Below are 115,343 nucleotides of genomic sequence, written 5' to 3' on the forward strand. Positions count from 1 at the left end.
TTTATCTGTTGAAGATGACGGAGGCACATTTACTGGAGTAGCGTTATATCCACAATTGGCTACTTCTGAAGCATTTAGTATTGGTTTAAGAGGTGAGTACTTTGCAGAAACGGAGTTTTTTGGAGCTATTGGAGCTTCTGATGCTGACGGTGATTCTTCAGTATTTGCACTTACTCTAACAGGTAGTTTGGCTATAGATAACTTAACAATTAAACCAGAAATAAGACTAGATAGCGCCTCAGAAGAAGCTTTCTGGGATAATGATTTAGCGGCTTCTAAAAGCTTAGGGTCTTTTGTGTTAGCAGCAATCTACTCGTTCTAGAAATATGTTAATAATAAAAACAGATAAGACAAGTGTTGTTACTAGGTTAATTATAACACTTGTTTTGTCTCTTAACTAAATAATAAATAATTAATCATGAAAAAAGTAGAAGCGATTATTAGAAAATCCAAGTATAGTGCCGTGAGAGATGCATTGCATGAAGTTGGAGTGAATTTTTTCTCTTACTGGGATGTAACAGGGCTAGGGAATGAAAAAGAAGGTCATGTGTATAGAGGAGTGTCCTATAGCACTAGTGATATTCAAAGAAGATATTTATCAATAGTAGTTAACGATGATTTTGAAGACATAACCATTAAAACCATTCTTAGTTCGGCAAGTACAGGAGAAGTAGGCGATGGAAAAATATTTGTTTCAGATATATCTGAATGCTACAGAATAAGAACAGGAGAAAAGGGTGGAGACACTTTAAAATAATAACATTTAAAATAATTTAAATTATGGAAGGATTATTTACGGCTAATAACGTATGGATGATGGTCTGTACGGCACTCGTTTTCTTTATGCACACTGGTTTTGCATTTTTAGAAATTGGGTTAACAAGACAAAAAAATACAATTAATATTTTATTTAAGAATATATTTATTATAACAGTTGGGTTGTTATTGTACTATCTAATAGGTTTTAATTTAATGTATCCAGGTGAATTTAACGGGTACTTAGGGTCAATAGTTCCCGGAATAGGGGCTCCTGAAAATGGAATGACTCCTGATTATGCAGATGGTGGTTATACGTGGTGGACAGACTTTCTATTTCAAGGTATGTTTGCAGCAACTGCAGCAACTATAGTTTCTGGAGCTGTAGCAGAACGTATGAAGATTGGAGCATTTATGATTTTTACAGTAATCTATGTCGGATTAGTATATCCAATCGCAGGTTCATGGAAATGGGGTGGCGGATTTTTAGACGAATTAGGATTTTATGATTTTGCAGGTTCAACTTTAGTTCACTCTGTTGGCGGATGGGCTGCTTTAATTGCTGTTTGGTTATTAGGTTCTAGAATTGGTAAATTTAAAGATGGGAAGCCTCAAGCAATTCCTGGTCACAGTATTCCTTTGGCTACTGCAGGAGTATTAATCCTTTGGTTAGGATGGTTTGGATTTAATGGCGGGTCAGTGCTTTCTGCAGATCCAGAATTAACATCGTTAACTTTAGTTACTACATGTTTAGCTGCGGCTGCGGGTGGTGTGGTTGCTGCTTTAGTATCTTTCTTAAAATATAAAAATTTAGATTTAACTATGTTTTTAAACGGAATTTTAGGAGGATTAGTTGGGATTACTGCAGGTGCAGATGTAATGACTCCAGAAAGTGCTATTCTTATTGGTGCAATTGCCGGAGCTTTAATTGTATTTGCCGTTAGTTTTATTGATGCAATTAAATTAGATGATCCTGTCGGAGCAATTGCAGTACACTTAATTTGTGGAATTTGGGGAACATTAGCTGTTGGTATATTTTCTACTAATCCAGATCATACGCTTTTAGCCCAATTTATAGGAGTGGCTTGTTATGCAGGATTTTGTATAATAACATCATTTATTATAATTTTCACGCTTAAGAAAACAATAGGAATAAGAGTTTCTGAAAAAGAAGAATTAGAAGGTTTAGATACTCACGAACATGGTATGGATGCATACCCAGACTTTAGATTGAATGAGCATTAATTAGTTTTAGTTTAGTTGTTAGTTTAAAAGGATGTTTTGCTTTATGTAAGGCATCCTTTTTTTGTTTATAGGTTAGCCTGCTGTGTCATATAGATGGAATTATCTTGGAGAACCTTATGGGTAATCATATAAAGTTATTAAATGGAGAGGAAGTAAAATTAATCAAATAGATGAGTTTTTAATAGATATCTCCTTTTCTAGATGAGGTTTTTTTAGAACAGGCATCATGAATTCAATGTTTGAAAACTTTTATATTTCTCAGCAAAAATATTTTCAACTCATAGGAATAATGCATTCAGAAAAGATTTGGTGATTTAAGTACAAGGTTTTATCGAGTAAGAATACTATTTTAAACTTTATGTTAAGCAGAATTCCTACTCGCATTAATATTGCCAAAAAGCGAACGCGTTACTATTTTTTCAAAAATTTTCTTTTCTTCATTATCATCTCTAATACCAGCTTTCTCTAGCTCCTGAATTTTTTTAAGTGCGTATTGTTGTATAGTTAGTAGTGGTAAAACAATCGATTCTCTAACTTCAATGGATGCCTTTCCAGAAGGCTCGTTTTCCATTAATGTTTCGTAACCTGTAAGTTTTAAAAGCAGTCTTTTTGTAGTTATGTATTCATCGTGAATAATATTCCAAAAATCACCAAACTCCTCGTCTTTAGACATGTACTTTGTTAAATCGAAAAACGATTTTGTTAAAGACATCATGCTATTTTCCAATAGTGTTTTAAAGAATTTTGAGTTATTATAAAGGGCTTCAACTTTATCAAATTTACCAGCATCTTCATACTTTTTAAGGGCGGTGCCAACACCAAAAAAACCAGGAACATTTTGTTTTAATTGACTCCAAGAGCCCACAAAAGGTATCGCTCTTAAGTCTGAAAACACTAACTTGTCAGAATTCCCACGTTTTGATGGTCTACTTCCAATATTTGTTTTTGCATAATATTTTAAAGTACTCATACGTTCTAAATAAGGAATAAACATAGGGTGACTTTTAAAGTCTTTGTAGGTTTGGTAACTAGTTTGGGCTAAATCATTCATAACCAATCTGTCATCATCAGATAATCTGTTACGTTCACCTGAAATTCTATTATCAATACCAGAACTAATTAATTGCTCTAAGTTGTATTGTGATGAATCTAGCGTGCCAAAATTAGAGCTAATGGTTTGTCCTTGAATGGTAAGTTGTACTTCTTTGTCTTCAATTGTTGGACCCAAAGATGAGTAAAACTGATGTGTTTTTCCGCCACCACGAGCAGGTGGTCCACCACGACCATCAAAAAATATAGCTGTAATATCATACTTTCTAGATATCTCAGTTAGTAATTCTTTAGCTTTAAAAATACCCCAATTTGCCATTAAGTAACCGCCATCTTTGGTGCCATCAGAAAATCCAAGCATAATAGTTTGTTTGTTTCCGCGACTTTTTAAATGGGCTTTATACGCAGTATTTGTATAAAGTTGTTCCATTACAGCTGGCGCATTTTCCAAATCGGTAATGGTTTCAAAAAGTGGTACAACATCAACAGTAAGGTCATCTTCAAAAGCTACAATTTTTAGCATGGCAAAAAGTTGCATAACATTTAAAGCAGTTTGGTTATTACTTATAATATATCTGTTTGCTCCTCGCTCGCCATTGGTAGTTTGAATGTCTTTTAAAGCTTCAATGGTTTTTAAAGTGTTTCTTACCATTTCATCTTCAAAAGCATCTATATCTATGGATTCATTTTTTGCTTCAGATAATATTTTTACTTGTTCTTTTTCAGTTAAATCATGATAGTTTTTTGGGAATGATTTACTTCCATTTTCTATTAATTGATTTATAACTGTGGTAAAAACGTTATGATGAATTCTACTATCTTGCCTAATATCTAGCGTTGCAAAATGATATCCGAAAAGATGAATTCTGTTTATTAAATTATTAATTTCGTTTTCGTACAAAGATTGGTGTTCTTCAACAATATGATTTCTAATATTTAATAACTTTTTAATAAGCTCATTTGAAGAAATTGCTTTTTTAGTGTTTAAATTAATACTGTAATTATATAAAATTGTTTCTAGTTCAATAATTTGATTTTCAACACCTCTAAAGGTAAGTTTGCGTCTTAGCGCTTTAAGATCTTGGTAATATTTTTTAAGGATTGCTTTTTTTAATTTTTTAGCAACTTTTAAGGTTGTTTTTGGTTTTACAAAGGGGTTTCCGTCTCGATCTCCACCAGGCCAAAATCCAATATTTATAATTTCATTATGCTTTTTACCATCATCATAAATATTTTGTTGTATATAATTGTAAATTTCTCCAAAGGAAGTATAAAATACATTTTCTAAATACCAAATAAGGCTTTTTGCTTCGTTATATGGCGTTGGTTTTTCGCGTTTAAAAAAGGGGGTTTTTCCTAATTGTGCAAAAAGGTTATTAATTTCTGATAAGTTATTCTCTTTTATAGCCTCAGTCAAATCTGTAATAATCCCTAAAACAGAGCCTGGATAAAATTGTGTTGGATGAGCTGTTAAAACAATACGTACTTTAAATTCTTCTAGATAAGCTTTTAAATCGTTTATTCTATTTTCAGCTTTAGCAGATTCTTTAAGATTTCTTAAAGTACCAATCCCTTCCATGTTATTAACAATAGGAAATGCTGCATCTTCAATAGCATCAAATAAAACAACTTGCCTTTCAATGTATTGAATAAAACGAAATAACAAATTTATTTGACTTTGCTTATTACGTCTTGCTTGGTATTTTTTAAAAAAAGTATCGACAATAGTTGTTGGGTCATCTTCTTTTGCAAAACCTTTTTCACAGGTTTCATGAAATAAAGGTAATAACACCCCTGTTTTTGTAATGGAATCAAAAGGTAATGTCATAAATATACTATTATATATTTGAAATTTTGACAATACATTTTGTTTAAATCTAACAAGTTTTGGTTCTACAGACATAATATCAATCTAATTGAGATTAACTACAAAAATACTAAAGGATAATTTAAAGATTGTGGGCTAGCTAAAATTTTATTGTTTTTGTAGTTTATGTAGTTCTTATTGTGAATAATTCAAAAAAAAGCCAACTAAATCAAGTTCTTTACAATTAATTTAGTTGGCTAAATACAAATAATATTATTCTATTTTCCTAGCATTAATAATTCATTGCAAACCACTTCGGTTATATAACGTTTATTACCATCTTTATCATCATAACTGCGAGATGTTAATTTACCCTCAATAGCTATTTCTTTTCCTTTGGTTACATATTTCTCAATTATTTGAGCTGTTTTTCCCCAAGCTACAATATTGTGCCATTGTGTATCAGTAATTTTTTCACCTTTATTATTGGTGTAACTTTCGTTAGTAGCCATGTTAAATTTGGCTAATGTTTTTCCTGATTCTAGATTGATGATTTCTGGCTCATTCCCTAAGTTACCAATCAACTGTACTTTGTTTCTAAGTGTGTTCATAATTTTAAATTTAATTGTTAAACAGTTAATACTATCGAGTTCTTATGTTTCGACACTGCAAATATGCGATCGCTTCCAAATGTTATTCGGTTGTTACTTATTTAAAATCGTTTGTAAATGTTTGTAGTCGTTTGTAAACGATTTAAAAATTGCTTATATTTGTTGTAAAGCGAATTATAACAGGGTATAACATGCAAATACAACAACTAAAAGATAGGTTAAAAAGTGTTGTAAAAATCATTGGTGCGCCTATTGACGAATTGCGGAAAAGATTGATGACTTTAGAAATTTCGCTGTCAATATTACTAATTTTAACACCTGCTGTTTTAATTTGGTTAGATGGTTCTACCCGATCAAGCATAAGTAATTATGCATACTCAAGTAAGAGTGAGTGGTTTGTTTTTTTAATTACGCTAGCTGCATCAATGTTTATATATAATGGTACTGCTTGGAAAACCAAATGGTATAATATTATTTTAGGAATTACTTTAGCGGGCATTGTGTTAACGCCTCATTTAGAATTTGAAATAATACACTTAATATTTGCTACACTATTTTTTGCTGGTAGTATTTTTGTGATGATTTATTTTAGCTCTAAAAAACAACGTTTGGTTAAAATTATCTGTGGTATAGTTTTATTAATAGGAATTGCTGGTTTTTATGTTTTTGAGTGGTATTCTTTATTTTGGGCAGAATGGATTGGAATGCTTCCTATTTGTATTCATTTTATTGGAGAATCAATAGGTAAAATAGATTAGTTAATAATGAAATTTAATATAGAAACAGAACGGCTTCTTTTAAGAGAACTAAGATTAACCGATTTAGAAGGCATGTTTGAATTAGACTCTAATCCTGAGGTGCACAGATATTTAGGAAATAAACCTATTAAAACTAAAGCCGAATCTCAAAAAATACTAGAAAGTGTTCTTAATCAATACAAAGAGCGAGGTATTGGTAGATTTGCAGCTATTGAAAAATCATCGGGCAACTTTATTGGTTGGACAGGGCTAAAATTTAATACCGGAGACAATGAAGCTTTGGGTAAAAAACGAGATTTTTATGATATAGGCTATCGTTTCATTAAAAGATATTGGGGGAAGGGCTATGCATCTGAATCATCTTTCAAGATGCTCGATTTTGGTTTTAAGGAACTAAAACTTAAAACTATAGTAGGAGCTGCTGAGACAAAAAACATTGCTTCAAATAAGGTGCTAAAAAAGATAGGATTACAATTTAAAGAAGTGTTTTCTTATGAAGATGTTAAGGTTAATTGGTATGAATTAAATAAAGAAGATTATGAGTAAACAATGTTTAGAATGTGGTGATAAAATTGTTGGTAGAATCGATAAAAAATTCTGTAGTGATGGTTGCAGAAATTCTTATAACAACAAGATAAATAAAGACAGTAAAAATTTAATTAGAAACACCAATAACAGGTTACGCAAAAATTACAGAATTTTAGAAGAGTTAAACCCAAACCAAAAAACAAAAATATCCCGTTCAAAACTTATTGAAAAGGGTTTCGATTTTAATTACTTCACAAGTATTTACACTACAAAGGCAGGGGCTATTTATTACTTTGTTTATAATCAAGGGTATTTGCCTTTAGAAGGCGATTATTATGCGCTGGTAAAAAGAGAATCTTAAGTAACATTTTTATCTAATTAAGTACTAATAAGTAAATATTTTTATGACTCTAGAATTGTTAAGCATACTTATTCCAATTTTAATTGTTGTAGTAATTTTTTTAATCTATTATTTTAATAGGAAACAGATTATCCTTAGAAAATTATCAAAGTTTAAATTCAAGCATATTTTGAGTTTTAAAACGGATGAATTAACTAAGGTAACTGGCAAGGTATTACATGTTCATGAACCATTTGTTATGCCTTATAGTAAACGTAAATGTGTTGCATACCTTTTTAAAATTGAAAGAAAGGTGAGAACAGGAAAGCATTCTCGTTGGAAAACTCTAATTGAAAAAGAAGATATTCAAGATTTTTTTATTGAAAAAAATGGAGAAGTTGTTATAGTTAAACCAAGAAAATCGCCCAAAAACTATTATGGTTATTTGGTAGAAGACACTAGTATTTCCTCTGGAACATTTAACGACCCAACACCAGAATTTAAAAAAGTTTTAGATGATTTTGGTATTGAAAGTGAAAACTGGTTTGGTTTTAATAAAACCTTAAGATATACTGAAAGGATTATTGAAGTTGGCGAAGTTATTACCGTTGGAGGTGTTGCAAAATGGAAAGCAATAGACAAATCTGTTTCTGGATATGAAAATTCTAAAATTGCTACATTAGAGAGCAGCGGAAATCAAAAAATAATAATCACTGATTTAATTAGTGCAAGGAGAACAGAGCTCCAGAACTTTCGTATCCCAATATCACGGTATTAAAAAAACAAAAAGAAAACACTAATTCATAGACGAACCTAAGGCGTCAGATTATTAAAAAAGTGTATGTTATTACTTCCAATTCTGACCTTTTAGTGTCATGGCAGCTTTAAGCACATCTTTTTGGCTAATTTGCCCTACTAATTTACCGTTTTCAACAATCGGAAAGCGACGCCTTTTTGCCTGCAAAAACTTATTGGCAGCATCAAAAATATTCATGTTTCCATCAATAGTTTCAACATCTAAAGCCATGTGTTTTTCAATAGTTTTATCTTGCATTGGCATATTATAATAACGGCTTTCGCTAATTTGCTTAATACAATCACCTTCAGATATAACACCTATTAATTCGTTTTTTTCATTTACCACCGGGCCACCCGAAATTCTATGTTTAATAATAGCCTGCATAACGCTTTCAATGGTTTGGTTAGGAGAAAATGTAACCAAATCCCTTGTCATATAATCACTTACCTTTAGTGGTGTAGCATCTGTAGTATTTGTTTTTTGTCTTCTAGCACCTTGAAAACTTTTAATTCCCATAATATTTAAAATTTAGTAATCTTAAATATACTTATTTTTTTTGAGTTTTCCTAAAAGAGAGCAATCCTTTAAAAAACAAAGTTAATTTCACGATAATTTAAAATTTTAAATAATTAGCATTCTTTTAAGATATTACATGCTATTTTTTTATAGTTTTAGCGAAATTTAAAAAAGTAAAAATGAAACGATTTTTAATGTTAGTTTTTTTGGCTGGATTTTTCCAAATAAACGCACAAAGCAATCCAGATTTAATAAAACACTACGAAGCTTATTACAAGCAAATGAAAGCTCAAGGCGATGTACAAGGGATAATTAATGCTATGACTCACTTAAATGTTTTATCTCCATTAAAGGCAAGACAAGATACTTTGGCTTATATTTATATGAGTGAGGGTAAGTATGTACAGGCATTAAATACTATTGGTATAGAAAAAAAAGTTGGAGATTCTGATATTGCAGTTGAGGTTAAAGCACTGTCTTTAAAGTCTGTTAAAAGACCAGAGTTAGCTATTGGTCATTTTGAAGAGCTTTTTAAAAGAAACCCAAATGCACTTGTTGCTTATGAGTTAGCAGAATTAAATTTGCAAACCCAAAAATTTGATGAAGCCTTAAAGCATATTACTTATGGTGTTGCAAATGCAAAAGATGACATGACAAAGGCATTTTATGAAACACAGCAACCTTATCAAGTGTCTTTAAAAGCGGCTTTTATGTATTTAAAAGCTATAGTTGTTTTTAGTCAAGATAAAAATGCTAATATTGATAAAGCAGTTGATATTTTAGATGAAACTTTAAAAACAGCTCCTAATTTTAATTTAATTCAAATTACTAAAAATGAGTTATTAAGACAAAAACAAGCGCAAACACAGGCAGCTACACAATCAAAAAATTAGATAAAAAAGATTATAAAAAAAAGCACCGATTCTAAATTTAGAATCGGTGCTTTTTTTTATAAATTTTTAATAAATGAATTTTTTTTATTGAGGCTTTTGAATATTCTGATTGTCTTTCTCTAACTTTTTATTCATTTGAAAGTTTAAATTAGAGACTGCAACTAAAAACTCTTTTATAGTAGATAAAAGCTCCTCTTTTCTTGTGGTTGATAGATTAGATAAGCTTTCTAATTTAAAAATTTTAGTTTCTAAAACCAGTATTCTAGCCAAAGTAGCTGGAGTGTTTACGGGCTCAGGGATATTCTTTTTTAAATCTTTTAAAAGCGTTATAATAGCTTTATTGTTGTCTTTAAAAAACACTAAATCAGCCTTTTTCACCTTTTTTACAATATCTACAAGCTGATAATATTCTTGCCAGTTTTCAATTGCGCCTTCAGTTTTTTCATCTAAACCAAAATCAATAAAATCAAGCTTAGATATATCACTTTCGGTTAATTCTTGAGTATTATTTTTGGTATCTGCATCATTAGCAATATTTTCTTCAGTTTTTTTACATGAATATATCACTATAAAAAGGCTAAGAATACTTAAAATTTTAATGTTCATTCTATAAATATGTTTGGAACGCTTTACAAAGATATAGGAATAGTTTGTTCTTTATGATTTTTTGATGAAATATTGAGACCATATTAACGAAAATGTACCCCTATAAAGTTTCTTAATATTGTGAATTTATCAATAAAATCTTATTATTTTTGAAAAATTCTTACAGACAGTGTTTTTAAATGAACCCAAAAATATTAATTATTGGTGCTTGCGGACAAATTGGCACAGAACTTACAACTAAACTTAGAGAGATTTATGGCGTTAACAATGTTATTGCCAGCGATATTAATACTCGTAATTTAGAACTTGTAAACTCTGGTCCGTTTGAAATTATTGATGCAAAAAACTTTAATGCTATTAAAGATTGTTGCAAAAACCACAATATAGATACTATTTATTTGATGGCTGCACTACTTAGTGCTACTGGCGAAAAGTACCCAATGGAGGCATGGGATTTAAATATGAATTCCCTTTTTCATGTGCTTAACTTAGCTAAAGGAGGGGCTATAAAAAAAATATTCTGGCCTAGTAGTATAGCTGTTTTTGGGCCTACTACGCCTCGAGAAAACACACCACAGCATACTACATGCGAGCCAACAACGGTTTATGGCATTACAAAACAAGTTGGCGAACGTTGGTGTGAATATTACCATAACAAATACGGTGTTGATGTTAGGAGCATTCGTTATCCTGGTATTATTAGCCATAAAGCTATGCCCGGTGGCGGAACAACCGATTATGCTGTAGAAATATATCATGATGCTGTAAAAACAAAAACATATAACTGCTTTTTGTCTGAAAACACCCAACTACCAATGATGTTTATGGAGGATGCCATAAAAGCAACTATAGATATTATGACTGTAAAAAAAGATGCTGTTAAAATAAGGTCATCGTATAATGTAGCAGCAATTAGTTTTACACCAAAAGAAGTAGCAGCATCTATAAAGCAACACATTTCAGATTTTGAAATTAGCTATAAACCTGATTATAGACAAGCTATTGCAGATAGTTGGCCAAAAAGTATTAATGATGATTCGGCAAGAAAAGATTGGAATTGGAAACACAGTTTTTCTCTAGAAGCTATTACAAAAGAAATGCTTTTTCAACTAAATAAAAAGTATAATAATCCTGCTAAAAAATAGAATTATAGGCGTAAAAAGTCTTTATTTGTATATTTCAATAAGCCTAAATCTTAATTAAGATGTTTGATGATTTTTTATTTAACGTAAAATATGGCATTAACCACGTACTAGATATTAATGCTTACGACCACGTTTTATTTTTAATAGTACTTACCGTTCCGTATGTTTTTAAAGACTGGAAACGTGTTTTGCTACTAGTTTCTGTATTTACCTCAGGACATACACTTTCACTTGTTTTAGCAGCTTACAATGTGGTAAATGTAAACGCCCAAATTGTTGAGTTTTTAATACCTGTAACCATTTTAATTGTCGCGCTTTATAATGTGTTTACAGCTGGCAAAGGTGCGCAAAAGGAAAAAATAGGTGTGCTTTTTTTAACCACTTTATTTTTTGGTTTGATACACGGTTTAGGCTTTGCACGCGAGTTTAAAATGCTGTTAAGCGACTCAGATAATAAACTCGTGTTATTGTTAGAGTTTGCTTTGGGGATAGAGTTTGCACAAGTTATAATTGTGTTTATTGTATTGTTTTTAAGCTACTTAGTGCAAATTATTTTTAGGTTTACCAAACGCGATTGGATTATGATAATATCTGCAATTGTAGTTGGTTTGGTAATTCCTATGCTACTAAATAGTGAGTTTTTATCTTAAAATTTTCGGAAAAGTTTAACGAACTTGCGTTGTAATTAAAATACGAACCGAGTATATTCGTTATATTGTTTCGCGTTAAGGATTGCAGAGGAAATCCTTTTGCTTTTTTGCAAAAGATTGTAACAAAAAGCCTGACCTTTTGCGGTTCTGCAAGGTTTTTTTAACCTTGTAGGTATGAGTAAAAGGTAACGCCATAATTATAAAATAAATTAATGTCTCAAGACAAACAACTTAAATACGATAAAGCTTACTTAAGGATAGCTAAAGAGTGGGGAAAATTATCGTACTGCAAACGTCGACAAGTTGGCGCACTTATTGTAAAGGATAGAATGATAATATCTGATGGTTATAATGGCACACCATCTGGATTTGAAAATTTTTGTGAAGACGATCAAGGCTATACTAAATGGTATGTATTACACGCCGAGGCAAATGCCATTTTAAAGGTAGCATCGTCAACACAATCAGCAAAAGGAGCAACGTTGTATATTACCATGTCGCCTTGTAAAGAGTGTAGCAAATTAATACATCAAGCGGGCATAATAAAGGTGGTTTACAATCAAGCATACAAAGACGATTCTGGACTGCGTTTTTTAAAAAAAGCAGGCATAGAACTTAAATTAATAGAAACTATAGAGGAATAATGTCTAATCAAAAAAAATATTTACCATTAATTCTAGGTGTTGCTATTGCAGCAGGTATTTTTATTGGCGGAAAATTAAATTTTTCTGACTCACCAGACCGCTTGTTCTCAACCAATAGTAAAAAAGATAAACTAAACAGACTTATAGATTATATTGATTACGATTATGTAGATGATATTAATACCGATAGTATTGTTGATGTTACTGTTAATGGTATTCTGGATAATTTAGATCCGCATTCGGTTTATATTCCTAAAGAAGATATGCAACGTGTTGCCGAAAATATGAAAGGCGATTTTGTTGGTATTGGTGTTAGTTTTTACACCTATAAAGATACTATTGCAGTTATTAGGCCAACCGAAAATGGACCAAGCGCCAAAGCTGGTATTAAAGGCGGTGATCGTATTATTATGGCTAATGGCGATTCGCTTTTTGGTAAAAACTTAAAGGATGTCGAAATTATTAAAAAGCTTAAAGGACCAATTAACACCAAGGTAAAATTAAAGGTATACAGAAAAGGCGAACCTGAGTTATTAGATTTTACCGTTAAACGCGATATTATTCCTATTAAAAGTGTTGATGCCGCTTATATGCTTACCGAAAAATTGGGCTATATAAAAATAAATCGTTTTGCTGAATCTACTTACAAAGAGTTTAAAAAGGGATTAGATAAATTAATCCATTTGGGGGCAACCGAAATTGCATTAGATTTACGGGATAACCCTGGTGGATTTTTAGGCATTGCAGAACAGATTGTTGATCAGTTTTTAGAAGATGATAAGCTTATTTTATTCACAAAAAACAAACGGGGCAGTATCGAAAAAAGTTATGCAACTAGTAAAGGTAAGTTTGAAGCAGGTAAAGTGTATGTGTTGATAGACGAAAACTCAGCTTCTGCCAGCGAAATTGTAGCAGGCGCCTTACAAGACAATGATAAAGGTACTATTATTGGTAGGCGTTCTTATGGTAAAGGTCTTGTGCAGCGTGAAATGGATTTAGGTGACGGCAGTGCAGTGCGCTTAACAGTATCTCGTTATTATACACCAACAGGACGCTCCATTCAACGACCATATAAAAAAGGACATAAAGATTATTATGATGAGTATTTTGATAGGTTAGAAAGTGGTGAGCTTTTAGACCCTGAAAAAATTAAAGTCGCCGATTCGTTAAAATTTACCACCCCAAAAGGAAAAATTGTTTATGGCGGAGGCGGTATAATCCCAGATGTTTTTGTGCCTATTGATAATAGTATGCATAACGAAACACTTACATATTTACTACGCCGTGGTTTTATTGGTAATTTTGTGTTTGAAGAATTAGAAAAAGATCGACATGCTTATGATGATATTTCAAGACAAGATTTTATTGATAGTTTTGAAGTAGGTGAGGATTTAGTATTCGCTTTTCAAGATTATTTAAATTTAAGAGCCGATTCTAAAGTTACTTTTGTGGCTTATCACGAAGAAGTAAAGCAATACATTAAAGCCACTTTAGCCGATCAACTTTTTGGTGCTGGCGCTTTTGAAGAAGTGTTCAATCAACGCGATATTATGATTGATGAGGTTATTAAGTTGAGTGATGGGAAGTAGTTTTTGTTAAATCTTATCATGCACCTTCACATGTTTACCACCATTCCAAAGCGTTAAAATATCTGTTGCTACATGCGCGCCACTTCCTGAAGCTATAGCAAATTGGCTACGCCAACCAGCTAAAGTACCAGCTACATATAAGTTTTCTTCAATTAAATGATTGGTGTTTTTTAACCAAATGCGGTCTTTTTCAATGTTTGCTCTTGGGTGTGGTTCAATAAACTGTTCTAAACCTTTTATCGTCATTAAGTTGGTGTAACCAACAGCAATAACAACTAGTTTAGCTTCGTAGTTATTTTTATTAGTTTCAACTATAAAACCGCCTGTAGATTTTGAAATACTGCAAACTTTTTCGTTTTCAATTTGATTAACATGCGGATATAAATCGTGTAGTTGTTTTTTTCCGCTTTCTAAAATAGAAGCACCTGTGGTTCCAGGGTTTAATCCTAAAACATTATTAAAAAGCGCACTCTGTAAATGTGATGTTTTTTGATGTGTTATAATAGCAACTTGTTTGTTTTTAGCAAAAGCTTTTTCTTTCGCAGAACCCAATACTAATGCGCATGATAAACCCGCTGCACCACCACCAATTATTAAAGCATCAAACATTATCTCTTCTCTTTTACTTTTTGTTCAATACGTTTTGAGGTTCGTAAAATCCCCATCATTATAATAACGCAAAACGATGCTAAAATAGTAATTAAGGCAATGATGCTATCGCCCTTAAAAGGCGCATTAAAATCTACCTTAGTAAGGTTAAAAATAATTAATCCTAAGGCAATAATGCTAAGTATTATAGTTAGTATTTTCATCTATTTTTACTTTTTTTGTAATTAGTATTTGATTGCCAAATGCCCATTATGGGCTTAAACTATATCAAACAAAGCTTTAATATTATGAGCAAATAATTTTACTGCTATGGCTAATAAAATAACACCAAAAACTTTACGCACTATATTAATGCCATTTTGACCAATAAGACGTTCTATTTTTGCCGATGTTTTAAGCACAATATAAATAATAATAACATTTAATAAAACAGCAACAATAATATTTTCAGTTCTAAATTCAGCTCGTAAAGAAAGTAAAGTTGTTAAACTTCCAGGTCCAGCAATAAGTGGGAAAGCTAAAGGAAAAACAGCAGTCGTCATTGAGTCGTGTTCTTCTTGTTTGTAAAGTGTAATGCCCAAAATCATTTCTAATGCAATAAAAAATAAAATAAAAGCACCAGCTACTGCAAACGAATTAACATCTATGCCAATAAGGTTTAAAATACTTTTTCCTAAAAACAGAAATACAATTAAAATAATTCCTGCAATTATTGAAGCTTTTTCGCTTTGTATATGTCCTGCTTTTTTACGTAAATCTATAACAATAGGAATGTTTCCAATAATATCGATTACTGCAAATAATACCATAAAAGCAGTAAAAATTTCTTTAAAATTAAGTTGCATAACTTTAAGTTTAGTTTTTTCGGCAAAAGTAGATGATTATAACCGATTTATAACCCTAATTTAGGGTTAAACTTATATTAAATCACGCTGATGAATGATTGTAAGCACAAGAATAAAAATTTTTAAAGTACTTTCAAAATATATAAATCTCGATTATCGAGTAAAGTTTCTCTATTTTAGCATCAAATTTTTAACCTAAAAATGTTTCAATTAGGAAAAACCATAGTTTCAGAAGATATTATAGAAAAAGACTTTGTGTGCAATTTATCAGCATGCAAAGGTGCATGTTGTATTGATGGAGATGCTGGTGCACCACTTGATGAAGAAGAGGTTAAAATTTTAAAAGATATTTACCCTAAAGTAAAGCCTTTTTTACGTAAAGAAGGTATTGAAGCCATCGAAAAACAAGGCACACATATAACTACAGAATTTGGCGATTTTGAAACACCTTTGATTAATAATGCCGATTGTGCGTATGTAATTTTTGACGAAAAAAGAACAGCACTTTGCGGTATTGAAGAGGCTTATAATCAAGGAGAAATTTCTTGGAAAAAACCAGTGTCTTGTCATTTATATCCAATTCGTGTAAAGGCATATTCTGAATTTTCGGCTGTAAATTATGATAAATGGGAGATTTGCGATGACGCTTGTTCGCTCGGTGCAGAATTACAAGTTCCTGTTTACAAATTTGTAAAAGAAGCCTTAGTTAGAAAATTTGGCGAAGATTGGTATACAGAATTAGAAAAGGTTGCTAAAACTTTTTAACAGACTCAAAATTTCTATTTATAAACCATCTAATAAGCCTTTTAAACAAAGGGTTTTATAGGTCTTAAACGTGTTTGTTTTTCAATTTTAAATTCTAACCCCATTAAATTTAAACTACTGATAATCAATATTTTAAATCTTTTTGTATGTTAAACATTGAATACGTAAGATTTTTTTTGGTTGTTAAAAACTTGTTGAAAAGGTTTCTTGAATTCTTTAAAAAGATAGCAATCATTTTACAATCTTTGTTATCCTGAAATTGCATCAAATTTTTAGTCCAATCTTTTATAAAAAAACACAAAACTATGTCGCAAGCTATAGAACCCATTTTACAAGAAAACAAAGATCGTTTTGTTATTTTTCCTATACAACATCATGATATTTGGGAATGGTATAAAAAGCAAGAGGCAAGTATTTGGACAGCAGAAGAAATAGATTTACACCAAGACATTAGCGATTGGAATACCAAATTAACTGACGATGAGCGTTATTTTATTAAGCATGTGTTAGCCTTTTTTGCAGCTTCTGATGGAATTGTTAATGAAAATTTAGCTGAAAATTTTGTATCTGAAGTGCAATATACAGAAGCTAAATTCTTTTACGGATTTCAAATTATGATGGAGAATATTCATTCAGAAGTATATTCATTATTAATTGACACTTATGTAAAAGATGATAAGGAAAAGGATGCCTTATTTAATGCTATTGAAGTTTTTCCAGCTATTAAAGAAAAAGCAGATTGGGCACTTAAATGGATAGATTCTCCAAGTTTCGCAGAGCGTTTAATTGCTTTTGCAGCGGTAGAAGGCATCTTTTTTTCAGGAAGTTTCTGTTCTATTTTTTGGCTTAAAAAACGTGGGCTTTTACCAGGATTAACATTTTCTAACGAGCTTATCTCAAGAGACGAAGGATTGCATTGCGATTTTGCTGTGCACTTACATCAAAATCATATTATAAATAAAGTGCCAAAGGAAAGAATTACTGAAATTTTAACAAACGCTTTAGATATTGAACGCATGTTTATTACCGAATCGCTTCCCGTAAGTTTAATTGGTATGAATGCAAAATTAATGACGCAATATCTTGAATTTGTAACCGATAGATTATTAGGGGAGTTTGGCTGCGATAAAGTATACAATTCAACCAATCCTTTTGATTTTATGGATATGATTTCGCTACAAGGAAAAACAAACTTCTTTGAAAAACGTGTGTCTGAGTATCAAAAGGCAGGTGTTCTTAATAAAGAAGACGAAAAGAATAAATTTAGTTTTGATGAAGATTTCTAAATAGAAATTGAGCTAAAACTTTAATATAAATGTTTCGCAGTCTTTGAGACCTCAAAGAGAGCGATTTTCAACAAATAGTAAATATTTTAATTAACTGATCTTGAAACTGATTAACCACTAGTTTCAATTTTAGAACATCCAGCTAACCATTTTCTGAATTTGGTGGTTCAGAAAAAACTTAAAAACGTGTAAAAATTATGTATGTAGTAAAAAGAGACGGCAGAAAAGAGCAAGTAATGTTTGATAAAATTACCGCTAGGGTAAGAAAACTATGTTATGGCTTAAACGAATTAGTAGACCCATTAAAAGTAGCCATGAGAGTGATTGAAGGCTTGTACGATGGCGTTACTACCAGTGAGCTTGATAATCTTGCTGCAGAAGTTGCGGCTACTATGACAACTGCACATCCAGATTACGCACGTTTAGCGGCTAGAATTTCGGTCTCTAACTTACACAAAAACACCAAGAAAACCTTTAGCGAGGTAATGACCGATCTTTACACCTATGTAAACCCAAGAACCAATAAAAAAGCACCATTATTGTCTGATGAGGTTTACCAAGTTATTATGGATAATAAGGATAGATTAGACTCTACAATTATTTATAATCGCGATTTTGGGTACGACTATTTTGGATTTAAAACCTTAGAGCGTTCTTATTTATTAAAACTTAACGGAGAAATTGCAGAACGCCCGCAGCATATGCTTATGCGTGTTTCAATAGGTATTCATCTTAACGATTTAGATGCAGCCATAGAGACTTATGAGCTGATGTCCAAAAAATATTTTACACACGCTACACCAACCTTATTTAATTCGGGCACACCAAAACCACAAATGTCATCTTGTTTTCTTTTAACTATGAAGGAAGATAGTATTGATGGGATTTATGATACGCTAAAACAAACCGCAAAAATATCGCAATCTGCAGGTGGTATTGGGTTAGCAATACACAATGTACGAGCAACAGGAAGCTATATTGCAGGAACTAACGGTACATCAAATGGTATTGTGCCAATGCTTCAAGTATTTAACGATACAGCACGCTATGTAGATCAAGGCGGCGGAAAACGTAAAGGTAGTTTTGCTATTTATATTGAAACATGGCATGCTGATATTTTTGATTTTCTTGAATTAAAGAAAAACCATGGTAAAGAAGAAATGCGTGCGCGTGATTTATTTTATGCGATGTGGACATCGGATTTATTTATGAAACGTGTACAAGAAGATGCTCAATGGACCTTAATGTGCCCTAATGAGTGCCCAGGATTAGACGAAGTACATAGTGAAGCATTTGAAGCTTTATACACGAAATATGAAGCTGAAGGAAAAGGACGCAAAACCATTAAAGCGCGCGAGCTTTGGGAGAAAATTTTAGAATCTCAAATTGAAACAGGTACGCCATATATGTTGTACAAGGATGCAGCAAACCGCAAATCTAATCAACAAAATTTAGGTACTATCCGATCGTCAAACTTATGCACAGAGATTTTAGAATACACATCTCCAGACGAGGTTGCTGTTTGTAATTTAGCATCAATAGCCTTACCAATGTTTGTTAAAAATGGCACATTCGATCATAAAGAATTATTCCGTATTACAAAACGTGTAACTAAAAACTTAAATAGAGTTATTGATAGAAATTACTATCCTGTAAAAGAAGCAGAAAACTCAAATATGCGTCATCGTCCAATCGGGTTAGGTGTTCAAGGATTAGCAGATACGTTTATCCAATTACGTTTACCATTTACTAGTGATGAAGCAAAACAATTAAATCAAGATATTTTTGAAACCCTTTACTACGCCGCTGTAACAGCAAGTATGGAAGAAGCAAAAGCAGATGGTCCATATCAAACTTACGAAGGTTCTCCAATAAGCAAAGGCGAATTTCAGCATAATTTATGGGGATTAAAAGACGAAGAATTAAGCGGTAATTGGGATTGGGCAAAATTACGCAAGCAAGTACTTAAAAACGGTGTGCGTAACTCGCTGTTAGTAGCGCCAATGCCAACAGCATCAACGTCTCAAATTTTAGGCAACAATGAGTGTTTTGAGCCTTACACATCAAACATTTACACGCGCCGTGTATTATCAGGTGAGTTTATTGTTGTTAACAAACATTTATTAGAAGATTTAGTAGAGTTAGGGCTTTGGGATGATAACCTAAAGCAGGCTATAATGAGAGCAAATGGATCTATTCAACATATAGATGTTATTCCTCAAGATATAAAAGACCTTTACAAAACTGTTTGGGAGCTTAGTATGAAAGATATTATTGATATGTCTCGCCAACGTGGGTATTTTATTGACCAATCACAATCGCTTAACTTGTTCTTAGAAGGCGCTACAATGGCAAAATTAACATCAATGCATTTTTATGCATGGAAAAGTGGCTTAAAAACAGGCATGTATTACTTACGTACTAAGAGTGCTGTTGATGCTATTAAATTTACTTTAGACACTAAGAAAAAAGAAGAGCCTGTTCCTGAAACTGTTGAGGCAAATAATGCTGTAGTACAACAAGAAGAAGCTAAGAAAAAGAAGTTAGCAGCACAAAATGCCGCTAAATTTGCACAACAAAATAAACCAGAAGTAGAAGTTGAACCTATGAGTGCTGATGAAATGAAAGCACTTATTGCTCAAGCCAAAGCTGCAGAAGGAGACGATTGTTTAATGTGCGGATCTTAATTTTAAATTAATATCGATATTATTTAATTAATATTATAAAACCATCTCTCAATTGAGGTGGTTTTTTGCTTAAAACATTAATATTATTTTATGTTAATTTAGCTATATTTTTTAAATCTTGTAAATGTTGCTGCAGTGGCAGTTATGCTTGCCGTTTTGGTTGTTATGACAATGGATGCTATTATAGATTGGAGAACCATACTAATAGCTTTATTTTGTTGTTACCTTACTTTTGGAAAAAAATAGCAACAATGTGGATTATTCTTGTCGGAGCTATATTAGGGTGTTTACTACTACTTATTTAATATATCTGTCCCTAAATAACCATCATCTTTATTGTAATACCAAGCTCTGGTTTTAGGCATTTTAATACCGTTAATAATTTCTTCGTCGGTAAGTAAAATGTATTCTCCGCTATCTTTTTTAATAGAACCATTGTGGTCAGTTTTATAAAATTGATAGACTTCCATGGCATAAGTTTTTGGGTTAAAATAAAAATACCAAACATCCTTACCAACGGATGCTTCATAGGTGGCTTTTAATACTAAATAAGGTTTCCCTTTAAATGTTTTTTGTTCAACTTTTTCATGAATTATAGTGCCTTTGTCTTTAAGTTTCATAGGCAAACCATATAAATAGGTATAGTAATTTTTGTAAAGATTGGCACGTTCGCAACTTAAATTATGTGTTTTTAAAACCGCGTTTGATAAATTTGTTTTTCCGTTTAAACTTATTAAGCATTTATCTTTATTCAAATTATATTCAGAGATTATAGAATCTCTTTTTGTTTTTAAATAAAACTGCTCTTTGGGTAAATTAATAATGATTTTTGAAGTTCTATTAGAGTTTTTAGGAGATTCCATAGTAACATAAAGCGTATCGTTAAATGTTTTCCATTTATTTTGTGAGTCATGATATTTAATAGCTTTATCAAGCACATCTAATCCGCTAATTTGCTGGCTAAACGATAAAAAATTAAAAAGAAAGAGAACAGAAGCAGTAATTAAAATTCGCATAATATATGGTTCGTTTTTTTCCAAAATAAGAAATAAATAGAAGAAACTACTAAACTCCTTTTTTTGGATTTAAATTCTGAATCAATTAACTTAACAAAATTTTAAAAAATGTATAGTCGACAAACTAAATTATAAAGCATCCATAACTAATATTTTATACTTAAGTATGAGATTAAATGGATGTTCGTGTGACAGTTTTAAAACAATAATTATAAGCACATGAAATACGAATTTTATATTACTTTTTGGTATGATTAGAAAAACAATATTTTTTGCATTTTTAATCGTATTAGGTATTCTCCTTTTTGTTAATCCAAATTTTAAAGCAATTTCGGCTGGAGTTGCTATTTTACTTTTTGGAATGATAATGCTAGAAGAAGGTTTTAAAGTTTTTACCAAAGGACCACTTCAAAACATATTAAAAAAAGCGACTAATAAACTTTATAAAAGTATTACTGCCGGAGCTTTTGTTACAGCTTTAATTCAGTCTAGCTCATTAGTATCTGTAATTACTATTTCATTTATTAGTGCAGAGTTAATCACTTTAGCAGGAGGTATTGGGTTAATTTTTGGGTCTAATATTGGTACTACTGCTACAGCGTGGTTAGTGGCTGGTTTTGGACTAAAAATTAAGATTTCAGCATTGGCGATGCCTATGTTGGTTTTCGGAATTGTTTTTTCATTTCAAAAAAAACCAGCGCTAAAAGGCATTGGTAATGTTTTAGCAGGTTTAGGTTTTTTCTTTTTAGGCATTCATTACATGAAAGAAGGTTTTGATGTTTTTAAAGAGTATATCGATTTATCGCAATTTGCAGTTTCAGGTTTTTTAGGGGTGTTTATATATACAGGTTTAGGTATAATTATCACCACTATTTTACAATCTAGTAGTGCTACTTTAGCGTTAATTTTAACAGCACTTGCTGCAGGACAAATAGAATACGAAAACGCTCTAGCATTAGCCATAGGAGCTAATGTAGGCACAACAATTACTGCTGTTTTAGGTTCTTTAGGTTCTAATGCTGCAGGAAGAAGGTTGGCAGGAGCACATCTTATTTTTAATGTTATAACGGGTTTAATTGCTATAGTTTTTATTTATCCATTGGCTAGATTGGTAAATAATTTATCCGAATTTATGCAAATAGTAAACACCAATTACGTATTAAAGTTAGCATTATTTCATACTATTTTTAATGTTATAGGTGTTGTAATTATGATTCCTTTTATTAAAAAACTAGAACATTTATTATTAAGAATAGTTAAAGCAAGACCAGATTCGGATAAAGATGTAGATGAACCAAAATACTTAAATCCAGCGGCATTAAAATTCTCTGGGACTGCAATTTCTACTTTAGTTAAAGAATCGAAATATCTTTATAAAAACAGCATTTTTGAAATTGTCTCGCATGCTTTAAATATTCATAGGGAAGACATAAAATCTGATGAAAAGGTAAAGGAAATCATAAAGAAATCTGATACGGATTTTAAAACAGATATTGAAGATTTATACTACACTAAGGTTAAAAATATTTATGGTGAGATAATTAGATATGCCACAACTGCAGAAAGTGATTTAAAACTAAATAAAAAACAAGTTAAAGCAATTTCGGATATAAAAATAGCTAATATAAAAATGGTTGAAATTGTAAAAGAGGCTAAAGAATTAAACAAAAATATTGCCCAGGCTTTAACTACAGATAACAAGTATATGCGTGATGAATATAATAATTTTAGAAAAAAATTAACAAAAGTATTGAGAGTTATATATTTATTTAGAACAGAAGAGAATTATAAAGATTATGAGTTAAAACTTAAAGAGTTAAAAAAAGACGCCAAAGCAAATAAAAGGCACAGTAATAAATCTATTGATAAATTAATAAGAAAGAATTTAATAACTGCAGAAATGGCGTCATCATTATTTAATGATTATACCAACGTAAATGATATGATTAAAAAGTTAATAGAGGTAGCAGAGCTACTCTACACAAAACACGATTCATTATTAGATAACTCATAAGATTAATTTTTATAGAAATACTCAGAAAGAGTAAGCTTTTATTATTTAGATTTGCATTCGAAAAAAATACGTAGTAAAAATAAAATCAATGTATTTATAAAGAACTAATGATGCCATCGAAAATTAAGAGTTTTACTTTCCTTATTTTATTTAGTTTTAATACTTATCTAAGTATTGCCCAGATACAAGGAAGATTAGTTGAAGAACAAAATCAACCTTTAGAATATGCAACAGCAGCCTTATATAAACTTGAAAATAGCGAATTAGTTACTGGAGTAATTTCAAACGAAAAAGGTGTTTTTGAAATTGAGAATATAAAAAGAGGCACCTATTACATAGAGGCTTCTTTTTTAGGATACGAAAAAAAACGAATAAATAATATTGTTGTAAAATCTAAGGGTCAAAAAATTGATTTGGGGACAATTCAGCTGGTGTTGGGCACACAACTAAATGAAGTGGTTTTACACGCAGAACGTAATACTGTTATAAACAAAATTGATAGGCAAGTATTCGAAGCTTCAAAATTTAAAAGTGCCCATGGCGGATCAGGAATTGATGTGATAAAAAATTTGCCATCAGTAAGTGTGGATAGCCAAGGTGAAATTAGCGTACGAGGGAGTACTGGGTTTGTAGTATTACTAAACGGTAAGCCTATACAAGGAGATGCAAGCAATTTAATAGCGCAATTACCAGCTAATGCCATTCAAAAAGTTGAGGTAATTACTGCACCATCAGCTAAATATGACCCAGAAGGAAAAGCAGGAATTATAAATATTTTAACTAACAAAGGCGCTGCAAATGGAGCCTTTGGTCTGGTAAATATCAAAGGAGGATTACCTTCTTTTGAAACTTACGGTAATGATGTATCTCACAAACGCCATGGTATTGATGCTACTTATAATCTTAGAACTGATAAATGGAATATTTCTTTAGGTGCAAATTATCAAAGAAATGATTTAGGCGGAAGACGAGAAGGAGATGTATTTACAATTCTAAATAATACTAAAACACAATTCCCATCAGTTGGGGAGCGTAGTTTTGATGAAACTAATTATAGCGGACGTTTTACTGTCGATTTTATACCAAATACATCAGATAACTTTTCTTTTGGTTTTTTTGCAGGAAAACGCAGTAAAGCACGATTGGCGGATATTGTGTATTTTGACAATCATTCGGTAACTCCAGCAGATAGCAATAATAGAAATTATACATTTCAGTATTTTAATCATAATTTAAGAGAACGTAGAGGTGATTTTGTATTAGGAAGTTTAGACTGGACACATAGTTTTACTGATGCCTCAGAATTATCAGCATCTTTTCTATACGAATACACTTTATTAGGCGGACCAACAGTAAATCAAAATTTAGGAGAACCAGACCGATCTATTTTATATCAAGATGAATTTAACACCAATGATAATCCTCTACACGGTGCGCGTTTTCAGTTAGATTACAAATTTAAACCTTTCGATTTTGGAATTTTAGAAACGGGTTATCAATACAGAGATTTATCACATACTGGTGATTTTGTATATGAAAGACGTACAGATTTTAATAACGAATTTGAGTTGGTTCCAGAATTTTCAAGTGAAGTAGATTTAGAGCGAACTATTCACTCAGGATACCTACAGCTTTCAGGTAAAAAGGGAAAATGGGAATATGCTGCAGGCTCTAGATTGGAAATTATGGACAGGTCTTTCAGATTAAAAGATAAAACAAACACAGTTGACGAGACGTTAATTTATGATTTTGTAAAACTATATCCTTCAGCATCTATTCAATATGAAATTAATGAAAAAACTAAAATTAAGGCGGCTTACAGTAAGCGTGTAGAACGCAATTCTACATTTAAAATGAATCCGTTTGCCGAACGCGAGCATTCTGAAACTTTAGAGCAAGGTGATAAAAATTTAAGACCAGAATTTATTGATTTGGTGGAGTTAGGAATTACAAAAGATTTAAAAGGGGGTAATTCGGTTTTTGCAACAGGCTATTTTAGACATGTAGATAATGTGGTAAACCGTGTTAATACGATTTATAATGATACTATTTTAAATAGAATATATTCTAATGTTGGAAACGCAAAAGCCATTGGTTTAGAGGTAGGTACAGAATTAAAGCTTGCAAAAAACTGGAGTAATTTTGTTGGCGCAAATATTTATAATTACAGTATTGATGGAAGTTTTGATAACCGAGTAATCGATAATGATGCTACAATATATTCTATTAACTTGAACTCAACATGGCGTTTTTGGGATAATGCTTCGTTACAATTTACTTTTAATTATTTATCAGATAGAAATACAGCACAAGGTGAAGATTCTCGATTTTACGCACCAAACCTGACGTTTCAAAAATCATTTATGAATGATAGGTTAACAGCAACGCTGCAATGGCAGAATATAGATTTAGGGCTTTTAAACACCAACGAGCAACAGATTACAACGTTTAGACGTAACGAGTTTTTTACTACTACCAATTATATTTATGAAGTAGATATGATAATACTTAATCTATCTTACACTTTTAAAAAAGGGAGTAATAAATCAAAGTTTATTGATAGTGAATTTGGTAAGAAAGAATTCTAAATTAAGATGTAGCTAAATAAAAAGGCACGGAAGAAAAATTTTTCTTCCGTGCCTTTTTAGAATATAGATTAAATTTTACTCTTCTTTAACCGCACTATTTCCAGGCTCAATACCCTCATCCGCAACATTTATAGTTGCAGGTTCAACAGATGCATCATGTGAGTTATAATACTCTTCTAAAAGATTCATAGTTGCAGTTAATAAATCTTTGGTTTCAGTTAACAAACCAAAATATAAACTTGTATTTTTTGGGCTAGATTCTTCAGTACGTGTTCTTGCAACTTGCTTTACAATTTTATCGGTTACCAAAGCAAAGACTTCCTTTTTACGATTAATAATTTCACCAATTTGATCGAAAGAGTGCGAGTTGAAAGCTTCTTTAGTTTCTGTAAATAAAGTTTCTAAGGCGTTATCTATTTCCTTGAGCTCCTTAATCTGACTAAATTTCAACTTCTTATGATTATTATTAATATGTTTATGGCTTACTTTAGAAATGTATTCTAAAGATTGCACGATATCTTCTAAGTAGCCTAAAATGTTAATGTAAAAACTGCTTGCTCTTAAACTGGTTTCATCTAAATTTTTAATAAAATAAAAAATATTATCACGTAAATTATCTACTTCATCAGATAGTTTTGCTACCTGTTTTTTATTCTTTTTAAGTAATGTTAAGTCTTGCTTACTTAAACCTGTTATAGCATTAGAGTAAATTCTGCTTCCTCGTTTTACTACGTTAGCAATATTGTCTGCACTTTCGATTATAACACCCTGTACAGAGCTGCTTCCAGTGTCTTTTAAGCTATCCTCATCTAAAGATTTTATAGAACTATTCTTATGTGATTTGTAGTTTCTATATAATAAGAAAGCAGTAATTAATAATAAGATTGGAGTCATTACTTGAGGATTCCAGTTTATTAAAAACACTACTGTACCGGCAGCAACAAAAGCTCCAATAGCAGTACCAAACCAGCCACCTATTACATTTAATACACCAGCTACTCTATAAACAGCACTTTCTCTTCCCCAAGCACGATCTGCTAAAGAGGTTCCCATGGCTACCATAAATGTTACATAGGTTGTAGATAATGGTAATTTCATTGACGTTGCTATAGCAATTAATACACCCGCTACCATAAGATTTACAGAGGCTCTAATCATATCAAAAGCAGGCGCATCAATACTTTGATCTTTTGTTAAATGTATGCTTGGTTTTTTAAAACTATTATTAATACTATTTTGTAAAGAATTTGGTATAATAATACTAAAATAACGAGATAAATCTGATGAGCCTTTCACCAAGGCTCTAGATAATAAATTAGGTTCAAATTTTTCGTGAGTTTCACTTTGTCTAGATAAGCTTATTTCTGTTTCAGCAACAGTTTTTGCTTTTTTAGAAAACCACAAAGTAAGTACCATAATAGTACCCGCAATAAACAATAATAATGGCTCTGCAGGCACTTTTTTGTCTAATACTGCCATAGACATTGCAGTATCCATTCCACCAGATACCCAAGCTTCGTAGGAGTGGTAAGCAGCCATTGGTACTCCAATAAAATTAACTAAATCGTTACCAGAAAAGGCTAAGGCTAAACCAAAAGTTCCTATAGCTATAACTACTAATAGCACTGTTTTTCTGGTTAGTTTCTCAAAAATAAATGAAAACAAGGTCCAGAAAGCAAAACTGCCCAGAATAATAAACACCTCGTTACCTTCTAGTAATCCCTTTAGTTCTTTATAGTAAGGCGTGCCTTTAAGACCTTTTAAGAAAATAAAATATGTGATTGCGGTTAGTGCTACACCACCAAAAATAATTCCGAAATTTTTTATTTTTTTCTCATAATTAAATGTAAAAATAACACGAGACACCCATTGTACAACAGCACCAACTGTAAAGGCGATTAAGACCGATAGTAAAATGCCAAAAATAATTTCTGAAGCTTTTTTAGTATTTATATAACTGCTTAAATCTGCAAATGTTTGCGTGTCTGAAGCGCCTATTTTAATTAAGGACATTACAACTGCTGCTCCAAGTAAATTAAACACAATAGAAACCGTTGTAGATGTTGGTAAACCTAAAGTATTAAAAAAATCTAGAAGTAAAATATCTGTTATCATTACTGCCATGAAAATGAGCATAATCTCCCCAAATTCAAATTGCGCAGGAACAAATATTCCTTTACGAGCTACTTCCATCATGCCACTAGAAAAAACCGCTCCAATAAAAATACCCAAGCTAGCAACTATCATAATTGTTCTTAAAGAAAGTACTTTAGAACCAATGGCAGAATTTAAGAAGTTAATAGCATCGTTGCTTACGCCAACAATAATATCAGCAACAGCTAATACTGTAATGGCAATTAACATAAATAAATACATATTTTCCATAATATCTTAATTTGTTTTGCAAATATCTAGACTTTTTGGTCTATAATGTTACGTTAATGTTATTTTTTTAAAAGTGAAAATCGAATCCTAATCTAAATGTAATATTATCTTCATTTCCATCAACAGATGTATAGCTTATATCACTTTGTACTTTTAATTTATGTCCATGGACAAACTTATTTAAACCTAAAGTGTATTGCTTTACAGGAAGTGCATTAGTTATAGTTTCATAATCTATATTTGTATATCTTCCAGCTACCTCAAAATTACTTTCAAATAAATAACCTGCTTGTAAGTTTAATGCATTACCTGTTAAAACCACATCTCCAGTTGGTGTTATACCATCTAATTCTGTAGCAATTTCATTGTCAGCAGTACGTTTTGCATATTCGCCCATAAACGAGAATCCATTATGTTTATACATAGCATCAACAAATATAGTAGTTTGATCGGTTTCGTAAATAGAACCATCTGTTCTAATCATATAATCACCAGCAAAACCTCTTTCTCTAACCGCATTTTCGTTAAAGTTATATGTAAATGTTAGTGATAACTTTGGCTTTTCTTCTCTTTTTAAATCAGAAGCACTATAATCGCCTTTAGATTCAAAGGCTCCAAAAGGTAATAATTCTAAACGACCTGTGTATTGTAAACCACCTTCATTACCTTCAGTTACATTCCTTCCTTCTCCTTGTGAAAGGGCTACTTTCTCACGTATTAAAAAATTATCGCCTAAATAAAATTTATGGCGTAATTGAATACCAATATCACGGTCTAAAGTAAAACGACTGTTAAGTAAAGAACGATCTATAAGTTGTAGATTACCAGATGATATAACACGTTCTACGTTACCAGGCAATTTAGTTTGTCCTGCCCAAAGCTCCCAGTTTTTTGCAAAGTGCCACATTAAAACGGCATCAAGGATGTAACGTGGGGTATTTCGATTAAATTGATTTCCACCAGATAAATCCCTATTGGAAAGTCCTAATTCTATCTTATATTTTAATTTTGGACTGTAAGCAAAACCATCAAATTTTAAACGAGCACGACGAATAATAAAATTGTGTTCTGGACTACCATATTGATCGCCGTCATGATCCCACGATGATATATATCGCATTTGAAAACGAGGTGCAAATTTTATACTAAAAGAACTGTCTTTTGCAGTAAAATTAATTAATCCTTTACCAAATTTGGTGTCGCTAATTTCTTGTGAATAAAGTGGTGATAATGCTAAAAAAGCAATAACTGCCAGTGTGAATTTAAGTTTCATTATAGTTTTATTAGTTTTTGTCGCTGCAAATAACTAAAACCAATGTTAACTTAATGTTTCCTAATAATTAATTTTAAAACAAAAGAGACTGCCTTGGATAAGGCAGCCTCATTAGAAATCATAATAATGTAGTCGACAAAAACTAATTGATTATAATGAAATACTAATTGTTTGTCTTAAGACATGGTAAATATCAAGGTTTAAGTTAATGCGAATGTAACTCTAATATTAATTTATTATTAAGCTTTCCAATGTTAAATCTTTAGCGGCAATGTTTTTATAAAAACCTAATAATCAATTTATTACAATTACAATGTTAATTTAGTGTTAAGTCAAGGTTGTTTTAATGTTATGCGATTTGTATCTTTGAATTATAATGTTTAAAACCCCATAATTATGAAGAAATTAATTTTATTACTTTTCACCTTTTTAATTACTGTGGTATCTTTTGCTCAAGACAAGCAAAAGAGAGATTTAAAGCTCAATAAAGAAACCAACTTAATTGATGTGGTTTATTATCATGATGATGGTACTGTTAGCCAAACAGGATCGTTTACTGCTGATGGTAAATTACATGGTAAGTGGTTAAGCTTTAACACAGCAGGTGAAAAAATCGTTTCTGCAAATTATGATAATGGTAAAAAAGTCGGCAAATGGATTCATTGGATTGAAGGCAAAAAAAAGGTAGTTAACTATGACAATAATGTTGCTTCCTTATGACTTGATTCTAATTTTGAAATAAAAAAATCGTCTAAAATTATTTAGGCGATTTTTTTGTTTTATGTATTTTAGTAAAGATTAAAACTTGTAAGCATAGCCTATGGAAAACTCTGTTCCAGGTTCTCTTAAAGAAAACACTTTGTCTTCAGCTCTAAAAGATTGATAAACGCTTTCTCTTTCAGCTCCTAAAATATTAGAAATTTTTATATCTATTGAAGATTTTTTGTCTTCTCCAAAAGATTTATTTAGTGTAAAGTTTAAACTTTCAAAAGGTATAGTAAATACATCAGGTACACCTCCTAAACCAACAACTTCTAGTGTTTTACCTTGCATATTAAAAAACAAGCCTGTTTGTAATCCCATTTCTTCATTAGAATAATTTAGGCTAGTATTTATTAAGAAAGGCGATTGCCCTTGCAGGTTTCTTTTCCTATCAATAGTTTCACCAGTTCTAGCGTTAGCTTGTCTTGAGTTAAACTCTTCATCAGACATGGTTAACTCAGATTCTGTAACAGAGGCATTTAAAGAGAATTTTAAGTTTGTTAAGCTTTCAGCAATAAATCCTAAATTTTTTCTAAACTCTACTTCAGCGCCATAAACCTTTGCACTACCCAAATTTCCAATTGTTAACTGAGTTGGAGCAGAAGCAAAGAATGATTTTTCGAGAGGATCTGTAAAGTCTTTATAAAACCCACTAATGGCAAACATTTGTCCAGCATCGCCAAAATTCTCAAACCTTAAATCGAGGTTGTTTATATAAGTTGGTTTTAAATCAATATTACCAATAAATAATCGATCTGTTATGGGATCAAATATTTGCGATAAAGAAGCCTCTTTAAAAGAAGGTCTTGCAGTAGTTCTATAATAAGAGGTGCGAATATTGGATTTTTCGGTAACCGCATAAATAAAGTTTGCTGAAGGAAATAAATCATATTCATCTAGTACTTTAAATCTATTATATAATATAACACCATCTTGCCCTGTGTAATACGATGTAAAAGCCTCAGCCCTTAGTCCTAAAATAGACTTTAAGTTTTCAGTAATATTAAATTCGTTAGAAATATAGGTTGAAGAAATATGCTGTTCTCCTTCATAGGCATCGTTAGGATTAAAGATGTCTCCAGAAATAAGGTAGGTGCCTTTAGTATTATCTCTATTCCAAATGTTTTCTGGTAATAGTAAATTATTAGGGTTGCCATTAGCAACTGGTGTACCATTATTATCAAAAGTCCAGTCATCAACACTAAAATCTCTAAACTTATAAGTGTGACCACCTCCAAATTTTACTTTAGCAGGTTTTCCAAATAATTCATATTTTTTACTAAAATCTAGCTTACCAGCCCAATTTTCTTCTTGTAAAAAACGCCAAATACGAATAGGGAATGTAGCAGCAGATGCACTAATAAAATATTCGCCTGTTTGCGATTGCTGTAATGGCGTTACTCTATGATCTAAATCGTGTACTTTTGAAATTGTAGGAGATAATTTCCAGTCTAAACTCCAATCGTTATCTGTTCCAAATGAATGTTCTCCATTTAAAAGGACATTGGTTACTGAGCGCTCTGTGTAAGTAATAGCATCTTTTGTTAATGGCTCGAAGCCAGATCCAGATCCAGGCCCACCTTGTGCTACAAGCTGGTTAAAGAAACCACCTGCGGATTCGCCATTTTGAATATGCAATACATTAACTTTATATTTTGAATTTTGGGTTTTAAATGTAAGACCAACAAGACCATTTACAAGGACATTGTTTATACCTTCGCTACCAGTTGAAATTCTATCAGTAACTAATTGATTGTTTGATCTATCATTAGCATCAATAGAGAATGCACCGTCTAGACGATTTTCGTAAAACGTAGTACTGTTCTTATACGAAAACGATGCTAAATACCCTAACTTATTATTTTCTCCAACTTCAAACTGATCGCCTAATGTAAAACCAAAATCAAAATTTGGATTACTAGTGGTCTCTTTAGCTCTTAACTCACTATCAAAACGTCCAGTAAGTGTAGTTAATAAGCCTCGGTTATCAAAAGTCCCAGGAATGTTTTGGTACCTATGTATAGGTCTGTTTCTTGAGTTATCATCATATCCCCAAAAATCAGTACTGCTAGCTGTTCCATTTAAGTAGTTGTCTTTACCATGCATACTCGGGTTAAAACCTGCGCCAAGTGCTATAGAAGCTTCAAATTTTGTTGGAAAATCCTTTGTAACTATATCAACAACACCTCCCGTAAAGTCTGCAGGATATTCGGCAGCAGCAGATTTAATTACTATTATATTATCTAAGATGTTTGTTGGAAAAATATCCATTTGAATAGTATTTCTGTCTGGATCTAAACCAGGAATATCTACACCGTTTAAAGTAGATTTGGTATACCGGTCTCCAAGTCCTCTAACATATACATATTTACCACCTTCAACCGAAACTCCAGGCACACTTTTTACAGCGCTAGCTAAGTTACCTGCTCCGCTAGATTTTATACTTTGTGCTGATAAACCATCTAAAAGGGTGACAGATTTTTTTTGCATGTTTAAAACAGCATTTTCTGTATTTCTCTTAGCACTTGTAGTGATAATTATTTCGTCTAAGGCGTTAGATTTTAAAATAACATCTAAATTTATGACTTGCCCAGATTTAATAATAACATCACTTATTTCTTTGGATTGATAACCTACAAAAGAAAAAATAAGAGTATAGGTGCCTTGATCTAGATTTAACTGATATTTTCCCTCAAAATCTGAAGTAGCGCCCGTTGTAGTTCCTTTCACTAAAATATTGGCAAATGCCATAGGCTCATTGTTATATTCGCCATCAAGTATATTTCCAGCTACGGTCCCTGTTTGTGCATTAACATTAATGCATGTGATAAAAAATAGTGTAAGAACTATATAAATATTTTTCATGGATGTAATTTGTAAACTACTGCTTGCCCTTAACCAAGACAAGCAGTAGTACATTTTTTATAAAATTTACTGTTTTAGAAACCTAAACCACCAGCCATATTTGCATAAGTCCAGCTAAGATTTGATGTTGTTGCTCCAACGGTTTGAGAACCTTCTGTAACTTGAGAGGTCCAATTTGAAGCTCTTTCAGTAAATGTTGGATCTAAAATAATTTTATCTTCAGGAATATCGTTTGTTTCATCTGCATCATCGCAGTTTTGTGCGCATCCTACTTTCTCTAAGAAAATGCTATTATCAAATCCAACAATTTCCCATTTTTCAAAAGTTATTAATCCGTCTAAAAAGTTTTGAGAAACGCCATTGTTATCTAATTCTACATCAGCGCTATCTTTAAAGCCTTTTGCATAAACATTTTTTACAATACCAGTAGCTTTACTTCTAAAATCGGCATACTCTCCGTTTGAGGTGTTTAAGTTACCTATTAAAGTTACATTTTGTAAAGTAAAAGCTCCAGTTGCAGTTCCTTCTCGTCCATCAATTTCTAAAGCATGATCGGATGCATCACCTAATACAACAACGGCATTATCAATAGTTCCTGAATACGCTTGGTCTATATCTAAACCATCATCGCCTTGAGCCCAAACCATTAAGTTGGTTGCATTAACAGTGCCTCCAAAAAACTCTATTCCATCATCTACATTGGCAACAACTTCTATGTTATCAATAATGGTTTTGTTTCCTACGCCACCTAAAGTAAGACCATTAATTTCGTTCCCTTCACCAATTAAGGCACCGCCATGGCGAATAGATACATATCTAAGAATACCAGAATCATCTTCAGGATCAGTGCCTCCGTAAAGACCAAATGCATCATCAGCAGGAATACCTTCTATTTGCACCTCGGTTAAATCACCTTTAAAAGAACAAGGTGCGTTCCCTAAAATGATTAAACCACCCCAAAGGCCTCTGTTTTCTTCATTAAGATTAGTGCCCGCAGTTTGTCCAGCATCAATATTGTCATTAGAAGATGTAAAAATAATTGGATTAGCAGCAGTTCCTTCAGCATTGATTTTTGCACCTCTAGCTATAATTAAAGCTGAAGCTAATGATCCAGTTCCTGGTTTACCTTTTATTATTGTACCTGCTTGAATGGTTAGTGTTACACCATCTTCAATAACAACTTTTTGGTTTAATTCGTATATGTTATCGTTTGTCCAAGTTGTATCTTCTGAAATAGCTCCTGTAACAGCCACTGTAGGTGTACCACTATTACCTCCTTCATTTTGAATAATTGTAATTTCCTCAATTATTATAGGTGTGTCATCATCTTTAAGGCATCCAGTAAAAACCAAAGTCGATACCATTAAAAGAGTAAATAATAATTTTTTCATAAGTTTTAATTTTTTAAGTATTTTTTCGTTTTGTTTGATGCCGCAAAGAAACTACCATGTTGTAAACCATGTGTTACCTAAAGATTAAAGAACCATGATAAAAGTGTTAGCTTAATGTTACTTTAAAGAGGTTGATTTTAAGATTGTTTTACATTAAGTTAACATTGAATTGCGATGGGTTGAATACATAAAAAAAGCAGCTTTCATTGTATCATTGTAATGAAAACTGCTTTTTTAAAGTCTATTAAAACAGATTATTTATTAATAGCCGTATCTTTTTTATCTGTACTCGCCAGCGTTAGCATCAAATCGTCTATAGATATAGAGTCTGCTTTTAAATGCAATTTGATATTTATGGATTTTCCGTTAATTACTTTTATTGTAGATTCTTTAGTTTCATACCCCACAAAACTACTAACTAAGGTATATTTACCAGCTTTTAAGTTGTCAAATTTAAATAGCCCTTTTTCATCAGATAAAGCTTCAGAACCCGTTTCTTTAATAACAACTTTAGCATAAATTAGTGGCTCGTTGTTAGATTCTAAATCTAATAAGTACCCTTGAACAGAACCCGTTTGTTGTGCAAAAGAAAATGCGGTTACAAAAAAGATGGCTATAAGTAAAATTTTTCTCATTATTAAAATCTATAATGTTGCAAAGAAAAATATTTATTGTAATTGTAATGTTATGTAAACATTAAACAAGAGTCATTAAAATGTTACGGTAATGTTATCAAATATTACATTTATTTTTATTGAATTTACTTATCTTGCTTGCGTATAAAAAACTAAAATGAACTGGGAACAACTACTATCTTTAAAACGCTTTGGCGATACTAATAAACGAATTAGAAAAGAACAAGACGAAACACGTTTAGGGTTTGAAGTAGATTACGATCGTATTATATTCTCTTCAGAATTTAGAAGTCTTCAAGATAAAACACAAGTTATTCCTTTGTCGGACACTGATTTTGTACACACACGTTTAACACATAGTTTAGAGGTTAGTGTTGTTGGGCGCTCGTTAGGGCGACGCGTGGGGCAAAAGCTGTTAGAAAAGCACCCACATTTACAAAGCGTTTATGGCTATCAAGCAAACGATTTTGGTGCTATTGTTGCAGCAGCTGCTTTGGCTCATGATATTGGAAATCCGCCTTTTGGTCACTCAGGTGAAAAGGCTATTGGCGAGTTTTTTAAAACAGGAGAAGGAAAAAAATATAAAAACCAATTAACCGATAAAGAATACCAAGATTTATGTGATTTTGAAGGTAATGCCAACGGCTTTAAAATTTTAACCGAAAGTAGAGCAGGAAGAGTTGGTGGTTTACGCCTAAGCTATGCCACCCTAGGGGCGTTTACAAAATATCCTAAAGAATCGTTGCCTAAAAAACCAACAAATCATATAGCTGATAAAAAATATGGGTTTTTTCAAAGTGAAAAAGAAGCGTTTGTAGATGTCGCAAATGAGCTAGGGTTAATAAAAAGAAGCAAAACTCATGTAAGCTTTTCGCGACATCCGTTAGCGTTTTTAGTTGAAGCTGCCGACGATATTTGCTACACCATTATCGATTTTGAAGATGGTATAAATTTAGGTTTAATTCAAGAAGAATATGCGCTAGAATACCTATCAAAAATTATTCGAGATAATATAAAACCAGAGAATTATTATGCGCTTTCAACCAAAGAAGATAGAGTAGGTTATTTGCGTGCGCTGGCCATTGGTTCGCTAATTAACGACGTCGTAGACATTTTTATGAAAAATGAAGAAGCCATTTTAAATGGCACCTTTGATAGTGCGTTGCTAGATAAAAGTAAATTTGAAGCTCAAATAAATGATGTTATTAAAATTAGTATAGAAAATATTTACCAATCTACTGAAGTTATTGATAAAGAAATAGCAGGCTATGGCGTAATTAACACACTTTTAAATACTTACACAACCGCCATAAATAACACCTACAAAAATACGGCTTCAAACTACGATAAGCTTATTTTAAAAGGCTTACCAAAAACTATAAAAATTAATAAATCAAGTTTGTATCAGCGTTTAATGAGTGTGTGTTACCACGTATCATTGCTTTCAGATAGTAAAGCTATTCTAGAATATAAAAAGATAAAAGGGGTAAGTATTTAAAATTCAATCCCAATTACAACAATGTAAACACAAATAAAGGTAATTAGGATTGAATTTTAGAATCTGTAAATAAAAGAGTATTAGTCTTCCATTTCAATTTGAATAACACTACGCATTTTTAGTTTTTTACCATTTAAGCGTGCCTGAGAAAAAAATTCTTTAGCTATATGTTGTTCATTAATTAATTCATTAATTCTTTTATTATCATAAATACATTCCTCTTTATCGTTGCCTTCAGTTATAGATAGACGACTTATTTTATGAAAATTAATTTTCACTTTTAATACTGAATTAATAATATCTGAGGCTTCAGATGCAGTAAAAACCCCATTTATTAAATCTATTTTTTGTGTTGTTTTTGGTTTTACTAATGTTTCCATAATATTAAAATTGTTTTATTGTGTTTGTTTGCAAAATCGCAAAATTGCTTAAATTAGTTTTTATTTATAGTTAATATATTATTCATTAAGTTTATGTTATATTTATTATGCATAAATACAATGGCATGCCTAGGGTAATGTTAAAAGGAAATGTAATTGCTAAAGCCATTGGGATGTATAAACTCGGACTTGCTTTTGGCGCCGCAATTTTCATTGCAGCCGGAACAGCTATATAAGAAGCACTCGCTGCCAGAATAGCAAAAAGTAATCTGTTGCCTGTGCTTTCGGTTAAAATACTACTAATAACAGCTGTTAAACTACCATTAATTATAGGGATTACAATAGCAAAAATTAAGGCAAACCATCCTTTTTTAACGAAATCGGATAATTTTCTTCCGCTAGTTATTCCCATATCTAATAAAAACACAGCAAGAAATCCTTTAAAAATATCTGTTGTAAATGGTTTAATGCCTTCAGCTTGTGCTTCGCTAGCCATAAAGCCAATTATTAAACTGCCAATTATTATAAGTACGCTTCCGTTAGTTAATGCATGATGAATAACTTTTTTCATAGGAACATTGTCTTCCCTTTTTTTGCTCTTCTTAAAATATGTCATAAGTAGCAATCCAACCATAATAGAGGGGGCCTCCATAAGCGCCATAACGGCAACCATATGACCGCTAAACGGTATTTGCTCTAATTCTAAAAACGAAATAGTAGTTACAAATGTTACCGCACTTACTGAGCCATAAGCTGCTGCAATAGCACCGGCGTTTTCTACATTAAATTTCTGTCTAAGAATAAAATAAGTGTATAAGGGCACTACTATGGCCAGACCAAACCCGAATAATAAGGACCAAAATATCTCTAAGGATAAATCGCTATGAGCAAGCTCTTGCCCGCCTTTAAAGCCAATTGCTAATAGTAGATAAAGAGAAATAAATTTTGAAGAATTCTCAGGGATACAAAGATCGCTTTTTAACTGAACTGCAATTATTCCTAAAAAGAAAAAAAGTAAAGCAGGATTGGTTAAATTATCAATTAATAAATGTAAATCCATTTAATTTAACTGTTGGTTTTGAAGTTAAAATTATCTATTCGATAAAATGTGAATTAAAAACACTATCGATAAAATTCCTCCAACTGTTAATAATTCAGAAAGCATTAAATTGTTCCTGCTAATTGATAAGTAGATTAACCCTAAAAATGCACCAAAAAACGCAACTGTTTTTAATATAAGAATAAACTCCTTTTTAGTTGATTGATTAAATGAGAACGACTTAACTTTAGATGTTCTACCCTCCTTTTTTTTAATTACAAAATCATTCATTTTTTTGTGGTTTTAATTATTTGTGCAAATATCATATGTATTATTCATAAATTTTTATTTATTTTTATTATATAATTTATAAAATATATTTATGAAATACACATTACACCAACTAGAAATATTCTATAAGGTTAGTGAGCTTCAGAGTGTTACGAAAGCATCAGAAGCACTATTTTTAACCCAACCGGCAGTGTCAATACAACTAAAAAATTTTCAAGATCAGTTTCAAGTACCTTTATTTGAAGTTGTAGGAAGAAAAATTTACATCACTGAATTTGGTAAAGAAATCGCACAAGCTGCTGAAAAAATATTAAATGAAGTTAATGCCATAAATTACAAAGACTTAACTTTTCAGGGCGAATTAGCTGGGAAACTTAAAATTGCTATTGTATCTACTGCAAAATATGTTATGCCTTATTTTTTAACCGATTTTATTAACCAACATAAAGGTGTAGAACTTTCTATGGATGTTACTAATAAGGCTGAAGTTGTGCGTTCTTTAGAGAATAATGAGGTCGATTTTGCAATGGTATCCACTATACCGAAGCATTTAAAAATAAACCGCATTCAACTGATGGACAACAAGCTTTACCTTGTTGGTGGGAAACAGCATAAATTAACGGGAAAGGGCCTTACTAAAAAAGAATTTGAAAAACTCCCCTTGATATTTAGAGAACAAGGTTCTGCTACACGAAATAAAATGGAATATTTTATAGCATCGAATAAAATTTCAATTTATAAGAAAATGGAATTAAAATCTAATGAAGCCTTAAAACAAGCAATTTTAGCAGATTTAGGCTACTCTATAATGCCCTTAATTGGAATTAAAAACGAACTTAAAAATGGTGATTTGCAAATTATTCCTGTTAAGAATTTACCAATGACGACTAATTGGAATTTAATCTGGTTGAAATCAAAAAACCTATCATCAATAGCTAAAAGTTTTATTGATGCTATTAATACAAATAAAGATGAGATTATGAAGACTCGTTTTAATTGGTTTGATGAGTACCTTTAAAAGGTAAAATTATCCAATATACCATTTTTAAAACAGAGATTTTTTTTGTAAGAGAATCCAAACATTAACTTATTTTATTACAATACCTCAAAGTAATTTTTTAAACCAATGGCACCTAAACCAACCGTTTGTTGCAGTTCATTTACAGTCCCGTGTTCTATAAAAGTATCGGGGATTCCTAAAGTTTTAATGGTGTTTTTATATTGATGAAAAGCTACAAACTCTAATATAGCAGAGCCAAAACCACCTTTAATGGTGTTGTCTTCAACAGTTACAATACTATCATGTTTTTTTAATATGGTATGCAATAAAGTTTCGTCTAAAGGTTTAACAAATCGCATGTCGTAATGAGCAATATCTTCTTTATTATTACATAAATCAATAGCTTCAGCCACATTTTGTGCTATGGTGCCAATACTTAAAATAGCTAATTTATTTCCAGATTTGAGTTGTTCGCCTTTACCTATTTTTATTTTTTTGAAGGGCTGTTTCCAATCTATTGTTACACCCTTTCCTCGCGGATAACGAATGGCAATGGGTTTTGCTAAACCAAATTGCGCGGTGTACATTATATCACGCAATTCAATTTCGTTTCTTGGCGCAAAAATTATGAGGTTTGGTATGCATCTTAAATAACTTAAATCGAAAACGCCGTGGTGCGTTGCACCATCTTCACCAACTAAACCTGCCCGATCTAAACAAAAAATTACAGGCAATTTTTGTAATGCCACATCGTGTATTATTTGGTCATAAGCGCGTTGTAAAAACGTGGAGTAAATATTACAAAACGGGATTAATCCTTGAGTCGCCATACCAGCGGCAAGTGTTACTGCGTGTTGTTCTGCAATACCAACATCGAAAGCGCGTTTTGGAATTTCATCCATCATGTATTTTAGTGAACTTCCAGTTGGCATTGCTGGTGTTATACCAACAATATTTTTGTTTTCTTTTGCAAGTTCTACAATAGTATGTCCAAAAACATCTTGATATTTTGGTGCTTTAATAGTTTCTGCTTTTACAATAATATTACCAGTTTTAGCATCAAATTTACCAGGAGCATGATATTTAACTTGATTTTCTTCGGCTTGTTTTAAGCCTTTGCCTTTGGTGGTAATAACATGCAAAAACTTTGGTCCTTTTACGGTTTTTAATCGTTTTAATTCTAAAATTAGAGTATCTATATCATGTCCATCAATTGGCCCTGAATAATTAAAGTTTAAAGCTTCAAAAATATTATCTTGCCTTTGGGTCCCTTTTTTTACATTAGTTAAATATTGTTTTAAAGCACCAACACTAGGATCAATACCAATAGTATTATCGTTTAAAACAACTAACAAATTAACATCAGTAACACCAGCATGGTTTAAGCCTTCAAAAGCCATTCCGCTAGCAATACTGGCATCTCCTATAACAGCAATATGGTGTTTGTCTTCTCCTTTTAGTTGAGATCCGATTGCCATTCCTAAAGCTGCCGAAATAGACGTTGAGGCATGCCCAACACCAAACGTATCATAAATACTCTCGTCGCGTTTTGGGAAACCACTAATACCGCCAAATTGGCGATTAGAATCAAATATATCTTTTCTGCCTGTAAGTATTTTGTGTCCGTATGCTTGATGCCCAACATCCCAAATAAGCTGGTCTTTGGGTGTATTAAATATATAATGCAGGGCAATAGTAAGTTCTACAACACCTAAGCTTGCTCCTAAATGCCCTTCTTTAGTGGCAACAATATCGATGATAAAATTACGTAACTCTTTGGCGAGTTTAGGGAGCTCATTTTGTTTTAAAAGACGGAGTTCTTTTGGAGATTTTATATGTTCTAAAAAGTTGTTTTTCACAGGGCAAAAGTACAAGATTTAATTAATCTTCATCATTTAAAATGAAGTAGTAATTTATACGAACTATGAGGTTTTATTTTCTCATGTTATCGAATTCTTTTTTAATTAAGCTATTTGTTGTTATATTTATTATTAAGTTGGTTGTATTTAACATATATTGATTATTTCTAGCTGCTTTCAATTCTTCCCTTAATACTAGTTTTAGCTTTTATTTAAGGAGAACTTATTAGTGCAAATGAAAAAGATTATTAAAAAATAAATGTAATTACAATTTCGATAAAAATTTTTACAATTATGCAAAGCCCTTTTGACGATACATATTTTATGAAACGTGCACTGCAAGAAGCTGAAGCTGCTTTTGAAAAAGGTGAAATTCCTATTGGTGCTGTTATTGTTATTGATAACAGAATTATAGCAAGAGGTCATAATTTAACTGAAACTTTAACAGATGTTACAGCGCATGCTGAAATGCAAGCTATAACGGCTGCAGCTAATTTTTTAGGAGGTAAATATCTTCAAAATTGCACATTGTATGTAACGTTAGAGCCTTGCCAAATGTGTGCTGGCGCTTTGTATTGGAGTCAGATTTCTAATATTGTTTATGGTGCTAGAGATACCGAACGTGGATGTATTAATTTAGAAACAAAACTTCACCCTAAAACAAATATTAAAGGTGGTGTTTTAGCAGATGAAGCTTCAGATTTATTGAAACGCTTTTTTATTGAAAAACGAAATTTGAATTAATACTTTTTATCGTGTTGATTTTCGCGCATTTTATCCAAATTTTCTTTGGTAAGCATATAGTCTTGTATTTTTTTGTCTTTCCAACGGTAATAAGAAAATAACGGAAACACAATTAAAAACAAACCCATTACACCAAAGCCAATAAGTTTTTGAGAGTATGCAGATTCTATAGTGTAACCAGCTACTATGCTTCCAATAGCTGCTAAAAATAAGATTAGAATAAGATGTTTCATATGGAACATATTAATTTTAAAACGATAAAAAAATAACTCTTATGGCTTATTTAGTAAAATTGATTAATTGCTGCCTGTAGGCTGTCAATAGTTTTGATTTTGAGATGTAACCATAATATTTACCACCTTTAATTACGGGTAAATTCCAAGCGCCACTGGTTTTAAATTTGGTCATAATATCGTTCATTGAATCAACGTTATAGTCAATTATACCTGCATCGGCATGCATCAAACTAGAAGCATCTACTTTATCATATAAATCAGTATCAAACATCATGTGCCTCATGTCATCTAATCGAATAACACCTAAAAACTCGCCATTATTATTAACTACTGGGAAATGATTGCGTGAAGATTTTGCAACAGCTTTTTTTAGTATATTTCCTAATTTCATATCGGGTTTTAAAATAATAAAATTGGTTTCTATTACTTTATCAATATCTAAAACCATGAGAACATTTTGGTCTTTATCATGTGTCATTAGTTCTCCACGCTCAGCAAGTTTTAGTGTGTAAATAGAGTGGGATACATAATATTTTGTAATGGCAAACGATGTAGCCGATACAATCATTAAAGGAACAAATAACTCGTAGCCACCAGTAATTTCGGCAATAAGGAAAATAGCAGTTAATGGTGCATGTAAAACTCCTGCCATTAATCCCGTCATACCTATAAGGGTAAAATTAGATTCTGAGACATGAAAATCAAGTCCTATATTATTAATAATTTTAGCAAAAGCATTGCCTAAAGCGCTTCCCATAACCAGTGTAGGAATAAACACCCCGCCAACTCCTCCAGCTCCAAATGTAGTTGTCATAGCTATAGCTTTAAATGCGCTAATACCTATTAATAATGCAATAACAATCCAGATGTTAGATAAATCTAAATTAAATGGTGTTGTACCTATAGCCGCTATATGATCACCTCTTAAAAGATTGTTCATTATGCCATATCCTTCACCATAAAGCGGTGGGATAAAATAAAGCATGGTGCCAATAGCTAACGCACCAATTAATAATCTTAAAGCGCGACTTTTAAATTGATTAAAAAAGTTTGTTATGGCAAAAAATACTTTTGAAAAATATACTGATACCAGAGCTGTTACCAATCCTAAAACAGCATAAAACCCTATGTCGTTAATTTCAAAAGCATCCGTTAATTCAAACCGTAATAAAACATCAGTACCTAAAAACATATAGGATGTTATTACTGCTGAAACTGATGCTAGTAATAAGGGTACTAACGATACAAAAGCGATATCTAAACTAAAAATCTCAATGGCAAAAATGATTGCTGCAATTGGTGCTTTAAACATAGATGCCATAGCACCAGCTGCAGCACAACCAATTAATAGCATTCGGGTTTTAGTATTCATATGAAATAATCGCGCAGCATTTGAGCCCAATGCAGAACCAACACTTACTGCAGGTCCTTGTAAACCAACCGACCCACCAAAACCAACGGTTAAAGGTGCTGTAATTAAAGCAGCAAAAATATTGTACCTAGGAATGATTCCGTTTAATTTTGAAATGGCATATAAGGTTGAAGATATACCATGACCTATATGCTTTTTTAACCAAGATTGTTTGATGATATAAACAAGTAATAAGCCAATAATTGGAAAAATAAAGTATAAAGAGTTTTGGTAGTTTTTAAAAAAATCTAATTCAAAAAGAAGTCTGATATAATGCACAAGGTTTTTTAAAGTAACAGTTCCTATTCCTGCTAAAAACCCAACCAAAATACTTAAAATGTACACAAATTGACGTTCGGAAATATGTTTGTATTTCCAGATTAAAAACTTGCGTAACAGACTTTTGGTACTAACAGACATTTTATAAAGCTACTAAAAAATCCTGCAATTTGCAGGATTTAAAATTATATTATTAATCATATCACTTAATGACACTATGCGTCTTTTAAATTAAGCTTCAAACTTAATTCTTCAAGTTGTTCATCATCAATTGGTGCCGGGGCATCAATCATGACATCGCGACCTGAATTGTTTTTTGGGAAAGCAATAAAATCTCTAATGGTTTCTTGTCCGCCCAAAATGGCAACTAGTCTATCTAAACCAAAAGCTAATCCACCGTGTGGTGGTGCTCCATATTCAAAAGCATCCATTAAAAATCCGAATTGTGCTTTAGCTTCTTCTTCAGTAAACCCTAAATGTTTTAGCATGATGGCTTGGGTTTTTTTATCATGAATACGAATTGATCCGCCACCAATTTCATTACCATTTAAAACTAAATCGTAAGCATTGGCTTTTACTTCGCCAGGTTTAGAATCTAACAATTCTATTTGTCCTGGTTTTGGAGAAGTAAATGGGTGATGCATGGCGTGATAATGTCCGGTTTCCTCATCAAGTTCTAATAACGGGAAATCGATAACCCAAAGTGGTGCAAATACTTTTGGGTCTCTTAACCCTAATCGTTCTGCTAACTCCATGCGTAGGGCGCTTAGTTGCGCTCTTACTTTATTGGTTTCGCCAGAAAGCACACAAATTAAATCGCCAGCTTTAGCTCTGGTTATTTTTGCCCATTTTGCTAAGTCGTCTGGATTATAAAATTTATCGACAGATGATTTATAAGTGCCGTCATCATTACAACGGCAATATACCATTCCTAAAGCACCAATTTGTGGTCGCTTAACCCAGTCTATTAATTTATCAATGTCTTTTCTGCTATAGCTGTTACCGCCTGGAACAGCTATACCTACAACCAATTCAGCAGAGTTAAAAACCCCAAAATCTTTGTGTTGAGTTACTTGGTTTAACTCACCAAATTGCATCCCAAATCGAATATCTGGTTTGTCGTTTCCGTACAAACGCATCGCATCATCGTAAAGTAGTCGCGGGAATTTATCAACTTCAACACCATTAACTTCTTTAAGCAAATGGCGCGTTAAACCTTCAAAAGCATTTAAAATATCTTCTTGCTCAATAAACGCCATTTCACAATCTATTTGAGTGAATTCTGGTTGCCTATCGGCACGTAAATCTTCATCTCTAAAGCATTTTACAATTTGAAAATATTTGTCCATCCCGCCAACCATAAGCAATTGCTTAAAGGTTTGTGGGGATTGCGGTAAGGCATAAAACTGACCTTCATTCATTCTAGAAGGTACCACAAAATCTCGAGCGCCTTCTGGTGTTGATTTAATTAAATAAGGCGTTTCAACCTCAATAAAGCCTTCGTTAGATAAATAATTACGAACCTCCTGGGTTACTTTGGCTCTAAAAATCAAACTGTTTTTTACAGGGTTACGACGAATATCTAAATACCTGTATTTCATCCGTAAATCTTCACCACCATCGGTTTTATCTTCAATAGTAAATGGGGGTAATTTTGCTTTGTTCAGAACCCGTAATTCTGTTACTAAAATTTCAATATCACCAGTTGGTATATTGGGGTTTTTTGAAGCGCGCTCAATCACACTTCCTTTTACCTGAATAACAAACTCACGACCTAGTTTTTGAGCTTGCTCTAGCATATTTTTTGATGTACGTTCTTCATCAAAAACTAATTGGGTAATACCGTATCGGTCGCGCAAATCTATCCAAACAATAAAACCTTTGTCGCGCGATTTTTGCACCCAACCAGCAAGGGTTACTTCTGTGTTTATATTAGAGGCGTTTAATTCGCCACAAGTATGAGTTCTGTACATGCTAATAAATTGAAGTGCAAATTTAAAGAAATAACCATGTACATCACCTATTTTATCCGTCTTTTTTAAGGTTTGAAAAGTTCTTTATTGGAGACTTTTAGTTGTTGGTCGAAAAATATTTTTATATAAAATGAATTACCTAATTTTACTCTATAATCGAGATTTAAAATCTCTTTCTCTTATGAATGCCAAATGAGCTTGCTCTGAGGTAGCTTACTTAATATATAAACCATTTGTAATGCATTTAGCTAAAATTAAAATTAGAATCATTTTGCTGTTTTTAATGATTGGATCATTGACCGCAATAGCACAGCAACGTACAGGAAATATTGTTGAATACTTTGGAAAAGAAAAAGTAAACGATATTAAAGAAGGAAAGCTTTTGCATGTTTTTAAAACAGGATTAGCTTTAAAAATTCAGAATTTTAGGTTTAACTCTTCGGCATTTCCAAAAGACCAAGTTTTTAGAAGGTTTTTAATGCAGGCTAATTATGAGCCTGAAAATGATGATGTGTTTGATATAGATTTTTTGGGTAACGAATTAAAATGGAAAACTATTAAAACAGATACAACTAATAGTTTTAATGATAGAAATTTACGGTCTAGTTACGTGTATTTAAGTTACAATTCTAAAAGTGAACAAACAGTACTTTTTGAGGCTTCGGGTCATTCTTTAGTTTTAATTAATGGATTGCCACATGAAGGTGATCATTACGATTTTGGCTGGAATTTAATTCCGTTAAAACTAAAAAAAGGACTGAATAAATTTGTTTTAAAAGTGGGGCGCTTTCCAAGAATAAGAGCCCGATTAATTGAGCCACAAGCAAATATTCAATTTACTACTAGGGATGTAACCTTACCAGATATTTTGGTTGAAGAAGATAATACCTATTTAGGAGCTATACGAGTAATTAATACTTCTGAGGATTGGGTTGAAAACTTCACAATTTCATCAGAAATAAGTGGAAAAACATCAATTCACAATATCCCAAATATTCCACCTTTAAGTGTGCAAAAAGTACCGTTTAAAATAGCCTCTATTTTAGATGAAAACCAAATTGGAAAGGCAGATTTAAAATTAAGTTTAAATAGTAATAATGGCGCAATTATTAATTCTAAAACCATTCCAATTCAAATAAAATCGAAACATAAACATCACAAGCGAACACTTAAAAGTAATATTGATGGCAGTATTCAATATTACAGTGTGGCGCCATCAAGTAATAAAAACTTAGAAGATAGTGCCTTGTTTTTGTCAGTTCACGGTGCTTCGGTTGAAGCTGTAAATCAGGCCAATGCTTATAAGAAAAAAGATTGGGGTAATTTAATAGCACCAACTAATCGTCGCCCATTTGGATTTGCATGGGAAGATTGGGGAAGACTTGATGCGCTTGAAGTTTTGGCAGATGCTAAAAGTATTTACAAACCAAATAGCAAAAAAATATATTTAACAGGGCATTCTATGGGTGGTCATGGCACTTGGTATTTAGGGGCAACATACCCTGATAAATTTGCAGCCATTGCACCTTGTGCGGGTTATCCCGATTTGCTATTGTATAGAGATGGCTTTACAAAAAGGATGTTAAACATGTCTGAAGATCAACTAAAGCGCTTTGGGATTACACCAAAAATATTAGAGCGAATGACTGAAAAACGGGAGCCAACTGCCATAGAAAACATTATTCATAGAGCGGGAACTCCTAGCAGAACTTTACAGCTTATTCGTAATTATTTGCATCATGGTGTTTATGTTTTACATGGCGAAATAGATAATGTAGTACCAACTTACATTGCCCGTGATATGCGGGAACGTTTAGGGAAATTCCACCCAGATTTTACGTATTACGAATATCCAGAAGGGACGCATTGGTACGGCAACCATAGCGTAGATTGGGATCCTATTTTTAATTTTTTCAAGCAGCGTACGATTAAAGATGATGACGATATAAAAACCTTTGAATTTTTTACGGGTTCACCAGGAGTTTCTGCGAGCTCTCATTTTATAACTATTCACCAGCAAGAAAAACCTTTTTTTACGAGTTCTTTTAAGTTTTCAAAAGAAGATGGATATCAATTAACAACAGATAATGTGGCTTTAATTGAAGTTGATTTTTCCGCTTTGAAAGATGCAAATACAAGTATTAAAATTGATGATACATCATTAAATATTCAAAATGATAAAAAAGTATTCTTTAAGAAAGTTAATGATATCTGGCAAGTTACGTCATCACCTAGTTTAAAAGAAAAAGGACCACATAGAAGCGGTGGTTTTAAAGATGCTTTTAATAACAATGTTGTTTTTGTTTATGCTACTAATGGCACTCCAACAGAAAATGTATGGTATTACAACAGAGCACGTTTTGATGCTGAAACATTTTGGTATAGAGCCAATGGATATATTGATATTGTTAAAGATGTTGATTTTTCGTTAAAAAAGTATGCCGATAGGAATGTTGTTATTTATGGTAATGCAGATAATAATAAAGCTTGGAACATGCTTTTAAAAGACTGCCCGATACAAGTTAAGGATTATGGTGTGAATTTTAATGGGAAAACATTGTTTGGAAACCAATGGGGCATGTACTTTGTTGTGCCAAGGAAAGATAGCGATAAGGCTAGTGTTGGCGTAGTTACAGCGACAGGAAGCAAAGGCATGAAAGCTGCATATATGAATCATTATTTGGTAAATGGAACTACATTTCCTGATGTTTTACTTTTTGATGATGAGGTATTACAAAATGGTATGCCAGCAGTTAAATGCGCTGGTTTTTTTGGAAACAATTGGTCAGTTGATACTGGAGATTTTGTATGGCGGTAATCTAAAAAATAAGAAGCTCCAAGTCTTCAATTAAGAAAACTTGGAGCTTTGCTATTAATCAAATTACAGTTAATTATTCTTCTAAGGGTTTATCCATATTAAATACTTCTTGAGGTACTAGCTCTTCTTTGTAATGAGCTACTCTATCTTTATAAAGCCACATTTTAAATTTAGTAACTAAAAAGAATAAAATAGGTACCACAATTAATGTAAGGAAGGTGGCAATAAATAAGCCGTAAATAACAGTCCACGCTAAAGGACCCCAGAAAATTACATTATCTCCACCGACGTAAATATTTGGGTTGAATTCACTAAACAAAGTGAAGAAATTAATATTTAAACCTGTTGCTAATGGAATCAATCCTAAAATGGTAGTAATTGCCGTTAATAAAACAGGGCGTAAACGAGCCTTTCCGCCTTTTATAATAGCTTCTAATAAATCAGAAGTTTCTAAATAATGCTCGTCATCTAAATCGTGTTCTACTTTTTTCCTATCAACTAATAACTGTGTATAATCTAGTAAAACCACACCATTATTTACTACAATGCCAGCAAGTGAAATTATACCCATCATAGTCATCATAATAACAAAAGCACTTCCGGTAGCTACAATACCTCCAAACACACCTATTAAACTCAAGAAAATAGCCAGCATAATAATTCCAGGTTTTGAAACCGAGTTAAATTGAAATATTAAAATGAAGAAGATTAAACCCAAACCTGTAAAAAAGGCTCCCATTAAAAAGGCCATTTGTTTTTCTTGTTCTTCAATTTGTCCAGTAAAGTCAATTTTTATATCATCAGGAACTTTGTTTTCAATAAAATCTGCAGCTTCTTTTTCAATTTCAGAAACTACAGCTGCGGCATCAGTAAAGCCTGGAGCTAGTGCAGAATATACAGTTACTACACGCTCGGTTTGTATATGTTTTATGGCACTAAAACCAGAATTGTTACTTTGTTTAGCAACAGAAGATACAGGTATTTCTTTTATCTGTCCAGAAGCCATGTCTCTAAACGTCATTTTCTGATTAAAAATAGCACTGGTATTGTACCTGTTTTCTTCATTAAAGCGAACATAGATATCATAATCTTCACCATCTTCTTTATAAATACCAGCTTTAGCACCAAAAATAGCATTACGCAATTGTTGTCCTACTTGTCCAGAAGTAACACCTAATTCACCTGCCTTTTTTCGGTCAACTAAAACTTGCATTGAAGGTTTCGATTTGTTGACGTCAATTTTTAATTCATCAATACCTTGAATGTTTTTCGAATTAATAAAGTTTCTAAGAGCTTCTGCATTAGCTATAAGTTCAGTATAGTCTTCACCCTCTAATTCAATATTTATGGGATAACCGGCAGGAGGGCCAACAGCATCTTTTTCCACAGAAATAGCTACACCAGGATAAATATCTTTTAAAGCTTCTTGTACTTTTTTAAGAAGAATGTTACTGTCTGCACCGTCTCTATATTTATACTCTCGCATAGTGGCAGTAATTTTACTTCGATGTGGCATTTCTGCAGCAGAACCTCCATCCGTTTGAGGGTTTCCAGCACCTTCTCCAACTTGTGATACAGCGCTTTCTGTCAAGAAATTAAAATCACCATTCATGTAGGCTTCGTCATTTATAATTTTATAAACACGTTGCTCAATATCTTCAGTAATGGCATTAGTTTTTTTAATATCTGTACCTTCAGGGTATTCTATATAAACAATAATTTGATTTGGCGTATTATCTGGAAAGAATTCTACTTTAGTACGTTGACTTCCTACTGAAGCACCAAAGCCCATAAATGCAACAATAAGTAAAACGAAAGTGCCTATAGTAATAAAAATAGGTTTTCTTCCACTTAAAGCAGCACGAAGTGTTTTCTCATAAAATCGTTCCCATTTAGGTAATATTTTGTTTTGAAACCCATTTGCCCAACCTCTTAAGAATAACCTGTAAATCCAAAGTAAACCAACAGTAACAATCATTAAAGAGCCCAAACCTCTGTAGGCACCTCCAAAAATGGTAATAAGTAAACCAATACTACCTACTATAATTGAAATTTTAATAATTTGTTTTAGTGGCATGTCTTTGTCTTCTGTAGTCATGAATTGAGATACTAAAACAGAGTTAAAAAATATAGCTACAAATAATGAAGACCCTAAAACAACAGATAGTGTTATTGGGAAATAAATCATGAATTGCCCCATTACACCAGGCCATAAACCCAAAGGGACGAAAGCAGCTACTGTGGTTAGTGTTGATATTATAATAGGAAATGCAATTTCTCCAATACCTTTTTTGGCTGCTTGAATTCGGGTCATGCCTTCTTCACTCATCAGGCGATATACGTTTTCAACTACCACAATACCGTTATCAACTAACATTCCGAGTCCCATAATGAGTCCAAAAAGAATCATGGTATTCATGGTATAGCCAAATAAGTTTAAAATCATTAAAGACATAAACATAGACATAGGTATTGCAAACCCAACAAATAAGGCGTTTTTGAAACCTAAAAAGAACATTAAAACGGTTACTACCAGGATAATACCGAATATAATGTTGTTTACTAAATCATCAACTTGTCCAATGGTTTTTGATGACTGGTCGTTAGCTATATTAACAACTAAATCTTGTGGAAATACATTTGCAATAGCATCTTTTACTATAACATCAATTTGTTCTGCAGCAGCAACCATGTTTTTACCTGCTCGTTTTTTAACATCAAGCATAACCACAGGACTCCCAAATTCGCGTGCATAGGTAGTTTTGTCTTCATCTTTAAACGATACTTTAGCAACATCTCTTAAATAAATCGCGTTTCCATTTTCTGATTTTACTACAAAGCTTTCAAGCTCATTGGGGTTTTCAATTTCGCCTAAAATTCTAATAGTTCTTCGTTGTCCGCTGGCAATTAAATTACCTGCAGACATGGTCATATTTTCTCTGCTTATAGTATTTATTATGTCATCAAAACTTACTTGGGCTGCCATCATTTTATATATATCAACAGCAACTTCTACTTCTTTTTCTTGAGCACCACGAATGTCTACCTGCTTTATTTCTTGCAAGCTTTCTATTTCGTCTTCTAAATATTCGCCATATTCTTTTAATTTATCTACTGGATAGTTTCCAGAGATGTTAATATTTAGAATAGGAATTTCTTCAGACATGCTTAAGTCGAAAATATTAGGCTCTACTTTAGCACCATTAAATGTTGGCCAATCTTCGCCTGAAGTTTCCGAATCTACCTCGTCCTTTACTTTTTGTTTTGCAGCATCAACACTAATATCTTCATCAAATTCTACTATAATAATAGAGTAATCTTCTTGTGATGTTGAGGTAATTTCAACCACGTTACTAACCGTTTTTAGTTTGTCTTCAATAGGGTCTGTAATTAGTTTCTCGATATCCTCTGCTGTGTTGCCAGGATAAACAGAGCTTATATAGATTTTGGTTTCTTTTATTTCTGGAAAATTTTCGCGAGGCATACTAAAATAAGCGCCGGCACCTAAGAAAAGAATAAGCATTATTAGCACGTACATAGTGGTTTTATTATTAATAGCCCACGATGATAACCCGAACTCTTTATCTACTTTTTTCTTTTTATTATTTTTTGTCATTTCTTTAAATCTTTAAGCGATTATTTTGAAGCCTCAAATTCAATAATTTTTACTTCTTGCCCGTCTTTAACACTTCTAGCTCCTTCGTTTACAATTTCAGTCCCATCTTTTATACCAGAAAGCACTTCTATATTATCACCTTGAGTTTTGCCAGTTTCAATAATTACACGATTTACAACTCCTTTGTTTTCAGATTTGTCTGAAATAGTATAAACGTACTGTTCGCCTTTTGCATTTTCAGAAATAATACTTTGTGGAATTAAAATAGCTTTATCGTTGGTATAATCGTTAATCTTAAGTTTAGCAGTTAAGTTTGGTTTAATAGATTTGTCTTTATTGTCTAAACCAACTTGTATTTTAAATGTTCTGTTTGCAGGATTGATAAAATTTCCAGCTTGACGAACTTTGGCATCTACTTGTATATTTAAAACTGTAAAGTTTACCAATACATCTTTACCAGCAACTACATCAGAAATGTAACGTTCGGGAACATCTGTTTCGATATACATATTTTGGAGATTTACAATTCTAAATAAAGGTGTTGAACCAGGAGCTACAACAGATCCTTGTTCTGTTATTACATCATCAATAGTGCCTGTGAAAGGAGCACGAACTACTGTTTTTAAAACTTGATTTTGTAATTGGTTTACTGCTTGTTCTTGAGCTTCGTAGGTCGCTTTAGATTGTAAATATTGAATTTCGCTTCCAATATTTTGATTCCATAAGCGTTCTTGTCTCTCAAAAGTTGTTTTAGCTAAAGCTGTTTGAATTTTTAATTGTGCTAGTTGCTGGTTTAAGCCGCCATCATCAATTCTGGCTAATACTTGCCCTTTGCTTACACGCTGTCCTTCTTTTACATAAACAGTAGATAAAACACCTGAAAACTCTGGATAAATAAGAATATTCTCTTTTGTACTAACATTTCCTTGTAATTCTAAAAAATGCATAAAAACAGCTTCTTTAGCCTCTATAGTAGTTATTAAAGGAATTTTTTCTTGAGGGTCTAGTTCTTTAATTTTTGCCTCAAGCCTTTTAAGTTGCGAAGTAATAGTTTGTTGTTCGCTGTCTAATTGAGTTTTATACTGTCTAATTTGTTCTAAATTATCAGTTGCTATAATATCTTCAATAGAAGCTTTTTTATCGCCTCCACATGAAGTTAATACAATTGTTACGATTAATAAGGAATATATTTTTTGCATTTTATGATTGATATTTATTGGTTGATTTTAATGTTTAATAAGTTTTCTAATTCAGCTTTTTTATTGATAACATCAATTATAGCTTGTAAATATTCTTGTTGACTGGAGTATAATTGTGTTTGAGCTTGTCTTAAATCAAAACTGCTGGCAATACCTTCTTTATATTTAATGGTGTTTTTCTTTTCTATTTTTTGGGCAAGTGCTAAGTTTTGCTGTTTATTAGCATAAGTATCTATTGCCAATTGATATTCGTTTTTAGCATTCTTAAATTCAATTGCCAATTGGTTTTCGGTGTCTATTAAATTGTTTTTTGCTTTATCCCATTCAATCATAGCTCTTTGTCTTTTGGCTTTCCCACCAAAAGAAGTGAAAATGGGTAAAGTTATAGTAAGGCCAGTAGCGGTTGAGAAAAACCAAGGTTGTTCGGGTTTTGAAAATGTGGAAAAAGATTCAGAAATACCAAGGTAGCTTGAACTAACAAAAGCATTTATTTTTGGAAGTTGTTCCGACTTCTCTAATTTATATTCTAATCGTTTACTTTCGGCATCATTAGCTGCTATTTTATAATCAATATTGTTACTTATTTGATGGGTGTCGTTAATTAAATTCAAAGAAATATTTTTAACAATAAGCGATTCTAAAGAGTCGGTTAGCTCAATAGTTTTATTTTGGTCTATACCTAATAAAATCTTTAAATAACCTTTTGAAATATCAGAAAGTGTTTCTAGACTTCTTAGATTGTTTTGTAAACTAGAAAGTGTTAATTGTAATTGTTCAACGTCTTCTTCTTCAGTCAATCCGTTTTCGAATATCTTTTTGGTTTCCTCCAAGTTATCAGTTAATACCTTAATATTATTTTTGGTAATTTCTATACTTTCTTTAGTTAATAAAGCGTTATTATAGGCACTAACCACATTGGTTTCAATAGCGTTCACTGTTTTGTCTTTGGCGTTATCAGAAATTTCCAAAAACACTTTATTTGATTGTAGACCAACAATGTAGCCGCCATCAAAAAGTAATTGATTTAACCTAACACTGGGAGTTAGTTGATGTTTTGGAAAAAAGAATGAAAAAGGATCACCAGGAGCTGGTTCAAAAGGTCTTACGACATTAAAAGTATAATCGACATTAGCACTAATTTGAGGCAACCCTCTTGCAGTTGTCTCCCAAACTTGTTGTTTAGCAGCAAGAATATTTAAATCGGCGTTCTTTATATTTCTGTTATTTTCTAAAGCATAGTCTATGGCTTCTTGTAAGGAAAAACTACTCGTATCGTTTTGCGAAAAAATTGCAATTGAACTAAATAAACTAAAAACTAAAATTAGTTTGTTCTTCATTTTATGATTGATTTGATGTTATAAATTGATTTAATATCTCAAGCCCTTTTACTGTACAAATACCTCTTAAATGATATTCTAAAAAGTTGCTCATAAGCATATTTATTGAGAATTTTTTAAGTGGGAACAGGTCTTTATCTTTTATTGCAAGCATTGAGTTAAAATAAATTCTTGAAATAAATTCTACGCTAATAGAATCTCGATATAAACCTAGTTTTATGCCTCTATTTAAATTATTAGTAACACAGGTTTGCATTACTTCAAACTGTTTATTTTTTAATGTGTTAAATATATTGGGGTAATATTTTTGAAGCTGATATTGAGGAGAAGATTTTTCATCTTTTAAATGCTCCATTATAAATTGCTTTATGCTGTAAATTTCTTCAATAGGGTTTTTTTCTAATGCGCAAATGTGGTCTATACCACAAGAAATAGACTCAAATAAATTAAGTGTAGTAGCTTCTACAAGCTTAGTTTTGTTATCAAAATGCTGATAAATAGTTTTTTTAGAAACGCCCAAAGCATTAGCAATATCGTCCATAGTTACGCTTTTAAAACCGTAGTTTAAAAACAAATCTGTTGCCCCTAATAATATTTTATCTCTCATAATTGGCAGTAAAACTACAATAGGAAACTTTAAAAACCTAAAAAGTTTCCAAAGTTTTAATGTTTTTTAACATATCCTTTAAATTCAAGTTTTTAATTATGATGAATTAAACTATTTTTGTTTAATGCTTTCAATAAAAGAATACCAAGAAAAATTTGTTGCGTTTTTAAACAATTATTCAACTGTAAAAGAACCTCAAACCTTATACAATCCGATTAGCTATATTTTAAATTTAGGCGGAAAAAGGTTACGACCAGTTTTAACCTTAATGACTACCGATATTTTTAATGCAGATTATAAAAACGCATTAAACGCAGCATTAAGTATAGAAGTTTTTCATAATTTTTCGTTAGTACACGATGATATTATGGATGGTGCACCATTGCGTCGTGGACAAAAAACTGTGCACGAAAAGTGGGATGTAAACACCGGTATTCTCTCTGGCGATGCTATGTTAATTATGGCGTATCAGTTATTTGAAAATTATGATGCCAACACCTTTCAATCTTTAGCAAAACTCTTTAGTAAAACGGCTTTAGAGGTATGCGAAGGTCAACAATATGATGTGGATTTTGAAACTAGAGACAATGTAACTATAGTTGAGTATTTAAAAATGATTGAATATAAAACAGCCGTTTTAGTTGGAGCTGCAATGAGAATGGGAGCTATTGTTGCAAACGCTTCCAAGGAAGACCAGAACAACATTTATGAGTTTGGTAAAAATTTAGGAATCGCTTTTCAATTGCAAGACGATTATTTAGATGCTTTTGGAAACCCTGAAACTTTTGGCAAACAAGTTGGGGGTGATATTATTGAAAATAAAAAAACCTACTTGTATATAAAGGCTTTGGAGTTTTCTGCTGAAGAGGATAAACAAAAATTGCAGCATTTATTTAGTATAAATACTAACGAGTCTAAGGATAAAATAGAAACTGTAAAACAGATTTTTATATCATCAGGTTCGGCTAATGCCACCAAAGAAGCTATTCATAATTATACGGCTAAAGCGTTTTCTGTTTTAGAGCTTTTAAATATTTCTGAGGACAAAAAGAACTTGTTGAATGATTTTGGAAATAGCCTTATGAATAGAAATGTATAATGAATTTACCATCTACTTTTGAGGATTTAATTGATGAAGCAAACCAGTTAAACTTATATAAAAAATTAATTCTTCAGCTCAATAAAGACTTTTTATTAGCTAATATTGATTTAGATTTTCATGAAGACATTTTACCAACAAGTTTAAAATTTTTGTTGCATGAAACGGTATATAAGCTTATTCAAGAAAAATTCACAAACTATTTAAATTTACTTTATATAATTGATGTTCCTGAAAAGCAGGTTAAAGCTTTAGACGGGAATGATACTTTAAAATTATCTGAAGAGGTGTCCTTATTAATTTTAAAGCGCGAATGGCAAAAAGTTTGGTTTAAAAACAACTACTAATCTTAAATAAGGATAGATTTATCCTTATTAAAATATTATTATAACTTTGTACTAAAATACAATCGGTATGTTTTCAAAAGCTTGCGAATACGGAATAAAAGCATCAATTTTTATTGCAATAAATTCTTATGAAGGTAGGCGTGTAAGCCCAAAAGAGATTGCAGAAAAAATTGATTCTCCTCAAGCTTTTACTGCTAAAATTTTGCAAGCCTTAGTTAGACATGATATTGTAAATTCTATAAAAGGTGCTTACGGTGGTTTTGAGATTGATAGAAATAAAATTGGAGGTATTAAACTAAGTCATATAGTAACTGCTATAGATGGTGATTCAATTTATAATGGATGCGGTTTAGGATTACGCAAATGTGACGAATTACATCCATGTCCTGTACACGATAAATTTAAAGCTATTCGGGAAGGATTAAAACAAATGTTAGAAAATACTAGTCTAGAAGAATTAGCACTTAACATTAAATCTGGCGCATCCTTTTTAAAGGTTTAAAAATCTTTCTTTCTAGACTTAAATACAATTCTTAAAACCGGTAAAACGACCCAAATGGTTAACATTGCAAAGGAAACTATTAAGCCAAAATTAGTGCCAAAAAACTGCTTAAAAATAGCACCTGTATAACCTAATAAAGCTGATATATCTAGCTTTAAAAGAATAAGTGTTCTTGATAAATCGATTGGATTAAGCATCGTGCCAACTAACGATAATTTATCTAATGGATAATCTTCAAACATAACCAAGGTCATTAAAAATATCCCATCATAAATTATAGCAAGAAAGAGCCACAACAATATGGCGTAGCCAAAACCTTTTATTTTATTTTCATTTGATAAGGCAATATTAAAAGCTAGTGCCGTAAATATTAATGTAAGGAACACACCTGTAACAAGTAATAGTGAAAAATCCCATATCGCACTACTTTCAAACAATCCATAAAATATAAAAGGAATACCTAAGCCTAATATTAAACTCATTGAAAGTGATAATGCAACACCCAAATATTGACCTAAAAATATGGATGATCGTTTTAAGGGTTGTGCCAATAATAATTCAGTAAATTCTTTTGAATTATAGTAATACATGACACCAAAAATAGTACCTATTAATGGTACTAAAACTATAATAACATTCATTAAAGTGATGACTGCTTTTGATAAGTCGTTATTTAAAAACAACAGCACAATTCCCAGCAATAAATAAAATGCAAAGTATACATAACTCCAGCGACTGCGGATTAAATCAAAAAAACTATATTTTAATATTTTAAGCATGATTTTCAGTTAAAATGGATGCAATGGCATGTTCGAAATCTGGTTGACTTGTCTTGGTTTTTAAATCTTGAATAGAACCCTTAAAGTATATTTGTCCTTCTAAAATAAATACTATTTCATCAGAAACCTCTTCAACAAAACTCATAATATGTGAGGTAATTAAAATGGTTTTGCCATTTGCTTTTTCTTTTTGAATTAAGTCTTTTAGCCGTATTAAAGATATAGGGTCTAAACCAGTTGTTGGTTCATCAAGAATTATTAACGGACAATCAAACATAAACGTTAGTACAATGTTTACCTTTTGTTTAGTTCCTCCCGAAAGATTACCTAATTTTTTATTTAAAAATGGTTTAAGTTTGAAAAGCTCTATCAACCTCTCATCATCAGAAGTGTTGCCTCTTAAATCTTTAATCATTTTTATAAGTTCTCTTACTTTTAAATTACTTGGAAAATTGGCTATTTGTGGTAAGTAATCAATTTTATGTCTGTAATCAGAACTTTTCTTTATATTCTCACCTAACACAGATATTTCACCTTTATTAGGAATAACCATGCCTAAAATTGATTTTATCAACGTAGTTTTACCTGAACCATTTGGTCCCAGAACTGCGAAAATACCACCTTCATTGATGTTTAAATCTACCCCTTTTAGCACTTGGTTTTTGCCGAATTTTTTATGTAAGTTCTGTATGCTTACCATGTGTTATTTTTTATTAAAGGATTATTGTCCAACAAATTATCTGGTGTAAATACTGGTGATACTTTTTCAGAAAAATCGATAATATCTATAAACAAACTCCTGAGTAAAATAATGGTTTCTGGTGTTCTATTTACAATATAGGAAAACAATTTTACTGGTCTGTAAGGCACATCGCCTACGCCATCTTTATCAAGGTCGTAACCAGTATAATTGCTCCAATAATTTCTATCAAAAACATTATCATTTACTTTGCTATTATAGGAAATATCAAAAGAATTATACAAAAAATTGTTTTCAACAAAACTGTTGGCATAACAGGCACCACGCACTTTAATTGCCCAACCGTTATTTAAAAAATCATTGTTTTTGTAAACAATTCGATTAGAGCCCTCTATATTTATACCAATTGTGTTTTCTTCAAAAGTGTTTCCAATAATTTCGGCATCATTTATTTCTTTTAAAAGCATGCCATAAGAAGCAGTACCCCAATTTTCTTTAAAAGTATTATTGAGCATTTTTATTTTTTTGGAAAACATTACTGCTACTCCTGCTCCGTTATTTTCAAATGTATTGTCTTGATACACATCGTCGTTTGAGAACATAAAATGAAGTCCGTATCTCAAATTTTCTGCACTAACGTTGTTTTTAATTAAGCAGTCATCCGAAAATTCTAAATAAATACCATCTCGAACGTGCTCAACATAGTTGTGCTCAATTTCAATATGATTACTATACCAAAGCTGGATGCCATTTCCAGAGTTGTACTCGTTAACTGCATCTCCTATAATTTTGTTGTGATAAACTTTTCCGTGGTTAGATTTTTCAATGTAAATGCCAAAAAACAGCTTTTCTAAAACAACATTTTGAATGATAAAGTTTTTGCTTTTACGTACACGAATTGCTGCAAAGTCTTCGGTATAACTTGTTCCTACATTAATAATAAACAGACCATCTATAGTTACGTTATCAGATATTATCGTAAAAATTTCGCCTTTAAGTTCACCATCAATAACTGGATAATTTTTACCAATAATTACAAGTGGTTTGTTTACTGAGATTTCATATTCTTTGTAAGTGCCCTTTTTTACAATTATAGTGTCAAAATCTTTGGCTTGAGAAATGGCAGTTTTAAGCGATGAAATATTGCACGAATTACAAACCTCAATGGTTTTTGCCATGGTTGTACTGGCCATAAGAATGGTTGAAAAAAAAACGATTAAATTTTTCATGAAACTAGTCTTTAAAATGGTCTAGTAACTCTGTCCAAGAATAAAGATCGCCTCCTTTTTCAGATTGAAATTTTTTAGCATCGTTTACATTTTTAAAGGCAGATAAATAAGCTCCCATTGGGCTTGGTATATTTTCACTTATTAAAAAAGTTGCTTTTGTTGCATCGATTAACGCTTCTGGTTCGGTATAATTATTTGATAAGTATAGCTTAATTTCATTTATTTCAAATTCTTTCATGAAATTAATCATACATTCTGAGGCGTCAAATTTATAGACCTTGCCTTTTTTAGTAACTACCTCTGCTGCATGAACTTTATCAACAATAGTCATTTTACAAAAATGGCAACCGTCATTACCATAATCAATAGCTTGAGGTGATACATTGCAACTAATAAATATTAGCAACAATGCCATAAGGGTATAGTGTTTTAGCGTTTTACTCACGTCACTTTTATTGATTAGGTGTTCGTGAAAACGTTTAGCGTTTTTCATTTTTTAGTGTTTTATTTTGTCTTTTCTAATTGTTTATCAAGTTTTATTTTGGTTTTTCTTTCCAACTAAATAAGCAAAAAGGCTTGCAGCAATACCTAGCCCTAAAAATAAAGCACCAAGTTGCGGATAAGAATGTGCTCTAAAATTTAAAATATCCTTACTGCCAAATAGTGGTGGCTGAAAACCCATAACGGTTCCATCAGGATTTGTAAATTTCATGATAGCTTTTGGGTCAAGGTCATGCCCATAATCATGTTCCCAAAGATAAAAATCGTATAAACCAGCACAACTCAAAACTATCATTAAAATAAACCAAGACAAAAACCATTTATAATTTCCAAAATACGCGATAACTAAGCCAATTATAGTTGTAATAATAATTCCTGCTGGAAATATTTTAAACTCAGGTATAGCTTCAGGAATATACTTCATCCCTACATAATGATTCATGAGGTTGATGTTTTTAATATCGTGAGGATGTACATCAGAAAAGTCATTAATGTGAATATACATTCCCAATGGAGTAGGGTATTGCGGAGCTTCAAGAGTGATTTTCCATAAAGGAAATACAAATAATCCTAATGGTAAAAGCGCAGCAATAAGCATAATAATGTTTGACTTCTTCATCGTTTAAGATTTAGTGATTTTAACTATTAGTGTTTTATAAAGAAAGGCGAGAGCGAAAAGACAACTCTCGCCTTTGATAGGAAAATAAACACTAAAACAAAATTTCCCTAACTTATTTTATTCTATATCTTCACCTAATGACCATTTTAATGGTGTGTTTGCATTTGCAGGAGATACTCTTACATAACCCTGCATTTCTTGATGTAATGCTGAACAAAAATCTGTGCAATAGAAAGGCCAAACACCAACTTGTTTAGGTTCCCAAAGGAAAGACTCTGTTTGTCCAGGCATAATTAATAATTCGGATGTGTTAGCCCCAATCATACTTATACCATGAGGTACATCATAATCCTGCTCTAAATTTGTAACATGGAAGTATACTTTGTCACCAACTTTTACACCTTCAATATTATCTGGTGCAAAGTGACTTCGTATTGTTGTCATGTAAATATGAACCGTTTTTCCATCACGAACTACTTTAGTATCTGCTTCACTTTTAGCAACATATGGATGTTGATTTTCTTCTAACTTGAATATTTTTTTAGAGTTAGGTTTAATTAAATCCGCAGGACATCCAGCAGCGTAATGTGGCTCTCCCACTGTTGGGAAATCTAGCAGAAGCTCCATTTTGTCACCAGATATATCATATAGTTGAGCAGATTGAGTTACCTCTGGACCTGTAGGTAAGTAACGGTCTTTAGTAATTTTATTCATTCCAACAACGTATTTTCCAAATGGTTTTTGAGAGTTTCCTCCTGGAATCATTAGGTGTCCAATAGAGTAATAACTAGGCTGTCTATCTAGAACTTCCCATGTACCAAGCTTCCATTTTACTATTTCAGAAGAAATAAAGAATGATGTATATGCGTTTCCTTCGTTGTCAAATTCTGTGTGTAAAGGGCCTAATCCCGGTTGTTCAACAGCACCTGCTAAAACATCTTCAAAGTTTAAGATTGGGATGCCATACGCATCTCCAGCGAACTTTTTGTTTTCAATAGCGTCTAACATTTTAGTAAAAGAGTGCACAGTAACATTTGCTGAAAGTTTACCACTACCCACAATGTATTCACCGGTTGGATCTACATCACAACCATGTGGCGATTTTGGAGTTGGTAAAAAGTATAATGCTCCGGGAACTTCTGAAGGATCAACCATTAATACCTCTTTCTTCATAGTAGAGGTTGCCATATGCGTATGCTCATCATAAACATTATGAGCATAATTAGCAGGCATTTTTTTACCACCACCATTATTTACGTATTCTTCAATTTTCTTCCAATTTACGGCAGCAATAAAATCTTTGTCATTTTGAGATGCATTTACCTCCATTAGCGTGCTAGCTTCTTCTGTGTTATAAGTTGTAAAGAAGAACCAACCATGAGATTTCCCTCTACCTGGATGCGCTTTATCAAAGTCAAAACCTGGCATAAGTACTTGGAATTTTATATCCATTCCTCCATCCGCTGGATTAACTTTTATAAAAGATAAAGTGCCTTTAAAATTTCCTTTATAATCTTTAATTGGCATATCTCTTTGAGGCACAGGAATAGCAAAACGAGTTCCTGCAACTACGTACTCTGTGTTATCGGTTACGTAAGAGGAACTATGGTTTCCGGCTGTATTTGGAATTTCAATAATCTCAGTAGTTTCAAATGTTGTTAAATCTACTTTTGCTATTCTAGGCGTATTATTCCCATTAATGAATACATAACGACCATCAAGTTGTCCGTTTGTTTGAGAAATATCTGGGTGATGTGCATCATCCCAAGGCACAAAACCATGAGACGTGTTAAGCATAGGTTTTGTTTCTTCATTATATCCGTATGCTTTTTCTGCATCTTGAGAGAATACGGGAATCACTTTAAATAAACGACCTGAAGGAAGTCCATATACTGCTAATTGACCACTAAATCCACCAGAGATAAAGGCGTAAAATTCGTCATGTTCACCAGGAGCTACATATACTTTTTCGGCAACATTACTTGCCAGAGCACCAGATTTACCATCCGATTTTCCTGAATTGTTACAACTTGTAAATGCTACTAGAACACTTAGTATTGCAATAGTTGATTTTAATATATTTTTCATTGTTTTAATTAGTTTTAATTAGTGTTTTATTCTTTGCTTGGAGGTAATAATACCTTGTCTATAACATGTACAATACCATTGCCTGCTTTAACAGAAGCTATAATATTGGCACCACCAATTACTGGTTTACCGTCAATTACTTCCACTTTTACATATTGATTATTGGCTTGCCCTAACTTTTTAAGTTTTGTTAAAATATTTTCGTTTAAGTTACCTGGTGTTACATGATACTTTAAAATATCAGCTAAGGTGGCTTTGTTTTCAGGTTTAACTAAATTTTCAACTGTTCCTTCTGGTAGTGCAGCAAATGCATCATCAGTTGGTGCAAAAACTGTAAGTGGTCCAACATTAACTAAAGCATTTTCCACTTGTGCAGCTTGTACGGCAGCAACCAATGTTTTATGATCTGGAGACCCAAGAGCTATTTGTAAGCAGTTTGGAGTTCCTTCATCATCTTTCATAAATGCTTGACCAGTTCTTTCTTCAGTATTTTCAGCTGGAGTAGCTGTAGAGTTCGTTGAGGCTTCTTTGTTTTCGTTTTTACACGCGACCATTATAATAAGGCACAAAGCGGTAAAAAGCATTTGTTTAAATGATTTCATATTTATTTATTTTAATGTTCTGAAATATTCTAATACAGCTCTAGCTTCCTCTTCAGTTAAATTCTGGTTTGCCATTGGCGAGCCATTAAACTCAATAAGTAGCGCTTTTGCTAATGGATCATTTTTCACCATTCCTTCTGGATCTAAAATCATATTCATAACCCATTCTGGAGTTCTACGTTCTAAAATATCTTTAGGGGCAGGACCAATAAATTTCTTGTCTGCTCTATGGCACGCTGTACACATTTTTTTAAACACATCAGCACCTTGAGCTACCATTTTCTCATCTATTTCTGAACTTAATTTGAGAGATTTTATTGGGCCAACACCTTTATTAGATAAGTCTATTTGTTTTGATGCTGGAACTTTTTCAGCTTTTTCTGTTGTTTTTTTCTCAGTTGGAGCCTTTTTTTGGTATGAGAATCCTTCTTTCTTTTTTTCTTCTTTACCTCCACAACTTATAAGTAGTGTTGCAAATAAAATTGTGATTAGTTTTAGTGTTGTTTTCATATTATAAGTGATTTAGAAAGCAAAACTACAATCAAACAGAGAGTTAAAATATGATATTTATCATATTTAGGACAAAAATGTCTTTTTTAAACAGACACTTGTAAGAGTTTGTATTAAAAATCAATATAACTTTTACTAAAACAAGGTCGTAAATCAAAGGAGTAGTATTTTTAAAAAATCAGGAATAATAAAAATTTTAAAAAGAAACATTAACTCAATGTTTAAAGCGTTAATAATTACCTATAATTATAATAAAAGCAACCTCTTATTTTAGTAAAAGTTGTATTTTTGAAAAATATTTTGACAAACCTATACGGTATTAAAAATAATAATGGATAAATTTTCATTTTTAAACGCAGCACACACAGCATATTTTGCTGATTTATACGACCAATATTTACAAAACCCAGATGCAGTAGAACCAAGTTGGAGAGCCTTTTTTCAAGGTTACGATTTTGGTTCAGAAAATTATGGGTTAGATGGTGAGATCATTGAAGGAGTTTCTACTCAAATCCCAGAACATGTTCAGAAAGAGTTTCAAGTTGTAAGGCTCATAGATGGCTATAGAATGCGTGGGCATTTGTTTACAAAAACCAACCCAGTTAGAGAACGTAGAACCTATTCGCCAACCTTAGAGTTAAAGAATTTTGAATTGTCTGAAAGTGATTTAGACACCGTTTTTAATGCTGGCGAAATTTTAGGAATTGGCGCAATAACTTTACGCGAAATTATTGCACATTTAGAAAGTATTTATTGCAGTTCTATTGGTGTAGAATACATGTATTTACGAAATCCAGAAGTTATTAAATGGTGGCAAAATAAGCTTAACGAAAATGATAATCAGCCTAATTTTTCTGAAGAAAAAAAGAAGTACATCCTTTCTAAACTTAATCAAGCTGTAACTTTCGAGAATTTTTTACAAACAAAATATGTAGGACAAAAACGCTTTTCGTTAGAAGGAGGTGAATCCTTAATTCCAGCAATTAGTAACGCACTTTTTTACGCGGTAGAAAAGTATGGAATAAAGGAATGTGTTTTAGGAATGGCTCATCGTGGGCGTTTAAGCACTCTGGTTAATATTTTTAGAAAACCTTTACGAGAACTCTTTAGCGAGTTTGATGGAAAAGACTTTGAAGACGAAAATATTGATGGTGATGTAAAATATCATTTAGGATTAACACTTGATAAGACTTACCAAAACGGTAAGAATATCAAAATGAATTTAGTCCCAAATCCATCACATTTAGAAACTGTTGCATCTGTTGCCGAAGGAATAACTAGAGCAAAAATAGATACAGATTATGAAGGTGATGATTCTAAAATAATCCCTATAATCGTTCATGGAGATGCCGCAATTGCAGGACAAGGCATTGTTTACGAAGTAGCACAAATGAGCCAACTAAATGGCTATAGAACTGGAGGAACTGTTCACATTGTTGTAAACAACCAAATTGGATTTACAACTAATTATTTAGATGCTCGATCTAGCACTTATTGTACCGATGTTGCAAAAGTTACACTATCTCCTGTTTTACATGTAAATGCTGATGATGCAGAAGCTGTTGTACATGCTGTAGAAATGGCTTTAGAGTACAGAATGCGTTATAAAAAAGATGTTTATATCGATTTGCTTGGGTACAGAAAGTATGGACATAACGAAGGTGACGAGCCACGTTTTACGCAGCCAAAACTTTATAAAAACATATCAAAACATAAAAATCCTTTTAAAATCTATTCTGATAAGCTTATAGAAGAAAAAACTATTGATAAATCATATTTAGATAAGATTATATCCAACTTTAAAGACACTTTAGAAAGTGAGTATTCTAAATCTAAAGAAGCCGATTCGTCTAAGGTTAGAGAATTTATGCAAGAACGTTGGAAAGGGTTTAATCGTCAAGGTATTGATGGAATGCTTAAAACTGCCGATACCAATTATCCAATTGAAAAATTAAAACACATTTCTAAAATTGTTTCAACAGTTCCAGAAGGTGCTAAATTTTTACGCAAAGCAGAGCGTATTTTAGATGGTAGAGCAAAAATGGTTTTTGAAACCGATACGTTAGATTGGGGTATGGCAGAAACTTTAGCCTACGGAAGTTTAATGGAAGAAGGTTTTAACGTGCGTATTTCTGGGCAAGATGTAGAACGCGGAACATTTAGTCATCGCCACGCTATTTTAAGAGACGAAATTTCTGAAGAACGCATAAACTTACTAAATACTAATCCAGAAAATAAGGGTAAAATGGATATTTATAATTCCCTTTTATCAGAATATGGCGTGTTAGGTTTCGATTACGGATATGCCATGGCTAATCCTAATACATTAACTATTTGGGAAGCACAATTTGGAGATTTTAGTAATGGTGCTCAAATTATTTTCGATCAGTATTTATCAGCATCCGAAGATAAATGGAAAGCACAAAATGGTATTGTTGTACTATTGCCACATGGATACGAAGGTCAAGGTTCTGAGCATTCATCGGCAAGAATAGAGCGTTATCTTCAATTATGTGGAGAAGATAATATGGTAGTTGCAAATTGTACAACACCAGCAAATTTTTTCCATTTATTACGCCGTCAAATGAAACGCGATTTCAGAAAACCTTTAATTGTATTTACACCTAAAAGTTTATTGCGTCATCCAAAAGCGGTTTCATCTTTAAAAGATTTAGCAACTAGTAATTTTGACGAAGTTATTGATGATTCGGTAAATCCAAAAAACATAAAAAAATTAGTTTTCTGTACAGGAAAATTCTATTACGATTTATTAGCTGAAAGAGAAAAACTGAATAATGAAGATGTTGCTTTGGTTAGAATAGAACAGTTATTTCCGTTACATTTAGATAAAATTCAGGAAGTAATAAACCGTTATCCAAACGTTGAAAATTATGTTTGGGCGCAAGAAGAACCAAAAAACATGGGTGCTTGGAGCCATGTTATGCAACGTATGGATTTGGTTAAACTCGATGTTTGCTCAAGGCCGTATAGTTCTGTTCCAGCACCAGGGTCTAGCACAAGAGATAAGAGAAGACAACAACGCGTTATAGACGCAGTTTTCAATAATAAAAAATAAAAAACGATAGTTAAAAGTCATACCAAAATTAAAATTATAGAACATGATTTTAGAAATGAAAGTGCCTTCACCAGGTGAATCTATAACCGAAGTAGAAATAGCAACATGGTTAGTTGAAGATGGAGATTATGTAGAAAAAGATCAAGCTATTGCTGAGGTAGACAGTGATAAAGCAACCCTTGAACTGCCAGCTGAAGCGAGTGGAACTATTACCTTGAAAGCTGAAGAAGGTGATGCCGTTGCAGTTGGAGCAGTAGTATGTTTAATTGACACTGGTGCAGAAAAACCAGAAGGTGGAGCTGATGTTAAAGAAGAAAAAAAGGAAGGCACACCTAAAGATGAAGCACCAAAAACAAAAGCGATTGAAGAAAAAACATATGCTACAGGAACCGCAAGTCCAGCTGCTAAAAAGATTTTAGCTGAAAAAGGTATTGATGCCGCTTCAATTTCTGGAACAGGAAAAGACGGTCGTGTTACTAAAGAAGATGCTATAAAAGCTATTCCTAGCATGGGTACACCAACTGGTGGAAGCCGAGGAGTTTCACGCAGTAAAATGTCTATGTTACGTCGTAAAGTTGCAGAACGTTTGGTTGAAGCCAAAAATACAACCGCAATGTTAACCACATTTAACGAGGTTGATATGTCGCCAATTTTTGCCTTGCGTAGTGAGTACAAAGAAACCTTTAAAATAAAGCACGGTGTTGGTTTAGGGTTTATGAGCTTCTTTACATTAGCAGTAGTTAGAGCCTTAAAAATGTATCCAGCAGTAAACTCAATGATTGACGGAAAAGAAATGATTTCATATGATTTTTGCGACATTAGTATTGCTGTTTCAGGACCAAAAGGATTAATGGTTCCTGTTATGCGAAATGTAGAAAATTTAAGCTTTAGAGGTGTAGAATCTGAAGTAAAACGATTAGCTATTCGTGCACGTGATGGACAAATTACTGTTGATGAAATGACAGGAGGAACCTTCACTATTTCAAACGGCGGCGTGTTTGGTAGTATGCTATCTACTCCAATTATTAATCCACCACAGAGTGGAATTTTAGGAATGCATAATATTGTTGAACGACCAGTTGCTATTGATGGTAAGGTTGTAATTAGACCAATTATGTATGTAGCACTATCCTACGATCATAGAATTATAGACGGTAAAGAATCTGTTGGGTTTTTAGTTGCTGTAAAAGAAGCTTTAGAAAATCCAATTGAATTATTAATGGATAGTGATGTTAAAAAAGCATTAGAGCTTTAATAACAAATTTTGCAAATAAAAAGAGGTCGTCTAAAAAATAATTTTTAGACGACCTACTAAAAAGTCTTTATTTAAACCTGTTCAGATAGAAAGTGAAGAGGGTTTTTATCCAATTCTAGTTTTGTAACAATATTACTTCTGTGCTTTTCTACAGTTCTTATAAAAATATTTAACTATTCGACAATTTTCTCTCTAAAATAAGACTTGCCGTTTACAACGCGTTTTATACAGATTTCAATTTCTTCAATAACAAACGCTTTTAAAATATATGCGTTTACAGGAACTTCAATAGCTTTGTCTTAAACTTTTTCTTTGTCTAAAGCTATTAAATTATAGCTAAAAGAACATTAATGCTTTGAGCAAAGAATTTAAATTTCTTTATTAAAATTATCATCATAGCTATGGCTAAAATTTTCGCCTAAAACTTTGATCTTTTTCTTTAAACCCTTTTATATCAATTTAGCTATATTATTATAATTTTAGGTATAAATATTTTTTTTTGTAATCAATTATGGCTTTTGCTTTTTTTAAAATGTCTGCGCCAATAATGCCATCAACAGGTTTTGCGTTATGGTTAATAAGTGCGGTATTAACATGTGTAAGATTAAATAAAATCAAAACAATTTTATTATGTTTCCATTTTCCTATTTTTACTTTGTTTTTTTTAGCCATTTTGGTATCCATCTCTATGGCGCCAGCACCAGCAGCTTTAATTGAAGAGTCTTCGACTAATAAATTAAAATTTTCAACAGCTTCAAAACCTAAACAAGAGCTTGATGCTCCAGTATCTAAAATAAAAAGTCCTTTTACACCGTTTATTGTAGCTTTAACTTCAAAATGATTGGTTTTAGTAAGTTTCAATTTTACTTTTGTGTATCCTTTTTGTAGTAGAAATTGTTGATGAGTTTGCATCTAATTTAGTTTTAAACAAAGATAATCCTATAAAACAATTATTTTTACAAAATCGTGTTAATGATTCCATTTAAAAAATCAAAAATTGATAATTACAGATACACATACCCATTTATATAGCGAAGCCTTTAATGATGATAGAAACGAGATGATTAACCGTGCCATAAAACAAGGTATTACACGGTTTTTTATTCCAGCCATCGATTCAACCTCTACACAATTAATGTTTCAACTAGAAAAAGACTATCCTAATAATGTATTTTTAATGTCAGGGTTACATCCTACGTATGTAAAAAACAATTATAAAGACGAACTAAAACATGTTGAAGAGCTGCTCGCAAAGCGAAGATTTTATGCTATTGGAGAAATAGGCATTGATTTGTATTGGGATAAAACAACTTTAGAAATTCAGAGAAAAGCTTTTAAGCATCAAATTCAATTAGCAAAAAAATACCGGTTACCAATTGTTATTCATTGTCGTGATGCTTTTGATGAGATATTTGAAGTTTTAGAAAGCGAAAAGAGTGACGATTTATTTGGAATATTTCATTGTTTTACAGGCACTTTAAAACAAGCACATCAAGCTATTTCTTATAATATGAAACTAGGCATTGGTGGTGTTGCAACCTTTAAAAATGGAAAGATTGACCAGTTTTTAAATCAAATAGATTTAAGTCATATAGTATTAGAAACCGATTCGCCATATTTAGCACCAGTACCTTATAGAGGTAAGCGAAACGAAAGTATATATATACTAAAGGTATTAGAAAAACTATCCTATATATATAATAGGACTGAAGAAGATATTGCAGAAATTACGACAGAAAACTCAAAAGCTGTTTTTAAAATATAAATTATGGCAAATACTAAACCAAACATATTGCTTATTTATACTGGTGGAACTATAGGTATGATTAAAGATTTTAAAACAGGAGCACTTCGAGCTTTCGATTTTAAGAACCTTTTAAAACGCATTCCAGAATTAAACTTATTAGATTGTAATATTGATACGGTATCGTTAAAAAAACCAATAGATTCTAGTAATATGAATCCAGAATATTGGGTGAAAATCGCTGAAATTATTGAAAAAAATTACGGTAATAATGATGGGTTTGTTGTGCTACACGGAAGTGATACTATGAGTTACACAGCGTCGGCATTAAGTTTTATGTTAGAAAACTTAGCAAAACCAGTGGTGTTTACAGGTTCTCAATTACCCATTGGAGATTTACGAACCGATGCCAAAGAAAACTTAATCACAGCTGTTCAAGTAGCATCGTTGCAACATCGAAAAAAACCAGTTATTAAAGAAGTGTGTTTATATTTTGAGTACAAATTGTATCGAGCTAACCGAACCACAAAAATTAATGCAGAACATTTTGAGGCTTTTGCTTCTTTAAACTATCCAGAATTAGCTGAGTCTGGAGTGCATTTAAAAGTAAACAAGGAGTATTTATTTAAACCAAATTTAAAGAAAAAATTAGTTGTACATAAAAAGTTAGATAAAAACATAGCACTTATAAAGTTGTTTCCAGGAATAACAGAACAAGTTTTACAAAGTATTTTTAATACACCAAATTTAAATGGTGTTATTATAGAAACATATGGGACAGGTAATTGTGCAACAGAACAATGGTTTATTAATGCCCTAAAAAAAGCAATTAACAAAGGGATACATATTATAAATGTAACACAATGCTCTGGAGGAAGTGTAATTATGGGGCATTATGAAACTAGTAACCAGCTAAAAAAAATCGGAGTTATATCAGGGAAAGATATCACAACAGAGGCCGCTTTATCTAAATTAATGTACTTAATAGGACAAAATATTCCTGACAAAACCTTTAAAACTAGTTACGAAATAGCATTAAGAGGCGAAATGTCTTAAAATTAGTCGATAAAATTTCAGTGTTTAATTTTTTTTTTGTTATTTGAGCCCTCGTAATTAAATGTATTGTAAAATACAGAGAGGTGGCCGAGTGGCTTAAGGCGCACGCTTGGAAAGCGTGTATGCGTTTATAGCGTATCGAGGGTTCGAATCCCTTCCTCTCTGCTGTTATTTTTATTTTTTAATTGCTTTTTTTTTATATCTTTAACACTTTAACTAATAAAATTAAGATCGAGAACATGAAAAGATTATTTTCTATCCTAGCCATTACAGGAATTATGGCATTCGGAACTGTTAATGCAACTACAAATGCAAACGCAACTACAGCAGTAACAACGGTTGCAACAATGACTCAAGACGAAAGCGCAGCACCTGCTGAAGAACTTGGATTTCATCAAGAACTAAAAAAGAGGTTCGTTGAAGGTGGTCCAGGATTTATGGGTATTGTATTATTATGTTTAATTTTAGGTTTAGCGATTGCTATCGAGAGAATTATCTTTTTAAACCTTTCTACAACTAACACAAAAAAATTAACTCAAAATGTTGAAGACGCACTAGCTTCTGGCGGTGTTGAAGCGGCTAAAGAAGTTTGTAGAAATACAAAAGGGCCTATCGCTTCTATATTCTATCAAGGATTAGATAGAACAGATGAAGGTATTGAAGCTGCCGAAAAAGCTGTTGTAGCTTATGGTGGTGTACAAATGGGACAGTTAGAGAAAAACGTGTCTTGGATTTCTTTATTTATTGCACTAGCACCAATGCTTGGTTTCATGGGTACTGTAATTGGTATGATTCAGGCCTTTGATAAAATTGAAGCAGCTGGTGATATGAACCCATCATTAGTAGCAGGTGGTATTAAAGTAGCACTTTTAACAACTGTATTTGGTTTAATTGTTGCCATTATACTTCAAATTTTTTACAATTATATTATTGCAAAAATTGATAGCATTGTTAACGATATGGAAGACGCTTCTATTACGTTAATGGATATGCTAGTTAAAAATAAAAAGTAATAATTTAAAATTGTAAGTATTATGAAATGAGCCACAACACTTTAAGTTTTTATTAATCTTAAAATTATTGTTGGCGAATTACATCTGACTTATTTAACATAATAAAAATTAAACAGATGAAAAAAATATTAACCATATTGTTAGCAATAGTAGGCATATTGTCTATTGTATTTCTAGCAATGATAATCTCAACAGGAGACGAAGCTATTAAGGCAGGCGAATCTAGTGGAACAGTGAATACATTTATGTATGTTGCCTATTTAGTTTTGTTTTTAACACTTGCTTTTGTTGTTATTTTTAGTTTAAAAAATATATTTAGCAACTCTGAAACTTTAAAAAGTACACTAAAAGGTGTAGGCACATTCGCAGTATTAGCTGCTATTTGTTACTTTGGGTTTGCTAAAGGTGTAGAAACACCTTTAAAAGATGGAGATATGTTATCTGCAGGAGGCTCACAATTATTAGGTGCAGGATTATACCTGTTCTATTTCTTGCTAGCCATTGCAGGCGGATCAATGTTGTTTTTCGGAATTAAAAAAATGATAAAGTAATATGGCAAAACGAGCAGCACCAGAAGTTAATGCAGGCTCAATGGCCGACATTGCTTTCTTACTATTAATCTTTTTCTTAGTAACTACTACTATACCAAAGGATTCTGGTATTAACAGAAAACTTCCACCTATTGACGACAGCGAAGTAGAGCCACCAATTATAAAACAGAAAAATATTTTTACTGTTTTATTGAACAAAAACGATCAGTTATTGGTTGAAGATGAGAATATGAAGATTAAAGACCTACGACAAGCAGCTGTTGAGTTTTTAGATAACGGAGGTGATGGGTCATGTACTTATTGTAAAGGCGCAAAAGATCCTGCTTCGTCTGATAATCCAGATAAAGCTATTATATCTTTAAAAAACTCGCGTGAAACATCTTACGCAGCATACATAGCAGTGCAAAATGAACTAGTTGCTGCCTATAATATATTAAGAAACAGAAGAGCACTTGAAATTGGTCCGCAAAAAGGGTTTAGAGATATGAATTTTATTGAAATGCAAAATAATCATAAAGATGTAAGATGGATTGGGAATAAAGAAAAGCTAAAAGAGGTTATTGATCAAATAAAATTAGAAATACCTCAGAAACTTTCAGAGGTTGTAGAATAATTTAGAATTAAATAAAATAAAAGATTATGTCTAAATTTAAAAAGAAAAAAGATGGAGGTTTAGCTCCTATCAATACAGCATCATTACCAGATATTGTATTTATGTTATTATTCTTTTTTATGGTAGCGACTGAGATGAGGCCAGACACACTAATGGTTCAAAATAAATTACCAGTAGCAGACCAAATAGAAAAGCTTGAGAAGAAGTATCCTATTAGCTATATTCACATAGGTAAACCTAGTGTTGGTTATGAAAAATATGGAAGCGTAGCTAGAATACAGCTAAATGATAAATTTGCTGATGTTTCTGAAGTTGGTAATTTTATTGGAGCTGAGAGATTAGCAGAAAGAGAAGAATTAGTCCCTTACTTAACAGTGTCTTTAAAAGTTGACAAAGAAGCTAATATGGGTATTGTTGGAGATGTAAAGCAGGAATTACGTAAAGTAAATGCATTAAAAATTAATTATATGACAGGTAGTGGTGATGCATTAAATAATATAAAATAAACAATCTTAATTTTATATTTTAAAAAGCGTTTTGATAATTCAAAACGCTTTTATTTTTTACACATAATACAATTTTAATTATACTTGTATAGTTATGCTAAATAAGCTTAGATATAAATGAAACATCCATGATTAATATTTAATCACACAACAAAATGATTATTTAGGATGTTACATGCCTGCACTGAGCTTTGTCGAAGTGTGACCGTTGAATAACAATAAATATAAACACATGAAAAACCTTATTTTAATTATATTTTTATTAATAGGTTTTCAATGGGTTTTTTCTCAAGATACTCAAGAGAAAGCCATAGATTCACTTTATAAAGAAGATCATTTTTACGCAGGAATAACCTATAATTTATTAGGAAAAACACCAAATGATTTTAAACAAAGTGGTTTTTCAACAGGTTTTCATTTTGGGTATATTAAAGACATCCCTATTAACAAAAACAGAAATGTGGCTATTGGTATTGGTATTGGGTACTCTGCAAATTCGTTTAATCAAAATTTATTTGTAAATAAACTTGCATCTGGCGATTTTGACTATAGTATATTAACTGATGAAAATACCTATACCAAAAATAAATTTTCAATACATTTAATTGAGTTGCCTATTGAGTTTAGGTGGCGAACATCAACACCAACGAATTATGATTTTTGGCGTATATATATGGGTTTTAAACTAGGATATGTGTTAACCCATACAACTAAATATGTTGGCGATTTGGGTGCTTTAAAACATAATGATATTGATGATTTTAATGACTATCAATATGGATTAACCTTGAGCATAGGGTATGGTACTTGGAATCTTCATTTGTATTATGCGTTAAACGCTATTTTTTCAAATAATGCTGTTATAAATAACGATAGTATTGATATGAATGCTATAAAAATTGGATTAATGTTTTATATATTATAACCAGTAATTAACTAAAATTAATTGTGGAAACAAACCAACAAAACAGCCTATAATTAATTCTTTATAAGTGTGGGCATTTAAGTGTAATCTAGAAGTCGCTACTGCACCTGAAATGATAGACATTAAAGCGAGCGTGCCATTAATATTTATGTTAAAATGAATACTTAATGCTATAAAAAACATAAATAATCCAGATACTGCAATCATATGGATGCTAGCCTTAAGTTTAAAAATAGCCAAAAACAAACAAGCTAATGTTGATATTAATATACCTACAAAAAAGAAGTAAAGCTCAATAACCTGACTAGGAGTTATAATGCGTTGTAGTACCAAAAAAATAACGATACAATTTAGAATAAGCGGAACAATACGTTCTTTAGTACTTTCTAAATAAATGGATTTTACTTTACCTAAAGTCTTTAATAAAAAATAAAGCAATATGGGTAAAACAATGGTTAAAATAAAGAGTGAAATTAATTTGGCGCTAATAATTTCATTTGGTATAAATCTTGGAGATTTTGCAAAGTAAAATGAAACACCTAATATAGGCATTAACAAAGGGTGAAAAATAAGCGATATACTTTTTAAAATACGATCTATCATATTTTTTTGCGTAAACGAGCAACAGGAATATCTAATTGTTCTCTATATTTTGCAACAGTGCGTCGTGCAATAGGGTACCCCTTTTCTTTTAAAATGCCAGCTAAAGTTTCATCAGTTAATGGCTTGCGTTTGTTCTCTTCTTCAATAACTGTTTCTAAGATTTTTTTTATTTCTCTGGTTGAAACATCTTCTCCTTGATCGTTTTTCATAGATTCTGAAAAGAACTCTTTTATTAATTTGGTCCCATAAGGCGTATCAACATATTTGCTATTAGCTACCCTTGATACTGTTGATACATCCATTTGTATTTCATCTGCAATATCTTTAAGAATCATTGGTTTTAAGGTACGCTCATCGCCAGTTAAGAAATACTCTTTTTGGTAATGCATAATGGCACTCATAGTTAAAAAAAGTGTTTGTTGGCGTTGTTTAATAGCCTCAATAAACCACTTAGCGGCATCTAATTTTTGCTTAATAAATATAACTGCATCTTTTTGAGATTTCGATTTGTCTTTGGACTCTTTATAACCTTTAAGCATATTATTATACTCTCTAGATACATGTAATTCTGGTGCGTTTCTGCCGTTAAGTGTAAGCTCTAATTCACCATCAACAATTTTAATTGCAAAATCTGGTACCACATGCTCAACAATTCTGTTATTTCCTGCATAAGAACCACCAGGTTTTGGGTTTAAATGTTCAATTTCAGTAATAGCATCTTTTAATTGAATTTCTGTAATATCAAATTTTTGAAGCAGTTTTTTGTAATGCTTTTTAGTAAACTGATCAAAAGCATTATCAATAATATGTATTGCCAATTCGGTATCTGGAGTTTTTTCTTTTCTGTGCAATTGAATACTTAAACATTCTTGTAAATGTCGTGCGCCAACTCCAGCAGGGTCTAATTGATGAACGATTCGTAAAACTGATTCCACTTTTTCTTCTTCGGTATAAACGTTTTGGGTAAAAGCTAAATCGTCTGTAATATCAGCCAGCGAGCGCCGTATATAACCGCTTTCGTCAACACTTCCTACTAAAAATTCAGCAATATCACGCTCTTCATCAGATAATCTATAAGTATTTAGTTGATTTATTAAATGCTGAGTAAACGATGTTCCTGCAGCGTAAGGCATTGTTTTTTCTTCATCATCGCTACTGTAATTATTAACTTGTGTGCGATAATCGGGAACTTCATCATCACTTAAATACTCATCAACATTTATATCTTCGGCGTTAATGGTTTCATTATCGCTGTAATCGTCAGTTGTATTATCTAAATCGTAATCGTTGTCTTGCTCTTCTTTACCACCTTCGAGTGCAGGGTTTTCTTCCAGCTCTTGTTTTAAGCGTTGCTCGAATGCTTGCGTAGGCAACTGTATCAATTTCATTAATTGAATTTGTTGCGGCGACAGTTTTTGCGATAACTTAAATTGTAAGTGTTGTTTAAGCATATTTCGATTTGGTTTAAGATAAAAGTAAAAAAAACTTTTAGTTCTTTAGTTACCAATAATAATTCTTTTAAAACTTTTTCTAAAACTCTGCGTTTTGTGGTGTTCTTGGAAAAGGAATAACATCTCTAATATTGCTCATTCCTGTGGCAAACATAACTAAGCGCTCGAAACCTAAACCAAAACCAGAATGTACTGCAGTACCGTATTTACGTAAGTCTAAATACCACCATAATTCTTCTTCATCAATATCTAAAGCTTTTATTTTCTCTTTTAACACCTCTAAGCGTTCTTCACGTTGAGAGCCACCTACCATTTCGCCAATACCAGGAAATAGAATATCCATAGCGCGAACCGTTTTTCCATCTTCATTTAAACGCATGTAAAAGGCTTTGATATTAGCTGGGTAATCAAATAAAATTACAGGACACTTAAAGTGTTTTTCAACTAAAAAGCGCTCATGCTCACTTTGTAAATCTGCGCCCCATTCGTTTATTATATATTTGAATTTCTTTTTCTTGTTGGGTTTACAATTGCGTAAAATATCTATAGCTTCGGTATAACTAATACGTTTAAAATTATTTTCGGTAACAAAATTTAGCTTTTCAATTAAAGTCATTTCGTTACGTTGCGCTTGTGGTTTTGTTTTTTCTTCGTCTTGTAAACGTTTGTCTAAAAAGTTTAAATCTTCAATATTATTTTCTAAAACATAGCTTAAAATAGATTTCATAAAATCTTCAGCTAAATCCATATTACCATTTAAATCCATAAAAGCAACTTCGGGTTCAATCATCCAAAATTCTGCCAAATGACGCGAGGTGTTAGAGTTTTCTGCTCTAAAAGTTGGCCCGAAAGTATAAACTTTACCTAAAGACATCGCATAAGTTTCTGCTTCTAATTGACCAGAAACCGTTAAGTTTGTTTCTTTTCCGAAGAAATCTTGTTTATAATCTACTTCACCTTCATCATTTAATGGTGGATTCTTAGCATCTAAATTGGTAACGCGAAACATTTCGCCGGCACCTTCAGCATCACTGCCTGTTATAATTGGCGCGTGCATATAGTAAAAGCCATTTTCGTTAAAATATTTATGAATGGCAAATGATAGCGCAGAACGCAAGCGCATAACTGCGCCAAATGTATTGGTTCGTGTACGTAAATGGGCGTTCTCCCTTAAAAATTCAAACGAATGTTTTTTGGGTTGAATAGGAAATGTTTCAGCATCAGAATCGCCTAAAATGTCAATAGAAGTTACATTAACCTCAACGTTTTGTCCCTTACCTCGGCTTTCAACTAATTCGCCTTTTATATGCAGTGCAGCACCTGTTGTAATGCGTTTTAAAATAGCTTCGTCTGTATTTTCAAAGTCTACCACACATTGAATATTATTTAAGGTAGAACCATCATTTAAAGCAATAAAACGATTCGCTCTAAAGGTTCTAACCCAGCCTTTAACTTCAACTTCTGGCAAATTAATATTTTGCAATAATAATTCTGAAACGGTACGTAATTGCATGTGCATTTAATTTAAAGTACAAATATAATATTTAGTAAACAGTATGCAGTAGCAGTATGCAGTAAATTTGAATACTTTAGGCTTTTGGCTTTCAATTTTCAAAGAATTAAAAAACAAATCCCGAAATGAGAAATGCCTTTTTTGGAATTTGTTTTTTAATTATTAGATTTTTATTCCGCTTCGTCTTCCTCCGGAATAATATTTATTGAAGGCTCTTTTAATACTTCTTTATTAGCAATACTACGCTCTAAAGAAAGTAAAAGCGATGGTAGTAATAAGAGGTTAGAAAGCATTGCAAAAAGTAAGGTAGCCGAAACTAAAGCACCTAGTGCCACAGTGCCACCAAAGCTTGAAATAGTGAATACTGAGAACCCGAAGAATAAAACAATAGAAGTATAAAACATACTTACACCTGTTTCGCGTAATGCGGCGTAAACCGATTTTTTAATTTTCCAATGGTTGGCTTGCAACTCTTGTCTGTATTTTGCTAAAAAATGAATAGTATCATCTACAGAAATACCAAATGCAATACTAAACACTAATATGGTTGAAGGCTTTATAGGCACACCCAAATAACCCATTAAACCCGCGGTAACCAATAAAGGTAATAAGTTAGGGATGAGCGACACAATAATCATTCTAACAGACCTAAACATATAAGCCATAAATAATGAAATAAGTAAAATGGCTAACGACAGCGAAATGGCTAAGTTTTTCACCAAGTATTTTGTTCCTTTTTGAAACACTAATGCCATACCAGTCATGCTAACGTTGTATCTGTCTTCTGGAAAAACTTTATCTATTTTAGTTTGAAGATTTTCTTCTATACGTTCCATTTTGTCGGTGCCAATATCCTTTATAAAGGTAGTAATACGTGCATATTGTCCGGTACTATCTACAAAATTTTTAAGTAAATCGACATTAGATGTTGAGTTTTTTGCGTACGATAAAATAAAACTGTTTTCTTGCACTGTTGGTAATTGATAATGTTTAGGGTTGCCATTGTAATAGGCTTGTTTAGAATATTTTACTAAACCAACAATCGAAATAGGTTTTGAGAGTTCTGGTGTTTCAATAATTAAAGCTTCCAGTTCGTTCATGCGTTTTAATGTGGCAAGTTTCATAACACCTTTTTTACGTTTGGTGTCAATCATAATTTCTAAAGGCATAATGCCATTAAACTCATCTTCAAAAAACCTAATATCGTTTACAAATCCTGATTCTTGTGGCATATCTTCAATTAAACTGCCAGAAATTTTAATTTGATAAATTCCAATAATACTAACAATAAGTAAAATGACTGATGTAGCATAAATAGTAATATGTTTTTGTTTTACCATGTATTCCATCCAATTTACAAAACCACCAATCCAACGTTTATTTAGGTGTTCTAAATGGCGGTCTTTTGGATATGGCAGAAATGTGTAAATAATAGGAATTATAAGCAAGCACAAAATAAAAATTGCCAAAATACTTAGTGATGCTACTATACCAAACTCTTTTAATAGTTTACTTTCAGTTAAAATAAACGTAGCAAAGCCTGATGCTGTAGTAACATTTGTCATTAAAGTTGCATTACCTATTTTGGTAATAACACGCTGTAACGATTTTACTTTATTACCATGTAGTTTTACTTCGTGCTGGTATTTATTAATTAAAAATATACAGTTTGGTATACCAATAACAATAATTAAAGGCGGAATTAATGCAGTTAAAACGGTAATCTCGTAATTTAATAAACCAAGAAAACCCAAAGTCCACATTACACCAATACAAACCACAATAAGTGAAATAAAAGTGGCTCTGAACGACCTAAAAAAGAAAAAGAAAATTAATGACGTTACTAATAAAGCTGCCGTTATAAACTTACCAATTTCATCAATAATAAGTTGCGAGTTAAGTGTCCTAATATAAGGCATTCCAGATACTCTAACGTTTAAATTGTTCGATTTTTTAAAGGCCTCAATTGTTGGATTTAAAGCGTTAATAATAAAGTCTTTTCTTGCCGATGTATTAACAATATCTTTTTTTAAATAGATAGCTGTTCTAATGGTTTTAGTCTCTTTATTAAATAAGAAATTATCGTAAAAAGGATACTTGTTAAAAAGCTCATTTAGAAGTATTCCTATTTGCTTAGCAGATGAAATGGAGTCTTTAATAAAAGGTTTAAGCTCAAACTTTTCGTTTACATTATCTTTAACAAGTTTTTGTAAATCTTTAATTGAAACAACGGTTTCTACATCTTCAAATTGTTTAAATGTTTCTGAGAGTTTATTCCAAGCATTTAATTTTTCAACAGTAAAAAGTGTAGAGTCTTTAACCCCTAGAATAATTAAATTCCCTTCTTCTCCAAAGGTTTTTAAAAAATCATTATAAACTATATTGACTTCATGATCGTCTGGCAGTAAATTAGCTTCGGTGTATGTAAAACGCATATTTTTCCACTGAAAACTAAAAAATATGGTAGCAACAATTATACCTACAAGAATAGCAATTTTATTGCGTAAAATGAGTCGCGCTGTTACATCCCAAAAATTTGTTGTAAATAGTTTAAACATGCTTATTTTTTACGATGCGCAAAGGTAGAAAAAACAATGTACAACTAACTTTAATTAGCCTATAATGTTACGTTAAAGGTGAATTTTAAAGCAATATTATCTCCCAATTTTGGTAAATGGTAAGCACCATACCTGTAAGAAAAGCTTAAACCAAAACCAAATAGTAATTTATTAAGCTCGAAACCAGATTCTGTGTAACCATCTTTTAGCGAATTAAAACTTATATTTTGGTGTCTTTCAGGGTTTTTAATACTGCCAATTGCATAACGCATAATTATAACTAACTCTGGATTAAAGCGCTTAGAAATGTTAAATGGTGATAGATGATGTTTAAATTGTATAGTGGTAAACTTATCTGAAAAAAACTCATTAAAAAACATGGTTTCAAAACTATTTAAACCTGCAACCGAAAACCGTTGTAAAATGGTCTCTTTGCCAATATTATTTGGGTAAGCATGATATAAATGTGTTAAGGGAGCATTTTGAGAAGTTATACCAGAGACTAAAATAATCTCAGAAAACGTTTCGTTTTTATACAGTATTTTATGTATGGTTCTAAAGTCTAGTTTTGAAAAGTCGATATTGCTATTAAACAAATTTTTAAAACTGTTTGTAAACTGAATAGTGAATTTTGGATAGCTTTCCTTAATTTCTATTAATTTGTTTTTTTTATATTCAAAACAACTAAAAGGGCTCCATTGCAATGCTAAGGTTGCCGTGCTTAAATGAAACTCGCTTAACGTATCGTTATTAAACACATATTTATAGTTGTAAGTGGGGTTTATATTGCTTACAGCAAATTGTGTTTCGGTTAATAGTTTAGATGTTAACTGATGTTGTAAAGAAATGGATTTGGTTATGTGTTTATGAAACAAATCAATATTTAATAAACGGGGTTCAAAAAACTGAAAAAAACGTGTATCGGTTAAAAATTTTGTACTTCCTGTTTCTTGTAAATCATTAGTATATGAGGCATTTATCCACGTATTTGTTTTTTCTGCTAACCTAAATCCAGCACCAATACTGTATTTAAAACGATGATCTTTAAAACCGTAAACGGTATATCCATTAATTCGAAATTTTTCTGAAAATGTCTCATTAGTTATACCTCCAATACCAGTTCTGAGACCTTCGTATTGATTAAACTTTATTAAATAACGCAAGTCGAAATTAAAATATTTGGTTGGTAAAAAACCGTTTCCGAGTTGCTTAACAAAAGCACTTTTTTTTATAGAATCTTGTTTGGGCTCTATATCATTATCAACAAAAGATTGCGAGTGCACTAACATTGTAAAAAATAAGAAGAATAAAGTTATACAATGTTTTGGCATATGTGTAATAAAAAAATGAATTTATAAAAAAAGCGACATTTTAGAGTCGCTTTATAATTTACACGGTCATAATTTCCTTTTCTTTATTATCGAAAAGTTCATCCACTTTTTTAACGTGATTATCTGTTATTTGTTGTACATCTATTTCTGCATTTTTCTTTAAATCTTCAGATATATCATCATTTTTCTTAATATCGTTCATAGCATCTTTACGCGCTGTTCTAATACTTACTTTAGCATCTTCAGCTTCAGCTTTAGCTTGTTTAGCTAAATCTTTACGGCGTTCTTCTGTTAATGGCGGTACATTAATAATAATAGTTTCTCCATTATTCATTGGGTTAAATCCAAGATTTGCATAAGCTATACCGCGCTCAATTTCTTGAAGCATGCTTTTTTCCCAAGGCTGTACTGTAATGGTTCTGCCATCTGGTGTATTAACATTTGCAACTTGATTTAGAGGTGTTTGAGTGCCATAATAATCAACCATAACACTCCCTAACATTGCTGGACTTGCTTTTCCTGCTCTAATATTTAAAAATTGTTTTTTAAGATGCGAAATTGCATTATCCATAGCTTCTTGAGCAGTATCTAATATAAATTGTATGTCTTCGTTCATGATTTTAAATTTTATATCAATAATTTCAAAAATTGCGCCAAAATTAAATATTAACTTCTGTTCCTATTTTTTCACCTGTAACAACTTTCATTAAATTACCTCTGGTATTCATATCAAAAACAATTATTGGTAATTTGTTTTCCTGACTTAGTGTAAAAGCAGTTGTATCCATAACTTTAAGTCCTTTTCTTAATACGTCTTCAAAAGTTATATGGTCAAATTTTATTGCCGATGTATCTTTTTCAGGGTCTGTGTTATAAATACCATCAACACGTGTACCTTTTAAAATAACATCAGCTTCTACTTCAATGGCTCTTAAAACAGCAGCCGAATCAGTAGTAAAATAAGGGTTTCCTGTGCCTCCACCAAATATAACAACACGCCCTTTTTTAAGATGACTCATAGCCTTTCTTCTTATAAAAGGCTCAGCTACTTCGTTAATTTTAATAGCGGTTTGTAAACGTGTTTTAACACCTGCATCTTCTAAAGCGTTTTGTAATGCCAACCCGTTTATAACGGTTGCTAACATCCCCATATGGTCACCTTGTACTCTATCCATACCATTTACGGCACCAGCTACACCTCTAAAAATATTACCACCACCAATTACAATAGCAACTTCAATGCCTTTTTCTGTAACTGCTTTAATATCTTGAGCGTATTCTGCTAAGCGTTCTGGATCAATACCATATTGGCGATTGCCCATTAAAGCTTCACCTGATAGTTTTAGGAGTATTCTTTTGTATTTCACGTTTTGATTTTGATTTGTGAGATTTCCACTTTCGTGGAAATTAGAGTTTAGCAAAGCTACATAATTTTTTTATTTTTTGAATTTATATGAAACGTGATTTTTTTGAATAAAAAAACCACTACTTTAATTAAAGTAGCGGTTTTGAATTTTATTTAATCACCTCCTACCCCAATAGCTTTTGGAGGTTCGAGAAAGATATTATCCTACTGTAGCACGTTTAAAACCAGATATTTCAACGACTCCAAACGAAGAAACATATTCTGCAACTGTTTTCTTTTCATCTTTAATAAACTTTTGGTCAAGTAAACATTGTTCTTGATCTAGAGTTGTGTTGTCAGAGATGTAACGTTCCATTTTACCGGGCAAAATTCTATCCCAAATTTGCTCTGGTTTACCTTCTGCTTTTAATTCTGCTTTTGCAGCTTCTTCAGCTTGAGCTAATACTTCAGGAGTTAATTGTGCCATAGAAATGTATTGAGGTACATTTTTAAGTGTTTTACCTAAACGTCCTAATTCAATATTTTCTTTTTCAATAACTGCAATTCTTGCTTCAGTTTCTGATGCTATAAACCCAGGATCGAAATCTTTGTAAGATAATGAAGTTGCTCCCATAGAAGCTACTTGCATAGCAACGTCTTTTACTAAAATATCGGCGTTATCAACTTTTGCAGTTAAACCAACTAAGGCTGCAATTTTATTAATATGAACATAAGACCCAACGTAGGCAGCTTCTAATTTTTCAAAAGCTGTAATATCAAGTTTCTCACCAATAACACCAGTTTGTTCAACTAACTTATCAGCTACACTCATGCCATCAAAATTAGCGGCTAAAAACTCATCTTTAGAATTAGTGTTTAAAGCGATTTCTGCTAATTGGTTTGCTAATGCTAAAAAGTTCTCGTTTTTACCAACAAAATCTGTTTCGCATCCTAAAACAATAGCAACACCTTCTGTTTGGTCTGCATTTATTTTTGCAACAGCAGCACCTTCAGAAGAATCTCTATCAGCTCTTTTTTCAGCTACTTTTTGTCCTTTTTTGCGAAGCACTTCTATAGCTTTATCAAAATCGCCTTCAGCTTCAACTAAAGCTTTCTTGCAATCCATCATACCCGCACCTGTTGCTTGTCTTAATTTGTTTACTTCTTGGGCTGTTACTTTTACTGTAGTACTCATAGTAATTATAATTTAAAAAAGTCGTTCATATTTTGGATGAGGTTCCCGCCTTTGCGGGAATGACATTTAAAAAGGAAACCTTGACGCCGAAACGTCAAGGAATATTTTTTCAAAAAAGAACCAAACGACTTATTTGTTTTGTATTAATGTTTTTATTCTTCTTCTTCAGCAACTACTTCAGCTTTTTTAGCTGGTGCAGCTTTTGCTTTTGGAGCCTCTTCTTTTGGTACAGCTGCAGCATCTTTTTCGGCTTTACGCTCAGCTAAACCTCCAGCTATTGCAGAAGCAACATGAGATAATATTTTATCAATTGATTTAGAAGCGTCATCGTTTGCAGGAATAACGTAATCAACTTGACGTGGATCAGAGTTGGTGTCAACCATTGCAAAAATTGGAATGTTTAATTTTTGAGCTTCTTTAATCGCGATATGCTCACGTTTAATATCTACAACAAACAGAGCTCCTGGTAAACGCGTCATGTCGCTAATAGAGCCTAAGTTTTTTTCTAACTTAGCTCTTAAACGATCAACTTGTAAACGCTCTTTTTTAGATAGGGTCATGAAAGTGCCGTCTTTCTTCATTCTATCAATAGAAGCCATTTTTTTTACCGCTTTTCTAATAGTAACAAAGTTTGTTAACATACCACCTGGCCATCTTTCAGTAATGTAAGGCATGTTAATGTCTCCAGCTTTTTCTGCAACTATATCTTTTGCTTGTTTTTTTGTTGCAACGAATAAAATTTTACGTCCAGAAGCTGCAATTTTAGCAAGAGCTGCTCCAGCTTCGTCAATTTTAGCTGCTGTTTTGTAAAGGTTTATAATATGGATACCGTTACGCTCCATATATACGTAAGGTGCCATGTTAGGATCCCACTTACGTGTAAGGTGTCCGAAGTGTACACCTGCTTCAAGTAATTCTTTTACTTCTACTGCCATTCTGTAATAGTTTACGTTCTGTTGAATTAGCAATGGTTAAGTGGTCATTTTTTTAAATTCGCCTCAACCATTTAGATGCTAAACTAAATCCTGCTTTTACACTAGGACAACAATAACTGTGTTTAAATTTATTTTTTTGTTTTGAAAATGATAAAGAAATCTGCAATACAAATCCTGTACCAAGTCCAGAATATTAACGTTTCGAGAACTGGAATTTTTTACGCGCTTTCTTCTGACCGAATTTTTTACGCTCTACCATTCTTGGGTCTCTTGTTAATAAGCCTTCTGGTTTTAAGATTAATCTGTTTTCAGCATCTAATTCGCACATAGCACGAGAAATTGCTAATCGAACAGCTTCTGCTTGCCCAGTAATACCACCTCCATATACATTTACTGTAATATCAAAGTTGGCGTCATTGTTAGTCATAACTAAAGGTTGTTTTACTTTGTACTGTAAAGTAGCAGTAGTAAAATAATTAGCTAAGTCTTTTTTATTAATTGTAATGTTTCCTTTTCCTTTAGAAACATAAGCGCGCGCAACAGCCGTTTTTCTACGGCCAATTTTGTGAATTACATCCATTATTTGAATTCGTTTAAGTTAATTGTTTTTGGTTTTTGAGCTTCGTGTTTATGCTCTGAACCAACAACAACTGTTAGGTTACGGAATAAATCTGCACCTAATTTGTTTTTAGGGAGCATTCCTTTAACTGATTTTTCTACTACTCTTGCAGGGTCTTTCCCGTACAATTCTGTAGCAGTTAAACTTCTTTGTCCTCCTGGGTAACCTGTATGACGAATGTATGACTTGTCATTCCATTTGTTTCCAGATAACGTGATTTTTTCTGCATTGATAATAATAACATTATCGCCGCAATCTACATGAGGTGTGAAGTTTGGCTTGTGTTTACCTCTTAAAAGCTTTGCAACTTTAGATGATAAACGACCAAGCGCCTGACCTTCAGCATCAACTAAAACCCACTCTTTATTTGCAGTAGCTTTGTTTGCTGAAATCGTTTTGTAGCTTAATGTGTCCACACTTTAAATTTTTTCTAATTAAACATTCCTCTCTCAAAAAGAGTTTGCAAATTTACGATTATATATTTGATTAACAAACCTAGTTTAAGGTTTTTTTGTAGTTGAAAATCAGATGCCTAAACGTGTGCAAAATTAACTGCTAAAAGTGGCGCGTTGCAATCTGTCGTTTATAGATTTTCCTAGACCAAAATCAGGGCACTTTTCTGCGATTATAACATCTAGATTTTGGTGATCTAAATCGTGCATAGCATTATATAGGTGTGATGCTGCTTCTTGCAGATCTCCTTTTTTAGATAAAATAATTTGAGATATAATATTGCTATCTTTTATGGCTGATTTAAAAACTAAGACCCCAATGCGTTTTCCTAAATGCTTTTTTAATTCTTGTGAAATATTATTGGTTAGAAATGTTTTGGTCGATGGCGCATAATGGCGTTCTAGCATACCTGGAGCATCAGGACTGATTTCTTTTTTGTTTTTTATGGCTACTTTACCTATTACGGCCTCAATATCTTCTATAGCCAAAGCGCCTAAACGATAAATGATAGGTTCATCATTTTCAAAACCTATGATGGTTGATTCTATGCCATTGGAGCATGGGCCTCCATCTAAAACCTGACCGATAGCATCTTTAAAATAACGTTCGACGTGTTCTGGTTTTGTAGGGCTAATACTCCCGAAAGGGTTGGCGCTTGGCGCTGCTAAAGGAAATGGAAGTTGTTTTAGTAACTCCAAAGTTAGTGGGTGTTTGGGTACACGCACTGCTACGGTGTCTTTTCCTGCAGTGATTATATCTGGTATTGTGGCGTGTTTTTCTAAAACCAAGGTCATTGATCCTGGCCAAAAGGCTTCGGCTAATAATCTTGCTTTTTCTGGCACGTAACTTACAATATCATCTAAAGTATCAGTTGATGGAATATGAACAATAAGTGGATTGAAGAATGGACGTTTTTTAGTTTCAAAAATACTTTTTATAGCTTTTTCACTGTATATGTTTCCTGCGAGACCGTATACCGTTTCAGTAGGTATGGCTACCAGTTTATCTGCACTTAAAAGTGCAATAGCTTTTTGTATGTCCTTCGAAATAATGCTCATTAAAATTATTTAAAGCGCTGCAAAAATACATGGATTTCTTGAAATTACTAATTTGTGGAGAGGTCATTCTTTCAAATGTCATGCGATGCGTAGTTTTTTGTCTATTTTTGCAATGCTATGCAGGAGTTAAAACTTTCCAGTTGGTTACCTACCACGAATAAAGAGGTGAAAATACGGGGATGGGATGAACTAGATGTTATCCTATTTAGTGGTGATGCTTATGTGGATCATCCGTCATTCGGACCTGCAGTAATAGGACGTATTTTAGAAAGCTATGGTTTGCGTGTTGCCATAGTGCCTCAGCCTAATGTAAATGATAATCTCCAAGATTTTGTTAAACTAGGAGCACCCAAATTGTTTTTTGGTGTTACTGGTGGTTGTATGGATCCGATGGTGAGTAATTATAACGCTAATAAAAAGCGACGCGATAAAGATGCATACACCCCTAATGGTGATATTGGGTTTCGACCTGATTATGCCACAACGGTTTACTCCAAAATTTTAAAGGAAAAATGGCCTCACGTACCTATTTTACTTGGTGGGATTGAAGCATCGTTGCGTCGTGTGACGCATTACGATTATTGGAGTGATACGCTAATGCCTACTATTTTGGAAAGCTCTAAAGCGGATATGTTGGTGTATGGAATGGGAGAGCAACCATTGAGAGAAGTGGTGCGTTTAATGCAAAAGGGGGTGCCGTTTTCTAGCATTACAACTATTAAGCAAACGGCTGTTTTATTGGATGCGGAGGCAAAAATCCCTAAGAATATTAATTGGGAAGATGTTGAGATTGCATCGCATGAGGTTTGTTTGAAGGATAAAAAGAAATTTGCTTCTAATTTTAAAATCATAGAGCAAGAGAGTAATAAATTGGCGGCGCGACGCATTTTTCAAAAGGTAGGAGGTAAAACGTTGATGATTAATCCACCTTACCCGACAATGACGGAGGACGACATTGATGCGTCTTTCGATTTGCCTTATACTAGATTACCACATCCTAAATACAACAAACGAGGGCCTATTCCTGCGTTTGAAATGATTAAATTCTCTATTAATATCCATAGAGGTTGTTTTGGAGGCTGTAGTTTTTGTACCATATCGGCACATCAAGGAAAGTTTATTGCTTCTCGTAGTCAGGGATCGGTACTGCGAGAGGTAGATAAGGTAGCAAATATGCCAGATTTTAAAGGGTACTTATCTGATATTGGTGGCCCAAGTGCAAACATGTACAAGATGAAAGGTAAAGTGCAGGAAATATGTGATCGATGTGTAGCGCCTTCTTGTATTTCGCCTGTCATTTGTAGCAACCTGGATACGTCTCATAAGCCTTTAACTAAGTTGTATCAGGCAGTAGATAGTCATCCGAAAGTAAAGAAATCGTTTATTGGTAGCGGTATTCGTCATGATATGTTAGTGCCAGAATTTAATAAAAATGCCGACCCTAAAGAGTTGGATGATTATACTGAAGAAGTGATGACGAAGCATGTGTCTGGACGTTTAAAAGTAGCGCCAGAACATACCAGCGATCCTGTGTTGAAATTGATGCGTAAACCCTCGTTTAGTTATTTCCATAAGTTTAAGGAGCGTTTCGATAAGATCAATATTAAAAAAGGGTTGAAGTTACAACTGATACCGTATTTTATTTCAAATCATCCAGCTTGCGAAGCCGAAGATATGGCTAATTTGGCTGCCGAAACTAAAGATATGGGCTTTCAATTAGAACAGGTGCAGGGTTTTACGCCAACACCTATGACAGTGGCTACGGTAATATATTATAGTGGGTATCATCCTTACACACTTAAAAAAGTTAAAACCCCAAAGACTAGAAAAGAAAAGGATGAACAACATCGGTTTTTCTTTTGGTATAAAGATGAAAATAAGACGTGGATTAAAAACACCTTGAATAAATTAGGACGTCAAGATTTATTAGATGTATTACTGCCTGCTAAAACTGAAAAATGGCGTAAAAATAAACCTAGCGGTGAAGCCAAACATACCTTTGACGATGCGGTACCTTTTAATAAACGGAAGAATAAGGTGAAGTATAGGGGGAAGAAGAAGCGGAGGTAATTATACTTTTGTTTTTTAATAAATGCAAAAAAAGACTAAGTTTATTTTCTAAAAATAGAGGATTTAATATTCAAATTTTTATCAAGAAAATATTCGATGGAAGTTTTTAACACCCCAAGTCCATATTTACAACTTCTTTTAAAATTTATTGAAGAGGCGTCTTCAAAATATTTTGTAGGACATGTAATTTCTGCAATTTCATAATTATTGTAACATATTTGTGCTAGCATTTGATTATCAAAAACAAAATCATCAGAATTTATATTGAAATTTATTGTATTTAAAACTTCAGATGAAAATGCTCTGTACCCCGAATGATACTCTGAAAGTTTTTGTTTCATAAGGATATTTTGAAATAATGTTAAACAACGGTTTGCAAAATATTTGTAATAAGGCATACCACCTTTTAAAGCTCCCATTCCTAATATTCTTGAACCTAGAACAACATGATATAAATCGTTAGCAATTAAGTAGCACATTGAATGAATTAGCTTTGGGGTGTATTGGTAATCTGGATGTAACATAACAATAATATCTCCATTTAACTCTAAAGACTTATTGTAGCATGACTTTTGGTTGGCTCCGTACCCAGAATTAATTTCGTGCTTGATGATGTGTTTAATATTTAATTCTTGAGCAACTATAAATGTGTCGTCGGTACTATAATCATCAACTAATATAATTTCATCAACAATATCAAAAGGGATTTCTTGATATGTTTTTTTTAAAGTTTTTGCAGCATTATAAGCAGGTAAAACAATTATAATCTTTTTATTGTCAATCATTTTAATTTATCTGGTTTTAGATAATTTAACAAGTTCTAATTCATCTTTTTTATAGATGGAATTGCCCTTAGACTTGAGCCATTTGTATGTTGATTTATCAAGATCTATTATATTATGATCAAGCAAAACATAATCAGCGACATATTTATTTATTATACCTTCTCTTATTGAGTCAGTCGTTGATTTTGAAAAAAAAATGTTTAAATTTTGTCTTCTTTCAACTATATCATCTACCCAATAAAGCGGATGCCCTGATGATAATACTTTACCGTTAAAAGCAGGAATCATCGAATTTGTAAGGCCATGAGACAGTATTAAGTCATCTGACTTAACCATGGTTTTGAGAAATGAAAATTTTTCATAGTAGCGAATATCTTTTTCTTTAAAAACTTGTATAAAGGTATGATAGTTGTCTCCCTTATTTATAATAACTGATGCAAAAAAAGCTACAGATAGTATTGTCAAATAGATTTTGTTCTTAAAACGAGATTCTTTGATTAAATTATAAATAATGTAAGCTATAAGAAAATGACCAAGCATCATAATATTAGAAATGACTCTTGAAAATCCATATACCCCAAGAATATATCCTCCTATATAAATCAAGAAAAGTAGAGTTGTCGTAATTAATAAAAAATCAATGATATGATCTTTTTTGTAGAAAAAAAGATAAGGAATGATGGTTAATAGCGGCCAAATTCTTTTATAAAAGCCTTTGTAAAGCTCTATTGAATCACTATGGAAATCTGCGGTATTTCCGCTTAACAAATCAAATAAATTGTAGTAGGGCCATAATAAACATAATATCAAACTAGGTATTATTATTTTTGATGACTTTAAAAAGCATTTCTTTACAGAATAGCCATTATAAACAAAATAAATAGCAACAATTGAAACGTTAAGCGGGATTACAGTAGTAGGATGTGTAATAGCAACAACAGAATTTAAAGCAATGATTCCTGATAAAAAATAATAATTATCTTGCTTTATGTCCCTTAGCACAACCGCTAAAATTAGAAAGACCAAAGCCATAGCAAACGTTGATGGGTATGGCAGTACGTAATGTAAAGTTGTAAAATGGAAAAAACCGCTCCATTTGTAGGGATTATTACCCCAAAAAAATAAAGTAAGTATCAAGCTTATTGAAGCGATAATGTTGTAATCTTCTTTAAATAAAGATTTACAAAATAAGTAGAAACTAAAAAGGAAAAAGATTAGATTAAAAAAGGCAAAAAACTCAAGTGATTCTATGGGACTAAACCCCGAAATTTTAGAAAATAATGAAACAACAACAGAATAAGGGGAGAAAAATGCATGGGGTATATCTGCCCTTATCATTGGATTTGTTGGGTTTGCTAAATTGTTTGTCAGTTCCTTTACAACAGCACAGTGTTCCCAAAAATCTCCAGACCACCCTCCCTGTAAAATCATTATTACTCCATAAATACCTAATGTAGTAGCTAGGATCAAATAATTGTATTTAGATTTTAAAACTTTCATTCTAATGCGCCTCCAACCAATTCAAACCAGTATCCAACTCCACATCCAATGGCACATCCATTTTAAAAGCATTTTCCATTTCAGTTTTTACCAAAACTTTGATGTTATCCAATTCTGGTTTGTAAACATCAAACACCAATTCATCATGCACTTGTAAAAGCATTTTGGTTTTAAAATTGCCTTCTTGTAGTTTATTGTAAATACTAATCATGGCAATTTTAATAATATCTGCAGCACTACCTTGAATGGGTGCGTTTACCGCATTACGTTCTGCAGCACCACGAACTACCGCGTTACGGGAATTAATATCTTTTAAATAACGACGCCGCCCTAAAACGGTTTGCACATAGCCATTGTCACGCGCAAAATCGACTTGCTCACTCATGTAGGCACGTAATTTTGGATAAGTTGCGTAATACGTGTCAATAAGTTCTTTAGATTCACTTCTGGATAAATCGGTTTGATTGCTTAATCCGAAGGCAGAAACCCCATAAATAATCCCGAAGTTCACCGTTTTAGCATTGCTACGTTGCTCACGGGTGACTTCATTTAAAGGTACATTAAATACTTTTGAGGCTGTAGAGGCATGAATATCTTCTCCGTTTTTAAAGGCTTCAATCATGGTTTCTTCTTTACTTAAGGCAGCAATAATACGGAGTTCTATTTGCGAGTAATCGGCTGCTAATAAAATATAATCTTCATTCCTAGGGATAAAGGCTTTTCTAACTTGTCTTCCTCGTTCTGTGCGGATAGGAATATTTTGAAGATTTGGATTATTACTACTCAAACGACCTGTAGCTGCAACAGTTTGCATATAATCGGTATGCACACGCCCTGTGGTTTCTTCAACTTGTGTTGGTAAGGCGTCAACATAGGTGCTTTTTAATTTTGATAACCCACGAAAATCTAAAATATTTTGAATAATTTCGTGCTCTTTAGCTAAGTAACTCAATACTTCTTCTGCGGTTGAGTATTGTCCTGTTTTAGTCTTTTTTGGCTTATCAACCAGTTTAAGTTTTTCAAATAAAATAATGCCTAATTGTTTTGGTGATGCAATGTTAAACTCTTCGCCTGCCTCAGCATATATTTTGCTTTCTAAGGCTTTAATGTCCTTATCCAGTTGCTCAGATAGACCATTTAAAAAAGCTTTATCTAAATTAATACCTTCTAATTCCATGGCTGCTAAAACACGAAGTAGAGGGATTTCAATCTCATCAAATAATTTTTGGGTATTGGCTTCGCCTAATTCGTTTTGAAAATGCTCTTTTAATTGCAAAGTAATATCAGCATCTTCAACGGCATATTCGGTTTGTTTGTCTAACGAAACCTCACGCATCGAAAGTTGATTTTTACCTTTTTTACCAATCAATTCAGTTATTGATATTGGGGTGTAATTTAAATAGGTTTCTGCCAATACATCCATATTGTGACGCATATCGGGGTTAATCAAATAGTGCGCTAACATGGTATCAAACAATTTGCCTTTTACTTCAACATTATATTTTGCTAAAACTTTAATATCATATTTTAAATTCTGACCAATTTTTTCAATCGATTCGCTTTCAAAAAACGGACGTAATTGTTCAATAAGTTCTTGAGCTTCGTCTCTGTTTTCAGGAATAGGTAAATAAAACCCTTTGCCAATTTCCCACGAAAAAGCAATACCAACCAATTCAGCAGTAATAGGATTAATACCAGTAGTTTCGGTATCAAAACACACTGAATTTTGGCTCATCAAGTTTTTAATAAAAAGTTTGGTTGCCATTCCAGGAGCTACACTTTGGTAAAAATGCGATGTCGTTTCTGTGGTTTTGCGTGTAAAAGTGTTTTCTGTTGTCGCTTCCGCGGAATTGTTATCGCCTCCAAATAATGAAAATTGCCCCGAACCAGCAGATTTAACTTCTTTTGGCGTTGCTTTTGTTTCCGTTTTTTCTGAAGTTTTTTCGATTGCAGTTTGCGCAGTTTCAGTTTCAGATGAAAACGTTTTTAAAAAATTATCAGTTAATCTTCTAAACTCTAATTCCTGAAATATTTCTTTAACCTTTTCAACATCAGGATGATCCAATTCAAAATCTTTTGCATTAAAAGTTACTGGAACATCCAGCATAATAGTAGCTAATTTTTTTGAGAGTAATCCCAATTCGCCATTAGCTTCAACTTTCTCTTTCATTTTACCTTTTAGCTGATCGGTGTTTGCTAATAAGCCTTCCATACTGCCAAATTGTGCAATAAATTTTTTGGCAGTTTTTTCGCCAACTCCCGGTAATCCAGGAATGTTATCGCTGGAATCTCCCATCATTCCTAGAAAATCAATTACCTGCATGGGGTCGGTAACCTCAAACTTTTTCTGCACTTCTGGTATGCCCCAAGTTTCATAACCTCCACCAAACACTGGTCGATACATAAAAATATTCTCGGTTACTAATTGCGCAAAATCCTTGTCAGGCGTTACCATATAAGTTTTGTAGCCTTCTTTTTCTGCTTGACGGGATAGTGTTCCGATTACATCATCGGCTTCATAGCCTTCTTTTACCATAATAGGAATGTGCATGGCTTTAAGAATTTCCATAATATATGGAATAGCCGTTTTTATACCTTCAGGGGTTTCATCTCTATTGGCTTTGTAGGCTTCAAACATTTCAACACGGTCTGTACTACCACCTTTATCAAAACAAACGGCTAAATGGTCTGGTCGTTCACGTTTTATAACATCTAACAATGAGTTCATAAAACCCATAATCGCTGAGGTGTCTTCACCTTTTGAATTGATTCTAGGATTTTTAATAAAGGCGTAATAGCCACGGAAAATTAATGCATAAGCATCAACCAGAAATAGTCGTTTTTGTTCAGACATTTTATTTGTTTAGATAGAAAATCAAAGCTACGAAAAGTTGGAGTTCAAAATTTTAAATAAGTAAAATATTTATAGATTACGCTTTATCCTTCAAATAATAATCCGATTGATAATTCTCATTTTTACCATCTTGATATTTTGTCATACTAAACCACTCGTGAATAGAATACGATCCCGTTTCACCTTGTTTATTAACGGCAATGTACCCCACCTGAAAGTTTTTGTAATTACTATTAGGTTTGTTTACAATTCTACCAATAGCTTCTTCGCAAGCCTCTTGTGGCGATTTACCTTGGCGCATTAACTCCACCACTAAAAAGCTACCCACGGTTTTAACAACTTCTTCGCCTAAACCTGTAGCAACTGCTCCGCCAACTTCGTTATCAATAAATAAACCAGAGCCAATTATTGGCGAATCACCAACACGACCAGCTATTTTATAAGCAAGTCCGCTAGTGGTACACGCGCCAGAAATATCACCATTTTTATCAATAGCAAGCATGCCAATGGTATCATGGTTTTCAATGTTTATAATAGGTTTATATTCTTTTTCAACAAGCCACTCTTCCCATTCTTTTTTAGATTTCTCGGTAAGTAAGTTTTCTTGTTTCATACCACTTTTAACAGCAAATTGTTCTGCGCCTTTACCTGCAAGCATAACATGAGGCGTGTCTTCCATTACTTTTCTAGCTACGGAAATAGCATGGGTAATATTTTGCATGTAAACAACGGCGCCGCAATCACCATCTTTATTCATAATGCAAGCATCAAGTGTTACATTGCCATCTCGATCGGGTCTCCCGCCTTTACCAACAGATTGATTTTTTTCATCGGCTTCTTCAATCATAACACCTTGTTCTAAAGCATCTAAAACAGAACCATTATTTTGTAAAACACCCCAAGCTTTTGCCGTAGCGTTTGGTACATTCCAAGTGGCAATTACTAACGGCAACGATGCTTTTGTTTTTGAGGTCGTTGTTGTTGAGTCTTCTTTTTTGTTTTCTGCACAGTTTAAAATTGAACTTCCAACGGCTACTCCAACACTACTTAATGATGCATTTTTAATAAAGTTTCTTCTTTTCACGCGTTTAATTTTTAGTAATTGATTAATATAAGATAACTTAGATTTTTTAATTAATTTAGTCATCTAATATACTAAAAATGCTACTAGAAATTTGTGCCAATTCTTATCGTTCAGCTATTCATGCTGATAATGCAGGAGCAAACCGTATCGAGCTATGTTCAGAGCTAGCAATAGGTGGCATAACACCTAGCTTTGGTTTAGTTAAAAAAGTTACAGAAACGCTTAAAATACCTGCGTTTGTTTTAGTACGACCAAGAAGCGGAAATTTTACTTATTCTGATGATGAATTTGACATTATGAAATATAATATTATGCAATGTAAAGCATTGGGTTGTAGTGGTATTGTTTCAGGTATTTTGAATGAAGATAATACTATCGATATAGAGCGAACAAAAGAATTAGTTGAGCTTGCAAAACCTTTGCCTTTTACATTTCATAGAGCGTTTGATTGGGTTAAAAAGCCACTAGAAGCCATTGATCAACTTGCCGATTTAGAAGTAGATAGAATATTAACATCTGGACAAGAAACTAGTGCTGAAAAAGGCATCGAACGACTAAAACAACTAAAACAAAAAGCTAAAAACCGTATTATAATACTTCCAGGAAGTGGTATAAATGTTAATAATGCTTTATTGTTTAAAGATGCTGGTTTTAGCGAAATACATTGTTCTGCTTCTACACTAAGACAAGTTATTGAAACACCAAAAATATCTATGAATAGCACTTCTTTTTTTGATGAGCGTTTTGAAGCCTATTCCGACACCAAAAAAATTTCAAACATCTTAAAGGTAATTCTGTAGTATAAATTTAACATGTTATTAAAAGTTCTTCGCTTTTTTTACGACTATCTTTGCTCGAATTATAAATATGTTTTATGCTGCGCTGGATTGTTTTTATTGTCATTTTCGGAATATTAGACTTATACGCATTTCAGGCATTTAAAACGGTTGCAAGAAATAATTGGCTTCAAATATTATATTGGGCAGTTTCCATACTGGTAATTGGTAATTTTGTGTTTTACTATTTTGGTTTTAATAGAAGTGATGGTTTTTCTCATGCTCATGCCTATGCTTTTGGGTTTTTTATAACCATTCTAATCCCAAAAATGATTTTAGCTATTTCAATGATTGGAGAAGACATTTTTAGAGTTCCACTAGCTATTTATCGTTATTTTACTGAAGGAAATTCAGCCAAAGGAAATTATTTTGCATCCAGACGTCAATTTTTAAGCCAAATAGCATTGGGTATAGCAGCCATACCCTTTGCATCTATTTTATACGGAATTTATAGAGGCAAGTACAATTACAAAGTATTAAAATATGCCTTGTATTTTGAAGATTTACCACAAGCTTTTGATGGTTATAAGCTTACCCAAATAAGCGATATACATTCTGGTAGTTTTGATAATATGGATAAGGTGCGTTATGCAGTCGATTTAATAAACCAACAAGAAAGTGATGTGATATTGTTTACTGGAGATATTGTAAACAATAAAGCAGAAGAGTTAGTGCCCTACAAAGATGTTTTTAACAAGTTGAAAGCTAAAGATGGTATGTATTCGGTTTTGGGTAATCATGACTATGGCGATTATTTAAGATGGGATTCTGAGGAGGCTAAATCTCAAAATCTTGAAGATTTAAAGGCGTTACAAAATGAGATTGGGTTTGATGTGTTATTAAATGAAAGCAGATACATTGAAAAGGGTGGCGAAAAAATTGCCATAGTTGGGGTTGAAAATTGGGGCGCTGGCGGATTTAAAAAAGCTGGTGATTTAAAGAAAGCGTCTTCGGGGATTAAAAAAGATGATTTTAAAATATTAATGAGTCACGATCCATCACATTGGGAAAAGGAAGTTATTAAAGACGATTATCATTATCATTTAACACTTAGCGGACATACTCATGGTATGCAATTTGGTATTGAAATTCCTGGGTGGTTTAAATGGAGTCCTGTAAAATGGCGTTATAAATATTGGGCAGGTATTTACAAAGAAATGGGGCAATATATAAATGTAAACAGAGGTTTTGGTTATTTGGCTTTCCCTGGTCGTGTTGGTATTTGGCCAGAAATAACCGTTATAGAGCTTAAAAAAGGCGTAAAACAAGCATAAACACTAATAAGTGTTGTGATTAATACATTTTTTTTTATATTTATAATTAAGTACAGATTAACGGGTTTAATTAGTTGATAATCAAACTAAATAAAAAATTGTAGGTTTGTGTGTACTATAAATTGATTTAAAACATTACAATATGTCAAAATTTGGAGAACTTATTGATGTAGACATTCCAGTTCTGTTAGACTTTTTTACTGAATGGAACGAGCAATCTACAGCAATGCATGCAGTACTTCGAGATGTTGCTGCAGCTTTAGGAGATAAAGCAAAAGTGATTAAAATTGATGTTGATAAAAATCAAGAATTAGCTGAAGCTTTGCGTGTTAAAGGCTTGCCAACACTAATTGTTTACAAAAATGGCGAAATGAAGTGGAGACAAAGTGGAGAGCAAGATGCCAACACACTTATTGGTATTATTCAGCAATACGTTTAACACGTTTTTGTCATTCCTGCGTAGGCAGTAATCCACAAATAGTTTAACTTAAAGACTCGAAACGATATCCTTTCCCACTAAAATATTCTAAAACCTTTGGTAAAGCATATTTCATGTTTTTTGATGCTTTAATACTATCGTGAAACACAATAATACTGCCGTTTGTAGTTTTAGAAATAACATTGTTTAAACAGTTTTTAGGCGAAACTTTTGCATCCCAATCAAAAGACAACACATTCCACATGATTATTTTATAACCTAACTCGATGAGTTTTTTACCTTGTTTAGGTTTTATTTGTCCGTAAGGAGGTCTAAAAAGTTCTGAGTTCTGAGTTCTGAGTTCTGAGTTTTTTGAATTTGTGATTTGAGAGTTTATAACATTTTGAGCTTCAGAAATGTTATTTAAATAATCTTTGGTTTTAGTTTTCCAACCTTTTATATGATTATGTGTGTGATTACCAATAACATGACCACCATTTAATATATCTTGAAAAATACGAGGGTGCTCTTCAATATTATTGCCAATGCAAAAAAAAGAGGCTTTAGCATCATATTGCTTTAAAACATTTAAAGTCCAATTAGTAATTTCCGGAGTTGGTCCATCATCAAAAGTAAGGTAGATCGTTTTGTTAGTAGTAGGGATGTCCCAAATATAATTCGGAAACATCCGCTTTACTAACAAGGGTGTTTTTACTGGTGTTAAGACCATTACCTTAATCTGAATTAGCGGTATCTATTTGCAAGCTAGTGCTATCTGAAATATCTAAATCTGTACGTTGTTCTTCAAGTTCATCGTCACCATAAAAATGCTTAAACAACTTTAAGTAATTGTTAAAAATATCACCTTCGGTTTCAGCAAATTCAATGTCATATTCCACTAAAACATCTACAAGACCTTTGTAGCGTTGTATGTCGGTATAAATGTCTTCAAATAAACGCTCTTGGTTTTCAACTTTTAAACCACTGTAATAAGTTAAATTTTCTTGATATTTATTAGCTACTTCTTTAAATAATTGTTGTGCTTTTTCTTTATTTTCTACCTCGTAATAACCACTAATGTATGGCTCTAAAAGGGTATAAAAACCAAAATATTCAACAGGCATATTAGTCATAGCTATATCGGCTATTTCTTCAGCTTTATCAAGCTTATCTTCATTAATAAGTTGTTCCATTAAACGTGCTAAATTACCACGATAAGTAATAGAGTTTTTACGGGTTTCAACATCGTGATAAATGTCTGGACTTCCGCTATTACCCCAATCCCAATTTTTAACTTTTTCATACATAAAGTCGCTATCAACTCTACCCATATCAAACGGATTTGCTCTATCAACAGGTGTTTTTATTGGGACTAATTTATAGCACATACCATCAAGTTGAAGATAGTCTTTCATCCAAATATAGTCGTCTTCCGCGAAAGCACCACCAGTAAAATAAATAGGGCGTTTCCAATCATTATTGGCAACAATATCGAGCATTAAAAGACGGTTTTTGTATAAAGCACCACCAGTAATATTAATATCAATATGTGGTACAATAAGGTCTGCGTCTTTTGGTTTTACAATGCCATATTTTAAGGTATTTTCTTTGTTAACAGGAAGTCTTAAAAACTCTGTTGGCAAATAATTCATGTTTAAGTCTTGATTTCTTACTTGCGATATATCTACGCCTTCTTGTTGTAATATATATTTATATTTAGACCTTGGATTATCGCTAGTTATAAAATTTAAAACTTCTTTTATTTCTAAAGTGTCTTTAACTACGTTTTCAACAATCACGTAATCGTTAGTACCAAATTTATAATCATCATGCGTTAATTGAGAAGGAATTGGGTCGCTTTGGTAGGCTTTACGTTTCATTTGATCGATATACCAATCCGTTTGGAATAAACTGGTATTTACAACGCGTACATCGGTTCGGTAGCCTTCAATTTCTTGGGCGTACCAAAGGGCGAAAGTATCGTTATCGCCAATGGTAAATAGTATGGCATTTTCATCGCAAGAATCTAAATATTTTCTAGCCATTGATCTTGCTGTGTATTTATCAGATCTATCATGGTCGTCCCAATTGTTTGCGGCTAAAACAACAGGAGTAATTAATGATATAACAATAATTGAAATAACTCTTATTGATGAAGATTTGAATATTTTTTGAATAATGAAAGTTATTATGTCAATTATTACAACAACAGAAATAATAGAAAATAATAAAAAACAAATACTCTTAAAAGCTAAAATCACATCAGCTAAAAAAGTATTTTGATTTTCAGGAGTTATATACTTAAACAAAAAGAATAATAATAAAGATGCGACTGCAAAAACCAACTCATAACTAAAATGTTTGTAGTTGTTTTTTATATTTTCTTGAAGTCGATTAAATAAGCCATAAACCCCAAAACCAATCCAAATAGCAAATACATAAAATGATCCTACCACTGAGTAATCTCGCTCCCGAGGTTCAAACGGACGCACATTTGTGTAAAACTGAATAGCTAATCCTGTAAACAAGAAAAACACGAGCATTACCCAAAACGTTTTTTTATCGGTATTAAACAAGAAAAACATACCAATAAGCCCTAAAATTAAAGGTAAAAAATAGTAGGTGTTTCGCGCTTTGTTGTTTTTTACATCACTCGGCAAATTGTCTTGCGAATAGCCTAAATGCCACTCATCAATAGGTTTTATACCACTTATCCAGTTGCCGTGGTTATCATAACGCCCTTGAATATCATCTTGTCGCCCTGTAAAATTCCACATAAAATAACGCCAATACATATACCCAAGTTGGTATTCAAGCATATAAAGAATATTAGAGCCTAATGATGGTTTTTCAATATCGATGTAACTTTTAAATCGTTTTAAAAAGCTGTAGTAATCTTCATAATCAACGTTTCCAATAGCCACATCATTTTTAAAATCAGATATCGCTTTACGGAGTTCGTTTTGCATTTGGTAATCTGGTTTTAGTTTAAAATCTAAAAACCCAGAAAACATCATATAATTTTCGGCATGTTCAGCGCTCCACATTCTAGGTAAAATAGAGGCGTGCTTAGAATTGTAGTTTTGTTTGGCATTTTTATAATCGTTTACAATAACGTATTTCCCTTTTTCTTTATCTTTTTCATATTTAGGTTTGTCATCTTTATACGGATCGTTTTTGTCAAGATAAGCAAACTGGTCTGTAAATAATGGTCCATAAAACAAGTGTGTTTCTGGGTATTGTTCCAAATTGTAATAGGCTAAAAGTTCTCTGGCACTTGAGGGGTTGTTTTCATTTACCGTAACATTCGCATTAGCACGAATTGGTAACATTAACCATGTAGAAAACCCTATAATAATAAAGGTTAAACAAAGGATGCCTGTATTTAAATGTGTGTATTGCTTTTGTCGCGTGTATTTTAACGCATAAAAAATAATACCTACTAATAATAGGCCTGCAATAATAGACCCTGAGTTAAACGGAAGCCCGATACTATTTACAAAAAAGATTTCAAAAACACTAAAAACTTTAAGGATATTAGGGGCTAATAATTTAAAAACAAACAATAAAATACCAACCGACACCACGTTAGCGATGATGAAATTTTTAACAGTAAAAGCTTTGTAATTTTTAAAATAATAAATGAGGCCAATAGCAGGAATGGTTAATAAACCCATAAAATGAACTCCAAAAGAAAGCCCAATTACAAATGCCATTAAAATAAGCCAACGGTTTCCACGTGGTTTATCCATGTCTTGTTCCCAACGTAAACCTAACCAAAATAGCACAGACATAATTAAAGTTGCCATGGCGTAAACCTCTGTTTCAACAGCATTAAACCAAAACGAATCGGTAAACGTAAATGCTAAACTGCCTACTAAACCGCTACCTAAAATAGCCATAGTTTGTTGCGGGTTTAAATCTTTTCCGTTAGTAACTAGCTTTTTTAACAGTAAAGTAATAGTCCAGAACATAAATAAAATGGTGAATGCACTGGCAATGGCACTCATCATATTCATCATCCAACCTATTTGAGAAGGTTCTAAAGCAAACATTGAAAAGAAAGCTCCCATCATTTGAAACAAAGGTGCTCCTGGAGGATGCCCAACCTGTAATTTTGCCGAAGTTAAAATATATTCTCCTGCATCCCAATAACTTACGGTAGGCTCAACAGTTAAGCTGTAAGTGATAAATGCAATTAAAAAAGAGAACCATCCTAAAATGGTATTCCATTTTTTAAAGTTTAAATGTGCCATAAAGTCTATCTGTATTTGCTTGGGCGAATTTAGTAATAAATATGAAATGTGGCATAACTATTTAGTTTGTCTTAACATAAAAGAATATTAATTAAGCATATATACGACCAATTGATTTTAAATAAACGTTGTTTACTCACAAATATTTTTAAAAAAATACTTGTTCAAATAAAACTTTGTACTAAATTTGCACCCTTAATTACACATTGGCCTATGGTGTAACTGGCAACACGTCTGGTTTTGGTCCAGAAGAGTCTAGGTTCGAGCCCTAGTAGGCCAACAAAGGTTAACCCTAATTATGAAAATAGTTAGGGTTTTTAAATAATTTGGCTTTGTTAGCTGTTAGTTAGTTTTATCTTGAAATAGAACTATTAATAGATAAAATATTTTTCTGCATTCTCATTATTTGAGATACTTGAAAATTTATACTTTAAAAATCAATAAAATATTATATATTTGCAGCGTTGAAAGGCAAAATAAGATAATGAGGGGACGGAAAGTCCCCTCTTTTTATACTAAAAATGTTTAAAAATACGGTTACAGATTTACTTGAAACAGCACTAAAAGAAAGAGAAGATTTATTTCTTATCGACTTTTCTATCGATAGTAACAATCACATCAAAGTTATTATTGATGGCGATAATGGTGTTTTAGTAGAAGACTGTATGTTTATTAGCAGAGCCATTGAGCATAATTTAGATAGAGAAGAACAAGATTTTTCTTTAGAAGTGATGTCGGCAGGAGCAACATCACCTTTAGTTCATAACAGGCAGTATAAAAAAAATATAGATAGAACGCTTAACGTAAAAACACCTTTAAACGAAATTGAAGGCAAACTTATTAAAGCAACCGACGATGATATTACACTAACTTGGAAAGTTAGAGAACCTAAACCAGTTGGTAAAGGCAAAACAACAGTTAAAAAAGAAGCAAGTATTGCTTATAAAGATATTGTAGAAGCAAAAGTTATGATAAAATTTTAATTCAGAGTTATGGAAAATGTAGCGTTAATTGAATCTTTTTCAGAATTCAAAGACGATAAGTTAATTGACAGAGTAACGTTAATGGCTATTTTAGAAGATGTTTTTAGAAGTGCCTTAAAAAAGAAATATGGCGACGACGATAATTTTGATATTATTGTAAACCCAGATAAAGGCGATTTAGAGATTTGGAGAAATAGAGTAGTAGTTGCTGATGGTGAAGTAGAAGAACCAAACCAAGAAATTTCGTTATCTGAAGCTCGAAAAATAGAACCAGATTTTGAGGTTGGAGAAGACGTTTCTGAAGAAGTTAAACTTGTAGATTTAGGAAGACGTGCCATTTTAGCGTTGCGCCAAAACTTAATTTCTAAAATTCATGAGCACGATAATACCATTATCTATAAACAATTTAAAGATTTAGTTGGCGAGATTTATACAGCCGAAGTACACCATATACGTCATAGAGCAGTTATTTTATTAGACGATGAAGGTAACGAAATTGTACTGCCTAAAGACCGACAAATTCCATCTGATTTCTTCAGAAAAGGAGATAATGTTAGAGGGGTAATCGATACGGTTGAGCTTAAGGGAGCTAAACCAACCATCATCATGTCTAGAAGTTCGCCTGTATTTTTAGAAAAATTATTTGAACAAGAAATTCCAGAAGTTTTTGATGGTTTAATTACCATAAAAAACGTAGTAAGAATCCCAGGAGAAAAAGCAAAAGTAGCTGTAGATTCTTATGATGATAGAATAGACCCAGTAGGTGCATGTGTAGGTATGAAAGGGTCTCGTATTCATGGGATAGTACGCGAGTTAGGTAACGAAAATATAGACGTAATTAATTACACGAATAACCTACAACTCTATATTACTAGAGCATTAAGTCCAGCAAGAGTAACATCAATAAAAATTGATGAAGAGGCTAAACGCGCTGAGGTTATACTCAAACCAGAAGAGGTAAGCAAAGCTATTGGACGTGGCGGACATAATATTCGTTTGGCAGGTCAATTAACAGGCTATGAGATTGATGTGTTTAGAGAAGGAGCCGAAGAAGATGTTGAGTTAAGAGAGTTCTCTGATGAAATAGAAGGCTGGATTATTGAAGAATTTAGTAAAGCTGGATTAGATACTGCTAAAAGTATTTTAGAACAAGAATTACCAGATTTAGTTAAAAGAACAGACTTAGAAGAAGAAACAATTAATGATGTTCTAAGAATTTTAAGAGAAGAATTCGAAGAATAAATACCAATTTAATTTTATAATTTAATAGGTATACTATATATTACAAGTATTTTAAAGGCAATTTATGGCTGAAACAATTAGACTAAATAAAGTATTACGCGAGCTTAATATCTCTCTAGATCGTGCTGTAGAATTTTTAGATTCCAAAGGTGTAGAAATAGAGAAGCGCCCTACTACAAAAATTTCTGAGGAAACTTATAAAATTCTTTCAGATGAATTTGAAACAGACGCAAGTAAAAAGGTGGCTTCTCAAGAAGTTAGTGAAGCAAAACAAAAAGAAAAAGATTTGTTGCGCGAACAACGCGAGCGTGAACTTGAAGTAAAGCAAAAGATAGCAGCCCAAAAAGAAGAAGTTGTAAAAGCAGCTAAAACACTTTCTGGTCCAAAAACAGTTGGTAAAATTGATTTAGAGCCCAAAAAGAAACCAGCTGAAGCACCTAAAAAAGCTGCTGATCAAGTTCAAAAAAAGGAAGAAACGCCTAAAAAAGAAGTAACTAAAGTTGATAAAAAACCTAAAGCAGAAGATAAACCTAAAGCAGTTAAAAAGACTGAACCTAAAAAAGAGGTTGTTTTAGACGAAATTGTTGAAGAAAAAGTTGCAACTCAATATAAAAAACTTACTGGTCCTAAAATTGCTGGAGATAAAATTGATTTAGCTCAATTTAATAAACCTAAGAAAAAGAAAGAAGAAAAGAAGCCCGAAGCTAAAAAATCCGAAGGTACTGCTAATAAGAAAAAACGTCGTCGAATAAGTAAAGCTGGTGCGGCAAATTCTGGAGGTGGTAATGCATCAAGAGGAGGAAATGACCGATTTAAAGGCAAACCTGGAGGAAAAGGAAGGCGTAATATTGTAAAAGAAGAACCTAGTGAAGAAGATGTAAAAAAACAAGTGCGCGAAACACTTGAAAAGCTTCAAGGTAAATCTAGCAAAGGTAAAGGAGCAAAATACCGTAGAGATAAAAGAGATCAACATAGAGAGCAATCTGAAATTGATCAACAAATTGAAGAGGCAGAAAGCAAAATACTTAAAGTCACAGAGTTTGTTACAGCAAGTGAAGTTGCAACCATGATGGATGTTGGTGTTACAGAAATTATTTCTGCATGTATGTCTTTAGGAATGATGGTTACAATGAATCAACGTTTAGACGCTGAAACGCTATCTATTGTTGCCGAAGAATTCGGATATAAAGTTGAGTTTATTACAGCAGATATAGAAGAAGCTATTGAAGAAATTGAAGACAAACCAGAAGATTTAAAACCTCGTGCACCAATTGTAACTGTAATGGGGCATGTAGATCATGGGAAAACATCTCTTCTAGATTATATTCGTGAAGAAAATGTAATTGCAGGAGAGTCTGGTGGTATCACACAACATATTGGTGCTTACGGTGTACAACTTGAAAATGGTCAAAAAATAGCGTTTTTAGATACACCAGGTCACGAAGCCTTTACGGCAATGCGTGCTCGTGGTGCACAAGTAACAGATATAGCTATTATTGTAGCTGCTGCAGATGATGATATTATGCCACAAACAAAGGAGGCGATTTCGCATGCTCAGGCTGCTGGAGTTCCTATTGTTTTTGCTATTAATAAAATTGATTTACCAGCGGCTAATCCAGAAAAAATTAAAGAAGGTCTTGCTAATATGAATTTATTAGTTGAAGATTGGGGAGGAAAAGTCCAATCTCATGATATTTCAGCAAAAGTTGGTACTGGTGTAAATGAGTTATTAGAAAAAGTATTGCTAGAAGCCGAATTATTAGAGCTAAAAGCTAACCCTAATAAACTAGCACAAGGAACAGTTGTTGAAGCGTTTTTAGATAAAGGTCGTGGTTACGTGTCTACTATTTTAGTGCAAGCAGGAACACTTCGAGTTGGAGATTATGTACTAGCGGGTCAACATAGTGGTAAAGTAAAAGCTATGCATGATGAACGCGGAAATGATGTTACTGAGGCTGGCCCATCAACACCTGTATCTATTTTAGGTTTAGATGGCGCACCTCAAGCAGGAGATAAATTTAATGTATTTGAAGATGAACGTGAAGCGAAACAAATAGCTACAAAAAGGGCTCAATTACAACGCGAGCAATCTGTTAGAACACAACGTCATATTACGCTTGATGAGATTGGACGTCGTATAGCACTTGGCGATTTCCAAGAATTGAATATCATTCTTAAAGGAGATGTTGATGGTTCCGTAGAAGCACTTACAGATTCATTCCAAAAATTATCAACTGAAGAAATTCATGTTAATATTATACATAAAGGTGTAGGCGCTATTACAGAAAGTGATGTGTTATTAGCAACTGCTTCCGATGCTATTATTATTGGATTTAACGTGCGCCCTGTTGGGAATGCAAGAATGATTGCCGATAAAGAAGAAATAGATATTAGAACATACTCTATTATTTACGATGCTATAAACGATCTTAAAGATGCTATGGAAGGTATGTTATCTCCAGAGCTTAAAGAAGAGATTACAGGTACTGCAGAAATTAGAGAAATCTTTAAAGTTTCTAAAGTTGGAAGTATTGCAGGTTGTATGGTTACTAATGGTAAAATTCTTAGAAGTTCTAGCATTAGATTAATTAGAGATGGGGTAGTTGTTTTTACAGGCGAATTAGCTTCCTTAAAACGATTTAAAGATGATGCTAAAGAAGTATCAAAAGGATACGATTGTGGTATGCAAATTAAAAACTATAACGATATTAAAGAAGGTGATATCATTGAAGCTTTCCACGAAGTAGAAGTTAAAAAGAAGCTTAAGTAAGTTATATAAAACTTAAAATACCGAATACTTAAAACCTCATAATGTTAACATTGTGAGGTTTTTTTAATTGTAAAATGTTTAAATACAATCAATAAAAAAAGTTAAAAAGCTATTATTTGTCTAAATAAAAACCATATTTTTTGTAAAGCTCACGTGAGCTTTTTATATTTACCCAATAAATATGATTGAAAAGAGAAATACAGTTACAATTAAAGATGTTGCACGAGAATTAGGGATTCATCATGTAACTGTATCTCGGGCATTAAGAAATACTGGTTCAGTCAAAAAAGAAACTAGAGATCAGATAAAAAAGAAAGCTAGTGAGTTAGGGTATAAACCAAATCGTTTAGCTCAAAACTTCAGAAATAAACGAAGTAATGTATTAGCAGTTGTGGTTCCAGATTTACGACCTTATTTTTTCTCAAAGTTTGTTTCCGATTTTATGAATATCGCTCAAGAAGCTGGTTATTCAGTTATGATATTTCAGTCTAGTGAAAAAACAGGTGTAGAAAAAGAGATTATAGACGCATTAATAGGATATCGCGTTACAGGAGTAGTAGCATCAGTAACTAAAGACACAGTATATGAAAGTCATTTCAATATATTGAGAGATGAAAATATTCCGTATGTATTTTTTGATCGTGCTCCAGAACAAGCTGAAGCCACCCAAGTTTTGGTTAATAATTTTCAAGGAGCCTATGAAGCTGTAGTCGCTATGATTAAATCAGGTAAAAGAAAGATTGCATATATCTCAACACATTATCAGCATAAAATATTTCGCGATCGTTTAGATGGTTATAAACAAGCACTGAAAGATAATAACTTGCCTTATATAAAAGAGTTGGTTATTAAAGGTGGGTTTTTTATGAATGATGGATTTGATCAAGCTAAAAAATTAATGGATTTAAAAGAAAAACCAGATGGGATATTAGCCGTAAGAGATGAAATTGGAATAGGAGTTATAAAATATCTTAAAAAAATAGGATTCCGAATTCCTGAAGATGTTGCAGTTATTGGGTTTGATAACGATCCTATGGGAGTAGCCTGCGAACCAGAATTAACAACTGTGGCTCAATCTATTCCTTCTATGGTTTCTAGCTCATTTGATTTATTAATAAGGCAGATAAACAGTAATACACTAAGTTTTGAAAAAAAGATAATTGAACCGAGTATCATATACAGAGGGTCAGTGTAGTTTTTTTAAACCAAAAAGCAAACGTGAGCATTTTTATGATGTATTTAATAACTATAAATAGAGATTTGAGATTTAAAATAAATGGACGCTTAATTAAAAGATTTTTTTTAACTTAACTTGTTGTGTTTGAATTTATGAGTATTAGTAGAAAAATAAAAAGAGTATGGTTATTAGGTGTTTTATATCTAATGATATTCTCATGCAATAATTCCAATCAATCATACGAGCCCCTTCCTAAAAAAATCGACTTTAATTTTGATATTCGTCCAATACTTGTTCAAAACTGTTATTTATGCCATGGACCAGATCCTAGTAGCAGAAAAGCAAATCTGAGATTAGACACTTATGAAGGAGCAACAGCAGCACTTAAAGATGGAGGATATGCTGTTGTACCAGGAAAACCAAATAAAAGTGAATTAATTTATCGAATTACTCACGAGCATGAGGATAAGATTATGCCTCCTCCAGAAATGAATAGTAAGCTTAGTGAAAGAGAAGTTAATCTTTTAGAAAAGTGGATTAAACAAGGTGCTGTATGGAAACCTCATTGGTCGTTTATTAAGCCTAATATAGATGCTGAACCTAACGATATTGATTTTTATGTTGATAATTATTTGAATCAAAAAAAATTAAACAAATCTCCAATAGCAAATAAAAACACTTTAATAAGACGCGTATCGTATTTGTTAACAGGTTTACCGCCACTTGCTGAAGATGTAAAAAGTTTTGTTGAAGATTCTTCCGAGGATGCCTATGAGAAGATGGTAGATAAATATTTAAATTCTAAAGCTTATGGTGAACGTTGGGCTAGACACTGGATGGATTTAGTTAGGTATGCCGAAACCAAAGGGCATGAATTTGACTATGCCATTACAGGCGCTTGGAAGTATAGGGATTATTTAATAAAAGCATTTAATAATGATGTACCATATAATCAATTGTTAAAAGAACATTTGGCAGGAGATTTACTAAATAAAAAACGCTATAACGCTAAAACAGGTGAATTAGAATCGCATTTAGCAACAGCATTTTTTGCAATGGGAGAGGGCACTCATAGTCCTGTTGATGTGCGTCAAGATGAAGCCAATAGAATAGATAATATTATTGATGTTACATCAAAAACCTTTCAAGGGCTTACGGTATCTTGCGCCAAATGCCACGACCATAAGTTTGACCCCATCACAGCAGCAGATTATTATGCTTTTTACGGCATAATGGAAAGTACACGCTTTTCGCCATTAGATGCAGATTTTTCTATTAAAAAAGAAAATACAGCCAAAGAGTTATTGCAAATTCAAGATTATTTAAAAACGTTAGTTACGGAAAAAGTTAGCCCTCAAATTTCAAATGAAAAAATACGAATCGATGATAAGATTTCTGATTTAAAAAATGATTATAGACTACTTGGAGATTTTAGAAGTTCGGATTTTGGACAATGGAAAACTAGCGGTGTAGCATTTGGAGAAAACACAACTTTAGGGAGCCCAATATTAAATGAGTCCTCTGGGAAATTGATTGCTTTAGACGATGGTAAGGCTTCGAGTAGAATTTTTGATGTTGGTGTTTTTGGCGCTTTAAGATCACCCGATTTTGTTTTAGATTCTAATTTTATAGGAGTTCGAGCAAGAGGAAACCAGAGTTCCATTCGTGTAATTATAGATAATTTTCAATTAATACAGTATCCAATATATGGTGACTTAGCTAAAGGTGTAAATACATCAGAATGGACAAACTACACATTTAATGTAGCAGCTTGGAAAGGACATAAAGCCTATATTGAAATCATTACAGGAGTGTATAATCGACATGATTTTCAGCTTTCAGAAAATGCTTTTATTGAGTCTCAATATGCTATTTCTTATAACGATAAATGGCCTTTAAAAGTAAAAATTGAAAATAATCTGCTTCCTCTTAAGCATATTAAAGAGGTAAACAACAAAATAAAAAAAGGCTGTGTAAATGCATATTTTCCTGAGTTAATACCTTCAATTGATAGCAGTAAAGTATTAGCAAAAAAATTAAAAAGTGATTCATTTATTTATGGCGTTTCTGATGGTTTTGCCATTAATAGTCCTGTATTTAATAGAGGGAGATATCAAGAACCTTCAGACGAAAATATACCAAGGAGGTTTTTGTCAGCCTTACCTCTAGGAGATGTTCCTTTTAAATCTAAAGGCAGTGGTAGGTTAGAATTAGCAGATGCTATGCTTAATAAAGAAAACCCCTTAACCTCGCGAGTTATGGTAAATCGTATTTGGCATTATCTTTTTGGAAGAGGAATTGTTGAAACGGTTGATAATTTTGGACTTCAAGGGAAGTTACCATCACATCCAGAACTTTTAGATCATTTAGCAATTAAGTTTCAAAATGAGGGTTGGTCTATCAAAAAAATGATAAGATATATAGTGGCCTCAGAAGCTTTTAAACGGAGTACTGTTAGAGACGAAGACGTTTCAAAAAAAGACCCTAGTAATATATTTTTAGTGGCTTTTCCTGTAAGGCGCTTAGAGTCTGAAGCACTTAGAGATGGTATTTTATTAGCTTCTGGAAGTTTAAATTCTACTATGTACGGGCCACCAGTACCAACATATTTAACTAAGTTTATGCAAGGTCGAGGAAGACCAGAAAAATCGGGTCCCTTAAATGGAAATGGTAGACGAAGTATTTATCAAGCAGTTCGACGTAATTTTTTAGAACCCATGATGACAACTTTTGATCGCCCCGTACCATTTACTACTTTTGGAAAACGCGATGTTACCAATGTGCCATCTCAATCTTTAATTTTAATGAATGACCCTTTTGTAATTGAACAAGCTGAAGTTATGGCTAGAAAGCTATTGGAAGAAAAGGACTTAGCTTTTAATGAAAGAATTAAATGGATTTATATGCGCACATTTTCTAGAAACCCAAGTGAGGAAGAAATTGTTAATGCGTCTAAGTTTATTAAAGAGATTGAGAATATGAAAAAATCAGAAAATATTGATGCTAAAATAGAATTAGAAATATGGAAAGAATATTGCCATAGTGTATTTAACTTAAAAGAATTTTTATACCTAATATAATGAGTAAGTACCATAATTTTATGCAAAAACCGCTTTCGAGACGCAAAATGCTAAGCATCTGTAAAGGAGGGTTTGGCTCTCTTGCCTTTATGAGTATGTTTGGTACATTGCCATTCTCTTGTAGTAAATCAGAACAATCAATTATTGGTGCAGGCTCAAACATTAATTTAGGGCCTCATTATTTGCCAAAAGCGAAAAGCATTATTTTTCTTTATATGGATGGTGGTGTATCTCAAGTCGATTCTTTTGATCCTAAACCAAGACTTACCAAAGAAAATGGAGAAGACCCGAAGAAAAAATTTAAAGTTGATGCCACTCAATTTGATAACGTCGGCAAAATATTAAAAAGCCCGTGGAGCTTTAAACAATATGGAGAATGCGGCATGCCAGTAAGCGAGCTTTTTCCTCATATAGCAACATGTGTTGATGACATTGCATTAATTAGATCTATGACCTCTCAATTCCCTGAGCACACAAACGCAAATTATTTTTTACATACAGGGAGTGGACTTCAAGGTCGACCAAGTATGGGCTCTTGGATAAATTATGGTTTAGGAAGCGAAAATAAAAACATTCCAGGTTATGTGGTTTTAGATGGTGGACTTATTCCACCTGGTGGACTAGATAATTTTAAAAACGGATTTCTACCTGCATCATATCAAGCATCTATTTTAAGAGCAGGTCCTCAACCTATTGCTAATATTAAGCCTAAAGAAAGCACTCCAAATTTACAAGAACAAAAACTAAGTTTTATTAAAGCTTTAGATAAAAAGCAGCTTGAAGTAATTGGAGAAGTTGATGCGATTGAGTCTGCAATTTCTAATTATGAATTGGCATATAAAATGCAATCTTCAATTCCAGAATTAACTCAGTTTAAAGAGGAATCTAAAGCAACAAAAAAATTATATGGATTCGACTCAGATGACCCTCATACTCGTGGTTACGCTGCTCAATGTTTATTAGCTCGTAGACTGGTAGAAAGAGGTGTTCGCTTTATTGAGTTAACATGCCCTAAAGTAAGCGCTGATAGATGGGATCAGCATGGAAACTTAAAAGATGGACATGAAAAGAATGCACATGCCGTAGATCAACCCATTGCAGGATTACTAAAAGATTTAAAATCAAGAGGACTTTTAGAAGAAACTTTAGTAGTGTGGACTGGAGAATTTGGAAGAACTCCATTTGCCCAAGGAACAAACGGGCGAGACCATAACCCATCGGCGGGAAGTATGTGGATGGCTGGTGCTGGAATTAAAGGAGGAACCATATTTGGAAGAACAGATGATTATGGCTATCGAGTTATAGAAAATGAAGTTTCAGTTCATGATATTCATGCTACGATGCTTCATTTAATGGGGATTAATCACGAGCATCTCACGTTTAGATTTGGAGGACGAGATATACGATTAACTGATGTACACGGTCATGTTATTAAAGACATACTAACTTAAACAGTAATGTAATGAGAATGAATTCAATTTTAAAATTAGTAATTGCTTTATGTTTTATAGCTCCAAACTCGCTATGGGCTCAAAAAGCAAACCAAGAAATAACGCATTCTTTTTTTATTGCTGGACCACAATTTACAGGAATTATTGGTGAAAATGGAGATGTTGTTTGGGACTCAAAAAAGGCTGGCGCACGTGACGGATATGTTTTAAAAAATGGTCATATTTTAATATGTTGGGGAGACGAAGTGCGAGAGTATAACAAGAAAAAAGAAATTATTCTGAGATATAAAAAAACTGAAGAATCTATGGAGTTAGGTACAGCGGTTCGTTTATCAAATGGAAAAACTTTGATTACTGAATCTGGACTAAACCCTAGAATAGTTGAGGTTAATAAAAAGGGACAGGTTGTTAAAAGTATTCCGCTTAAACCAGAAACTGATAACATTCATATGCAAACTCGAATGGCAAGAAAGTTGAAAAACGGCAATTATTTGGTGCCACATTTACTTGCTTTTGCGGTAAAGGAATATCAATCTAACGGGGAGGTAGTACAAACTTTTAATACTGATTATAAAGAATTTGGAGGAAGAAAAGCTGAGACATGGCCATTTACTGCAATTCGATTAAAAAACGGAAATACTTTGGTTACACTCACGCATGGAAATAGGGTTGTAGAATTAAACTCAAAAGGCGATATAGTTTGGCAAATAAGTAATGAATTATACGAAGAAAACCCTTTGGTTGATCCTTGTGGAGCCCAAAGATTACCTAATGGGAATACGGTAATTACAAGTTATGGTGCACAAAAGGGTATTAAAATTTTTGAAGTTGATAGAAACAAAAATATAGTTTGGACATATACTAATTTTAGAGCACATCATTTCCAAATATTAACAACAAATGGCAAGCCTATTAAAGGCACTCCACTTAAATAAAATTAATGGTACTAAGCATTTTAATAGATAGTGGCATTACAGATAATCCATCGGATATTTTAATCTTTTTTGGCAGAATTCATCCTTTGGTGGTTCATTTTCCAATAGCTTTTTTATTACTAGCAGCTTTAGCAGAATTAATTAGTAAGCGACCAAAATTTCAACCTTTAAAAAATCACACACATTATATATGGGGGTTAGGTTGTGTAAGTGCATTATTTGCAATAGTTTTTGGTTACTTTCTTTCCCTTTCAGGCGATTATAACGAAAACACAATTTTTTGGCATAAATGGAGTGGCATATTTTTATTTTTCGTTTCTACTATCTATTATTATATTTCTAAAAAGAATATAAAACTTCCGTTTTATGGTAAACAAATAGTAGCTTTTGTTACTGTAATTACAGTTTTTTACACGGGTCATTTAGGAGGAAATCTAACACACGGATCAACATATTTATTAGAATACGCTCCTAATTCTATTCGATTACTTGCTGGAATGCCAGAAA

97 protein-coding genes and 2 tRNA genes (2 of these 99 running past the window's edge) are annotated in these 115,343 nt (G+C 32.4%); 48 read left to right on the forward strand and 51 right to left on the reverse strand.

What is annotated here, in order from left to right; genetic code table 11:
- From L3X37_RS03175 to L3X37_RS03185, 3 genes are all read left to right on the forward strand, one after another.
- A protein-coding gene (locus tag L3X37_RS03175) for an outer membrane beta-barrel protein (protein ID WP_237238727.1) crosses the window boundary here: on the forward strand, positions 1-322 show its 3' end. It extends 704 nt beyond the left edge of the window; only the last 322 of its 1,026 coding nucleotides appear in the window; its start codon lies off the left edge, out of view; it ends in the stop codon at positions 320-322.
- Positions 323-418: 96 nt separating this feature from the next.
- Positions 419-757 (forward strand): P-II family nitrogen regulator, encoded by a 339-nt coding sequence (locus L3X37_RS03180; protein WP_237238728.1) that lies wholly within the window; start codon positions 419-421, stop codon positions 755-757.
- Between the two features lie 23 nt (positions 758-780).
- Positions 781-2,001 carry an ammonium transporter gene (locus L3X37_RS03185; protein ID WP_237238729.1) on the forward strand — a complete coding sequence of 407 codons (1,221 nt, stop codon included), beginning with the start codon at positions 781-783 and terminating at the stop codon, positions 1,999-2,001.
- A 361-nt stretch (positions 2,002-2,362) separates the two neighbouring features.
- Here L3X37_RS03185 and L3X37_RS03190 read toward each other — a convergent pair whose 3' ends face one another.
- On the reverse strand, positions 2,363-4,954 hold the full coding sequence (locus L3X37_RS03190) for a phosphoenolpyruvate carboxylase (protein ID WP_237238730.1): 2,592 nt from the start codon (positions 4,952-4,954) through the stop codon (positions 2,363-2,365).
- A gap of 182 nt (positions 4,955-5,136) precedes the next feature.
- The gene (locus L3X37_RS03195; RefSeq protein WP_237238731.1) at positions 5,137-5,469 is read right to left on the reverse strand and encodes a single-stranded DNA-binding protein; all 333 of its coding nucleotides are present in this window, start codon (positions 5,467-5,469) and stop codon (positions 5,137-5,139) included.
- A 191-nt stretch (positions 5,470-5,660) separates the two neighbouring features.
- Here L3X37_RS03195 and L3X37_RS03200 point away from each other — a divergent pair, with 191 nt between their 5' ends.
- From L3X37_RS03200 to L3X37_RS03215, 4 genes are all read left to right on the forward strand, one after another.
- The gene (locus L3X37_RS03200; RefSeq protein ID WP_237238732.1) at positions 5,661-6,227 is read left to right on the forward strand and encodes a DUF7103 family protein; all 567 of its coding nucleotides are present in this window, start codon (positions 5,661-5,663) and stop codon (positions 6,225-6,227) included.
- A gap of 6 nt (positions 6,228-6,233) precedes the next feature.
- Entirely contained in the window at positions 6,234-6,773 is a 540-nt protein-coding gene (locus L3X37_RS03205; protein WP_237238733.1) for a GNAT family N-acetyltransferase, read from the forward strand.
- Complete coding sequence (locus tag L3X37_RS03210) at positions 6,766-7,116, forward strand: hypothetical protein (protein WP_237238734.1); 351 nt, start codon at positions 6,766-6,768, stop codon at positions 7,114-7,116. The genes L3X37_RS03205 and L3X37_RS03210 overlap by 8 nt, the downstream gene beginning before the upstream one ends.
- Positions 7,117-7,285: 169 nt before the next feature.
- Entirely contained in the window at positions 7,286-7,873 is a 588-nt protein-coding gene (locus tag L3X37_RS03215) for an E3 ubiquitin ligase family protein (protein ID WP_237238735.1), read from the forward strand.
- A gap of 69 nt (positions 7,874-7,942) precedes the next feature.
- Here the strand turns inward: L3X37_RS03215 and L3X37_RS03220 are convergent, their stop codons facing one another.
- Positions 7,943-8,410 carry a CBS domain-containing protein gene (locus L3X37_RS03220; RefSeq protein WP_237238736.1) on the reverse strand — a complete coding sequence of 156 codons (468 nt, stop codon included), beginning with the start codon at positions 8,408-8,410 and terminating at the stop codon, positions 7,943-7,945.
- Positions 8,411-8,589: 179 nt separating this feature from the next.
- Here L3X37_RS03220 and L3X37_RS03225 point away from each other — a divergent pair, with 179 nt between their 5' ends.
- Entirely contained in the window at positions 8,590-9,303 is a 714-nt protein-coding gene (locus L3X37_RS03225) for a hypothetical protein (RefSeq protein ID WP_237238737.1), read from the forward strand.
- An 84-nt stretch (positions 9,304-9,387) separates the two neighbouring features.
- On the opposite strand, the gene L3X37_RS03230 is transcribed toward L3X37_RS03225, so the two are convergent.
- A complete protein-coding gene (locus L3X37_RS03230) occupies positions 9,388-9,909 on the reverse strand; it encodes a hypothetical protein (RefSeq protein WP_237238738.1) in 522 nt (173 codons plus the stop codon).
- A 179-nt stretch (positions 9,910-10,088) separates the two neighbouring features.
- Between L3X37_RS03230 and L3X37_RS03235 the strand changes: the two genes are divergently transcribed.
- The 4 genes from L3X37_RS03235 to L3X37_RS03250 all read left to right on the forward strand — a co-directional run bounded on the left by L3X37_RS03235 (position 10,089) and on the right by L3X37_RS03250 (position 13,937).
- Positions 10,089-11,054: an NAD-dependent epimerase/dehydratase family protein gene (locus L3X37_RS03235; RefSeq protein WP_237238739.1), complete on the forward strand. Its 966-nt coding sequence runs from the start codon at positions 10,089-10,091 to the stop codon at positions 11,052-11,054.
- Positions 11,055-11,113: 59 nt separating this feature from the next.
- Positions 11,114-11,704 carry a HupE/UreJ family protein gene (locus L3X37_RS03240; RefSeq protein WP_237238740.1) on the forward strand — a complete coding sequence of 197 codons (591 nt, stop codon included), beginning with the start codon at positions 11,114-11,116 and terminating at the stop codon, positions 11,702-11,704.
- A gap of 212 nt (positions 11,705-11,916) precedes the next feature.
- Positions 11,917-12,348, forward strand: a complete 432-nt coding sequence (locus L3X37_RS03245) for a deoxycytidylate deaminase (protein ID WP_237238741.1) — start codon at positions 11,917-11,919, stop codon at positions 12,346-12,348.
- On the forward strand, positions 12,348-13,937 hold the full coding sequence (locus L3X37_RS03250) for a S41 family peptidase (protein WP_237238742.1): 1,590 nt from the start codon (positions 12,348-12,350) through the stop codon (positions 13,935-13,937). The genes L3X37_RS03245 and L3X37_RS03250 overlap by 1 nt, the downstream gene beginning before the upstream one ends.
- 6 nt (positions 13,938-13,943) lie before the next feature.
- On the opposite strand, the gene L3X37_RS03255 is transcribed toward L3X37_RS03250, so the two are convergent.
- Genes L3X37_RS03255 through L3X37_RS03265 form a run of 3 tightly spaced genes read right to left on the reverse strand, consistent with a single transcriptional unit; the run spans position 13,944 to position 15,391 of the window.
- Positions 13,944-14,546, reverse strand: a complete 603-nt coding sequence (locus L3X37_RS03255; protein ID WP_237238743.1) for an NAD(P)-binding domain-containing protein — start codon at positions 14,544-14,546, stop codon at positions 13,944-13,946.
- A complete protein-coding gene (locus L3X37_RS03260) occupies positions 14,546-14,749 on the reverse strand; it encodes a hypothetical protein (RefSeq protein WP_237238744.1) in 204 nt (67 codons plus the stop codon). Before L3X37_RS03260 ends, L3X37_RS03255 begins: the two co-directional genes overlap by 1 nt.
- 54 nt (positions 14,750-14,803) lie before the next feature.
- Positions 14,804-15,391 carry a MarC family protein gene (locus L3X37_RS03265; protein WP_237238745.1) on the reverse strand — a complete coding sequence of 196 codons (588 nt, stop codon included), beginning with the start codon at positions 15,389-15,391 and terminating at the stop codon, positions 14,804-14,806.
- Positions 15,392-15,592: 201 nt separating this feature from the next.
- Here L3X37_RS03265 and L3X37_RS03270 point away from each other — a divergent pair, with 201 nt between their 5' ends.
- From L3X37_RS03270 to L3X37_RS03280, 3 genes are all read left to right on the forward strand, one after another.
- Entirely contained in the window at positions 15,593-16,156 is a 564-nt protein-coding gene (locus L3X37_RS03270) for a DUF3109 family protein (RefSeq protein ID WP_237238746.1), read from the forward strand.
- Positions 16,157-16,461: 305 nt separating this feature from the next.
- A complete protein-coding gene (locus L3X37_RS03275; RefSeq protein ID WP_237238747.1) occupies positions 16,462-17,442 on the forward strand; it encodes a ribonucleotide-diphosphate reductase subunit beta in 981 nt (326 codons plus the stop codon).
- Positions 17,443-17,639: 197 nt separating this feature from the next.
- Positions 17,640-20,129: a ribonucleoside-diphosphate reductase subunit alpha gene (locus L3X37_RS03280; protein ID WP_237238748.1), complete on the forward strand. Its 2,490-nt coding sequence runs from the start codon at positions 17,640-17,642 to the stop codon at positions 20,127-20,129.
- A 293-nt stretch (positions 20,130-20,422) separates the two neighbouring features.
- Here L3X37_RS03280 and L3X37_RS03285 read toward each other — a convergent pair whose 3' ends face one another.
- Entirely contained in the window at positions 20,423-21,145 is a 723-nt protein-coding gene (locus L3X37_RS03285; protein WP_237238749.1) for a DUF6503 family protein, read from the reverse strand.
- 250 nt (positions 21,146-21,395) lie between these two features.
- On the opposite strand from L3X37_RS03285, the gene L3X37_RS03290 reads away from it, so the two are divergent.
- Together L3X37_RS03290 and L3X37_RS03295 are read left to right on the forward strand one after the other, a co-directional pair.
- A complete protein-coding gene (locus L3X37_RS03290) occupies positions 21,396-23,159 on the forward strand; it encodes a Na/Pi cotransporter family protein (RefSeq protein WP_237238750.1) in 1,764 nt (587 codons plus the stop codon).
- A gap of 107 nt (positions 23,160-23,266) precedes the next feature.
- Complete coding sequence (locus tag L3X37_RS03295; protein WP_237238751.1) at positions 23,267-25,747, forward strand: TonB-dependent receptor; 2,481 nt, start codon at positions 23,267-23,269, stop codon at positions 25,745-25,747.
- A 75-nt stretch (positions 25,748-25,822) separates the two neighbouring features.
- Here the strand turns inward: L3X37_RS03295 and L3X37_RS03300 are convergent, their stop codons facing one another.
- A complete protein-coding gene (locus L3X37_RS03300) occupies positions 25,823-28,132 on the reverse strand; it encodes an inorganic phosphate transporter (protein WP_237238752.1) in 2,310 nt (769 codons plus the stop codon).
- Between the two features lie 67 nt (positions 28,133-28,199).
- Positions 28,200-29,405 carry a porin gene (locus L3X37_RS03305; protein ID WP_237238753.1) on the reverse strand — a complete coding sequence of 402 codons (1,206 nt, stop codon included), beginning with the start codon at positions 29,403-29,405 and terminating at the stop codon, positions 28,200-28,202.
- 396 nt (positions 29,406-29,801) lie between these two features.
- On the opposite strand from L3X37_RS03305, the gene L3X37_RS03310 reads away from it, so the two are divergent.
- On the forward strand, positions 29,802-30,125 hold the full coding sequence (locus tag L3X37_RS03310; RefSeq protein ID WP_237238754.1) for a toxin-antitoxin system YwqK family antitoxin: 324 nt from the start codon (positions 29,802-29,804) through the stop codon (positions 30,123-30,125).
- A 78-nt stretch (positions 30,126-30,203) separates the two neighbouring features.
- On the opposite strand, the gene L3X37_RS03315 is transcribed toward L3X37_RS03310, so the two are convergent.
- The 3 genes from L3X37_RS03315 to L3X37_RS03325 form a co-directional block, all read right to left on the reverse strand.
- Entirely contained in the window at positions 30,204-33,032 is a 2,829-nt protein-coding gene (locus L3X37_RS03315; RefSeq protein ID WP_237238755.1) for a TonB-dependent receptor, read from the reverse strand.
- Positions 33,033-33,106: 74 nt separating this feature from the next.
- Positions 33,107-34,423 carry a beta-helix domain-containing protein gene (locus L3X37_RS03320; RefSeq protein ID WP_237238756.1) on the reverse strand — a complete coding sequence of 439 codons (1,317 nt, stop codon included), beginning with the start codon at positions 34,421-34,423 and terminating at the stop codon, positions 33,107-33,109.
- Between the two features lie 254 nt (positions 34,424-34,677).
- Complete coding sequence (locus L3X37_RS03325; RefSeq protein ID WP_237238757.1) at positions 34,678-35,058, reverse strand: carboxypeptidase-like regulatory domain-containing protein; 381 nt, start codon at positions 35,056-35,058, stop codon at positions 34,678-34,680.
- A gap of 157 nt (positions 35,059-35,215) precedes the next feature.
- Between L3X37_RS03325 and dgt the strand changes: the two genes are divergently transcribed.
- The gene (gene dgt / locus L3X37_RS03330; protein WP_237238758.1) at positions 35,216-36,556 is read left to right on the forward strand and encodes a dGTP triphosphohydrolase; all 1,341 of its coding nucleotides are present in this window, start codon (positions 35,216-35,218) and stop codon (positions 36,554-36,556) included.
- An 80-nt stretch (positions 36,557-36,636) separates the two neighbouring features.
- Here dgt and L3X37_RS03335 read toward each other — a convergent pair whose 3' ends face one another.
- The 3 genes from L3X37_RS03335 to L3X37_RS03345 form a co-directional block, all read right to left on the reverse strand.
- On the reverse strand, positions 36,637-36,936 hold the full coding sequence (locus L3X37_RS03335) for a hypothetical protein (protein ID WP_237238759.1): 300 nt from the start codon (positions 36,934-36,936) through the stop codon (positions 36,637-36,639).
- Positions 36,937-37,027: 91 nt separating this feature from the next.
- Complete coding sequence (locus L3X37_RS03340; protein WP_237238760.1) at positions 37,028-37,996, reverse strand: sodium-dependent bicarbonate transport family permease; 969 nt, start codon at positions 37,994-37,996, stop codon at positions 37,028-37,030.
- A gap of 30 nt (positions 37,997-38,026) precedes the next feature.
- Complete coding sequence (locus tag L3X37_RS03345) at positions 38,027-38,266, reverse strand: hypothetical protein (protein ID WP_237238761.1); 240 nt, start codon at positions 38,264-38,266, stop codon at positions 38,027-38,029.
- 91 nt (positions 38,267-38,357) lie between these two features.
- On the opposite strand from L3X37_RS03345, the gene L3X37_RS03350 reads away from it, so the two are divergent.
- Positions 38,358-39,284: a LysR substrate-binding domain-containing protein gene (locus L3X37_RS03350; RefSeq protein WP_237238762.1), complete on the forward strand. Its 927-nt coding sequence runs from the start codon at positions 38,358-38,360 to the stop codon at positions 39,282-39,284.
- A gap of 77 nt (positions 39,285-39,361) precedes the next feature.
- On the opposite strand, the gene dxs is transcribed toward L3X37_RS03350, so the two are convergent.
- Complete coding sequence (dxs, locus tag L3X37_RS03355) at positions 39,362-41,125, reverse strand: 1-deoxy-D-xylulose-5-phosphate synthase (RefSeq protein ID WP_237238763.1); 1,764 nt, start codon at positions 41,123-41,125, stop codon at positions 39,362-39,364.
- A 294-nt stretch (positions 41,126-41,419) separates the two neighbouring features.
- On the opposite strand from dxs, the gene L3X37_RS03360 reads away from it, so the two are divergent.
- A complete protein-coding gene (locus L3X37_RS03360) occupies positions 41,420-41,869 on the forward strand; it encodes a nucleoside deaminase (RefSeq protein WP_237238764.1) in 450 nt (149 codons plus the stop codon).
- On the opposite strand, the gene L3X37_RS03365 is transcribed toward L3X37_RS03360, so the two are convergent.
- The 3 genes from L3X37_RS03365 to aspS form a co-directional block, all read right to left on the reverse strand.
- Positions 41,866-42,102 (reverse strand): hypothetical protein, encoded by a 237-nt coding sequence (locus tag L3X37_RS03365; protein WP_237238765.1) that lies wholly within the window; start codon positions 42,100-42,102, stop codon positions 41,866-41,868. The two genes, L3X37_RS03360 and L3X37_RS03365, sit on opposite strands and share 4 nt — an antisense overlap.
- Positions 42,103-42,148: 46 nt before the next feature.
- Positions 42,149-43,936: a chloride channel protein gene (locus L3X37_RS03370; RefSeq protein ID WP_237238766.1), complete on the reverse strand. Its 1,788-nt coding sequence runs from the start codon at positions 43,934-43,936 to the stop codon at positions 42,149-42,151.
- A 74-nt stretch (positions 43,937-44,010) separates the two neighbouring features.
- Complete coding sequence (gene aspS, locus L3X37_RS03375; protein ID WP_237238767.1) at positions 44,011-45,768, reverse strand: aspartate--tRNA ligase; 1,758 nt, start codon at positions 45,766-45,768, stop codon at positions 44,011-44,013.
- Positions 45,769-46,006: 238 nt separating this feature from the next.
- Between aspS and L3X37_RS03380 the strand changes: the two genes are divergently transcribed.
- The gene (locus L3X37_RS03380; protein ID WP_237238768.1) at positions 46,007-48,586 is read left to right on the forward strand and encodes a carboxylesterase family protein; all 2,580 of its coding nucleotides are present in this window, start codon (positions 46,007-46,009) and stop codon (positions 48,584-48,586) included.
- 73 nt (positions 48,587-48,659) lie between these two features.
- On the opposite strand, the gene L3X37_RS03385 is transcribed toward L3X37_RS03380, so the two are convergent.
- The 4 genes from L3X37_RS03385 to L3X37_RS03400 are packed head-to-tail and all read right to left on the reverse strand — an operon-like array spanning position 48,660 to position 55,345.
- Positions 48,660-52,202 (reverse strand): efflux RND transporter permease subunit, encoded by a 3,543-nt coding sequence (locus L3X37_RS03385; RefSeq protein ID WP_237238769.1) that lies wholly within the window; start codon positions 52,200-52,202, stop codon positions 48,660-48,662.
- Between the two features lie 20 nt (positions 52,203-52,222).
- Positions 52,223-53,401: an efflux RND transporter periplasmic adaptor subunit gene (locus L3X37_RS03390; RefSeq protein WP_237238770.1), complete on the reverse strand. Its 1,179-nt coding sequence runs from the start codon at positions 53,399-53,401 to the stop codon at positions 52,223-52,225.
- Between the two features lie 14 nt (positions 53,402-53,415).
- Positions 53,416-54,738 carry a TolC family protein gene (locus L3X37_RS03395; protein WP_237238771.1) on the reverse strand — a complete coding sequence of 441 codons (1,323 nt, stop codon included), beginning with the start codon at positions 54,736-54,738 and terminating at the stop codon, positions 53,416-53,418.
- A 1-nt stretch (position 54,739) separates the two neighbouring features.
- Positions 54,740-55,345: a TetR/AcrR family transcriptional regulator gene (locus L3X37_RS03400; protein ID WP_237238772.1), complete on the reverse strand. Its 606-nt coding sequence runs from the start codon at positions 55,343-55,345 to the stop codon at positions 54,740-54,742.
- A gap of 124 nt (positions 55,346-55,469) precedes the next feature.
- Between L3X37_RS03400 and L3X37_RS03405 the strand changes: the two genes are divergently transcribed.
- The 3 genes from L3X37_RS03405 to L3X37_RS03415 all read left to right on the forward strand — a co-directional run bounded on the left by L3X37_RS03405 (position 55,470) and on the right by L3X37_RS03415 (position 57,293).
- Positions 55,470-56,444: a polyprenyl synthetase family protein gene (locus L3X37_RS03405; RefSeq protein ID WP_237238773.1), complete on the forward strand. Its 975-nt coding sequence runs from the start codon at positions 55,470-55,472 to the stop codon at positions 56,442-56,444.
- A complete protein-coding gene (locus L3X37_RS03410; protein ID WP_237238774.1) occupies positions 56,444-56,791 on the forward strand; it encodes a hypothetical protein in 348 nt (115 codons plus the stop codon). The genes L3X37_RS03405 and L3X37_RS03410 overlap by 1 nt, the downstream gene beginning before the upstream one ends.
- Positions 56,792-56,858: 67 nt before the next feature.
- Positions 56,859-57,293 (forward strand): RrF2 family transcriptional regulator, encoded by a 435-nt coding sequence (locus tag L3X37_RS03415; protein WP_237238775.1) that lies wholly within the window; start codon positions 56,859-56,861, stop codon positions 57,291-57,293.
- Here the strand turns inward: L3X37_RS03415 and L3X37_RS03420 are convergent.
- The 8 genes from L3X37_RS03420 to L3X37_RS03455 all read right to left on the reverse strand — a co-directional run bounded on the left by L3X37_RS03420 (position 57,290) and on the right by L3X37_RS03455 (position 64,321).
- Positions 57,290-58,072 (reverse strand): ABC transporter permease, encoded by a 783-nt coding sequence (locus L3X37_RS03420; RefSeq protein WP_237238776.1) that lies wholly within the window; start codon positions 58,070-58,072, stop codon positions 57,290-57,292. The two genes, L3X37_RS03415 and L3X37_RS03420, sit on opposite strands and share 4 nt — an antisense overlap.
- On the reverse strand, positions 58,065-58,772 hold the full coding sequence (locus tag L3X37_RS03425; RefSeq protein WP_237238777.1) for an ABC transporter ATP-binding protein: 708 nt from the start codon (positions 58,770-58,772) through the stop codon (positions 58,065-58,067). The genes L3X37_RS03420 and L3X37_RS03425 overlap by 8 nt, the downstream gene beginning before the upstream one ends.
- Positions 58,766-60,001, reverse strand: coding sequence for a nitrous oxide reductase family maturation protein NosD (locus L3X37_RS03430; RefSeq protein ID WP_237238778.1), 1,236 nt, complete (start codon positions 59,999-60,001; stop codon positions 58,766-58,768). Before L3X37_RS03430 ends, L3X37_RS03425 begins: the two co-directional genes overlap by 7 nt.
- 4 nt (positions 60,002-60,005) lie before the next feature.
- Entirely contained in the window at positions 60,006-60,494 is a 489-nt protein-coding gene (locus L3X37_RS03435) for a nitrous oxide reductase accessory protein NosL (protein ID WP_237238779.1), read from the reverse strand.
- Between the two features lie 36 nt (positions 60,495-60,530).
- Positions 60,531-61,121, reverse strand: a complete 591-nt coding sequence (locus tag L3X37_RS03440; RefSeq protein WP_237238780.1) for a hypothetical protein — start codon at positions 61,119-61,121, stop codon at positions 60,531-60,533.
- A 117-nt stretch (positions 61,122-61,238) separates the two neighbouring features.
- Positions 61,239-63,209 (reverse strand): Sec-dependent nitrous-oxide reductase, encoded by a 1,971-nt coding sequence (gene nosZ / locus L3X37_RS03445; protein WP_237238781.1) that lies wholly within the window; start codon positions 63,207-63,209, stop codon positions 61,239-61,241.
- A gap of 26 nt (positions 63,210-63,235) precedes the next feature.
- Positions 63,236-63,811 (reverse strand): fasciclin domain-containing protein, encoded by a 576-nt coding sequence (locus L3X37_RS03450; protein ID WP_237238782.1) that lies wholly within the window; start codon positions 63,809-63,811, stop codon positions 63,236-63,238.
- A 6-nt stretch (positions 63,812-63,817) separates the two neighbouring features.
- Entirely contained in the window at positions 63,818-64,321 is a 504-nt protein-coding gene (locus tag L3X37_RS03455; protein ID WP_237238783.1) for a c-type cytochrome, read from the reverse strand.
- Between the two features lie 331 nt (positions 64,322-64,652).
- Here L3X37_RS03455 and L3X37_RS03460 point away from each other — a divergent pair, with 331 nt between their 5' ends.
- Together L3X37_RS03460 and odhB are read left to right on the forward strand one after the other, a co-directional pair.
- Complete coding sequence (locus L3X37_RS03460; protein WP_237238784.1) at positions 64,653-67,397, forward strand: 2-oxoglutarate dehydrogenase E1 component; 2,745 nt, start codon at positions 64,653-64,655, stop codon at positions 67,395-67,397.
- A gap of 43 nt (positions 67,398-67,440) precedes the next feature.
- A complete protein-coding gene (gene odhB, locus L3X37_RS03465) occupies positions 67,441-68,652 on the forward strand; it encodes a 2-oxoglutarate dehydrogenase complex dihydrolipoyllysine-residue succinyltransferase (RefSeq protein WP_237238785.1) in 1,212 nt (403 codons plus the stop codon).
- Between the two features lie 471 nt (positions 68,653-69,123).
- Here odhB and L3X37_RS03470 read toward each other — a convergent pair whose 3' ends face one another.
- Complete coding sequence (locus tag L3X37_RS03470; protein WP_237238786.1) at positions 69,124-69,564, reverse strand: retropepsin-like aspartic protease; 441 nt, start codon at positions 69,562-69,564, stop codon at positions 69,124-69,126.
- A gap of 85 nt (positions 69,565-69,649) precedes the next feature.
- Here L3X37_RS03470 and L3X37_RS03475 point away from each other — a divergent pair, with 85 nt between their 5' ends.
- The 8 genes from L3X37_RS03475 to L3X37_RS03510 all read left to right on the forward strand — a co-directional run bounded on the left by L3X37_RS03475 (position 69,650) and on the right by L3X37_RS03510 (position 75,060).
- Entirely contained in the window at positions 69,650-70,417 is a 768-nt protein-coding gene (locus tag L3X37_RS03475; protein ID WP_237238787.1) for a TatD family hydrolase, read from the forward strand.
- 3 nt (positions 70,418-70,420) lie between these two features.
- A complete protein-coding gene (locus tag L3X37_RS03480; RefSeq protein WP_237238788.1) occupies positions 70,421-71,452 on the forward strand; it encodes an asparaginase in 1,032 nt (343 codons plus the stop codon).
- Between the two features lie 77 nt (positions 71,453-71,529).
- Positions 71,530-71,617 (forward strand) — tRNA-Ser (locus L3X37_RS03485).
- Between the two features lie 74 nt (positions 71,618-71,691).
- Positions 71,692-72,465 carry a MotA/TolQ/ExbB proton channel family protein gene (locus L3X37_RS03490; protein ID WP_237238789.1) on the forward strand — a complete coding sequence of 258 codons (774 nt, stop codon included), beginning with the start codon at positions 71,692-71,694 and terminating at the stop codon, positions 72,463-72,465.
- A gap of 116 nt (positions 72,466-72,581) precedes the next feature.
- Complete coding sequence (locus tag L3X37_RS03495) at positions 72,582-73,016, forward strand: hypothetical protein (protein WP_237238790.1); 435 nt, start codon at positions 72,582-72,584, stop codon at positions 73,014-73,016.
- A 1-nt stretch (position 73,017) separates the two neighbouring features.
- The gene (locus tag L3X37_RS03500) at positions 73,018-73,629 is read left to right on the forward strand and encodes an ExbD/TolR family protein (RefSeq protein ID WP_237238791.1); all 612 of its coding nucleotides are present in this window, start codon (positions 73,018-73,020) and stop codon (positions 73,627-73,629) included.
- Between the two features lie 26 nt (positions 73,630-73,655).
- Positions 73,656-74,135 (forward strand): ExbD/TolR family protein, encoded by a 480-nt coding sequence (locus L3X37_RS03505; RefSeq protein WP_237238792.1) that lies wholly within the window; start codon positions 73,656-73,658, stop codon positions 74,133-74,135.
- Positions 74,136-74,367: 232 nt separating this feature from the next.
- Positions 74,368-75,060 (forward strand): porin family protein, encoded by a 693-nt coding sequence (locus L3X37_RS03510; RefSeq protein ID WP_237238793.1) that lies wholly within the window; start codon positions 74,368-74,370, stop codon positions 75,058-75,060.
- Here L3X37_RS03510 and L3X37_RS03515 read toward each other — a convergent pair.
- From L3X37_RS03515 to L3X37_RS03570, 12 genes are all read right to left on the reverse strand, one after another.
- Positions 75,055-75,663 carry a hypothetical protein gene (locus L3X37_RS03515; RefSeq protein WP_237238794.1) on the reverse strand — a complete coding sequence of 203 codons (609 nt, stop codon included), beginning with the start codon at positions 75,661-75,663 and terminating at the stop codon, positions 75,055-75,057. The two genes, L3X37_RS03510 and L3X37_RS03515, sit on opposite strands and share 6 nt — an antisense overlap.
- The gene (rpoN, locus tag L3X37_RS03520) at positions 75,660-77,114 is read right to left on the reverse strand and encodes an RNA polymerase factor sigma-54 (protein WP_237238795.1); all 1,455 of its coding nucleotides are present in this window, start codon (positions 77,112-77,114) and stop codon (positions 75,660-75,662) included. Before rpoN ends, L3X37_RS03515 begins: the two co-directional genes overlap by 4 nt.
- 79 nt (positions 77,115-77,193) lie before the next feature.
- On the reverse strand, positions 77,194-78,627 hold the full coding sequence (gene asnS / locus L3X37_RS03525) for an asparagine--tRNA ligase (protein WP_237238796.1): 1,434 nt from the start codon (positions 78,625-78,627) through the stop codon (positions 77,194-77,196).
- Positions 78,628-78,797: 170 nt separating this feature from the next.
- Complete coding sequence (locus tag L3X37_RS03530) at positions 78,798-81,185, reverse strand: efflux RND transporter permease subunit (RefSeq protein ID WP_237238797.1); 2,388 nt, start codon at positions 81,183-81,185, stop codon at positions 78,798-78,800.
- A gap of 59 nt (positions 81,186-81,244) precedes the next feature.
- On the reverse strand, positions 81,245-82,516 hold the full coding sequence (locus L3X37_RS03535; protein ID WP_237238798.1) for a DUF5686 family C-terminal domain-containing protein: 1,272 nt from the start codon (positions 82,514-82,516) through the stop codon (positions 81,245-81,247).
- 58 nt (positions 82,517-82,574) lie between these two features.
- Complete coding sequence (frr, locus tag L3X37_RS03540) at positions 82,575-83,132, reverse strand: ribosome recycling factor (RefSeq protein ID WP_237238799.1); 558 nt, start codon at positions 83,130-83,132, stop codon at positions 82,575-82,577.
- Between the two features lie 43 nt (positions 83,133-83,175).
- Positions 83,176-83,883 (reverse strand): UMP kinase, encoded by a 708-nt coding sequence (gene pyrH, locus L3X37_RS03545; protein ID WP_237238800.1) that lies wholly within the window; start codon positions 83,881-83,883, stop codon positions 83,176-83,178.
- A gap of 198 nt (positions 83,884-84,081) precedes the next feature.
- Positions 84,082-85,056 carry a translation elongation factor Ts gene (tsf, locus tag L3X37_RS03550; protein WP_237238801.1) on the reverse strand — a complete coding sequence of 325 codons (975 nt, stop codon included), beginning with the start codon at positions 85,054-85,056 and terminating at the stop codon, positions 84,082-84,084.
- 152 nt (positions 85,057-85,208) lie between these two features.
- Entirely contained in the window at positions 85,209-85,991 is a 783-nt protein-coding gene (rpsB, locus tag L3X37_RS03555; protein WP_237238802.1) for a 30S ribosomal protein S2, read from the reverse strand.
- A gap of 193 nt (positions 85,992-86,184) precedes the next feature.
- The gene (gene rpsI / locus L3X37_RS03560; RefSeq protein WP_237238803.1) at positions 86,185-86,571 is read right to left on the reverse strand and encodes a 30S ribosomal protein S9; all 387 of its coding nucleotides are present in this window, start codon (positions 86,569-86,571) and stop codon (positions 86,185-86,187) included.
- Complete coding sequence (gene rplM, locus L3X37_RS03565) at positions 86,571-87,026, reverse strand: 50S ribosomal protein L13 (protein ID WP_237238804.1); 456 nt, start codon at positions 87,024-87,026, stop codon at positions 86,571-86,573. The genes rpsI and rplM overlap by 1 nt, the downstream gene beginning before the upstream one ends.
- Before the next feature lie 132 nt (positions 87,027-87,158).
- Positions 87,159-88,121 carry an L-threonylcarbamoyladenylate synthase gene (locus tag L3X37_RS03570; protein ID WP_237238805.1) on the reverse strand — a complete coding sequence of 321 codons (963 nt, stop codon included), beginning with the start codon at positions 88,119-88,121 and terminating at the stop codon, positions 87,159-87,161.
- A 117-nt stretch (positions 88,122-88,238) separates the two neighbouring features.
- Here L3X37_RS03570 and L3X37_RS03575 point away from each other — a divergent pair, with 117 nt between their 5' ends.
- Positions 88,239-90,191, forward strand: coding sequence for a YgiQ family radical SAM protein (locus L3X37_RS03575; RefSeq protein ID WP_237238806.1), 1,953 nt, complete (start codon positions 88,239-88,241; stop codon positions 90,189-90,191).
- A gap of 41 nt (positions 90,192-90,232) precedes the next feature.
- On the opposite strand, the gene L3X37_RS03580 is transcribed toward L3X37_RS03575, so the two are convergent.
- The 4 genes from L3X37_RS03580 to L3X37_RS03595 form a co-directional block, all read right to left on the reverse strand.
- Positions 90,233-90,976: a glycosyltransferase family 2 protein gene (locus L3X37_RS03580; RefSeq protein ID WP_237238807.1), complete on the reverse strand. Its 744-nt coding sequence runs from the start codon at positions 90,974-90,976 to the stop codon at positions 90,233-90,235.
- Positions 90,977-90,982: 6 nt separating this feature from the next.
- Complete coding sequence (locus tag L3X37_RS03585; RefSeq protein WP_237238808.1) at positions 90,983-92,476, reverse strand: hypothetical protein; 1,494 nt, start codon at positions 92,474-92,476, stop codon at positions 90,983-90,985.
- 1 nt (position 92,477) lies between these two features.
- A complete protein-coding gene (gene polA / locus L3X37_RS03590; RefSeq protein WP_237238809.1) occupies positions 92,478-95,330 on the reverse strand; it encodes a DNA polymerase I in 2,853 nt (950 codons plus the stop codon).
- A 76-nt stretch (positions 95,331-95,406) separates the two neighbouring features.
- Positions 95,407-96,414 (reverse strand): isoaspartyl peptidase/L-asparaginase family protein, encoded by a 1,008-nt coding sequence (locus L3X37_RS03595; protein ID WP_237238810.1) that lies wholly within the window; start codon positions 96,412-96,414, stop codon positions 95,407-95,409.
- A gap of 77 nt (positions 96,415-96,491) precedes the next feature.
- On the opposite strand from L3X37_RS03595, the gene L3X37_RS03600 reads away from it, so the two are divergent.
- The 3 genes from L3X37_RS03600 (at position 96,492) to L3X37_RS03610 (ending at position 98,963) form a co-directional block, all read left to right on the forward strand.
- Complete coding sequence (locus L3X37_RS03600) at positions 96,492-97,214, forward strand: copper homeostasis protein CutC (protein WP_237238811.1); 723 nt, start codon at positions 96,492-96,494, stop codon at positions 97,212-97,214.
- A 74-nt stretch (positions 97,215-97,288) separates the two neighbouring features.
- Positions 97,289-98,524 (forward strand): metallophosphoesterase, encoded by a 1,236-nt coding sequence (locus tag L3X37_RS03605; RefSeq protein WP_237238812.1) that lies wholly within the window; start codon positions 97,289-97,291, stop codon positions 98,522-98,524.
- 142 nt (positions 98,525-98,666) lie between these two features.
- Positions 98,667-98,963, forward strand: a complete 297-nt coding sequence (locus L3X37_RS03610; protein ID WP_237238813.1) for a thioredoxin family protein — start codon at positions 98,667-98,669, stop codon at positions 98,961-98,963.
- 43 nt (positions 98,964-99,006) lie between these two features.
- Here the strand turns inward: L3X37_RS03610 and L3X37_RS03615 are convergent, their stop codons facing one another.
- Together L3X37_RS03615 and L3X37_RS03620 are read right to left on the reverse strand one after the other, a co-directional pair.
- Positions 99,007-99,672, reverse strand: a complete 666-nt coding sequence (locus L3X37_RS03615; protein WP_237238814.1) for a polysaccharide deacetylase family protein — start codon at positions 99,670-99,672, stop codon at positions 99,007-99,009.
- 4 nt (positions 99,673-99,676) lie between these two features.
- Positions 99,677-103,198 carry a glycosyltransferase family 117 protein gene (locus L3X37_RS03620; protein ID WP_237238815.1) on the reverse strand — a complete coding sequence of 1,174 codons (3,522 nt, stop codon included), beginning with the start codon at positions 103,196-103,198 and terminating at the stop codon, positions 99,677-99,679.
- A 207-nt stretch (positions 103,199-103,405) separates the two neighbouring features.
- Here L3X37_RS03620 and L3X37_RS03625 point away from each other — a divergent pair.
- The 9 genes from L3X37_RS03625 to L3X37_RS03665 all read left to right on the forward strand — a co-directional run.
- A tRNA-Gln gene (locus tag L3X37_RS03625) sits at positions 103,406-103,478 on the forward strand.
- A 241-nt stretch (positions 103,479-103,719) separates the two neighbouring features.
- Entirely contained in the window at positions 103,720-104,181 is a 462-nt protein-coding gene (gene rimP / locus L3X37_RS03630; RefSeq protein ID WP_237238816.1) for a ribosome assembly cofactor RimP, read from the forward strand.
- 9 nt (positions 104,182-104,190) lie between these two features.
- Entirely contained in the window at positions 104,191-105,423 is a 1,233-nt protein-coding gene (gene nusA, locus L3X37_RS03635) for a transcription termination factor NusA (protein ID WP_237238817.1), read from the forward strand.
- A 64-nt stretch (positions 105,424-105,487) separates the two neighbouring features.
- Positions 105,488-108,193 (forward strand): translation initiation factor IF-2, encoded by a 2,706-nt coding sequence (gene infB, locus L3X37_RS03640; protein ID WP_237238818.1) that lies wholly within the window; start codon positions 105,488-105,490, stop codon positions 108,191-108,193.
- A gap of 181 nt (positions 108,194-108,374) precedes the next feature.
- Positions 108,375-109,388, forward strand: a complete 1,014-nt coding sequence (locus L3X37_RS03645) for a LacI family DNA-binding transcriptional regulator (protein ID WP_237238819.1) — start codon at positions 108,375-108,377, stop codon at positions 109,386-109,388.
- Positions 109,389-109,522: 134 nt separating this feature from the next.
- Positions 109,523-112,450 (forward strand): DUF1553 domain-containing protein, encoded by a 2,928-nt coding sequence (locus tag L3X37_RS03650; RefSeq protein ID WP_237238820.1) that lies wholly within the window; start codon positions 109,523-109,525, stop codon positions 112,448-112,450.
- Positions 112,450-113,901, forward strand: a complete 1,452-nt coding sequence (locus tag L3X37_RS03655; protein ID WP_237238821.1) for a DUF1501 domain-containing protein — start codon at positions 112,450-112,452, stop codon at positions 113,899-113,901. Before L3X37_RS03650 ends, L3X37_RS03655 begins: the two co-directional genes overlap by 1 nt.
- Positions 113,902-113,918: 17 nt before the next feature.
- Positions 113,919-114,836 (forward strand): beta-propeller domain-containing protein, encoded by a 918-nt coding sequence (locus L3X37_RS03660; protein ID WP_237238822.1) that lies wholly within the window; start codon positions 113,919-113,921, stop codon positions 114,834-114,836.
- 5 nt (positions 114,837-114,841) lie between these two features.
- A protein-coding gene (locus L3X37_RS03665; RefSeq protein WP_237238823.1) for a DUF2231 domain-containing protein crosses the window boundary here: on the forward strand, positions 114,842-115,343 show its 5' portion. 899 nt of this gene lie beyond the right edge of the window; the window shows 502 of its 1,401 coding nt (coding positions 1-502); it begins with the start codon at positions 114,842-114,844; its stop codon lies off the right edge, out of view.

It is taken from the genome of Wocania arenilitoris (genome assembly GCF_021728535.1).
Lineage (GTDB): Bacteria > Bacteroidota > Bacteroidia > Flavobacteriales > Flavobacteriaceae > Wocania_A > Wocania_A arenilitoris.

Coding starts and splice junctions, on each gene's coding strand:
- L3X37_RS03180 (WP_237238728.1), top strand. CDS start 419: ATGAAAAAAGTAGAAGCGATTATTAGAAAATCCAAGTATAGTGCCGTG.
- L3X37_RS03185 (WP_237238729.1), top strand. CDS start 781: ATGGAAGGATTATTTACGGCTAATAACGTATGGATGATGGTCTGTACG.
- L3X37_RS03190 (WP_237238730.1), bottom strand. CDS start 4,954: ATGTCTGTAGAACCAAAACTTGTTAGATTTAAACAAAATGTATTGTCA.
- L3X37_RS03195 (WP_237238731.1), bottom strand. CDS start 5,469: ATGAACACACTTAGAAACAAAGTACAGTTGATTGGTAACTTAGGGAAT.
- L3X37_RS03200 (WP_237238732.1), top strand. CDS start 5,661: ATGCAAATACAACAACTAAAAGATAGGTTAAAAAGTGTTGTAAAAATC.
- L3X37_RS03205 (WP_237238733.1), top strand. CDS start 6,234: ATGAAATTTAATATAGAAACAGAACGGCTTCTTTTAAGAGAACTAAGA.
- L3X37_RS03210 (WP_237238734.1), top strand. CDS start 6,766: ATGAGTAAACAATGTTTAGAATGTGGTGATAAAATTGTTGGTAGAATC.
- L3X37_RS03220 (WP_237238736.1), bottom strand. CDS start 8,410: ATGGGAATTAAAAGTTTTCAAGGTGCTAGAAGACAAAAAACAAATACT.
- L3X37_RS03225 (WP_237238737.1), top strand. CDS start 8,590: ATGAAACGATTTTTAATGTTAGTTTTTTTGGCTGGATTTTTCCAAATA.
- L3X37_RS03230 (WP_237238738.1), bottom strand. CDS start 9,909: ATGAACATTAAAATTTTAAGTATTCTTAGCCTTTTTATAGTGATATAT.
- L3X37_RS03235 (WP_237238739.1), top strand. CDS start 10,089: ATGAACCCAAAAATATTAATTATTGGTGCTTGCGGACAAATTGGCACA.
- L3X37_RS03240 (WP_237238740.1), top strand. CDS start 11,114: ATGTTTGATGATTTTTTATTTAACGTAAAATATGGCATTAACCACGTA.
- L3X37_RS03245 (WP_237238741.1), top strand. CDS start 11,917: ATGTCTCAAGACAAACAACTTAAATACGATAAAGCTTACTTAAGGATA.
- L3X37_RS03250 (WP_237238742.1), top strand. CDS start 12,348: ATGTCTAATCAAAAAAAATATTTACCATTAATTCTAGGTGTTGCTATT.
- L3X37_RS03255 (WP_237238743.1), bottom strand. CDS start 14,546: ATGTTTGATGCTTTAATAATTGGTGGTGGTGCAGCGGGTTTATCATGC.
- L3X37_RS03260 (WP_237238744.1), bottom strand. CDS start 14,749: ATGAAAATACTAACTATAATACTTAGCATTATTGCCTTAGGATTAATT.
- L3X37_RS03265 (WP_237238745.1), bottom strand. CDS start 15,391: ATGCAACTTAATTTTAAAGAAATTTTTACTGCTTTTATGGTATTATTT.
- L3X37_RS03270 (WP_237238746.1), top strand. CDS start 15,593: ATGTTTCAATTAGGAAAAACCATAGTTTCAGAAGATATTATAGAAAAA.
- L3X37_RS03275 (WP_237238747.1), top strand. CDS start 16,462: ATGTCGCAAGCTATAGAACCCATTTTACAAGAAAACAAAGATCGTTTT.
- L3X37_RS03280 (WP_237238748.1), top strand. CDS start 17,640: ATGTATGTAGTAAAAAGAGACGGCAGAAAAGAGCAAGTAATGTTTGAT.
- L3X37_RS03285 (WP_237238749.1), bottom strand. CDS start 21,145: ATGCGAATTTTAATTACTGCTTCTGTTCTCTTTCTTTTTAATTTTTTA.
- L3X37_RS03290 (WP_237238750.1), top strand. CDS start 21,396: ATGATTAGAAAAACAATATTTTTTGCATTTTTAATCGTATTAGGTATT.
- L3X37_RS03295 (WP_237238751.1), top strand. CDS start 23,267: ATGATGCCATCGAAAATTAAGAGTTTTACTTTCCTTATTTTATTTAGT.
- L3X37_RS03300 (WP_237238752.1), bottom strand. CDS start 28,132: ATGGAAAATATGTATTTATTTATGTTAATTGCCATTACAGTATTAGCT.
- L3X37_RS03305 (WP_237238753.1), bottom strand. CDS start 29,405: ATGAAACTTAAATTCACACTGGCAGTTATTGCTTTTTTAGCATTATCA.
- L3X37_RS03310 (WP_237238754.1), top strand. CDS start 29,802: ATGAAGAAATTAATTTTATTACTTTTCACCTTTTTAATTACTGTGGTA.
- L3X37_RS03315 (WP_237238755.1), bottom strand. CDS start 33,032: ATGAAAAATATTTATATAGTTCTTACACTATTTTTTATCACATGCATT.
- L3X37_RS03320 (WP_237238756.1), bottom strand. CDS start 34,423: ATGAAAAAATTATTATTTACTCTTTTAATGGTATCGACTTTGGTTTTT.
- L3X37_RS03325 (WP_237238757.1), bottom strand. CDS start 35,058: ATGAGAAAAATTTTACTTATAGCCATCTTTTTTGTAACCGCATTTTCT.
- dgt (WP_237238758.1), top strand. CDS start 35,216: ATGAACTGGGAACAACTACTATCTTTAAAACGCTTTGGCGATACTAAT.
- L3X37_RS03335 (WP_237238759.1), bottom strand. CDS start 36,936: ATGGAAACATTAGTAAAACCAAAAACAACACAAAAAATAGATTTAATA.
- L3X37_RS03340 (WP_237238760.1), bottom strand. CDS start 37,996: ATGGATTTACATTTATTAATTGATAATTTAACCAATCCTGCTTTACTT.
- L3X37_RS03345 (WP_237238761.1), bottom strand. CDS start 38,266: ATGAATGATTTTGTAATTAAAAAAAAGGAGGGTAGAACATCTAAAGTT.
- L3X37_RS03350 (WP_237238762.1), top strand. CDS start 38,358: ATGAAATACACATTACACCAACTAGAAATATTCTATAAGGTTAGTGAG.
- L3X37_RS03360 (WP_237238764.1), top strand. CDS start 41,420: ATGCAAAGCCCTTTTGACGATACATATTTTATGAAACGTGCACTGCAA.
- L3X37_RS03365 (WP_237238765.1), bottom strand. CDS start 42,102: ATGAAACATCTTATTCTAATCTTATTTTTAGCAGCTATTGGAAGCATA.
- L3X37_RS03370 (WP_237238766.1), bottom strand. CDS start 43,936: ATGTCTGTTAGTACCAAAAGTCTGTTACGCAAGTTTTTAATCTGGAAA.
- aspS (WP_237238767.1), bottom strand. CDS start 45,768: ATGTACAGAACTCATACTTGTGGCGAATTAAACGCCTCTAATATAAAC.
- L3X37_RS03380 (WP_237238768.1), top strand. CDS start 46,007: ATGCATTTAGCTAAAATTAAAATTAGAATCATTTTGCTGTTTTTAATG.
- L3X37_RS03385 (WP_237238769.1), bottom strand. CDS start 52,202: ATGACAAAAAATAATAAAAAGAAAAAAGTAGATAAAGAGTTCGGGTTA.
- L3X37_RS03390 (WP_237238770.1), bottom strand. CDS start 53,401: ATGCAAAAAATATATTCCTTATTAATCGTAACAATTGTATTAACTTCA.
- L3X37_RS03395 (WP_237238771.1), bottom strand. CDS start 54,738: ATGAAGAACAAACTAATTTTAGTTTTTAGTTTATTTAGTTCAATTGCA.
- L3X37_RS03400 (WP_237238772.1), bottom strand. CDS start 55,345: ATGAGAGATAAAATATTATTAGGGGCAACAGATTTGTTTTTAAACTAC.
- L3X37_RS03405 (WP_237238773.1), top strand. CDS start 55,470: ATGCTTTCAATAAAAGAATACCAAGAAAAATTTGTTGCGTTTTTAAAC.
- L3X37_RS03410 (WP_237238774.1), top strand. CDS start 56,444: ATGAATTTACCATCTACTTTTGAGGATTTAATTGATGAAGCAAACCAG.
- L3X37_RS03415 (WP_237238775.1), top strand. CDS start 56,859: ATGTTTTCAAAAGCTTGCGAATACGGAATAAAAGCATCAATTTTTATT.
- L3X37_RS03420 (WP_237238776.1), bottom strand. CDS start 58,072: ATGCTTAAAATATTAAAATATAGTTTTTTTGATTTAATCCGCAGTCGC.
- L3X37_RS03425 (WP_237238777.1), bottom strand. CDS start 58,772: ATGGTAAGCATACAGAACTTACATAAAAAATTCGGCAAAAACCAAGTG.
- L3X37_RS03430 (WP_237238778.1), bottom strand. CDS start 60,001: ATGAAAAATTTAATCGTTTTTTTTTCAACCATTCTTATGGCCAGTACA.
- L3X37_RS03435 (WP_237238779.1), bottom strand. CDS start 60,494: ATGAAAAACGCTAAACGTTTTCACGAACACCTAATCAATAAAAGTGAC.
- L3X37_RS03440 (WP_237238780.1), bottom strand. CDS start 61,121: ATGAAGAAGTCAAACATTATTATGCTTATTGCTGCGCTTTTACCATTA.
- nosZ (WP_237238781.1), bottom strand. CDS start 63,209: ATGAAAAATATATTAAAATCAACTATTGCAATACTAAGTGTTCTAGTA.
- L3X37_RS03450 (WP_237238782.1), bottom strand. CDS start 63,811: ATGAAATCATTTAAACAAATGCTTTTTACCGCTTTGTGCCTTATTATA.
- L3X37_RS03455 (WP_237238783.1), bottom strand. CDS start 64,321: ATGAAAACAACACTAAAACTAATCACAATTTTATTTGCAACACTACTT.
- L3X37_RS03460 (WP_237238784.1), top strand. CDS start 64,653: ATGGATAAATTTTCATTTTTAAACGCAGCACACACAGCATATTTTGCT.
- odhB (WP_237238785.1), top strand. CDS start 67,441: ATGATTTTAGAAATGAAAGTGCCTTCACCAGGTGAATCTATAACCGAA.
- L3X37_RS03470 (WP_237238786.1), bottom strand. CDS start 69,564: ATGCAAACTCATCAACAATTTCTACTACAAAAAGGATACACAAAAGTA.
- L3X37_RS03480 (WP_237238788.1), top strand. CDS start 70,421: ATGGCAAATACTAAACCAAACATATTGCTTATTTATACTGGTGGAACT.
- L3X37_RS03490 (WP_237238789.1), top strand. CDS start 71,692: ATGAAAAGATTATTTTCTATCCTAGCCATTACAGGAATTATGGCATTC.
- L3X37_RS03495 (WP_237238790.1), top strand. CDS start 72,582: ATGAAAAAAATATTAACCATATTGTTAGCAATAGTAGGCATATTGTCT.
- L3X37_RS03500 (WP_237238791.1), top strand. CDS start 73,018: ATGGCAAAACGAGCAGCACCAGAAGTTAATGCAGGCTCAATGGCCGAC.
- L3X37_RS03505 (WP_237238792.1), top strand. CDS start 73,656: ATGTCTAAATTTAAAAAGAAAAAAGATGGAGGTTTAGCTCCTATCAAT.
- L3X37_RS03510 (WP_237238793.1), top strand. CDS start 74,368: ATGAAAAACCTTATTTTAATTATATTTTTATTAATAGGTTTTCAATGG.
- L3X37_RS03515 (WP_237238794.1), bottom strand. CDS start 75,663: ATGATAGATCGTATTTTAAAAAGTATATCGCTTATTTTTCACCCTTTG.
- rpoN (WP_237238795.1), bottom strand. CDS start 77,114: ATGCTTAAACAACACTTACAATTTAAGTTATCGCAAAAACTGTCGCCG.
- asnS (WP_237238796.1), bottom strand. CDS start 78,627: ATGCAATTACGTACCGTTTCAGAATTATTATTGCAAAATATTAATTTG.
- L3X37_RS03530 (WP_237238797.1), bottom strand. CDS start 81,185: ATGTTTAAACTATTTACAACAAATTTTTGGGATGTAACAGCGCGACTC.
- L3X37_RS03535 (WP_237238798.1), bottom strand. CDS start 82,516: ATGCCAAAACATTGTATAACTTTATTCTTCTTATTTTTTACAATGTTA.
- frr (WP_237238799.1), bottom strand. CDS start 83,132: ATGAACGAAGACATACAATTTATATTAGATACTGCTCAAGAAGCTATG.
- tsf (WP_237238801.1), bottom strand. CDS start 85,056: ATGAGTACTACAGTAAAAGTAACAGCCCAAGAAGTAAACAAATTAAGA.
- rpsB (WP_237238802.1), bottom strand. CDS start 85,991: ATGGCAGTAGAAGTAAAAGAATTACTTGAAGCAGGTGTACACTTCGGA.
- rpsI (WP_237238803.1), bottom strand. CDS start 86,571: ATGGATGTAATTCACAAAATTGGCCGTAGAAAAACGGCTGTTGCGCGC.
- L3X37_RS03570 (WP_237238805.1), bottom strand. CDS start 88,121: ATGAGCATTATTTCGAAGGACATACAAAAAGCTATTGCACTTTTAAGT.
- L3X37_RS03575 (WP_237238806.1), top strand. CDS start 88,239: ATGCAGGAGTTAAAACTTTCCAGTTGGTTACCTACCACGAATAAAGAG.
- L3X37_RS03580 (WP_237238807.1), bottom strand. CDS start 90,976: ATGATTGACAATAAAAAGATTATAATTGTTTTACCTGCTTATAATGCT.
- L3X37_RS03585 (WP_237238808.1), bottom strand. CDS start 92,476: ATGAAAGTTTTAAAATCTAAATACAATTATTTGATCCTAGCTACTACA.
- polA (WP_237238809.1), bottom strand. CDS start 95,330: ATGTCTGAACAAAAACGACTATTTCTGGTTGATGCTTATGCATTAATT.
- L3X37_RS03600 (WP_237238811.1), top strand. CDS start 96,492: ATGCTACTAGAAATTTGTGCCAATTCTTATCGTTCAGCTATTCATGCT.
- L3X37_RS03605 (WP_237238812.1), top strand. CDS start 97,289: ATGCTGCGCTGGATTGTTTTTATTGTCATTTTCGGAATATTAGACTTA.
- L3X37_RS03610 (WP_237238813.1), top strand. CDS start 98,667: ATGTCAAAATTTGGAGAACTTATTGATGTAGACATTCCAGTTCTGTTA.
- L3X37_RS03615 (WP_237238814.1), bottom strand. CDS start 99,672: ATGGTCTTAACACCAGTAAAAACACCCTTGTTAGTAAAGCGGATGTTT.
- L3X37_RS03620 (WP_237238815.1), bottom strand. CDS start 103,198: ATGGCACATTTAAACTTTAAAAAATGGAATACCATTTTAGGATGGTTC.
- rimP (WP_237238816.1), top strand. CDS start 103,720: ATGTTTAAAAATACGGTTACAGATTTACTTGAAACAGCACTAAAAGAA.
- nusA (WP_237238817.1), top strand. CDS start 104,191: ATGGAAAATGTAGCGTTAATTGAATCTTTTTCAGAATTCAAAGACGAT.
- infB (WP_237238818.1), top strand. CDS start 105,488: ATGGCTGAAACAATTAGACTAAATAAAGTATTACGCGAGCTTAATATC.
- L3X37_RS03645 (WP_237238819.1), top strand. CDS start 108,375: ATGATTGAAAAGAGAAATACAGTTACAATTAAAGATGTTGCACGAGAA.
- L3X37_RS03650 (WP_237238820.1), top strand. CDS start 109,523: ATGAGTATTAGTAGAAAAATAAAAAGAGTATGGTTATTAGGTGTTTTA.
- L3X37_RS03655 (WP_237238821.1), top strand. CDS start 112,450: ATGAGTAAGTACCATAATTTTATGCAAAAACCGCTTTCGAGACGCAAA.
- L3X37_RS03660 (WP_237238822.1), top strand. CDS start 113,919: ATGAATTCAATTTTAAAATTAGTAATTGCTTTATGTTTTATAGCTCCA.